This is a genomic window from Dickeya sp. ws52, from assembly GCF_007210685.1.
Lineage (GTDB): Bacteria > Pseudomonadota > Gammaproteobacteria > Enterobacterales > Enterobacteriaceae > Dickeya > Dickeya chrysanthemi.
Genome location: NZ_SZVX01000003.1, coordinates 229,999 through 323,825 on the forward strand (window position 1 = coordinate 229,999; position 93,827 = coordinate 323,825).

General features: G+C 54.9%; 70 protein-coding genes, 1 tRNA gene and 2 pseudogenes (1 of these 73 running past the window's edge). 28 read left to right on the forward strand and 45 right to left on the reverse strand.

Annotated features, from left to right (window positions below; all coding sequences use genetic code 11):
- Both FDP13_RS04540 and FDP13_RS04545 read right to left on the reverse strand, forming a co-directional pair.
- Positions 1-194, reverse strand: the 5' portion of a protein-coding gene (locus FDP13_RS04540; protein ID WP_143838807.1) for an Svx/AvrXca family virulence/avirulence protein. Its footprint begins 1,699 nt before the window's first position; only the first 194 of its 1,893 coding nucleotides appear in the window; it begins with the start codon at positions 192-194; the stop codon falls past the left edge of the window.
- Between the two features lie 131 nt (positions 195-325).
- On the reverse strand, positions 326-2,182 hold the full coding sequence (locus FDP13_RS04545) for an Svx/AvrXca family virulence/avirulence protein (RefSeq protein WP_143838809.1): 1,857 nt from the start codon (positions 2,180-2,182) through the stop codon (positions 326-328).
- A 413-nt stretch (positions 2,183-2,595) separates the two neighbouring features.
- Between FDP13_RS04545 and fepB the strand changes: the two genes are divergently transcribed.
- Positions 2,596-3,642, forward strand: coding sequence for a Fe2+-enterobactin ABC transporter substrate-binding protein (fepB, locus tag FDP13_RS04550; RefSeq protein WP_033577024.1), 1,047 nt, complete (start codon positions 2,596-2,598; stop codon positions 3,640-3,642).
- A 35-nt stretch (positions 3,643-3,677) separates the two neighbouring features.
- Here the strand turns inward: fepB and entS are convergent, their stop codons facing one another.
- Positions 3,678-4,952 (reverse strand): enterobactin transporter EntS, encoded by a 1,275-nt coding sequence (gene entS / locus FDP13_RS04555; protein ID WP_012769067.1) that lies wholly within the window; start codon positions 4,950-4,952, stop codon positions 3,678-3,680.
- A gap of 212 nt (positions 4,953-5,164) precedes the next feature.
- Here entS and fepD point away from each other — a divergent pair, with 212 nt between their 5' ends.
- Genes fepD through FDP13_RS04570 form a run of 3 tightly spaced genes read left to right on the forward strand, consistent with a single transcriptional unit; the run spans position 5,165 to position 8,123 of the window.
- Entirely contained in the window at positions 5,165-6,241 is a 1,077-nt protein-coding gene (gene fepD / locus FDP13_RS04560; RefSeq protein ID WP_012769066.1) for a Fe(3+)-siderophore ABC transporter permease, read from the forward strand.
- 12 nt (positions 6,242-6,253) lie between these two features.
- Positions 6,254-7,288 carry an iron-enterobactin ABC transporter permease gene (fepG, locus tag FDP13_RS04565; protein WP_143838811.1) on the forward strand — a complete coding sequence of 345 codons (1,035 nt, stop codon included), beginning with the start codon at positions 6,254-6,256 and terminating at the stop codon, positions 7,286-7,288.
- Positions 7,289-7,325: 37 nt separating this feature from the next.
- Positions 7,326-8,123: an ABC transporter ATP-binding protein gene (locus FDP13_RS04570; protein ID WP_012769064.1), complete on the forward strand. Its 798-nt coding sequence runs from the start codon at positions 7,326-7,328 to the stop codon at positions 8,121-8,123.
- 86 nt (positions 8,124-8,209) lie between these two features.
- Here the strand turns inward: FDP13_RS04570 and FDP13_RS04575 are convergent, their stop codons facing one another.
- From FDP13_RS04575 to fes, 4 genes are all read right to left on the reverse strand, one after another.
- Positions 8,210-8,461, reverse strand: coding sequence for a hypothetical protein (locus FDP13_RS04575; RefSeq protein ID WP_012769063.1), 252 nt, complete (start codon positions 8,459-8,461; stop codon positions 8,210-8,212).
- A gap of 122 nt (positions 8,462-8,583) precedes the next feature.
- Entirely contained in the window at positions 8,584-17,238 is an 8,655-nt protein-coding gene (locus tag FDP13_RS04580; protein WP_199886299.1) for a non-ribosomal peptide synthetase, read from the reverse strand.
- A gap of 54 nt (positions 17,239-17,292) precedes the next feature.
- Positions 17,293-17,511, reverse strand: a complete 219-nt coding sequence (locus FDP13_RS04585) for an MbtH family protein (protein WP_033577022.1) — start codon at positions 17,509-17,511, stop codon at positions 17,293-17,295.
- A gap of 34 nt (positions 17,512-17,545) precedes the next feature.
- Positions 17,546-18,838 carry an enterochelin esterase gene (fes, locus tag FDP13_RS04590; RefSeq protein WP_143838812.1) on the reverse strand — a complete coding sequence of 431 codons (1,293 nt, stop codon included), beginning with the start codon at positions 18,836-18,838 and terminating at the stop codon, positions 17,546-17,548.
- Positions 18,839-19,151: 313 nt separating this feature from the next.
- Here fes and FDP13_RS04595 point away from each other — a divergent pair, with 313 nt between their 5' ends.
- The 6 genes from FDP13_RS04595 (at position 19,152) to FDP13_RS04620 (ending at position 26,361) form a co-directional block, all read left to right on the forward strand.
- On the forward strand, positions 19,152-21,374 hold the full coding sequence (locus tag FDP13_RS04595; RefSeq protein ID WP_143838814.1) for a TonB-dependent siderophore receptor: 2,223 nt from the start codon (positions 19,152-19,154) through the stop codon (positions 21,372-21,374).
- Positions 21,375-21,458: 84 nt separating this feature from the next.
- A complete protein-coding gene (locus FDP13_RS04600) occupies positions 21,459-22,646 on the forward strand; it encodes an isochorismate synthase (protein WP_012769058.1) in 1,188 nt (395 codons plus the stop codon).
- Positions 22,643-24,271 carry a (2,3-dihydroxybenzoyl)adenylate synthase gene (locus tag FDP13_RS04605; RefSeq protein WP_143838816.1) on the forward strand — a complete coding sequence of 543 codons (1,629 nt, stop codon included), beginning with the start codon at positions 22,643-22,645 and terminating at the stop codon, positions 24,269-24,271. The genes FDP13_RS04600 and FDP13_RS04605 overlap by 4 nt, the downstream gene beginning before the upstream one ends.
- A 3-nt stretch (positions 24,272-24,274) precedes the next feature.
- Positions 24,275-25,150, forward strand: coding sequence for an isochorismatase family protein (locus tag FDP13_RS04610; RefSeq protein ID WP_143838818.1), 876 nt, complete (start codon positions 24,275-24,277; stop codon positions 25,148-25,150).
- Entirely contained in the window at positions 25,147-25,905 is a 759-nt protein-coding gene (gene dhbA / locus FDP13_RS04615) for a 2,3-dihydro-2,3-dihydroxybenzoate dehydrogenase (protein WP_012769055.1), read from the forward strand. The genes FDP13_RS04610 and dhbA overlap by 4 nt, the downstream gene beginning before the upstream one ends.
- 39 nt (positions 25,906-25,944) lie before the next feature.
- Positions 25,945-26,361, forward strand: coding sequence for a hotdog fold thioesterase (locus tag FDP13_RS04620; protein WP_012769054.1), 417 nt, complete (start codon positions 25,945-25,947; stop codon positions 26,359-26,361).
- Positions 26,362-26,767: 406 nt separating this feature from the next.
- On the opposite strand, the gene FDP13_RS04630 is transcribed toward FDP13_RS04620, so the two are convergent.
- Together FDP13_RS04630 and FDP13_RS04635 are read right to left on the reverse strand one after the other, a co-directional pair.
- The gene (locus FDP13_RS04630; protein ID WP_143838820.1) at positions 26,768-27,826 is read right to left on the reverse strand and encodes an alkene reductase; all 1,059 of its coding nucleotides are present in this window, start codon (positions 27,824-27,826) and stop codon (positions 26,768-26,770) included.
- A gap of 351 nt (positions 27,827-28,177) precedes the next feature.
- On the reverse strand, positions 28,178-28,753 hold the full coding sequence (locus tag FDP13_RS04635) for an alpha/beta hydrolase (protein WP_143838822.1): 576 nt from the start codon (positions 28,751-28,753) through the stop codon (positions 28,178-28,180).
- Positions 28,754-29,332: 579 nt separating this feature from the next.
- On the opposite strand from FDP13_RS04635, the gene ypdK reads away from it, so the two are divergent.
- On the forward strand, positions 29,333-29,407 hold the full coding sequence (ypdK, locus tag FDP13_RS21965) for a membrane protein YpdK (RefSeq protein WP_099327210.1): 75 nt from the start codon (positions 29,333-29,335) through the stop codon (positions 29,405-29,407).
- A 264-nt stretch (positions 29,408-29,671) separates the two neighbouring features.
- Here the strand turns inward: ypdK and FDP13_RS04645 are convergent, their stop codons facing one another.
- The 12 genes from FDP13_RS04645 to gspC form a co-directional block, all read right to left on the reverse strand.
- Positions 29,672-30,523, reverse strand: a complete 852-nt coding sequence (locus tag FDP13_RS04645) for an A24 family peptidase (RefSeq protein WP_143838824.1) — start codon at positions 30,521-30,523, stop codon at positions 29,672-29,674.
- 184 nt (positions 30,524-30,707) lie between these two features.
- Positions 30,708-31,196: a type II secretion system protein GspM gene (gene gspM, locus FDP13_RS04650; RefSeq protein WP_012769048.1), complete on the reverse strand. Its 489-nt coding sequence runs from the start codon at positions 31,194-31,196 to the stop codon at positions 30,708-30,710.
- Positions 31,193-32,395, reverse strand: coding sequence for a type II secretion system protein GspL (gene gspL, locus FDP13_RS04655; protein WP_033575384.1), 1,203 nt, complete (start codon positions 32,393-32,395; stop codon positions 31,193-31,195). Before gspL ends, gspM begins: the two co-directional genes overlap by 4 nt.
- The gene (gene gspK, locus FDP13_RS04660; protein ID WP_143838826.1) at positions 32,392-33,453 is read right to left on the reverse strand and encodes a type II secretion system minor pseudopilin GspK; all 1,062 of its coding nucleotides are present in this window, start codon (positions 33,451-33,453) and stop codon (positions 32,392-32,394) included. The genes gspL and gspK overlap by 4 nt, the downstream gene beginning before the upstream one ends.
- A complete protein-coding gene (gspJ, locus tag FDP13_RS04665; RefSeq protein WP_143838828.1) occupies positions 33,450-34,190 on the reverse strand; it encodes a type II secretion system minor pseudopilin GspJ in 741 nt (246 codons plus the stop codon). The genes gspK and gspJ overlap by 4 nt, the downstream gene beginning before the upstream one ends.
- Positions 34,187-34,564: a type II secretion system minor pseudopilin GspI gene (gspI, locus tag FDP13_RS04670; protein WP_012769044.1), complete on the reverse strand. Its 378-nt coding sequence runs from the start codon at positions 34,562-34,564 to the stop codon at positions 34,187-34,189. Before gspI ends, gspJ begins: the two co-directional genes overlap by 4 nt.
- A 3-nt stretch (positions 34,565-34,567) precedes the next feature.
- Positions 34,568-35,107, reverse strand: a complete 540-nt coding sequence (gene gspH / locus FDP13_RS04675; protein ID WP_012769043.1) for a type II secretion system minor pseudopilin GspH — start codon at positions 35,105-35,107, stop codon at positions 34,568-34,570.
- A 2-nt stretch (positions 35,108-35,109) separates the two neighbouring features.
- Positions 35,110-35,571 (reverse strand): type II secretion system major pseudopilin GspG, encoded by a 462-nt coding sequence (gene gspG, locus FDP13_RS04680; protein ID WP_012769042.1) that lies wholly within the window; start codon positions 35,569-35,571, stop codon positions 35,110-35,112.
- A 33-nt stretch (positions 35,572-35,604) separates the two neighbouring features.
- Entirely contained in the window at positions 35,605-36,831 is a 1,227-nt protein-coding gene (gene gspF, locus FDP13_RS04685; RefSeq protein WP_012769041.1) for a type II secretion system inner membrane protein GspF, read from the reverse strand.
- Position 36,832: 1 nt separating this feature from the next.
- On the reverse strand, positions 36,833-38,329 hold the full coding sequence (gspE, locus tag FDP13_RS04690) for a type II secretion system ATPase GspE (protein ID WP_143838829.1): 1,497 nt from the start codon (positions 38,327-38,329) through the stop codon (positions 36,833-36,835).
- Entirely contained in the window at positions 38,326-40,524 is a 2,199-nt protein-coding gene (gspD, locus tag FDP13_RS04695; protein ID WP_370512548.1) for a type II secretion system secretin GspD, read from the reverse strand. The genes gspE and gspD overlap by 4 nt, the downstream gene beginning before the upstream one ends.
- Entirely contained in the window at positions 40,478-41,296 is an 819-nt protein-coding gene (gspC, locus tag FDP13_RS04700) for a type II secretion system protein GspC (protein WP_012769038.1), read from the reverse strand. Before gspC ends, gspD begins: the two co-directional genes overlap by 47 nt.
- Positions 41,297-42,351: 1,055 nt before the next feature.
- On the opposite strand from gspC, the gene gspB reads away from it, so the two are divergent.
- Positions 42,352-42,981 (forward strand): type II secretion system assembly factor GspB, encoded by a 630-nt coding sequence (gspB, locus tag FDP13_RS04705; protein ID WP_143838833.1) that lies wholly within the window; start codon positions 42,352-42,354, stop codon positions 42,979-42,981.
- 34 nt (positions 42,982-43,015) lie between these two features.
- Here the strand turns inward: gspB and outS are convergent, their stop codons facing one another.
- Together outS and alaC are read right to left on the reverse strand one after the other, a co-directional pair.
- Entirely contained in the window at positions 43,016-43,417 is a 402-nt protein-coding gene (gene outS / locus FDP13_RS04710; RefSeq protein WP_012769036.1) for a GspS family T2SS pilot lipoprotein variant OutS, read from the reverse strand.
- Positions 43,418-43,571: 154 nt separating this feature from the next.
- On the reverse strand, positions 43,572-44,795 hold the full coding sequence (gene alaC, locus FDP13_RS04715) for an alanine transaminase (RefSeq protein WP_143838835.1): 1,224 nt from the start codon (positions 44,793-44,795) through the stop codon (positions 43,572-43,574).
- A gap of 454 nt (positions 44,796-45,249) precedes the next feature.
- Between alaC and FDP13_RS04720 the strand changes: the two genes are divergently transcribed.
- Positions 45,250-46,110: a D-amino-acid transaminase gene (locus tag FDP13_RS04720; protein ID WP_027711469.1), complete on the forward strand. Its 861-nt coding sequence runs from the start codon at positions 45,250-45,252 to the stop codon at positions 46,108-46,110.
- A gap of 89 nt (positions 46,111-46,199) precedes the next feature.
- Here FDP13_RS04720 and FDP13_RS04725 read toward each other — a convergent pair whose 3' ends face one another.
- Positions 46,200-48,644, reverse strand: coding sequence for a DUF3772 domain-containing protein (locus tag FDP13_RS04725; RefSeq protein WP_143838837.1), 2,445 nt, complete (start codon positions 48,642-48,644; stop codon positions 46,200-46,202).
- A gap of 329 nt (positions 48,645-48,973) precedes the next feature.
- Between FDP13_RS04725 and FDP13_RS04730 the strand changes: the two genes are divergently transcribed.
- Positions 48,974-49,050, forward strand: a tRNA-Arg gene (locus FDP13_RS04730).
- A gap of 75 nt (positions 49,051-49,125) precedes the next feature.
- Here the strand turns inward: FDP13_RS04730 and FDP13_RS04735 are convergent.
- On the reverse strand, positions 49,126-49,470 hold the full coding sequence (locus FDP13_RS04735) for a tail fiber domain-containing protein (RefSeq protein WP_033575375.1): 345 nt from the start codon (positions 49,468-49,470) through the stop codon (positions 49,126-49,128).
- A gap of 56 nt (positions 49,471-49,526) precedes the next feature.
- Between FDP13_RS04735 and FDP13_RS04740 the strand changes: the two are divergent.
- The 4 genes and pseudogenes from FDP13_RS04740 to FDP13_RS04760 all read left to right on the forward strand — a co-directional run.
- A pseudogene (locus tag FDP13_RS04740) lies at positions 49,527-49,860 on the forward strand (DUF4942 domain-containing protein); the annotation flags it as partial.
- 53 nt (positions 49,861-49,913) lie between these two features.
- Positions 49,914-50,021: pseudogene (locus FDP13_RS21765) on the forward strand (VapC toxin family PIN domain ribonuclease); the annotation flags it as partial.
- Positions 50,022-50,268: 247 nt separating this feature from the next.
- Positions 50,269-50,664: a DUF6088 family protein gene (locus tag FDP13_RS04755; RefSeq protein WP_033575374.1), complete on the forward strand. Its 396-nt coding sequence runs from the start codon at positions 50,269-50,271 to the stop codon at positions 50,662-50,664.
- Positions 50,657-51,613 (forward strand): nucleotidyl transferase AbiEii/AbiGii toxin family protein, encoded by a 957-nt coding sequence (locus FDP13_RS04760; protein WP_143838839.1) that lies wholly within the window; start codon positions 50,657-50,659, stop codon positions 51,611-51,613. The genes FDP13_RS04755 and FDP13_RS04760 overlap by 8 nt, the downstream gene beginning before the upstream one ends.
- A 650-nt stretch (positions 51,614-52,263) precedes the next feature.
- Here FDP13_RS04760 and FDP13_RS04765 read toward each other — a convergent pair.
- On the reverse strand, positions 52,264-53,472 hold the full coding sequence (locus FDP13_RS04765) for a S9 family peptidase (protein ID WP_143838841.1): 1,209 nt from the start codon (positions 53,470-53,472) through the stop codon (positions 52,264-52,266).
- Positions 53,473-54,509: 1,037 nt separating this feature from the next.
- Between FDP13_RS04765 and FDP13_RS04770 the strand changes: the two genes are divergently transcribed.
- Positions 54,510-55,949 carry a sensor domain-containing diguanylate cyclase gene (locus FDP13_RS04770; protein WP_033575371.1) on the forward strand — a complete coding sequence of 480 codons (1,440 nt, stop codon included), beginning with the start codon at positions 54,510-54,512 and terminating at the stop codon, positions 55,947-55,949.
- Positions 55,950-56,010: 61 nt separating this feature from the next.
- On the opposite strand, the gene FDP13_RS04775 is transcribed toward FDP13_RS04770, so the two are convergent.
- Both FDP13_RS04775 and FDP13_RS04780 read right to left on the reverse strand, forming a co-directional pair.
- A complete protein-coding gene (locus tag FDP13_RS04775) occupies positions 56,011-57,198 on the reverse strand; it encodes an aldo/keto reductase (protein ID WP_033575370.1) in 1,188 nt (395 codons plus the stop codon).
- 57 nt (positions 57,199-57,255) lie between these two features.
- The gene (locus FDP13_RS04780) at positions 57,256-57,768 is read right to left on the reverse strand and encodes a nuclear transport factor 2 family protein (protein ID WP_033575369.1); all 513 of its coding nucleotides are present in this window, start codon (positions 57,766-57,768) and stop codon (positions 57,256-57,258) included.
- 387 nt (positions 57,769-58,155) lie between these two features.
- On the opposite strand from FDP13_RS04780, the gene FDP13_RS04785 reads away from it, so the two are divergent.
- The 4 genes from FDP13_RS04785 (at position 58,156) to FDP13_RS04800 (ending at position 61,417) form a co-directional block, all read left to right on the forward strand.
- Entirely contained in the window at positions 58,156-59,079 is a 924-nt protein-coding gene (locus tag FDP13_RS04785) for a LysR family transcriptional regulator (RefSeq protein ID WP_199886300.1), read from the forward strand.
- 211 nt (positions 59,080-59,290) lie between these two features.
- Positions 59,291-59,620, forward strand: a complete 330-nt coding sequence (locus tag FDP13_RS04790; protein WP_027711431.1) for a metalloregulator ArsR/SmtB family transcription factor — start codon at positions 59,291-59,293, stop codon at positions 59,618-59,620.
- Positions 59,621-59,849: 229 nt separating this feature from the next.
- Positions 59,850-60,971, forward strand: coding sequence for a cupin domain-containing protein (locus FDP13_RS04795; RefSeq protein ID WP_033575367.1), 1,122 nt, complete (start codon positions 59,850-59,852; stop codon positions 60,969-60,971).
- A gap of 257 nt (positions 60,972-61,228) precedes the next feature.
- Positions 61,229-61,417 carry a YjfB family protein gene (locus tag FDP13_RS04800; RefSeq protein WP_012769024.1) on the forward strand — a complete coding sequence of 63 codons (189 nt, stop codon included), beginning with the start codon at positions 61,229-61,231 and terminating at the stop codon, positions 61,415-61,417.
- 181 nt (positions 61,418-61,598) lie between these two features.
- On the opposite strand, the gene FDP13_RS04805 is transcribed toward FDP13_RS04800, so the two are convergent.
- Positions 61,599-62,672 carry a LacI family DNA-binding transcriptional regulator gene (locus FDP13_RS04805; RefSeq protein ID WP_033575366.1) on the reverse strand — a complete coding sequence of 358 codons (1,074 nt, stop codon included), beginning with the start codon at positions 62,670-62,672 and terminating at the stop codon, positions 61,599-61,601.
- Between the two features lie 268 nt (positions 62,673-62,940).
- Between FDP13_RS04805 and FDP13_RS04810 the strand changes: the two genes are divergently transcribed.
- Positions 62,941-64,212 (forward strand): maltoporin, encoded by a 1,272-nt coding sequence (locus tag FDP13_RS04810; RefSeq protein WP_033575365.1) that lies wholly within the window; start codon positions 62,941-62,943, stop codon positions 64,210-64,212.
- Between the two features lie 165 nt (positions 64,213-64,377).
- Here FDP13_RS04810 and FDP13_RS04815 read toward each other — a convergent pair whose 3' ends face one another.
- From FDP13_RS04815 to FDP13_RS04840, 6 genes are all read right to left on the reverse strand, one after another.
- Positions 64,378-64,692, reverse strand: a complete 315-nt coding sequence (locus tag FDP13_RS04815; protein WP_143838845.1) for a glucose PTS transporter subunit EIIB — start codon at positions 64,690-64,692, stop codon at positions 64,378-64,380.
- Between the two features lie 95 nt (positions 64,693-64,787).
- On the reverse strand, positions 64,788-66,845 hold the full coding sequence (locus FDP13_RS04820) for a beta-galactosidase (protein ID WP_143838846.1): 2,058 nt from the start codon (positions 66,843-66,845) through the stop codon (positions 64,788-64,790).
- A gap of 135 nt (positions 66,846-66,980) precedes the next feature.
- The gene (locus FDP13_RS04825) at positions 66,981-68,129 is read right to left on the reverse strand and encodes an arabinogalactan endo-beta-1,4-galactanase (RefSeq protein ID WP_370512549.1); all 1,149 of its coding nucleotides are present in this window, start codon (positions 68,127-68,129) and stop codon (positions 66,981-66,983) included.
- 56 nt (positions 68,130-68,185) lie between these two features.
- A complete protein-coding gene (locus tag FDP13_RS04830) occupies positions 68,186-69,082 on the reverse strand; it encodes a sugar ABC transporter permease (protein WP_050568347.1) in 897 nt (298 codons plus the stop codon).
- Between the two features lie 10 nt (positions 69,083-69,092).
- Entirely contained in the window at positions 69,093-70,400 is a 1,308-nt protein-coding gene (locus FDP13_RS04835; protein WP_033576205.1) for a carbohydrate ABC transporter permease, read from the reverse strand.
- A 73-nt stretch (positions 70,401-70,473) separates the two neighbouring features.
- Positions 70,474-71,706 carry an extracellular solute-binding protein gene (locus FDP13_RS04840; protein WP_033576204.1) on the reverse strand — a complete coding sequence of 411 codons (1,233 nt, stop codon included), beginning with the start codon at positions 71,704-71,706 and terminating at the stop codon, positions 70,474-70,476.
- 359 nt (positions 71,707-72,065) lie between these two features.
- On the opposite strand from FDP13_RS04840, the gene FDP13_RS04845 reads away from it, so the two are divergent.
- Positions 72,066-73,175 carry an ABC transporter ATP-binding protein gene (locus tag FDP13_RS04845; RefSeq protein ID WP_033576203.1) on the forward strand — a complete coding sequence of 370 codons (1,110 nt, stop codon included), beginning with the start codon at positions 72,066-72,068 and terminating at the stop codon, positions 73,173-73,175.
- An 86-nt stretch (positions 73,176-73,261) separates the two neighbouring features.
- Here the strand turns inward: FDP13_RS04845 and FDP13_RS04850 are convergent, their stop codons facing one another.
- The 10 genes from FDP13_RS04850 to FDP13_RS04895 form a co-directional block, all read right to left on the reverse strand.
- On the reverse strand, positions 73,262-73,741 hold the full coding sequence (locus FDP13_RS04850) for a hypothetical protein (RefSeq protein ID WP_027711421.1): 480 nt from the start codon (positions 73,739-73,741) through the stop codon (positions 73,262-73,264).
- 13 nt (positions 73,742-73,754) lie between these two features.
- Positions 73,755-74,465 (reverse strand): hypothetical protein, encoded by a 711-nt coding sequence (locus tag FDP13_RS04855; protein WP_050516099.1) that lies wholly within the window; start codon positions 74,463-74,465, stop codon positions 73,755-73,757.
- A 26-nt stretch (positions 74,466-74,491) separates the two neighbouring features.
- Positions 74,492-76,039, reverse strand: a complete 1,548-nt coding sequence (locus FDP13_RS04860; RefSeq protein ID WP_081979774.1) for an SUMF1/EgtB/PvdO family nonheme iron enzyme — start codon at positions 76,037-76,039, stop codon at positions 74,492-74,494.
- The gene (locus FDP13_RS04865; RefSeq protein WP_234424374.1) at positions 76,029-77,297 is read right to left on the reverse strand and encodes an ABC transporter permease; all 1,269 of its coding nucleotides are present in this window, start codon (positions 77,295-77,297) and stop codon (positions 76,029-76,031) included. The genes FDP13_RS04860 and FDP13_RS04865 overlap by 11 nt, the downstream gene beginning before the upstream one ends.
- Positions 77,278-77,976 (reverse strand): ABC transporter ATP-binding protein, encoded by a 699-nt coding sequence (locus tag FDP13_RS04870; protein WP_231389526.1) that lies wholly within the window; start codon positions 77,974-77,976, stop codon positions 77,278-77,280. Before FDP13_RS04870 ends, FDP13_RS04865 begins: the two co-directional genes overlap by 20 nt.
- A complete protein-coding gene (locus tag FDP13_RS04875) occupies positions 77,973-79,946 on the reverse strand; it encodes a vWA domain-containing protein (protein ID WP_370512550.1) in 1,974 nt (657 codons plus the stop codon). The genes FDP13_RS04870 and FDP13_RS04875 overlap by 4 nt, the downstream gene beginning before the upstream one ends.
- A gap of 63 nt (positions 79,947-80,009) precedes the next feature.
- Positions 80,010-81,053: a hypothetical protein gene (locus tag FDP13_RS04880; protein WP_027711415.1), complete on the reverse strand. Its 1,044-nt coding sequence runs from the start codon at positions 81,051-81,053 to the stop codon at positions 80,010-80,012.
- Positions 81,054-81,057: 4 nt separating this feature from the next.
- A complete protein-coding gene (locus tag FDP13_RS04885; RefSeq protein ID WP_143838848.1) occupies positions 81,058-83,802 on the reverse strand; it encodes a putative virulence factor in 2,745 nt (914 codons plus the stop codon).
- Positions 83,799-86,789 (reverse strand): virulence factor SrfB, encoded by a 2,991-nt coding sequence (locus FDP13_RS04890; RefSeq protein WP_033576200.1) that lies wholly within the window; start codon positions 86,787-86,789, stop codon positions 83,799-83,801. Before FDP13_RS04890 ends, FDP13_RS04885 begins: the two co-directional genes overlap by 4 nt.
- Positions 86,790-86,793: 4 nt before the next feature.
- A complete protein-coding gene (locus FDP13_RS04895) occupies positions 86,794-88,311 on the reverse strand; it encodes an SrfA family protein (protein ID WP_143838850.1) in 1,518 nt (505 codons plus the stop codon).
- Positions 88,312-89,816: 1,505 nt separating this feature from the next.
- On the opposite strand from FDP13_RS04895, the gene pelI reads away from it, so the two are divergent.
- The 3 genes from pelI to FDP13_RS04910 all read left to right on the forward strand — a co-directional run bounded on the left by pelI (position 89,817) and on the right by FDP13_RS04910 (position 93,658).
- Positions 89,817-90,857, forward strand: a complete 1,041-nt coding sequence (pelI, locus tag FDP13_RS04900) for a pectate lyase PelI (protein ID WP_033576198.1) — start codon at positions 89,817-89,819, stop codon at positions 90,855-90,857.
- Between the two features lie 548 nt (positions 90,858-91,405).
- On the forward strand, positions 91,406-92,620 hold the full coding sequence (manD, locus tag FDP13_RS04905) for a D-mannonate dehydratase ManD (RefSeq protein WP_012769010.1): 1,215 nt from the start codon (positions 91,406-91,408) through the stop codon (positions 92,618-92,620).
- A 15-nt stretch (positions 92,621-92,635) separates the two neighbouring features.
- Complete coding sequence (locus tag FDP13_RS04910; protein ID WP_143838852.1) at positions 92,636-93,658, forward strand: Zn-dependent oxidoreductase; 1,023 nt, start codon at positions 92,636-92,638, stop codon at positions 93,656-93,658.
- The last annotated feature ends 169 nt before the right edge of the window (positions 93,659-93,827 follow it).

Sequence of the window (93,827 nt, forward strand, 5' to 3'; positions counted from 1 at the left end):
GCATCGCTATCTTTCCAGCGAAACGCGAAGTGCGCGCTCTGGTATTTTACCGCCGGCATATCCGTCGCGGTGGTATCCGCCTGCCAGTTGCCGGTTATGCAGGTTTCATCGGCGAATGCCGGCGTGAGAGCGAACAAACCGCCGAGAATCAACGCACTGTTGACCATCCTGGCCACCGTTTTTACATGTCCCATAATGCTATCCTTTACTTCCCTATGCGTATCATGGTGGGCGGCACGCCAACACCGCCGCACCTGATAATCCTGATGAAAAGGGAACCGGACTTCCCGGTTCCCTTTTATGTCGATGATGTATTAACCGGCGATCATTTAGCGTAAGCCGGACGTTCGGTCACTTCCGGCACGGCGTCGGTCAGATTGGCACCGGCCTGGCTATCTTTCACTTCATTTTCGTCAATGAAGCCGTAGAACACGCCCTTGGATGCAGACACGCCACGAATTTCCGCATCGCCGCGCAATTGCGCCGAGCCGGATACCACTACGCCCGGTTCGAAAGCGCCCGGTCCTTTGAACACGGTGCTCACCTGGGCGTTGTCCTTGACAACCGTATTGCCCTGCACCACCGTCAGACCGCTGACGCGGGCGTTGCCGGATACGGTGCCGCTCAGTACGGTAGCGTGATCTTCGATACGGGCATAATCCAGCACCTTACCGCCGATCACCCGGGCATACGGCCCGACATAAGCGGTCGACGCCACTTCTGCGCCATTCGCCACCCAGCCACCGCCGTTGCCGTGACGACGGCCATTGGCGGTCGGCGTCGGGGCGTTCGGCTGCGAGCCTTCCGGCCAGGCGTTGGTCAGGTCCACCGTCCACGGGTAGCGGTACAACGAGTAATAGGCCTGATCCCAGGTGATCTGGTGCATTTGCGACGGCGAGCCCATCACCACCAGATACAGCCCTTTATCACTCGATTTCACCGCAAAGTTGCTGATTTTGGCCGACGCGCCGCGTTGCAGCGTGCTGTAACGGCTCTTACCGGCGGAGTCGATCGCCACCAGGCCCCAACGCCAGTCGGAATCCGGCTGGTTGAGAGCAACCGGGTCGTTCTTCAGGCCCGGCAGGCGATTGACCGCCGGCGCGCTTTGTACCACGCCCTGGAACGACACCGTCACTTTGGTCGCACCGCTGTCCGGAATCAGACGAACAATATTGTAGCCCCAGCGCTGCGGCGCCTGATCGAACGGCACGGCAAAACGTCTTACGCCGGAGGCGCTGACCGGGTCTAATGCGGTAGTACGCAGTAATTTATCGGCATTCTCCTGAGACGGCGTCACCGCACCATATCCACCGTAAGTCCGGCGATAGAAACTACCGCGATCGTAACCATCAGGATCGGTATAGTCCCAGTTGACGTTGTGCATCGCCCAGTCGCCGAAGAAATCGTTCAGCTCGGATTGGCTCCAGCCCATGTTGCTCTTCAGCACACTGATCGGGTCGGTCGTATTTTGCTCGGCACTACCCGCCTTCGGCGCTTTAGCCCAGATATCGTTCACTGCGCTGTAGCCATAGCGGTTCTTCAGATGTTCCATGAACTGCCAGTTACAGTAACGATCGCGGGTTGACCCCAGATACAGGTGCGGATAGTTCACCAGCATATCGGAGCAATGTGCGGAAGTGCCGCGGTATTCATCCAACTGATGAGACATCCAGTTCGCGTGGGATTCCCAGATCCAGCCAACGAAGTTTTGATTACCGTAAGACTGGAAGCTGCCGGTCTGCCCTTGCAACGCATGGGTGAATTCATGCGCCAGTCCCCAATGGTCAAGCAGTGCGCCGGGGCCGATCCAAACCCCCATCGTGCCGCCATCCGCCACACCGCCGGTCAAACCGAAGGACGGGTCGATATGAATATTCGCTTTGTATTTAACGGCCGCATTGCAATATGGCTGCGGGAATTTGATCTGGTTAATGAACTTATCCCAAATCAACTCCAGTTGTTTGCCGGCGGCGGCGACATCGGCCTGTTTAACCTGATTACCCGTCCAACGAAACGCAAAATGTTCGGTCTGATACTGTACTGCCGGCATATCACTGACTTTACTCACCTGCCAGTTACCCGCCACACAGGTTTCATCCGCATAAGCGGCATTCGCCGCCAATAAACTGCCTACGGCAAGCAGACAGCGGCCCAGAGAAATATGCTTTCTTATCTGCGACATAAGTCCGTTTTCCAAGCATGATAATGATAAATACGCCTTCTCACGATCCTATGAAAAGGAAAGCAAACCTCCTGACACAGGACGTCAAAGGCAGCCTTATAGGGTCTTCATGACCTGTTTTACCTACTGAATATCGTCACTCACTGACAGCGTGACACATCAACTTTATTACACTTTTCAATCTAGCAATACGGACAGATCTACAATTATTGACAAAACATCACATAAATACAGAATAATTAACCCTGATAAATCAATAAAAACGCCTAACATCAAAAAATCAGCATGGTTAGCTGGTAACTCCCGCCATCGATAATTATTAATACAAACTCATGATTCACCCCGACCATATTGTATGTGAGACGCATTATCGATAACCTTGCTACTTATTTTCATGCTCGACAGGTAATCGTATGGTGGGATCAGACGGGTGCGCCGCCGGCGTGCTATCAGGAAATAACAACTACCGTTATATGCGGTGGATGCTGGGGTTACTGGCCATGCTGCTGGTCGGCTGCGACAATAGCGCTTCTTCGACGCAGCATACGTCAACCGCCCCTGCCGAGGGCTGGCCGCGCACGTTGCAAACGCCAAAGGGGCCGGTAACGCTCGCCCATCCCCCTCAACGCATCGTTTCCACCAGCGTCACCATCAGCGGCACACTGCTGGCGATCCACGCGCCGCTGATCGGCTCTGGCGCGACCAGCCCCAACACCATCGTGGCTGATGAACAGGGATTCTTTCGTCAGTGGGGTACCGAGGCGAAAGCGCGCGGCGTTATCCCGCTCTATGTAACCGAACCCAACGCCGAAGCGATCGCCGCCGCCGCGCCGGATATGATCGTCATAGCCGCCACCGGCGGCGATTCCGCCCTGAAACTGTATGAACAGCTTGCCGCCATCGCCCCGACGTTGGTGGTGGATTATGGTGATAAAAGCTGGCAGCAGTTAGCGGAATATCTGGGCCAGGCAACCGGTCGCGAAACCGATGCCCGGCAGGTGATTGAACGTTTCGAACAACGGGTGCAGACGGTGAAGCAAGCAATTCAGTTGCCACCTCAGCCGGTGTCGGCACTGGTGTATTACGAAGACGGCCGCGGCGTCAACCTGTGGACACGCTCATCCGCGCAGGGGCAACTGCTCAGCGAGCTCGGCTTCCAGTTGGCGTCGCTACCGGACAACCTGCCGACGGAAACCCGCATGGGGAAACGGCAAGATATTTTGCAGATCTCCGGCGAGAACATGGCCGGCAGCCTTAATGGCCAATCACTGCTCCTATTCGCCAATGACGACGAAACCGTTAACCGGGTCGTCGCCAATCCATTCCTCAGCCATCTGGAACCGGTTAAACAACGCCGCATCTGGGCGATGGGCCCGGATACCTTCCGGCTCGATTATTACAGCGCCGGCAACCTGTTGACCCGTATCGAGCAGAGCTTTCGCCGGCCAACGCCCCACTGAGGTATCGCATCGTCACCGTGGTGCTGCAACACCGCTTACCCCTCTTGTATCGCGTCGCCGGTTTTCTCTTCATCCGGCGACGGTTCGCCGAAACGACACTGGCGCAGCGGCCGCACCAGCAACGCCATCATGCTGCCCAACAACGCCGCCGCCGCGCCAAAAACCAGGATGCTGCTTGCAGGCGCCAGCAGTTTGCCCATTACCCCCAGAATCAGCGCCCCAACGGAATCGCCGGTGACATCCTGTGCCGTTCCCAAGCTATTGACCCGCCCTAGCAGGTGATCCGGCGTATGGCTCTGGATCAAGGTGAACTGCAACAACGAGGTGATCGCGTTGAAATAGCCATAACAAACCAACGCCAGCAGCGCAGGCAGCAAATGGCTGAACACCCCTAGCGACCCCACCGCCAGAAACGCGCCCGTCGCACACCCCAGCAGAATGCGTCCCGGCCGCTGCACGCCCGATACCCAACCACTGGTGAACGCCCCCAGCATGGCGCCCAGCGGCACGGCGGAATACATCAACCCCACCGCCGACGGCCCGGCATGGTACGCATCGCCTGCCAGCGCCGGAAACAGCACTCGCATCGCCCCGACCACGCTTACCAGCATCCCTAACAGCACCACGCAACCCACCACCGGGTGCGCACAAACGAATCGTACGCCACCGGCCAGCGCCTGTAATGGATGCTCCGGTTTGCCCGGCGCCGGTTTCATCGCCGGTAGCCGCACCAGCGGGATCAACGTTGCCAGCGTGCCTGCCGCGGCCACCGCAAAGTTCCAGCCCACGCCGCCTGCAACAATAATCACCCCGCCCAGCGCCGGCGACAAAATCGCTCCCAGCCGCACCGTCAGCATGGTCAACGCACCGGCAGCCGGCAAATTTTCCCGCCCGACCAGCAATGGGATCACCGCCATCAGGGCAGTCATACCCAGCGCACCAAAAAAGCCGTCCCAGGCTGCCAGCAGGTAAAGCGCCGGCAATGACGGCGAACCGGAAAATGCATTCAGGCTCAACGCCACGAACCCTAGCCCACAGGTCGCGCGGGCAAACAGAATCAGTTTACGGCGATCGAAGCGGTCCGCCAGCACACCGCCCAACATCAGCCCGATAAACATGCCGATGCCATCCAGCGCCACCGCCATCCCAACCTGCAACGTGGAGCCGGTCATTGCCTGAATCTGCACCGGCACGCCGACGGTCAACATACCGAGCGCAAAGACCGACAACATACGGGCGACAAAAATGGCGCGAAAATGCGCATTCTGCTTCAGCAAGCTGAAGTCGAGAAAAAAAGAAGATTTAGCCATGAGCGTTGGTTGAATTCCTGTTCTTAATGAAAATGCTGTTTTGTCCACGCGGCACCGCCGCCATTGACGGCCTGAGATGACCGCTCGTCAGCCAAAATGTGGGGGCGTAGGCGGCGCGGTAAATGGCGCCAATACGGCTTCAGGTCAATGTCTTTGCCGAAGTCCCTATGCTATCCTAGCCTCGTCACAACATTAATGATAATAATAATCATATGCATTATTTAATAAAGCGATTCTTATCAGTGAGACCCGCCCTTTCCGGTCAGAGGGTCGCGACAACCGGCTTACCGCGCTTACAGCCATCAGTTACTGGTCGGCGTATCGCCGGTGTGATCCCCTGCCTGCTGCTGCTGGCGTTGATCTCTCTTGCCAGCCTGATGCTGGGCGCCCGCGCTATTGCGCCGGACGTGGTCTGGCACACGCTGTTCAGCCAGTTGCAAGGTCCGGACAGCACCATCGTTTTACAGGCGCGGCTACCGCGGACTCTGGCCGGCATTCTGGTGGGCATGGCACTGGGCGCCGCCGGCGCGGTGATGCAGGCGCTGACCCGCAACCCGCTGGCCGACCCCGGCATCCTTGGCGTTAACGCCGGCGCCAGCTTCGCCATCGTGCTCGGTATCAGCGTCTTCGGCATTACCGGTATGGCCTCGTGGCTGGGTTTCGCCTGGCTCGGCGTACTGGCGGCCGGCCTGATGGTGTGGGTCATCGGCACCCTGAGCGGCGGCCGGGTCAATCCGATCCGCCTGACGCTGGCCGGCGTGGCGCTGAGCGCCGTGTTATCTGGTTTTACTTCATCGCTGTCGTTGCTCAATCCGCTGGCGTTTGATCAACTGCGCCTATGGGAAGCCGGCACGCTGGATATCCGTTCGTTGAGTAATGTCGCCTGGGTAACCCCTACCGTATTACTGGGCTGCGCGCTGGCTTTTTTCACCGCCCGCTCGCTGAATACGCTCAGCATGGGCGACGATCTCGCCACCGCTCTCGGCACCCGCGTAGCGTTGATTCGCGTTATCGCCATGCTGTCGGTGATGTTGCTGTGCGGTTCCGCCACCGCGCTGGCCGGCCCTATCGGGTTTGTCGGCCTGATGATCCCGCATATCGCACGCGGCTGGGCGGGCCCTGATCAGCGCTGGATCCTGATCTATTCGCTGCTGTTCGCCCCGATACTGCTGCTTGGCGCCGATATCATCGGTCGATTGCTGGTACCGGGTGAGCTGCGGGTTTCCATCGTCACCGCCTTTATCGGCGCGCCGGTCCTGATCTGGCTGGTACGTCGACGTCACTCTTAGGGAACTCCTGCTATGTCTACCCGAACCCTGTTCCTGCGCCTACCTGCCGACGTTGCCAGCGGCCGTCTGCCGCTACGCGCGTTGTGGGTCAACCTGGCGCTATTACTGGGCGGCGCAGCATTGCTGACGCTGGCGGTGAGCCTCGGCACCCTGCCGCTGTCCGCCGCGATGGTGTGGCAGGCGCTGGCAGGCCACGGCGATGCCGGCACCGTGACCGTCGTCACCCAATGGCGCGCCCCACGGGCGGTGATGGCACTGCTGGCCGGCGCGGGCCTCGGCGTCAGCGGCGCCATTTTCCAGTCGCTGACCCGCAACCCACTGGGCAGCCCGGACGTAGTCGGGTTCAATACCGGCGCGTATACCGGAGCGCTGGTGACCATCATTGTGCTGCACGGCAGCTATTACCAGATTGCCGGCGGTGCGGTACTGGGCGGCCTGGCGACGGCGCTGGCGGTGTATCTGCTGGCGTGGCGGCGAGGCATCAGCGGCTTTCGGTTGATCATCGTCGGTATTGCGGTCAGTGCGGTGCTGTCGGCGTTCAACACCTGGCTGATGATCGCCGGCGCGCTGGAAACGGTGATGACCGCCGCGCTGTGGGGCGTCGGATCGCTGAACGGTATGACCTGGACCAAAGCCACGCCCGCCTTGTTGCTGATCCCGTTGACGCTGCTGGCGACGTTGCTGCTGGCACGGCGACTGCAACTGCTGGAGATGGGCGACGACAGCGCGCGGGCGTTGGGCGTGAGCGCGGAAAGCAGCCGATTGCAACTGATGCTGTGCGGTATCGTATTGATTGCGGTCGTGACCGCCTGCGTCGGGCCGATTTCCTTTATCGCGCTGGCGGCGCCACAAATTGCACGTCGCCTGGCTCGCGCCAGCACTATGCCGTTATGCGCCTCGGCGCTGGCCGGTGGGCTGTTGCTGCTGACCGCGGATATCGTCGCGCAACATCTGTTTGCAGGCCGGCAACTACCGGTAGGCGCGGTGACGGTCAGCATCGGCGGGCTTTACCTCATCGGGTTACTGATCCGTGAAGCGCGTCGGTAATCCGTATCGTTAATTTGCCTGTAATAGAGTGATTCGGATGACACAGCTTTTGCACGCCGAGCAGTTAACGCTAGGCTACGACAACAACATTATCGCCCGGGATCTGAGCGTGGCGATCCCGGCCGGAAAATTCAGTGTAATCATCGGCCCCAACGCCTGCGGCAAATCTACCCTGCTGCGTGCGCTGTGCCGCCTGCTAAAACCGATGGCGGGCGACGTCTTGCTGGATGGCACCAGCATCCACCGTATTCCAACTAAAACGCTGGCGCGGCAACTGGGGCTGTTGCCGCAGCACGCCATTGTGCCGGATAACATCACGGTGATGGATCTGGTGGCGCGCGGGCGCTACCCGCACCAGACGCTGCTGCGCCAGTGGAGCGACGCCGACCAAACGGCGGTGGCGCAAGCGATGGCGGCGACCAACGTCAGCGAACTGGCGGAACGCAGCGTGGATGCGCTTTCCGGCGGCCAACGCCAGCGGGTGTGGATAGCGATGGTATTGGCGCAGCAAACGCCGCTGTTGTTGCTGGACGAACCGACTACCTGGCTGGATATCGCCCATCAGATTGACCTGCTGGACCTGTTCCGCGAACTGAACCAGCAGCACGACCGCACATTGGTCGCTGTGCTGCACGACCTTAATCAAGCCTGCCGCTACGCCGATCACCTGATCGTCATGCGTGCCGGTACGGTAATGGCGCAGGGCGCGCCCGCCGATATCGTCACCGCCGAACTGGTACAAGAGGTGTTCGGCATGGCCTGCGTCATCATCGACGACCCGGTTTCCCACACTCCGCTGATTGTGCCCTGCGGCCGCCATCACCCGGCGCCCTGAAGCCAGGCGCGGTTGGTAATGCCAGTCAGTTAAACGGCAGACTGGCATTGCCTAACGCAATAAGTCGTTACTGCACAAAATCCGCCCTATGAGTTCATGTCCTTATCAACATATACCGTGAAACCTTGTGGTTTTAAATCTGGATGATCAATTGAAATGTCATTGATAATTTTTCCGGTCAACGTATAAACCAAATGCCCGGCGATATGTTGGCACCGCTCATACTCTTCCGCAGGTAACACAGATTTCAACACTGCCAGCTCAGCTTTGATTTGCTCAATAAGAACAATCGATTTTTCAATCAGGCTTTCAGCTATTTTTTTATCTGAAATGAACATATATGTTGTCCTGCAACGCGAATTATTTTGGGTATAAATAGCATACGACGGTATTTTTCTTCTACCGGTGCCTTCGACGCTTTTTTGGCAATATTGGCCGACTACCGTCGGCCATTCTCTTATTACCTGCGCAGCAGTTTATTCAGCAACGGCCCGAGGTTTTCCAGCGACGCCGGCGACAGAATATCCGCGTGTTCGCAAGACTGCGGGTACTGCGTCAGTGTGCCGACATACGGCGCCCAGGTGGCGTTGACATCCATGTCAGCCGGCAAGGTGCGGGTCGCCACAAACAACGTGGCTTCACCGTCGTAACGGCCCGAGCGGGCCGATGACAGCAACCGAACCGCATCCTGATAGTTGCCGACGATATTGCTAAACATCGCCGCCCGTTCCGCCCGTAATTGCGGATCGTCCTCCGCCTGGGTGTCTGCCATAAACCCGGCCTGTTCGCGCGCCACTTCCTCGCGGGCGTCGGCTTCGTCCGGGGCGCTCCAGTCCTGCCCTTCCGGCGGGTAGGTATCCAGCAAGCCGAGGAACGATACCGTTTCACCCGCCTGTTGCAACCGCGCAGCAATACCGTGCGCCAGCGTCCCACCCAGCGAATAGCCCAGCAGGAAATACGGCCCCTGCGGCTGAACACGTCGGATGGTCGCCAGATGGTGATCGCACATGTCCGCCACCGATTCGCAGCGGGCGATCACCCCGTCCGGCCGCGGCGATTGCAACCCGACGATCGGGTAATCCCCGTCCAGATAACGCAACAACCCCGCGTACTGCCAGGCAAAACCCGACGCCGGATGCAGGCAGAACAACACCGGTCCACCGCCGGAACGCAACGGCAGCGTTTCGCCATTCCCATCCGAGTGACTGCCGTCGGTTGCGTCGTCCACCAGCGCGGCGATGCTGGCTACGCTGCGCGCCGCCATTAGCTGCCCCACCGTCAACGACCGTTGCAACCGGCGGCGAATCTCGGCGGCCAGCCGCATCGCCAGCAACGAATGACCGCCCAGCGCGAAGAAATCGTCCTCCGCCGATACCGTTTCGCACGCCAGCAGCTCGGCGAATAACGCGGCGATGGTGCGTTCGCTGTCCGTCTGCGGTGCGCGTCCGGCGGCCTGCTGCCCGGCTGGCGCCGGTAATGCCTTACGATCCAGCTTGCCGTTGGCGCTGAGCGGGAATGACGTCATCAGCACGTAACTCACCGGCACCATATGGGCCGGCAGTTGCTGCGACAGCGCCTGTTGTAACGCGGCGATATCCAGCGTGGTCTCGGCCTGCGGCACCAGCCAGGCCACCAGTTGCCGGGCATCGGCACCGTGCAGTCGGGCTGATTTTCCGCCCAGCTCACGCGCGCCGACCACCGCCTGCGCCACGCCGGGCTGCGCCAGCAGCACCTGCTCAATTTCACCCAGCTCGATACGCTGCCCGCGGATTTTCAACTGATCGTCGCTGCGACCGAGGTAGTCCACCGTGCCGTCTTCCAGCCAGCGTGCGATGTCGCCGGTGCGGTACATGCGCTCACCGCTGGCGAACGGGTCCGCCACAAAACGGCTGGCGGTCAAATCCGGCCGACGCAGATACCCCTGCGCCAACTGGATGCCGCACAGATACAGATCGCCCGGTACGCCAACCGGCACCGGCCGCAGCGCGCCGTCCAGAATGCGCAGTTGGGTGTTCCACACCGGCAGGCCGATGGGGATGCCCGGCAACTGACAGCGTTCCAACGCCTCGCCGGACGCCGGTTGCCAGGTGACGTCCACCGCCGCTTCGGTCGGGCCGTACAGGTTGTGCAGCGGCGCCGCGATGAGCGCCTGATAATTCAGCGCCAGCTCGCGCGACAACGCTTCGCCGCTGCAAAATACCCGCCGCAAACTGCCGCAGCCGATCTCCGCACGCGGGCGCATCTCCAGCGCGCTCACCCAGGCCGCCAGCATCGACGGCACGAAGTGCAGGGTGGTCACCGCGTAGTCGTTGATCAACTGTACCAGCGCATCCGGGTCGCGGTGCGCATCCGGCGGCGCCATGACCAGCCGGGCACCGACCATCAGCGGCCAGAAGAATTCCCACACCGAAACATCGAAGCTGCACGGTGTTTTCTGCAACACCACGTCATCCGCCTGTAGCGGGTATTGATGTTGCATCCACCACAAGCGGTTGACGATGGCCTGATGGCCGACCACCACCCCTTTCGGGCGGCCGGTGGAGCCGGAGGTGTAAATCACGTAAGCCGCCTGTTGTTCCGCGACCAGCGACGATTGTTCCGCGATCTGCGGCGACGGGTGACGCGGCGACTGGCGTTCATCCGCCAACGTGTCCAGCAGCAGGACATCCGCCATGTCGGCAAAACGTGACTGCAAACTGCTTTCGGTGATCATCAGCCGGGGTTGCGCATCCTCCACCATCAGCGCCAGTCGTTCATCCGGATAACCGGTATCCAGCGGCAGGTAAGCGGCACCCGCTTCCAGAATGGCGTACAGCGCCAGACTGAGGCGCACCGAGCGCGGCAGCGCCACCGCCACGATATCGCCGGGCCGCACGCCGGCGTCGCTCAACCGGTCGGCCAGTAGCCGGGTTTGATGTCGAACCTGACGGTAAGTCAGTTGATGCCGGCAATCCACCAGCGCGATGCACTCCGGTGTGCGTTGCGCCTGCGCCGCCAGTGCCTGATGTAACGTGCCCGGCGGCACCGGCTGTTCAGTGCGGTTGACCGCCGCCAGCAACGCCTGTTCTTCCGGCAGTTGCAGGTTCCAGGCCGACAGCGGGCGTTCTGGCTCGGCCACCAGTTGTTGCAACAACAGCAACAGGCGTTGCGCCAGCCGCTGCGGCTGCGCCACGCCGTCGCGGTATTCCATCAACAGCCGCAGCCGTTTGCCGGGCAGTACCAGCAGCGTCAGCGGATAGTGGGTGTAACCCCGATTGTTGACCGCCTCGCAGCGCAGCGCCTGCCCTGGCTGACTCAGTTCATCGCCATCCGGGTAGTTCTCCACCACCAGCAGGGTGTCGAACAGCGTACCGGTCCCCGCCAGTTGCTGGATTTCTCCCAACCCGATATCGTCGTGCTCAATCAACTGAATTTGCTGCGCCTGCAATTCGGCCAGTTGCGGCGGCAGCGCCCGCGCGGCATCCAGCCGCACCCGCACCGGCAGCGTATTACTGAACAGCCCGACCTGCTGGCCGATGCCGTCAATCTGACCAAAGCGGCCGGATACCGGCGAGCCGAACAACACATCGTCCGCCCCGCTGCTGGCGCTAAGCAGCATCCCCCAGAGACCCTGCATCACGCTGTTGAGCGTCAGGCCATACTGTTTGCACAGCGCCAGCAACCCTTGTTCCAGTTGCGGCTCCGGCAGCAGTTCCAACTCACTCACGTCGCCGTGATGCGGGCCATCGCCGAACAGCAGCGTCGGCCGCGCGCCTGCCAGCACCTCGTGCCAGCACTGGCGCGAGGTCTGTGCATCGCGGGCCGCCAGTTGGCGAATAATGTCGGCATACGGCACTGCGTGCGGCGTCAGCGCGCGACACCCCTGATACAACACGGTGAACAAATCGCGCAGGCACACCGGGGTCGACCAGCCGTCCACCACCAGATGATGTGCGTTAAGGAACAGCGTGTGCCGCTCTGTGTCCGCGTGGCTGACCAGCAAGGCGTGCAGCATCGACGACGGCTGATGGAACAGGTCGCGCGCCAGTTCGGTTTTTTCCAGCGCCAGCAAGGCATCGGCCTCGTCGTCTGCCGACATCGCCGGTAACGTCAGGCTCTCCAGCGGCCAGTAGCACTGGTCGTCACGCAGTACCGGCAACACCTGCAACGGCGCCGACGTATGTTCGGTATCGAAGCGCGCCGCCAGTTGCGGATGGTGACGCACCACCGCTTCCAGCGCCTGGCTCAGTTGTGCTACCGACAGCGGGCCGCGCAGCGACAGCCGGGTCAGCGAGTTATAGCTGCCGGCGGCTTGCGCCAGTTGAGCGTGAAACAGCAGTCCTTGCTGTAGCGGCAGCACCGGCAATACCGCCGCCAGCGGCCCGTAGTGTTGACGCAAGCGCTCAAGCGCCGGGTCATCGACACCGCTCAGCGCCACGTCGGCGGATACCAGCGTATCCGACAGCGGCGGAGAACCGGCCAGATCCCGCCACGCCTCGATCGCCTGCATCATCCCCTGATGCAGCGCGTCGATATCCTCCGCGTCGAACACCCCGTGTGCCCATCCCCAGTGGATAGCCAGTTGCGGTTGTTCGCCCTGTTCATCGACAAAAATATTGATATCCAGCGGATGGCTGAGCGGTATCGTCGGCGCCTGCGCCACGGCAAAGGCATCGCGGAAATAGCGCTCGCTGCGACGCGGCGACCAAGGCCCTTCGTCCGCGTCGAAGCGCCCCAGATAGTTGAACAGAATTTCAGGAGCGTGTTCTTCCAGCGCCGCCAGCGCATCGGCACTCTGTGCATCCAGATAACGCAGCACGCCATAACCGACGCCGCGATCCGGCACCGCCCGCAACGCACCTTTCACTGACCGCAGGATAGCCCACGGCGTAGCGTCCGCGGCCGACGCATCAATGCACACCGGGTATTCGGCGGTCAGCCAGCCGACCGTGCGCCCGAGATCCAGCCCCTCCGGCGTGTCGATACGACCGTGAGATTCCAGTGCCAGCCGTAACGGCTGAACGCCAAAGCGGCGGTGACAGGCCAGCACCAGCGCGCCCAGCAAGATCTCGTCCACCCGCGCCTGATAGCGTTCCGGCAACGTCGTCAGCACCGCATCGGTCAGCCCGTTATCCAGTACCCGGCGTGACAGCCGTCGGGTTTGCTCCTGATCACGAGACGGATCGAGACGTCGCTGCCCCAGTTGCGGCAGCGACGCCGCCAGCGCCGATTGCCAGAGCGGCAATTCGGCACGGCGCGCCGCTACCTGCCCTTTCAGACTGGCGGACCAGTCGACCAACGAACACTCTTCGGCAGGCAACACGGCCGGTTGGCCGGCCATCGCCGCCTCAGCCGCCTGACGCAATTCCGGCAGCAGGACGCGCCACGATACGCCGTCCACCACCAGATGGTGAACAACCCATACCAGCCCACAGGCGCGGCCGTCGCGTTGCAGCAGCACCGCTTGCATCATCTGCCCTGCCGCCGGGTCGAGGCGCGCCATCGCCGCGTCAAACGCCCGTTCGGCCGCCGCATCAACCGGCTCCTGCGCCGTCAGCGTGTCGCTGATCACGGATACGGTCGTGGACGAAGCGGCGTCAATCACCAGTTGCCCGTCGCGGGTCAGCGCGGTCAACGCCGGGTGCGCCTGCGCCAGTGCGATCAGCGCTTGTGTCAGGTGCGCCGGTTGCAGCGCGTCCGGCACCGACAGGAAAACGCCGTGCGCAAACCGTTGGTTGATGCCCGCCAGGCGGTCGAAGCCGTGCACGATAGGCAGGCCGTCCACCACGCCATGCCGTACCGTGCGTGCCGGCCCGGATGCCGCCGCCAGCGGCTGCATTGCCTGCGCCATGCGCGCCGGCGTGCGTTCGGCGAAAATGGTTTTCGGCCGCAGTTGCCAGCCGGCGCGTCGCAACAGCGTGCCCAGCCCCATGGCGGAAATGCTGTCGCCGCCCAGCGCAAAGAAATCCGCCTCCGCGCTGACTGAATCCAGTTTCAGCAAACTGGCGATGGACTGGCAAATCAGCCGTTCCTGGTCGGTGGCGGCTTCACGCCCGGCCACCGCGGCGGCCTGCTGCGGTTTCGGCAGCGCCTGACGGTCAATCTTGCCGTTGACGGTCAGCGGCAACTCCGCCATCACCATCAATACCGCCGGGATCATGTAGTCCGGCAATTGTTCCGCCAGTTGCGCCAGCAGGCGGGCGGCGCAATCCGGTTGTGCGCGGGCGGCTTCGTCCGGCACCGAGCAGTAACCAATCAGCCGATGCGTCGCGCCGAGCGGTTCGGCGATCACCACTGCGGTGCTCACCTCGGCCAGCGCCACCAGCGCGTTTTCCACCTCGCCCAGTTCGACGCGGAAACCACGGACTTTGATTTGGTGGTCAACGCGGCCGATAAACGCCAGTTGACCGTCGTGACGCCAGCGCATCAGGTCGCCGGTGCGGTACATCACCGCGCCCGGCATGAACGGACAGGCGACAAAGCGTGTGGCGGTCAGATCCGGGCGGCGCAGATAGCCGCGCGCCAACCCCGGTCCGGCGATGTACAGCTCACCGGGCACGCCTACCGGCACCGGGCGCAATTGGTTATCCAGCAGCCAGACCCGGGTATTGGCGACCGGCTGGCCTATCACCGGTTGATCCGCCACCGTAACCCGCGCGCCCAGCGTATCGATGGTGTATTCCGACGGTCCGTAATAATTATGAATTTCCATCTGCGGATGCTGGCGCATCAGTTGCCACAGCCGCGGCGTGGCCGCTTCGCCGCCAATCATGATGAAGGCCGGCTGATGGTTATCCGCCTCCAGCAGACCACTGTCGATCATCTGGGTGAAAAACGACGGCGTGATATCCAACAAGTCGACAGGCGTCTGGTTAAAATGCTGCACCAGCGCCCAGGCGTCTTTACGCAGTTCTTCATCGAAAATGTGTAACTCACTGCCCATCATCATGCAAAACAGCGGTTCCCAGGAGGAATCGAAGGAGAACGAGGCGGTGTGCCCGGCGCGCAGGCGACGGCCGTGTTGCTGTGAAAAACGGGCGATCGCCGGGCCGAACAGGAAGCTTGAATGCGACATCATCAGGTTGAGCAAGCCGGCGTGGGTACTCATCACCCCTTTCGGCTTCCCGGTAGAACCGGAGGTGTAGATCATATATGCCAGATGGTCGCCGCACAGCGGTTCGCGCCGTTCCGCCTCCGTCACCGGGTGAGCGGGTAACCGGGCGCATTCGGCCCGCAAGCCGGCGTCGTCCAGACACAACACCTGCGATAGCTCCGGCATCTGCGCACGCACCGCGCTGTGGGTCAACAGCAGCGCCGGACGCGCGTCGTCGCACATCAACGCCAGACGCTCGCGCGGATAATCCAGATCCAGCGGCATGTAAGCCGCACCGCTGGCCAGCACCCCGAAAATCGCCACCACCGACGATACCGAGCGCGGCACGCCGATCGCCACCACATCGCCAGCGCCAATGCCTTGCGCCATCAACCGGCGCGTCAGTTGCATTACCCGCGCCGACAGTTCACGGTAACTAAGCTGTTCTCGACCACAGACGACGGCCAGCGCATCCGGCTGCTGTTGTACCTGCTGTTGCAAACAATCCAGCACCGAGCGCAGCGTCGCCGGTATCGTCAGGCGCGGGCCGCTGCCCCACCCGTCGATATGCCGCCATTCGCCGTCGCTGAGCAGGTTCAGCGCGCCGATAGCCTGACTCGGCTCTTGCACCAGTTGTGCCAGCAGATGTTGCAGACGCTGCGCGTGTGCCTGCAACACCGGCTCATCATAACGCGCCGGGTTGGCGACCAGTTCCAGTTGCAGCTCGCCGTCCTGCACGCCGAGGGTAAATTCCATATCATCCACCGGCCCCATCGCCAGCACGTGCGTGGTCACCGGCGTGTTCCCCAGCGTCAACCCGGCGTTGTAGACCTTGAAGTTAATCACCGGTCCGTACAAGCCTTCACTGCCGCCGACCAGCCCCAAATCCCGCCGCAACTGCTCCGCTTCATAGCGTTGATGACGGCGTACCGCCTTGATTTCCGCCAGTAGCGCCTGCGTGGCGTCAATCAGCGTCATATCCGGCTGTAGCGTCAGTTGCAGCGGCAATACGTTGACCACCGGCCCGCAAGCGCACAGCGCCGCCGACCCCATCCGCCGCATAAACGGAAAACCGACTGACAAACGCGACTCGCCGCTCATACGGTAGAGGTACACCGTCAGCGCCGCCATGGCGATTTCGGCCGGTTGCGCCTTACCGCCAAACCGTTGTTCCGCCAGTGCGGCAAACGGCGCAGCAGGCAGCGTCACCTGCTGTTGCAAGGTGCGGGCTCCCGCCGGCGCCGGCGTACACACATCCGCCGCCAGCGATACCGGTGTCGGCAACTCGCCGGCATGGTCGCGCCAGAACGCGGCCGCCTGCCGGCAGGCGGGCGAGTTGTCCCACGCCTGATACTCCGCCACCACCTCGGCAAACGGCGTAAACGGCGATGCCTGCGGCGCGTCACCTGCGCGAAGGGCGTTGTAAATCGTCACGATCCGCCGGGTCAGCGCATCAAAACTGAAGCCATCCACCATCAGGTGATGAAAACGCTGATACCAGAACCACCGTTCCGGCTGCGCCGATACCTGCATGATCACCTGCCGGTAGAGCGGTTGCCCGCCATCGGCCGGCAGCGGTGCCGCCAGATCTGCGCGCATCAACGCCCAGGCCGCCTGTTCGCCCTGCGCCGGATCGCTGAAATCCCGCCATTCCGGTTCGCGGATACTTGCGGCATCCGTTGCGGAGGGTAGCCACTGTACCGGATCACCGAGATCATTCAGACCAAAGCGCGCCTGTACCGTATCCGCTTCCGCCAGCCCCTGACGAATCGCCGCCGACAGATGAACCGGGTCGACCGGGCCGTTCAGTTCCAGCGCATGTGCCACCGTAAACGTATTCGGCTGACTGGCAATCTGATCAGCCATCCAGATACCGGGCTGAGCCGCCACCAGCGGCAGTTCCAGAGTCCCCGCCGGATGCGCCGGCGTTACTGGGCGGGAAGGCGTTGACTGGCCGGATGTATCGGCGTCATTAGGTGATCTTGCTTCATTGGATGATCGTGCTGTATTGGATGATTGTGCTTCGTTAAGTCGCTCTGACACGTTGTTGTTTTCCTTACTCCGTCGACGGAAACATTCCTGACTGGGGAACGCCGGTTAGGCTTCGCGGGCCCGCAGACTGGCCGGACGCATGTCTTGCCAGTGCGTTTCGGTATAGGCGATGCACGCCGCGCGGGATTGCGGCCCGAACACCGGCCGCCAACCCGCCGGTACGGCGGCAAACTCGGGCCACAGGCTGTATTGCTGCTGCTCGTTGACCAGTACCAGAAACGTCAGACGCTCATCGTCAAACGGATTTAATTGTTCCTGACTCATTGTGGTTACCTCGTGTGATAAGGGTTGTCGCGCGTTATCGGGCGCTGTCGTTGTTCAGCAGCCAGCGGAAGCCATCCATCAAGCCGCCGCGCCAGCACAGGGTGTCATGCCCGCCGGCATACACGCGCTGGTGAACCTGATGCCCCGCCGCGATCAGCGCCTCATGCATCTGTTGATTAACGAAGGCGATATCCGCTTCACGTCGCCCCGCTTCCTGGAAAATCACCAGCGGCGATGCCGTCCGACCGCCCTGTCGCACCTCGGTCACCAGCACACCGGGTTCCAGCGTGTCGCGTTGGTCGAAGTCGGTGATGAATTGCAGGTTCGGCCACCAGAACGAGCCGGATTGCGTTAAGACGCGGCCAAAACGCTGCGGCCAGTGCAAACCGGCGTACAGCGCCGCCAGTCCGCCATAACTCTGCCCGGACACCACCGTACGGTCCGGGTCGTTGCTAAACGGTTCCAGACGCGCCGTCTGCGGTAACAACTCCTGCTGTACGGCCTGCCAGAACGCGGCATCGCACGGCAGTTCCCGACAACGGGTTTCTCCGTCAATCGCGTCAATAAACAACCAAACCGCGGGCGGCAGATGTCCCTCTGCGGTCTCCGCATCCAGCGCGGTAAACAGCGGCGTCTCTTCGGCCCATTTTTGCCCGTCCAGCACGATGCAGAGCGGCCGTTGCGCCGGTTCATCGCTGACACCGGTGGTGTACAACCAGATACGCCGCTGGTTGTCGAGCTGCTCGCTCTTCCAGTCAAATACCGTCAGCCGGGCGGCGTCCGGCGGCAACGCCGCCCCCTTGTCCACAGCCTGCCAGGCCAGTTGTGACGGCGCGGCCGGCATATGTGCGGCCGATAATTGCTCCCCCCACGGCCGGCTCAGGTTGAGCGGATCGGCGATGGCGCAGGGGAACAGCGAACACCACCACTCCCGCTGCTGCTCGTCACGCTGCGATTCATCGTCGCTAAACACGGGCGGCAGTTGCGTCGCCTCAATCGGAATCAGGGAATAGCTGCCGCGCCAGTCATGCTCAAGGACCATCGACCAGTGCCAAATGTCAGTGCCGGGCAGTCGTTCCAGGCTCTGCGGGTCGGTGCTGTGGTGATCGGTGACGCCGTTGATATCGGCATATACCCGTTGGATAGCGGAATGGCTCTCGTCACCGTTCGGGTCGCGCCAGAGAAAGGTGGCCCGCACCTGCCCGGCATCCAGCATTTCCACCAGCGGTGTTCCCAGCCTGGCGATCTGTTGCCACCAGGCATCTCCCCCTGCCTGAGGCGATGACAAAAGTGTTGCGGCGAAACCTGACGGCTGTGCTGTCGGCATCAAAACCTCCCGGGGCATTCCCCTTTACGTTTTACTTACATTTAATTAACAGTGCTAATGTGTCGATTTTGAAATTTACAGTTCTTTAGACAAGTGAAATAATATTGAGAACCATTTACATTTGCAATAAGATGCAAATCCCGATGTTTATCGGGATACAAAAACCCATACCTCAGTCACGGAGCACGAGATTTAAAATTAACTACATGAATTTAAAGTTAATTAATTGATTGAGTGAGATGAATGACAAGGCTGGGTAATTCAGAGCCTGAAACACATAAAAAATAAGGTCTTTCACAGGAGGGGATCACTGATGCGTAGCACCAGGAATAAACAATTAATAAAACTAAAGTCTTGGCAAAAAAATAAAAACGCAATGCCGGTTGTTCTGGCATCCACGTTGCTGGTAGCGGCACAGGCACAGGCAGCGGAAACCACCACCAGCACCGATACCATGGTGGTTTCCGCCACCGCCGGCGAAAGCGTTACTGCACCGCTGAAAGGTATCGTGGCGAAAGAAAGCGCCTCCGGCACCAAAACCAGTACGCCGCTGGTCAAAACCCCGCAATCGGTCACCGTGGTTACCCGCGACCAGATGGATGCGCAGGCAGTCTCTTCCGTGTCTGACGCGCTGAATTACTCCAGCGGCGTGGTCACCAACTACCGCGGTTCTTCCAACCGCAACGATGAAGTGATTGCCCGTGGCTTCCGCTACGCACCGAAATTCCTTGATGGTCTGAGTTATGGCCTGAGCGGCCAGGGTTCTGCGATAGGCAAAATTGACCCTTGGCTACTGGAGCGGGTAGAGCTGGTGCACGGCCCGGCGTCGGTACTGTATGGACAGGTGAACCCCGGCGGGCTTATCAGCATGACCAGCAAACGCCCGACCGCCGAAACTATCCGCAAAGTGCAATTCAGCGCCGGCAATCAGCATCTGGGCGAAGCGGCGTTTGATTTCGGCGGCGCGCTCAACGACGACAAAACGCTGCTCTATCGCCTCAACGGCGTCGCCAGCACCCGTGATGAATTCGTCAAGGATTACAAAGAGAAACGCGTCGCCATCGCGCCTGCGATCACCTGGCTGCCGAACAGCGACACCAGCTTTACCTTGCTGACCAGTTACCAGAACGATCCTAAGGCAGGCTTCCGCAACTTCCTGCCTAAAATCGGCACGGTGACCGAAGCCAGCGCTGGCTATATCCCTTATGACCTGAACGTCAGCGACCCGAATTATAACCAGTCGAAACGTGAACAAGGCTCAATTGGCTATAACCTTGATCACTCTTTCAATGATGTGTTCTCTTTCCAGCAAAATGTTCGTTACACGCAACTACAAGAAAAATACAAATATCTGGTGTACACCAAAAATGCCGATGCCCCGGCAACCGACACCACGATACTGCGCCGGCCACAGAAAGAAGAGAATGAAATTAGCGAGTTTGGTATCGATAACCAGTTGAAAGCCACATTCGCCACAGGCTCTGTTAACCACACCGTGATCAGCGGGCTGGACTACAAGTGGATGATGCTCGAAAGAAAAATGTGGCTTGATCGTAAAAATGACTACTCATTTGACTGGGCAAACCCAACCTACAACGTCTCAGTCAACGACAGTATGTTAACTACGCTTTCCACTAACGAACGCAATAAGCTCAATCAGGTTGGGTTATACCTTCAGGATCAACTGGAATGGAATCAGTGGAATCTGCTGTTATCCGGTCGACATGACTGGAGCCGTGTCGATAAGCAGGATTACACCGTTGATACCACCACGGAACGCAACGACGGTAAATTCACTGGCCGCGCCGGGTTGCTTTATGCCTTCGACAACGGTATTTCGCCGTATGTCAGCTACAGCACCTCGTTCGAACCCAGCCTGGACAGAGGTGCTCCAGGTACACCTGATTTTAAACCGACGACCGGCGAACAAACCGAGGTCGGCATCAAGTTCCAGCCCAAGGGCAGCAATACCCTGCTGACCGTCTCACTGTTTGACATCACGCAGAAAAACATTACCTCTTCACGCTATTACAACGAATATGGTCGCAGCTACAACGAGCAGATCGGCAAGGTGAAATCCAAAGGGGTGGAAACTGAGGTTCGTTCCCAACTGACGCCGGAAATCAGCCTGATGGCGGCCTACACCTATACCGATGCGTTCACCAAGGAAAGCTACACCGCCAGCCAGATCAACAAAACGCCGTCGGCCATTCCACGCCATTCCGCCTCGACCTGGGGTAGCTATAGCTTCCAAAACGGCCCGCTGAAAGGCGTCACGCTCGGCACCGGGGTGCGCTACGTCGGCTCAACCTACGGCGATAACGCCGAGGGCTTCAAAGTGCCGTCTTACACCCTGTACGACGCGATGGCGCGCTACGAGCTGGGTTCGCTTGCGTCGCAGTTGAAAGGCACCACCGTGCAACTGAACGTCAACAACCTGACCGACAAGCGCTACGTGGCGTCATGCAGCGGCGATACCGCCTGCTTCTACGGCAGCGGACGCACGGTCGTCGCAACCGTCAACTACAGCTGGTAATACGCAGCAGGGCGGGAATTCCCGCCCTGCGGTGACGCCTGCGCGCCACCATTTTGTTCCACTCCGACATAAGGAATAAACCCCGTGTCAACGCTCGCAGCCACCTCTTCATCGCTGGATGCCCGCACGCTTCAGCACGATGATTTTCTGTTTCTGTCTCCCGACAACAGCCTACATGCCCGTGGATGTTACGCCGCCTTGTCGACGGCCGTGGCAGACGGCGGTCATCTGCAAAGCGACGTTCAGCAGCAGGTAAAAACGCTGTTTGCCCGTGCCCGGCAGGACGGCATCGCCCGGCCGCTACTGGTGGGCGCTATCCCGTTCGACAAACGCCAGCCCGCCCGTCTGTTCGTACCGCAACAATCACGCTGGTTCACACGCGATACACTGCAACAAGCGCCCCTCACCGCCGCGCCGATAAGGGTGCGCCAGATACGCGAAGTGCCGGAGCATGATACGTTTTGCCAGATGGTCAGCGCCGGCGTTGCCGCTACCCGCAGTGGTGAGCTGAAGAAAATCGTGTTGTCCCGCTTGTTGGATATCGATGCCGACCAGCCACTGGATTCACTTCATCTGTTTCGACAGCTTAATCAGCAAAATCCCTGGAGCTACAATTTTCACGTGCCGCTGGAACAGGGTGCGCTGCTGGGCGCCAGCCCGGAATTGCTGCTGCATAAGCAGGGCAACCACATTGTGTCGCAACCACTGGCCGGATCAGCCCGTCGCAGCGACGATCCGGTGGAAGATCAACGCCTGCGCCGTATGCTGATGGCCTCAACCAAAGATCGCCACGAACACCGGCTGGTCACCGATGATATCCAGCAGGTACTGGCGCCACGCTGTCGGGCGCTGACCATTCCGGACACGCCGGAACTGCTGAACACGCCGGTACTGTGGCACCTGGCGACCCGGATTCAAGGCGAAGTGTTGGACGCACAGGAAAACGCGCTGTCTATTGCCTGTCTGCTGCATCCTACCCCGGCGTTGTGCGGCGTGCCGTTCGAAGCCGCCCGCGATCGCATCGCCCAACTGGAGCCGTTCACACGCGGTCTGTTCGGCGGCATCGTCGGCTGGTGCGACGATGAAGGCAACGGCCAATGGGTGGTCACCATTCGCTGCGGCGAAGTGCGGCAAAATCGGGTTCGATTGTTTGCCGGCGCCGGCATCGTGCCGGACTCTCAACCGGTGTCTGAATGGCACGAAACCGGCGTTAAATTGAGCACCATGCTGCGTGCATTTGGTCTGCGACAGGATCAGGAGTGCGCAGCATGATGATTGAATTCACCCGCTGGCCGCCCGAGCTGGAACAGCGCTATCGCGAACGCGGCTACTGGCTGGATGTGCCGCTGGGCGACATTCTCACCCGGCACGCCGACAATGACGACACCGCCGTGATCGACGGCGACCGCATGTTCAGTTACCGCCAGATGAACCAATTGGCGGCGCAACTGGCCGGCGCGCTGCAACGCCGGGGAGTCACGCCGGGGCAAACCGCGCTGGTACAACTGGGCAATGTTGCCGAGTTCTACCTGACTTACTTCGCGTTGCTGCGCGCCGGCATTGTGCCGGTGAACGCCCTGTTCAGCCATCAGCGCAGCGAACTGTGCGCCTATGCCGACCAGATCGCCCCCACGTTGTTAATCGCCGATCGTAGCCATTCGTTGTTTACCGATGACCGCTTTATCGACGAGCTACGCCAACGTTGCCCGTCGTTGCGGCAAGTCATCCTGCGTGGCGACGCCGGCTCGGCGTTATCGCTGGCGCAGCTGTTACAGGAAGACGGCGGCCCGATGGACGCTACGCCGACGCCCGCCGATCAGGTGGCGTTTTTCCAGCTTTCCGGCGGCAGCACCGGCACCCCCAAACTGATTCCCCGTACGCACAACGATTACTACTACAGCATTCGCGGCAGCGTAGATATTTGCCGGGTGGATGCGCACACCCGTTTCCTGTGCGCCCTGCCCGCCGCCCATAACTACCCGCTCAGTTCACCGGGCGCGCTAGGGGTGTTCTATGCCGGCGGTACGGTGGTGCTGGCGGGCGACCCTAGCCCAACCTGTTGCTTCCCGTTGATTGCACGGCACCGCATCACGCTGACCGCGCTGGTGCCGCCCGCCGTCACGCTGTGGCTGGAAGCGGTGGCGTTATCCGGCGATCGCAGCGCGCTGGCGAGCCTGCGCGTATTGCAGGTCGGCGGCGCGCGGTTAAGCGAATCACTGGCGCGACGCATACCGGCGGAACTGGGCTGCCAGTTGCAACAGGTGTTCGGCATGGCGGAAGGGCTGGTGAACTATACCCGGCTGGATGATGACGATGTCCACCGCTTCACGACGCAAGGCCGGCCTATCAGCGACGATGACGAAGTATGGGTAGCCGATGCCGACGGCAATCCGTTGCCGCACGGTGAACCGGGCCGCCTGATGACGCGCGGGCCTTATACCTTCCGCGGCTACTACCGCAGCCCGGCGTACAACCGCCAGGTTTTTGACGCCGAGGGCTTCTACTGTTCCGGCGATCTGGTGATCCAACAGGCGGACGGCCATCTACAGGTGGTGGGGCGCGAGAAAGATCAGATTAACCGCGGCGGGGAAAAAATAGCCGCCGAAGAGATCGAAAACCTGTTGTTGCGCCACCCTTCGGTGATCAACGCCGCGCTGGTGGCGGTGCCTGACCCGATGATGGGCGAGAAAAGCTGTGCGTTTCTGGTCACCCGCGAACCGCTCAAAGCGGTGGTGTTGCGTCGTCATCTGCGCGAACAGGGCATCGCCGACTACAAATTACCGGACCGATTTGAACAACTCCCCACCCTGCCGGAAACCGCGGTGGGTAAAGTCGATAAACAGCGGCTACGCCAGCTGGCGCAACAGCGCGTAGCGGCGGCCACTGCAGGAGAATAAATCATGGCTATTCCAAAACTAAACGCCTACCCGCTTCCCGGCGAGGAACATTTACCGGTCAACAAGGTCAACTGGCCGGTTGACGCCACGCGAGCCGCGTTGCTGATTCACGATATGCAGAACTATTTTCTCAATTTCTGGGGAGAAAACAGCCCGCTGACCGAACAGTTGATCGCCAACGTCGCGCGCATTCGGCAGGCGTGCCGCCGGCAGGGCATTCCGGTGTTTTATACCGCGCAACCCAACCAGCAGAGCGACGCCGACCGGGCGCTGCTCAACGACATGTGGGGACCGGGCCTGAACCGCCACCCGGAGCAGCAGCAAATTACCCCGGCCCTGACGCCGGACGCCAACGACACCGTGCTGGTGAAATGGCGTTACAGTGCCTTCCACCGTTCCGACCTGGAGCAACGGCTGAACGCCGCAGGCCGCGACCAGTTGATTATTTGCGGGGTGTACGCGCACATCGGCTGCCTAACGACGGCCACCGATGCGTTCATGCGTGATATCAAACCGTTCATGATTGCCGACGCGCTGGCGGATTTTTCGCAGGAAGAGCATCTGATGGCGCTGCGTTATACCGCCGGTCGCTGCGGCCGGGTACTGACCAGCGCGCAACTGCTGGACGCACTCGCCCCGCAAACGGATGACGGACTGGCGCGCCTGCGCGCCGAACTGCTGCCGTTGCTGGATGACGACGACGACATCGGCGACGACGACAACCTGCTGGATTATGGGCTGGACTCGGTGCGCATCATGTCGCTGGTCACCCGCTGGCGTCAGCAGGGGCATGATCTGGATTTCGTCGCACTGGTGAAAAACCCCACGCTACGTCATTGGCATCAGTTGCTGAACCAGCGTCAGCCGGAGGAAGCATGAGCATCGCGCTGGATTTCAGCGGCAAACAGGTGTGGGTAACCGGTGCCGGGCGCGGCATCGGCTATGACATCGCCTGCCGTTTCACCGAAGCGGGGGCGATCGTCACCGGATTCGATCGTGTTTTTTCCTCTGACGAACTGCCGTTTCGCGCCATCGAGCTGGATATCGGCGATGCCGCCGCCGTGGCGAAGGTTTGTGCAAGAGAGTTGGCGCATACGCCGCATCTGGATGTGCTGGTGAACGGAGCCGGCATTCTGCGTATGGGCCAGACCGAAGCGCTCAGCCTGCAAGACTGGCAGGATTGCCTGAACGTTAACGCGGGCGGGGCTTTTCACCTGTTTCAGGCGCTGATCCCGCAGTTTCAGCAGCAACGCCGCGGCGCGATTGTTTCCATCGGTTCCAACGCGGCGCACGTGCCGCGGGTCGGCATGGCGGCCTATTGTGCGTCCAAGGCGGCATTACGCAGCCTGTGTCTGACCGTCGGGTTGGAGCTGGCGCCCTACGGCGTACGCTGCAATCTGGTGTCGCCCGGCTCCACCGATACCCCGATGCAACGCAGCTTGTGGCACTCACCGGCGTCGGAACAACATACCATCGCCGGTTTCCCGGAACAGTTCAAACTGGGTATTCCGCTCGGCAAAATCGCCCGTCCGCGCGATATCACCGATACGGTGCTGTTTCTGGCGTCCGATCTGGCGGGCCACATCACGCTACAGGATGTGGTGATCGACGGTGGCGCCACGCTGGGTGCATAACGCCATACGCCGGCATCTTTTTTTGATGGAGAAGTGCACATGATCTGGAAACGCGTGACCACGCTGGACATGCTCAATCAGATGAGCGACGACTGCATGTTATCTCACCTGGGGATTCGCTTTACCCATATGACAGACAACAGCCTGGAAGCAGTTCTGCCGGTGGATGCCCGCACCCGGCAGCCGTTCGGCCTGCTGCACGGCGGCGCCTCGGTGGTGTTGGCGGAATCGCTCGGTTCGGTAGCGGGTTGGCTGTGCACCGAACCGGGTGCCAGCGTGGTAGGCGTGGAGATTAACGCCAGCCACCTGCGGGCGGTTGCACAGGGAGAGGTGCGGGGAATCTGCCAGCCGCTGCATCTGGGCCGCCAGACGCAAGTCTGGCAGATAGAGATTCTGGACGAACGCCAACGGCGCTGCTGTATCGCCCGGCTGACCACCGCAGTGATTCAGCCGTAAAGATGACAAAGGAGGCCGATGGCCTCCTCAGACTGCTGACAAACGCATTAACTACAGGATGAAGCATCTTTCCGGCGTCAAAAACTGCGCTGAGGTGGGCGACTTCGCCGGGTGAGCGACAGGACGTCGCGAAAGCCCGTGCCGCTCCGGGAGAGCGTCACGGGCGGCCCGAACCGCGAAGTCGAACGCCGAAGGTAGCGCGTAGCGCCGCAGTTTAGCCACCAGCCAGTGGTCAAGGAGAGGTGGCGCCTGCACCTCTCCTTGTCGTGCGTGCGATGAAATAGCAGAGGAACCACACCGTTTATCCCGCACGAAACCATTCACTGAATAGGCAGACTTCACCGTTCACAAGACAACCCGGCTGTTTGTCAACAGCCTCAGGAGGCCGATGGCCTCCTCGTTGGTTTTACTCCGCCAACACCGGGTAATCGGTATAACCTTCCGCGCCCGGTCCATAAATCGTGTTGCTGTTCAGCTCGTTGAGCGGCGCACCGCGACGCAAGCGCTCAACCAGATCCGGGTTGGAAATGTAGATGCGCCCAAACGACACGGCGTCCGCCTCGCCGTCCGCCAGCAGTTGCTCCGCGGCGTCACGGGTCAGGCCATCGTTGGCGATCACTACGCCACTGAACTGTTTGCGAATCAGCGGCAGAATACGCTGCGGCGTATCCAGCGCTTCGCGTACAAAGATGAACGCCAGTTTGCGCTCGTTCAGTTGTTCAGCCACATAACCGAATAACGCCTGCGGATTGGAATCCTGCATCGAGTGTGAATTGGACATGGTATTCAGGTGCACGCCAACCCGATCCGCTGGCCAGACGGTCAGCACGGCGTCCACCGTCTCCAGCAGAAAGCGCGCCCGATTGGCGATGGAGCCGCCGTACTGGTCGGTACGCTGGTTGGAACCATCATGCAGGAACTGATCGAACAGGTAGCCGTTGGCGGCATGGATTTCCACCCCGTCAAAACCGGCGCGTTTGGCGTTTTCCGCCGCCCGACGAAAGTCTTCGACAATACCGGAGACTTCGTCCGTTTCCAGTGCGCGCGGCACCACATAGGATTTGTAGGGGCGAATCGTCGCCACATGACCTTCCGCCGCGATAGCGCTGGGCGCGACCGGCAACTCGCCGTCCAGATAGACCGGGTCGGAAATACGCCCCACGTGCCACATCTGCAACACCATTTTACCGCCTGCCGCGTGTACCGCCGCATTAATGCTGTTCCAGCCTTCAATCTGTTCATCCGACCAGATCCCCGGCGTATTCGGATAACCGACGCCCTGTGGCGTGACGGCGGTGGCCTCTGTCAGGATCATCCCGGCACTGGCGCGCTGGACATAGTATTCCTGCGACAATGCACTGGGGATCCGCTGGTCAAAAGCACGCATACGGGTGAGCGGCGCCATGACGACACGGTTTTCCGCCTTGATGGCGCCAATCTGAATGGGATCAAACAAACCTGACATAGCATTTTCCTTTTTTATTAATTATCGATACCGGTGAACAAAGAACACATCCATCGCCGCGGCTTACCAACAAACGGCAATGTGATAGCAGGTTGTATCAGCGATGAGTTAACGCAACGGATATAACATCATTGAAGGGACGGTCGCCATATCATTTGGTGCTTATGACGACGTATCAGGTTATATACCCTGAGTAACGTTACAGGGTAAATGCTCACAGAGTGTGACACTATCTTATACGCATTCTTACACGCATATTAAGCCCGGACGGAACATAGCCGATGTTGCCGCGGTCGCGCGCGAAGCCATACAGGTTGGTAAACAATCCGGTTCGGGTAACGGCAGGCGATATCAGGTAACGGCAGGCGACAGGTGTTCGCCAAACGCCGCCAGTCTTTGCAGGCCATACTCCCATTTACCAAACCCGGCTTCTGCGTTGATGTGCCCGCCTTCACCCACATCCACCAGATCGCTACCCCAGGCTTTCGCCCAGTGTTCGGCGCGGGAAAAGGTCATCAATGGATCGTTGTGACTGGCAAACGCCAGGCTCGGCACGGCCAACCGTTCAGCCCGAATGCGGTCTTCAATCTCAAAACGCATCGGCTCTGCCGGCGCCACCAGCATCACGCCGGCGATACCGTCCATACCCTGCTGAACGACATGGCAGGCGGCCAGCGCCCCAAAGCTGTGGCCAATCAGCACGGCCGGACGCTCGCACGTCGCCAGTTCACGGCGGATCGCCAGCACCCAGCGATCCAAATCCGCCTGATACCACTCTTTCTGGCGGATACGCCGCCAGAACGGAAATCGACGTTCCCAGTAGCTCTGCCAGTGGTCTTCGTCACTGTCGCGCAATCCCGGCACCAGCACCATCGTCAGTCGCGAATCGATGTCTATCAGACGCTGGTCTACTTCTGTTGTCTGCATCAGGTTCTGTGTCTCCCTGTTGATTGTCTGTCAGAGTAGTGCGGACAGCCTCGATGACATCGCCACCCTTACACCCTTTCCATTACAATCTGATAACAATATCAGTACCGGCTTACAGCCTACCACGGGATTCCTCATTTGTATCCTGATTCAGTACAGCAATTTATATTGCTTCCTATTTTGCCGGAGAAAGCCTTTTTTTCTTTTTATGTCTTGCAGTTGCTACAGAATAATATGCTGATTCATGCGGTAGGCCGGGAAAACGGCAGTTCCTGAGGACAGGCGATACGCCGGCACAACTGCTCAAAAATGGTATTTGTCTGCATAATCTGATCCGCTGCTCTCAAGTCTGGTAAAGCATGGCTTTTCGTCTGGTCGTCAATGCTTTTTAATGCTATTCCCACCGAATTTAACGTTATCCCCTTGAACTTCATCCCTGACCCGGCGTAGATTAGCGCCGATTCCATCATCTGCCTGCATCTGCAGCAGTGACTGGGGAACCGCTAGAACACCGGCGCTTCCTGAAAGTTAACGCACAATCGGAATCATTGCTGGCGTGATATTGCTGGAGAGAAATCAGTGAAGTACTTATTCATGGGCGTTTCATTCATTCTGTTTTTATGGGTAGGCACTTTTTTACTGATGCTGGAATAACCCCGACGGTATTTCCTCATCCACTTCGGCGGAAGGCTCCTGCCGAAGCAACAACAAAAAATAATTATCAGCACACGAAAGACGAATAAACGACAGGCTGGCAACCCTTCTGCCAGCCTGTTTCTTTTTTATAGCAAGTTATAGCAAGAAGCCGGCAACAGTAGTCAACGAGTCAACAGCTCACGAAGCTGTGAATGCGAGGTGTGCCGTTCAGCATAACGATGCGCCCCGGCAATCAGGCGGCGCACACCGAACAACGCCCGTTCAATGGCTCCAGCCACCCAGCACATTCAGCACCAGACCCACCGCGCCGCTCATCGCCAGCCAGGGGCCAAACGCCAGCGGTTGCTGCATGTTGAGGCGGTGTATCCGCCGCCACAATAACGTCGCCGTCAGACCGCTCAGCGAGGCAATCAACACCAGATTGGGCAGCGCCTGCCAGCCCAGCCAGGCCCCCAGCGCCGCCAATAGTTTAAAATCGCCATGACCCAGCGCCTCGCGCCCGCTCAGCAGACGAAATGCCCAGTAAATCAGCCATAGCGACAGATAACCGGCCACGGCACCAACAACAGCCTGTTCAAGCGGCACAAAGGTATCCGCCAGGTTAAACAATAACCCGCCCCACAGTAGCGGTAATGTCATCACATCGGGCAGTAACTGTGTTCGGGCGTCAATCGCCGCCAGCGCCAGCAATATGCCAAAACACAACAATGCCCCCAGCAACGCCAGCCCCGGTTGCCAGAGTAAGCCGGCTAACAGAAACGATAACCCGGACAGCAATTCAATCAGCGGATAACGCCATGACACCGCGCCGCCACAACAATGCGCCCGCCCACGCAGCCATATCCAGCTCAGCAACGGAATGTTGTCGCGCATACGCAGTCGCTGATGGCAATGGGGGCAGGAAGATGGCGGCCAGCAAAGATCATAACGAGCAAGCGGCCTGCCAGCCGGTAGACCAAGGTGAAAACGCGCCTCCTGCCGCCAACTCCGTTCCAGCATGAGCGGCAGCCGATAAATCACCACGTTGAGAAAACTGCCGATAATCAGGCCCAGCAACAGCAGTGCGAGCAGCCAGACACGCGGGAATGTGTTGGCAAAGGCGATCAGATCCATGTCGTTCTCCCATCCCGATCCCTGATGGCCCGGTATGCTGACACAATATATTCGCCCCTGCCAGACAGGCAGGCAACGGGCGTCGTTTTTTGCGCGCCAGCGCGCAGACTGGCTGATTATCGATGACGGCTTCGCACTACGCGATGCGCCTGCCTGCTATCCGGCAGGACCGCCATTGCGCCGATTACAGCACCCGTTCCAGAGACAGGCGGGTGACTTCTACGATACCGGGGCTGTTGGGAACGGCCGTCACATCTATCCCCTGGGTGATGACACCGTTTTTCTGCTCCAGTTCAGCCAGCCAGTGCAGCAGATTATTGAAATCGCTACGGGCCAGCGTCACCGACACCTGCGACTCCTGCGGTTGCATACGCAACACGGTAATGCCGTAGCGGGCCGCGCTTTGCGGCACCAATACCGTCAGGCTGATATCGCGACCGGCTATCTGCCGCCGCGCACCTTCCGACGGCGGCAATCGCGGCGCCTGCTGTTGCATCCACCGCACTGTCTGGCGCTCACGTTCGACAGTCATTTGCCATTGCCGCGCACTCTCCTGCCAGGGCGCCCAGATCAGATAATACAACAGGCATAACACGACCAGACCGCCACACGCCAGTGTCATTAGCCGCTCGCGTTGGCTCATTACCTGCCAGCGACGACGCAATTCATTCATGGCTGACTCCTTAAGGTTAACTGGCCTTCCACATGATCTTTTTCCTGCTTCATTTCACCCGGCGGGATCTGGAAATATGCCTGAGCCTGCTGGCGGAACTGTTCCATCTGCGCATAAGAAGTGGCACGCAGGCTGAGGCGCAACTCATCACGGCTGCGATCGTACGACAGCGACTGCAACGAAACGCCTTCATTCTGCGCCACCAGTTGTTGCAGCCGGTTCATCTGTTCGGTTAACGCGAAACCACTGACGCCGGCACGCACTTCCTGCAAATGACGCTGCATCTGCGCGCGTGGATTCACCACCTGTTTCTCATCCGGAAACAGCTTGCGGTACACCCGCACGCTCTCCTGACGCCAGTAATCCGCCTGGCGATACAACTGATAATGCGTCCAGACGGATTCCCCCAGCACCAGCAACAGCCAGGCGGACAGCGCGATCAGCACATTGCGCCACGGTAACAACGCCTGTTTCCAAGGCTTCACCGGCGCATATTCCCCTTGCCGCAAATCCATACTCATCGACAAGTTCACCTGAGCCGCCAGCGTCAACAAATCCGTGACCGGCTGAGGCTGCCAAGTGAGTGCCGACGCGGGTACCGGGCTATAACAGTGTACGGCGGGCAGCGGTTGAAAACCGGCCAGCAACGACTGATACCAGTTCTCCTCCGCCGCCATACCGATACCCGAATCCAGCCGAAACAACCACAGATTCCGGTGGCTGATGGCGCTCCAGGCGCTGTCCGCTCGCGGCAATGCCATCACATCCGGCACCACCGTCTCTACGGGAATGCCCAGCGTCTCGCATTGATTCAGCCATGCCCGCAATCGCGATTTCTGCACCACGGCCACCGTCGCGTTATCCCCATGCATATCCATAACGGCAAAATGCAGTTGGTCAATATCGCTCGCCACCTGCTCTTCCAGCATGAATGGAATGGCCTGTAATAATTGCCGGCGTGATTGACGCGGCAAAGACAAGGTATGAAATGTCACATCGGTTGACGGCACCAATACTCGTGCCGATATCACCGGATAATCCGTCAACACCGCCTGAAGGCTTTCCAGCGTTCCGCTGCCTGTCGTCAGGGTTTGATGGCGGCTGACGGACCAGATTAGCCATTCCAGGCTATCTGAAGTCTCTGCGCTCAGCCGCAGAATCAGTTGCTGTTTACCGCTGGTATTCTCTGCCTTACTCATGGGTTCACCGTCCTATATCCCCCGTACTGACGTTGTACCACCTCGATCTGTTTACCGCGATGAAACAGACTGCGTTGATAGAATTCACTGTCGTCTACCCGAATCTGAATGTCGGCGAAAAACCAGTCGCTCTTGATAACCAACACCTGACGAGCGCCATTTTTGCCGCTTTCCGGCAGCGCCGACATTCCCATAAAATCATTAAGATTGCGCCATCCCTGCGGCGGCCGTTGTTGCAAAATACGCTCGGCCATATCCAGACTGATATCGCCCATAAATAACGCCGATAATAGCGGCGCGCTGTCCAGCATCAGGGTGTTGACGTTAATCGCCAGCTTATCCACCGGCAACACGCAAACGTAAGGCAATAACCGGCGGTACAGCGCCGCATCCATGCCCATGACTGCACGCAACTCCGTAACGTCCGTCATACGCTGATTACCGGGATGGAAATTGACATAGCTGTCATCCTCCGCCCCATTCATCAACGGTTCGCTATCTTCGTCGAGCCAATCCCGTACGGCGTCGGTTATACGCTCCGCCTGCTTAGGATCTTCCCCCAGTACTATCATTAACTGCCGAAAAACCTGTGCCGCATAGGGCACTTGCTCAGCAGTACCGACTTTGGGCGGCGGCGAATTGCCGTTACCGCTACTGCCGTTAGCCGCATTGTTATTACCGGATGTGTTATTACCGGATGCGTTATTGGGCGTCGGCTTTCTGGCCGGGTTCAACGCGTTCAGATTGAGACATGCCTGGCCGTCCAGCGCCTGAGCGCGAATTTCAGTGCCGTCCGCCATCATTTGGTGATCCACTTTTGACCAGGGCTGACCGATAAAAGTACTCTCCGGCGAGGCCTGCGCATCACGCTGCAATACGTTGGAAATCAACGCCTCTGCGCCTAATGCATACCAACGCGCCTGGGTACGATTCAACAGATTGCTGGTACGCTGCCACGCTTTGCCGCTGCGTTCGGTAATAGACGCGGCAATCGTGACCATCAACGACAGCATCAGCATCACGATCAACAAAGCGACACCCCGTTGCCGACGACTCACGAGTCACCTCCGCTGTTATCATCCGGCGAGGCCTGACTCTGATCACCGGACGAATCGTTATTTTCCTGCGATTGCTGATCCTGATTCTGCTGGTCCTTATTTTCGTCGCCGTTATTACCATTCGGACCGACTTTGGATTGCGGCTCCGCGTAGCGCGGCGTGATCAGGAATATACGGGTAATCTCGCCGTAATCGCGTAAGGTAACAACGATAGCGATACCTTGCGGCAGATAGGCCGGGTCATCCCAACGCTCCTGCCAGCCGTCCTTACCGAAAAAGCGCAGAACAAACCCCGTCACGCCGGTTAACACCGGGCGTACCGCAGGTTCCTGCGTCGACAGCGGTTCCGATGAATCGTAAAACAGCCGCTCCAACGTATCGCCGCGCAGCCGGTATCCCACCCGCTGTAATTCAGAGCGCGGCATAATACCCAGAGGGTTGAGCCAGCCGTTGCGAATAAAACTGACGGCCCAATCGGCGCTGCCTAATTGATAACGCTCGGCGTAAAACCCCAACTCATACCCTTGACTACGGCGCGGAACGATTTGTGAAAAATCCCGCTCCATTAAGGAAAAACCGCGTTGCAACTCGGCCAGACGCGCCTCTTTACGCGCAGACGCCTCGTCATTACGCATCACACCGTTCATCACCTGCGAGGCAGCCAGACTCAACGCCGCGAAAATCGCCAGCGCCAGCATCACTTCCAGCAGGGTAAAACCGCGTTCAGGCTGCTTCACTGCGCAGGCTCTCCGGGCTGGACCAGATAACTGCGCAAGACGGCATCCGCCGCTCGGCTGTCGCGATCATGGCGAACTTCAACATCAATCGCCCGCACCCGCGTATCCGCCGTGGCGATGCCCTGAATACGCCAAAACCACAGCGAACCGGCGAAATTCACTTCGCCATCGACCCATTGGCTCTGCGGCCACTGTTTTTCCAGCCGCATCGCCGCCTGTTGATTTTCCGCAATCCAAAGTGCGAAGGTCTTCTCTTCCAGGCGCCCCAATCCATTCGCCTGCTGAGCCGTCGTTTTCAGCACCGTCAACCCCGCCAGCGCAAAGATGACCAGTGCCACCATCACCTCAAGCAACGTCATTCCCTGTTGTTTCATCCCTTACTGCTCCGCTTCCGGCGACGTGTGCACCTGACCGTTGGTATCCACCTGTAACCAGGCGGAATCGTTGCCATTACGCAAGGTCAGACGAAATGGCGTCACTTCACCGCCCGGCAGAATCAGAATATGAGGATCGCCGTTGCCTGGGGAAAAACCGGTGCCGTCTCCCGCGGCCCCGACTTGTGTAGACAGCTCGATGTTAAAGCTGTCCGGCAACTCGCTGGGCACCGACATACGGTACGGTTGCCACGGTATCCAGACATAGCGCAGACGCTGTTGTTCTTCCGGCGAATTCTCCACCACCTGACGCTGTAGCAAGGCGTATTGCCAGCGGTGGGGCTGAATATAAACGCCAAGAATATGGTCATTCATCTGGCTGTCCTCCACCGCATACTGCAATTGCGCTTTGAAGCGGGCAATCTGCCAGCCGCTATCCTGCTGCTTCGGCGCAGGAATCGCCATCATCACCAATGTGGCGGCCACACCGGCCAGCAACACCACCAGCATGATTTCCAGCAGCGTGAATCCCCGCTGACGCACGATCAGGGATTCCCGTTACCGTTGCCGCCATTGTTATGCGCGCCGTTGCCGACATTCCAGTTGCCGATGTCGTCATCGGTATCCGGCATACCGTCCGGACCATAGGAGAACACGTCTATCTTGCCGTGGCGGCCAGGGCTAACCAGTTGATATTCCGCGCCCCACGGGTCTTGCGGTAAACGACGAATATACCCATCTTGCGGATAATTACGCGGTTCCGGCGGCGTAGTCGGTTTTTTCACCAATGCCCCCAGCCCTTGCTCGGTTGTCGGGTAACGGCTGTTATCCAGTTTGTACATGTCCAACGCGCTCTCCAGCGCAACTATGTCGCTGACGGCTTTCTGCTTGTCGGCTTTTTCTTTGTTGCCCATCAGGTTCGGGACAACCAGGCTGGCCAGGACACCGAGAATGACGATGACCACCATGATTTCCAACAGGGTAAAACCTCGCTGACGTCGTTCCATCTTTTCGTTACCTCATTAACGTATCAATCTTCGCTACATACTCATTAGGGTATTCAACTGCAGAATCGGCTGGAGAATCGCCAGCACGATAAACAGCACAATGCCGGCCATGCTCACCACCAGCAGGGGTTCGAACAATCCCAGCGCCAGCGTCATTTGAGCGCTGAATTCACGATCCTGATTATCCGCCGCGCGGGTTAACATGCCGTCGAGCTCGCCACTGCGCTCGCCGCTGGCGATCATGTGGCGCATCATCGGCGGGAACAGCGCGGTTTGCTCCAGCGCCTTGTGCAGGCTCACGCCTTCACGCACGGCATCGGTCGCCTGCCCCAGCCGAAAACGGGCATAATCGTTGGTCAGTACATCGCCACTGATACGCATCGCCTGTAATAGCGGCACGGCGCTGGAGTTAAGGATGCTCAGGGTGCGGGCATAGCGGGCTGTATTCAGGCCACGGGCAATACGCCCGATGACGGGAAGGAACAATAAACGGCGATGAAAAACGAGGCGGTGTTTTTCCTGACGCAGTAATACGCGAAATCCCATGATCGCCAGCACCAGTAACAGAACCACCCAGGGCCCGTAGGTTCTCACTGCATCGCTGGCGCTCATCAGTAAACGGGTGGACAACGGCAGCGCTTGCTTCATGTGAATAAACTGCTCGACAACCTTCGGCACGACGGCAGACAACAAAATCGATACCACCGAAATCGCCACCAAGGTCAACACGCAGGGATAAATCATCGCCTGTTGAATCCGACTACGCATCTGCTGGCGCTGTTCGGTGTAATCCGCCAATCGGTTCAGCACGGCATCCAAATGACCGGACGCTTCGCCCGCCGCGACCATCGCACAATACAAACGCTCAAAACTGCCGGGAAAATTCCCCATTGCCTCGGCCAGCGAATGCCCTTCCACGACCTTGGCGCGTACCGCCGCCATCAGCGCGCTCAGCTTCGGTTTTTCGCTTTGCTTAGCCACCGCGTCCAGCGCTTCCTCCAGCGGCAGAGCCGCCGCCACCAACGTCGCCAGTTGACGAGTCAACAACGCCAGATCGCTGGCGCTGATGCGATGCGAACGGCCGAATGACAGAGAAAATCCACTGCGGGGAGACGCCTCACCGCGCTGTTCCTCGATTTTGACCGGCACCAACCCTTTTTCACGCAGCAGTTGACGCGCGTGACGGGCTGAATCCGCTTCCTGCATACCCTGACTTTTTTTTCCCTGGGCATTTAATGCCTGATACTGGAACAGCGCCATGTCATTCCTCTTTCGTTACACGCACCACCTCTTCCCAGGTGGTGATGCCCGCCAGAACCTTGTCCAGCCCATCCTGACGAATGGTGACCCGGTTATCGCCCAGCATCCTGGCGATACCCAGTTCACTTTCGCCACGATGAATAGCGGTGCGCACCGTATCATCGATCAGCAGTAATTCATGAATGCCGGTACGGCCACGATAGCCGCTGTAATTACACTTATCACAACCGCCGGGATGGTAGAGCGTAGTGCCCACCGCCAGGCCGGTTTGCTCCGCCTGTTCGTGATCGATGGTGTAAGGCTGGCGACATGACGGGCACAGCGTACGCACCAGCCGCTGCGCCAACACCCCCAGCAACGATGTAGACAGCAGGAACGGCTCGATGCCCATATCCTGAAGACGGGACAATGCGCCCAACGCGCTATTGGTATGCAACGTGGATAACACCAGATGGCCGGTCAACGATGCCTGTACCGCAATTTGCGCCGTTTCGCCGTCACGAATTTCCCCCACCAGCACCACGTCCGGGTCCTGACGCAGGATTGCACGCAAACCACGCGCGAATGTCATATCGACTTTAGGGTTAACCTGGGTCTGCCCGATGCCTTCCAGCTCGTATTCAATCGGATCTTCCACCGTCATGATGTTGCGTTCGGCAGAATTGAGGCGGCTCAATGCCGCATACAGGGTGGTACTTTTCCCCGACCCCGTCGGGCCGGTCACCAGAATAATGCCGTGCGGACGGTGGATCAGCGTGTCCAACTGCCGTCGATGGTGCTCGGCCATCCCCAGTGTTTCCAGATCGAGCCGGACGCTGTTTTTATCGAGCAGACGCAATACGACGCGTTCGCCATAGTTGGACGGCAGGGTCGAAACACGCACGTCAATCGCCCGTCCGCCGATACGCAGCGCCATACGGCCATCCTGCGGGACACGCTTTTCGGCGATATCCAGCTTGGCCATCACCTTGATACGGGATACCAACAAAGACGCCAGTTGACGCTGCGGGCGCAAGATTTCCCGCAATACGCCATCAATGCGGAAGCGAATCAGCAAATGGCGCTCAAACGTTTCGATATGAATATCCGAAGCCTTGTGTTTGATGGCTTCGGTAAGCATGGCGTTGATCAACCGAATAATCGGCGCGTCATCTTCGCCATCCAGCAAATCGTCGCTATCCGGCAGCTCTTCCGCCAGCGTATAGAAATCGATATCGTTACCGATATCTTCCATCAGGCGGCGCGCCTCTTCGGAGTCGCGCTGATAGCGCATCACCAATTGCCGTTCAAATTCCTCCGGGCTGACCTGGCTCACCGTCAACGCCACCCCAGCAACCCGGCGTACTTCCAGTAACGCCAACGCAGGCGTCTCAGGGACACAAACCACCTCCGCCGCCGAGGCCGACTCATCCTGCAACAGCAGAATTTGCTGAGCCCGGGCAAACGCAAACGGCAGTACCGGCCTCAGCTCGGATGTGTGAACGGGCTGATCGCTCATCGCCCCTCCGGCTGATAAAACGCGGAGATGGACGATTGCACCTGCCGGAAGGTGTAAGTATTGCCACCGGATAAACGCAGAGTGTTGTTATCCAGCACGCCATTACCTTCACCGCGCTGTTTTTGCTGTTCATTGTTGAAAGAGCGGTATTTGTTGATCGACGCTTCCTGGAACTGCCCTGGGTCGCGAATAATGGTCGGACGCAGGAACAGCATCAGGTTGCGTTTGTTCATCGTCTGGACTTTCGAACGAAACAGGCTGCCCAGCCACGGAATATCGCCCAGTAACGGGACTTTGTTATTGGTTTCAATGGTGTTTTTATCCAGCAGGCCGCCCACCACTACGGTTTCGCCATTGGTGACCATTACAGCGTTATTTACGGTACGAGTATTAAAGGTCACTCCCAGCGAACTGTTGGTGCTGCTATTGCCTTCCGCCACACTGGAGACTTCCTGCTCAATTTGCAGCAACACCGAATCGCCTTCGTTGATCTGCGGTTTGACCCGCAATTTAATGCCGACGGTCTTACGCTCTACGGTGTTAAAAATATTGTTTCCTGAACCCACCGTCGTTTGCGACCCCGTCAACACCGGCACCTCCTGCCCCACATTGAAGGTCGCTTCCATGTTATCCAGTGTCACAATGCTTGGCGTCGCCAACACGTCGTTTTTGCTGTCGCTGGACAATGCCGTCAGCAGCATGGACCAGTTGCCACGATAAAAACCGGCGGTAATACCATTGAAGCTACCCAGTGCGTTTGCATACGCCGTCGTCAGCGTACCGTCGCTGCGGAACTGATCGGTCCCGATCACCGCGGTAGAGATCGGTATGTTATTGCTGGCGTTGGAGTTAGGGAACTGGATCATGCCGGCACGCTTGTTGGCCCACTGGATCCCCATATTCAAACCATCGGCATCCTGAATTTCGGCGATGATCGCTTCCACCAGCACCTGCGGACGGCGAATATCCAGTTGATTAATCACCTGTTCCAGATCACGCATGATATCGGGCGGCGCGGTAATGATCAGCGAGTTGGTCTGATCATGAGCGCGTACCGTCACCTCTTTGCCCTGGATCACAATCGTCCGCCCGCCCGAACTGTTGGCCGAGCCAAACGCGGAACCAAATCCCATACTGGAACTGGAGGAGGATGACGATGAACCACTGCCGGAACTACTGCCGGATGAGCTGGAGTTACTGTTGTTTAACGTGTTGTTCGAACGCGTTGAGGAAGGGCGCGATGAGTTTGTCGACGATGAATTACGATTACCGCTGGTCCCATTACCGGCCAGTACTTCGATCAGATCCAACGCCTTGGCATACTTAAGATAGATAACCTTAGTCCCACCCTGCGCCACCTGCTTGCGATCCAGTTGGCGGATCATCTCCACCGCGCGCTGGCGGGCGTTTTCTTCGCCGCTGACCACCACCGAGTTGGTACGTTCATCTGCCACCACATTGGCCAGCATGGTGCTTGGCAATGCGTTTTTCTCGTCGGTCTTATTGAGATCGTTCACCAGCTTGGCGACATCTTCCGCCGATGCGTAAGTCAATGACACGGTGATCATTTCACGATCACCGGTTTTGTCCACGGTATTGACGATATCGACCAACCGCTTGATCACCGCCGCGCGCCCCGTCATCAGCAGGACGTTGGACGGTTCATAATGCACTACCGTACCGGCACCCGCGTTATCGTTAAGCTGGCGCAGCAACGGAGCCAAATCCCTCGCCGCCACGTTGTTGAGCGGTACGACACGGGTCACCAGTTCATCGCCGACGCCCGGTTGTTCATTATTAGCCAGAGGAATCGACGACGATTTAGCATCTTTGGAACGGATGACTTTCAGGACGCCGTTATCCATCGGCACCACCGAAAAACCATACACATCAAGGACACTGAGGAAGAACTGGTAGTATTGTCCTTCGTCCATCATATCGTAACTGCGCACGCTGATAGTACCGCGCACCGTTGGGTCGATAATCACCGTTTTGTTCAAATTCTTACTGACGGTGTTGATGAACTCCTGAATATCGGTTCCTTTGAAACTGGCTGAAAATTCAGCGGCCCAGCCACATGGCGAGCCAAGCAGGAGAACGGTTAAGCCCAGCCACCCCCAGCTTTTTTTTATCCCTTTGCCAAGCACGTTACTCGTCTCCCCCAAATTCCATATAAATATCCTGACGCTGTCCATCACGCTCCACCGTCAGGGTAAAGTTATGCACATCCGCCATGCGCTCCATGGCTTTTTTAGCTTGCTCTTCGTCACGCAAATCCAATCCATTCAGGGCAACAGCCATGTCGTTATCCTGAAGCCCGACGCGATAGAATGAATCGCTTTTCGGCCCCGGATTCAATCGGTACCCATGAAGTTTGTTGTCGTTCATCACCGGGGAAAAAGAGACGTAATCGCTCATGGTGGTGGAAGCACGCTGCTGAAGTTGCTCGTTTAACTGCGCACCAGATACGCCGTCTGCGCTATTTTCTTCCTGGTTGTACAGCCCCAGCACTTCATAACGCCCCTGATACTGCAACACCACCTTATCAGGCCGGATCGATACGATTTTGGCGTTATAACCTGGAACTTCTTCATTGACGCCACGACTAAACTGTTCGTTGTCTTTACTGATGATGGCGATGGAGCGGGCGGTATCGTCGCCCACCATCACGCCGGTCAGTGAAAGATTCAGCGTAGAAGGGGGTAAATTACTCATTTGCGACGCATCCAGCGCACCCGATCTATTTTTTTCGGGAGACACGCCGAATAACGTGAAATCATTCAAAGTGACGGGCTGCTGCCGGGCTTGTGCCGGGGTGATCTGCACACTGGCGACCGGCGAATTATCAGGCAAGCCGACACGCCAGAAAATCATTGCCAGTTGCTGACAAAAGAGCAGCATCAACAGATAAAATAAAATCCGTCTGATGACAGACGGAGATAACGGTGGCAGTTTTGAGATATTCATCTGCAAACATTATCCCTATGTGTTCGCCGATTATCCTTGCCACGTCCGTAAACGTGGAATAAGGGCCATACAGCACCATTTTCGAAGATGAAAATAGTACTTCTGCATTTGTTGTCGTCTTGACGCCGCATCGAGTCTATAAATCACCAGCACGCGCAACGCATGACACTTTCAAACTAACTTGCCGGAAAGGCCGCAAGCGCGCCATCATCAGAATCATGAGCCGACCATTTTCAGTCAGCCTCTGCCTGCGCTAAGCCTGTCTGCAATCGTGTTGCTGGCTGACAGGCATCCTGTTTCCTGTTTATGCCAGGCAAGAGGCACGCAATATCATCGTGCCGGATAGCACTAAAACCATCAACAATATAACTCAGGTTAATGACAAGACAATCCCCCGGTCAGCAACCTTTTTTCCCACTATTTTCCAATAACCCCGACGCAACCCGCAACGTTACTATTGCCGCCGTTTGTCAGACATAGCGAAAATATTCCGCGATACAAGAAAGTCACATTCTATTTACATGCCCATTTCCTGTCTGACCGCTATTGCCGACTTACACAAAAATAAAACGCTGCCGCAGCAAATAACGTACCGCTTTTTACCTATAACAATCCCGAATTGCGAGCTTCTTTATTTTGATACCCGGTTATCGATGTCGGGATAAAAAGCACTGACCACCCTGTCAATGAATTAATAACATAAATATGTGAGGTTTTAATCACCTGACGTTATTTGTTGTTACCTGTACTCTATCCCGCTGCCTCTTTTGATTCTTTTATGTACTGGCAAACAGAAACAGCAGCAATAGGATAGTAAAACACCGTTTCATTAAAACATATTCCCGTTTTTTTTTTGCGACCAGCCTCAAACTTTTACCGGCATTAATGATCAGCGTAATAGAATGTTGTCGAAATGGCTGTTAGGTCACATAAATGGGATGAAGCGTTGATTATTGCTTTTCATTCCCTGAAGAATAAGGCTTTTGCACTCCAGTTAAAGTCGGTCTGGTATGTTCAGGAAGAGCATCAGGTTGCATAACGTTTTGAGGTAAGACGTGAAAAATACACCGGAAGTAACATCCCCCTCCCAGACGGGTTACCGTATCCCCGGCTATTTGCTGGTTGTCTACGCGCTGCTGCTGTTTACGCTGGGGTGGTTCGGCCATCAACACTGGATGGATATCCATTCGCCTTCCGTTCCCGTCGCAACCGTTGCGGCGTTACCGACGCCGCCTGCCGTACCCGCAACGACAACACCCGAAAAACCTGTCGATGCCACGGCCTCACTCACCCCTCAGGCTACGGTTGAACAACGTCATGCCACGACAGAGCCGCCGGAGGCGACACAGGAAAAAGCACCGCCGCAATCGTCAGTAGGCTGGCGAACGGCCAATCTCGGCGAACTGCCCTACATCGCCTTCAGCGCACATGTCTATACGTCCGATCCGGATAAACGCAGCGTCACGCTAAATGGAGAACGTTATCGGGAAGGCGATACACCGTATCCGGGGCTGATAATCGAGCAAATTGAACAGGATATGGTGATCTTCAGCTTTGATGGCGAACCGTTCATTCTGGATTCATTACAGGATTGGCCAGGCGGAAAACCGGGAAGCGATGCCGATGACGGCAGTACGCCGCCCCCGTCCAAATCAGAGAAAACCGTCAGAACAACGAAGAAGTAGCACAGCAACTGCACGCCATGCAGTTGCCTTTTCCTCAGCGGACGGTACGCATGGCGTCAAGGAACGGCGTCATGCTGCGGTTGAAAGACGAGCATTGCGTTGCCTTCGGCGTGCCGTCTTTCAGCAACCCTTGATAGAGGTTCTCGCTCAGTTGCGGTAAAGATTGATAACGGGTGGTATCCCAGCCTTTTTTCGCCGCTACGCTCATCGCCGTTTTCAGGATAGTACCGTCATCCGGCAAGTCACTGCGTTCACACTGTACGCGAAGATATTTACTGGCGGCGACCAATGATGCCAGTTGACTGATTTGCTCATTGACCGACACGCTGGTTGCACTGCGGGAGGCGGTGTTTTTCACCGGTGCGGGGGCTTGACAGGCCGCGAGACTCAGACAACAAACACTGAAAAACACCACTTTTAACGAAGATACATGCATGACTCGACTCGTCTTATTGATTAAGTTCCATCTCTGGGATACCCGATATGGGCATTGGCTTAGCAAACCATTATCCCTTTGTCGCCACAAGGGGCGACAAAGGACGGCGTGATCAAACCATCAGAAAAATATTTCTGCAACTGTGCACTACGGCTTAAGCGCCTTTTTTATTGCCTGGCAATACGCCATCCGCCCGAAACATGGCTTTGATTCCGCGCACTGCCTGCCGAATACGATCCTGGTTTTCGATTAACGCGAAACGAACATGCGTATCGCCATAATCGCCGAACCCGATACCGGGCGACACGCAGACTTTGGCTTCTGCCAGCAGACGTTTGGCAAACTCCAGCGACCCCAACTGTGCGTAGGCATCAGGAATTTTCGCCCACACATACATTGACGCCTTAGGCTCATCCACCATCCAGCCGGCTTCATGCAAACCTTTTACCAGCACATTACGGCGCTGGCGATACTGTTCGGCAATATCGCGCACACATTGCTGATCACCTTCCAGTGCGGCAATCGCCGCGACCTGCAACGGCGTGAACGTGCCATAGTCGTGATAACTCTTGATACGCGCCAGTGCACTCACCAGCTCAGGGTTACCCACCATGAAACCAATACGCCAGCCCGCCATGTTGTAGCTTTTCGACAGCGTAAAGAACTCTACGGCAATCTCTTTGGCACCAGGAACCTGCATGATGGACGGTGCTTTCCAGCCATCATAGACGATATCGGCATAGGCCAAATCGTGCACCACCAGCACCCCATAGCGTTTAGCCAGTGCCACAACCCGCTCAAAAAAATCCAGTTCAACACACTGTGCCGTTGGGTTTGACGGAAAGCCGAGAATCATCATCTTAGGCTTGGGAATGCTTTCGCGGATCGCCCGCTCCAGTTCGTTGAAGAAATCAATACCATCGATTAACGGTACTGAACGCACCTGTGCGCCGGCAATCACAGCTCCGTAAATATGGATGGGATAACTGGGATTCGGCACCAGCACTGTATCGCCATGATCGAGCGTCGCCAGCATTAAATGCGCCAACCCCTCTTTAGAACCGATGGTGACAATCGCTTCGCTTTCCGGGTCAATCTCTACCTGGTAACGTTCGGCATACCAGCGGGAAATCGCCCGGCGTAATCGCGGGATACCGCGAGACGTAGAATAACCATGGGTGTCTTCGCGTTGGGCTACCGCGCACAGTTTCTCAACAATATGCGGCGGTGTTGGGCCGTCCGGATTGCCCATACTGAAATCGATAATGTCCTCGCCCCGACGGCGAGCAGCCATTTTCAATTCAGCGGTAATATTAAAAACGTAAGGCGGGAGACGATCGATGCGCGTAAAACGGCGCGGAGAATTAAATTCAGCCATAGAATCCTCAGGATAACGTGAGCGCCCGGACCGTCCGAGCGACGCCTGACCCGCGAAACGGGTCGTTATTCACCCTATCCCAGTTAATCGGTGCTGTCGATAGCGACAGATAATTATTTTTTAACCGGTACAAATGCGGTTTATCCGCCGATTTTTGCAGTAAATCACCTGTTCAGGGGAATAATTTTTGATAACTCACCGTCGCCAATATCAACGAAATATTTTTTTCCTGTGAGAGACTGTTGCAACGCCCTTTCACCCAACCGGGGAAATCAGTATCTTTATGCGCGGTTACGACGCGCGACAATCTTTGCCCCCAACGCCTACAACTGCTGCTTGCTGGCAGAACTGCCCGTCCGATTCCTGAATTTCCCCCATGCCTGAAGCCGCCACGCCCCATCAATACGGCGTCGCAGCATGGTTTTTTGCCCGACATTGTTTAAGGAGCGTTGTCATGCAGCGTATGGTTTATGTTGATGGTCAGTATCTGCCGGAATCCCAGGCGACTATTTCGGTATTCGATCGCGGTTTTCTGTTTGCCGATGCCGTGTACGAAGTGACATCCGTCATTAACGGCGGGCTGGTCGATCTGGACGCCCATCTGGTGCGATTACAGCGTTCCTGTCGCGAACTTGCCCTATCGGTGCCGGTGTCAAACGACGAGCTTAAAGTCATCCACCAGCAGTTGATTGAGCGAAATGCGTTGCGGGAAGGTTCGATTTACCTTCAGCTCAGCCGCGGCAACGGCGGCGATCGCGATTTTTACTTTCCATCGACCGATGTCAAACCCACGCTGGTTCTGTTTACTCAGGCTCGCCCTATTATTGCTCACCCTAAAGCGGAGACAGGGTTATCCGTGGTCACCTGTCCGGATATCCGCTGGCATCGCCGCGATATCAAAACCGTCAGTTTATTAGCGGCTTGTATGGCGAAAGAGTATGCACATGCCCAGCAGGCCGACGATGCCCTGTTAGTCGAGAATGGTTTCATCACCGAAGGCACATCCTGCAACTGTTACATCGTGCGGGAAGACAATACCGTAGTCACTCGTCCGTTGAGTCACGACATCCTGCACGGCATCACCCGTCAGTCACTGCTGGCACTGGCGGAACAACAGCACATCACGGTAGAAGAACGGCCATTCACGCCGGAAGAAGCCTGGCAGGCACGAGAGATATTCATCACATCCGCCACATCATTTGTTTTGCCGGTGGTAAAAATCGACGGCCGGCAGGTGGGCGACGGCAAGCCGGGGCCTGTTACCCGCCGCCTGCGTGACATTTACATCGAGATGGCTCACGCCCAGACACGCTAACGCCCACACCAGACAGACCGGCTGTTACTAAACGGAAAGCCGGTCTGTTTCCTGCAGCTACCGACATATTTTCTGCCGGTAGCCGCGCTTTACTGTCTGGGTAACGCTTCTGTTTGCAGCGCAGAAATATCTACGCTGCTTTCCAGTACCATTTTCTGCGGTACCGCCAGAGGAATATTGTTCGCTCTCAACCGTTTGATGATATCGAACAACAGATCACTCTTGGCCGACGCCACCATGCGAGGGCTACTGACATGCCCCGTCACACTGAGCACCATACCGTTCGGCATCAGTTGACTGAACATCACCGACGGTGCCGGGTTTTCCAGAATCTTTTCATGTTCATCATAGGCATCCAACAGAATGCGTCTGACCATTTCCGGATCAATATCCAAAGGGAAAGTCAGCGAGAGCGTTGCCACCCCCTGAGGGTTTCCCATGGTGATATTGCGTACATTCTGCGAAATAAACTGGGAATTAGGTACGATCACGGTAGATCGGTCCCCCAGTTGAATTTCCGTGGCTCGCACATTAATGCGCCGAATATCCCCTTCTACACCACTGATGTTGACCAGATCGCCGACTTTAACCGGCCGCTCCGTCAGCAGAATCAACCCTGAAATAAAATTCTTCACGATCTCCTGCAAACCAAAACCAATCCCTACCGACAGGGCGCTCACAATCCACGCCAGCTTGTTCCATTCGATCCCTAGCGTCGCCAGCGTCAGCAGAATTATCAGGATGTAGCCGATGTTGGAATACAGCGTCACCAACGACGCTTTGATACCGGCTTCCAGGGTCGTTTTCGGGAAGAAATCGTGTTCCAGCCAGCGGCGGGACACTCGCAGGCTATAAATGCCGATAATCAGCAAAATCACAGCGTTGACCAGATGGGCCGGCACAATACTGATGGACTCAAGTCCTTTCCCACCCCAGATTTCCACGACTTTCTGCACCAGCTCAACCGGTGTGGTGGAACCGAAGGTACCGTTCAGCAAGGCGACGACGGCCATCAAAATCAGCAGGACTTTCAATCCGGCAGACAAAATGGTCGCAGCCTGATCCAGATGACGATCATCAAGATTCAGCGTTCGCTTAATCTGCCGACCACTGGCAAATGCCGGTGAAAACAGGCTTTCACACACATCCTCAACAAAGGTCGTCGCCAGATACAGCAAGGACAGCACCATACCTACCCACACCAGCTCATACACCAGAAAACGTGCCAGCGAGATATAACCCACCAGCAGCGATACCAATACCGCCAGCGTAGTCAACAGAACAGCAAGATGAATCAACCCCGCCAGCGTTGAACGTGCCTCAGGCGCCTCGCCGGCTTCCACAATACGCCGACGAATCTGATCACTGCGTAAGGCGATGGCCCCGGATGTCAGCGCCAAAAACAGTGATGACAATCCGTTACCCACCACCGTCACGCCGACTGAAAGACCGCTCACGGTATTAACCTGCTCAATCACGCCGAAAATAACGATAAAGCTGGTGGCAATCACCGAAAACGGCTCCATCGCTCGCGCCACGGGATTCGCAATCGCCGGTAACCGCCAGGATGGACGTTGATTAGAGAGAAAAGCCCGCCCGATACCGGAAATCATGGAACAGAAGACAACCAACCTGACCAACCCCTCGATGAATCCTTCGGCGCGGTCGGTTACGTCGCCATGGCGAGTGAAGACATAATCCACCAACAGGATCGCCATCCCCATCATCAACACTGTGGAAAACACCACGGCGATAGCCAAAAAGCTGCGTCTCAATCGGCCTTCAGGCAACAAGCGGATACCGGCTAACGCCAGATACTTCTCCAGCAGTTTTCGCCCCACCGTACCCAGCGCCGCTGCCAGCAGCAGGAAAAATGCCGAACCATAACGCCAGTCGGGTTTCCAGGCGGCGGCGAAGGCCTCGCTCAGGTCATCTTTCAGATCCGATAGCCGCTCGATATCTTCCTGCAGCGGCTTGATAATCGGCGACCAAAAACGGCTACCGAGAATACTGCCGGAATTAAGCGCCAGTTGGTTTTTCAGCACATTACGGCGCAAAGCCAGAATCTGCGTCGACAGGTTTTCGGCGCCGGTTTTAATCGCCTGTACCTGGCTGGACTGGGCATCCAACTTTTGTTTTTGTTGATTGAGCGAGGCCCGTTTGCGGGTAACTTCCGCTGTTTCATTCACCGCCGTTTGAGGTTGCGGCGCAGGCCCCAAGACGTCCAGTTGAGCCTGTAATTGCGCACGCATCGGCGCCAGAACGCCGGCGAGCTTATCTGCGCTGGCAACCAACTCCAACGTCGTATCATTGAGTACATTGAGTTTGGCGTCGGTGCCCGCGCCGGAAACCTGCTGTTTGATACCGTCCAGTTGCTTTTGCAACTTCACCAGTTCGGTATCCACATTCACTTTTTCCGTCGTTTCTCCCTGCACATCCGGCGCGGAATCCGTCGCCGCAACACTGAGCGAACTGAAGGCCAATAACGCCATCAGCAATATACCACTGCAAATCCTGAATAACCCTTTACGCATACACTGAATGTGCCTCTGGTACTGTCGGCAACCGGCATAATCACGCCTTAATACCCGTTACCTGTAGAATGAAAACAGAGCCTGCATTAATTACCTGCAGACGAGTGGTAATAACTTACTCAGCAATGGAGGTAAAACTCAAACAGATATCGCCGAAACTGTTCCGATTGCGATACGCATCCAGCAGGGAGCATTCTCTTTGCATCAATAACAACAGATAATACGACAGTTGTTCAGGGATTCGCCGACTGCTCTGAATCACGCGCCAATTCATTGACTCATCAGTGATGCCCGGTATAATCCAGCCCACATCGCCAAGTCCCGTCAAGGCGCCCTTAGCTCAGTTGGATAGAGCAACGGCCTTCTAAGCCGTAGGTCACAGGTTCGAATCCTGTAGGGCGTACCATACAAATCAATCACTTAAATAAAAAATCCCCAAATACATAATTGATACAGGTGCTCTAACGGGTGTCGTTGCGATTCACGATGATTTGACATTCTCCAGTGCTGATACTCGGACTGACAAGCTATAGATTATTTCTTGCTGCTCTTTTACTGCATTCACTAACAAAGCCACGACGCCGTTATAGTCAAGTGCAAGCGAATCTTCTATAGTCGTGCCGTCAATCGCAGTTGCAGTGCCGGCATTAACAACGGCTTCAGGCAAAACCACTTCCACATCTTGAGCTATCAGGCCCGCGCGCCGGGTGCTTTGAATGACATATGTCATTCCAGTCAGCGACAAGATTTTAGATATAGCGCCGGTTATTTCTTTCTTGTCGTCTTTTAGTCTGCTATCAGATGTAGATATCCATGACGTCCCCACGGCTGTCCCATCGTGTCTAAAAAACCATGTGGCGTAACCTACAGCACTGATATAACTCAGTAGCCGATATCGTCACTAGACGTGATGCCGCGCGGCAACAGATAGAACAGCTCCTGACCCAGTTACAGGCCATTTCAACGCTAACGGCGACTATCGGTGGCGGCACCATTGAAGACTGGGGCATTGAAACCAGGGCATCGCGACGATTGCTGGCTGACAGAAACGCCTGACAAGGCGATGCCAGCCATTATCCGCACACTGGACAGCCATATCTGGCGTGACCTGATGCTGAAATCTGGCATGTTGTCATTGATGGACGCACAAGCCCGCAGCCAGTGGCATAAGAATCTGGACGAGGGCGACCTGCCGACCATCAGCGAAGCCAATATTTAAAAGCAACCGGAGCCAGGCCGTACGGCGCCCTAAAGCTGTTGCGTTACCCAATGCAAGCAGGCCATACGCGCTCGGCAGGCTTGATACTGGTGACGAACAATGTTCGTGAGTTTGAGCGCGTGCCGGGGCTGCGTGTGGAGAACTGGCTGAACCCATAGGCCGCATAAGGTTTTTACGCAAAACAGGGCTCTAATCGGGTTGGGTTAACCCTATAAAATTCAGCCAGAAAGGGATGAAAATGATTTTATTATCTTAATTATCAATTCTTTGCCTTTTATTTCTTTCCCTGTGAAGCACAAAGAATGCTCCCTCATTTTTAGGCTGACGGTAAATGATGAGTCGTATTTTTGCTATTAAAAATGTCGTATGTTTGCTATGCTCAATAAATGTTCAAAGGAGGGTGACATGACCATAAAAGCTCGTATTCAGTCGCGGCTGAAACGCTCGAAGCGTTATGTTTTCACTCGTGACGACTTCAAAGATCTTGCTGGCTACGATCAAGTTGGCAGGGCGCTGCGTGAATTGGTAAAAGAGGGCCAACTGCTGAAAGTTGGTTATGGCGTCTATACCAAAGCGCGGAAAAATGTGATTACGGGTAGGCTAATGCCCGCCTCTCCCGGCGGCTCTGCTGCGGTGGTGATCGAAGCGCTGGAGCGCCTGAAAGTGAACTATCGCCTGGCTGATACAGCAAGCGCTTACAATAGCGGCAAGTCAACTCAGGTTCCGGCGTCAATCGAAATCAAAACACCCCCACGTTTTAAGCGCGTGTTGTCAGTAGGGAATAGCAAGTTAAATGGATGAGTTAACAGCATTATTTCCTGACGTTGCTGATGCACTTGGAATTGAGTCTGTCTCTATAGTGGAGAAAGATTATTACATCGTTGAATTATTACGCCTGCTTCAGCATCTGACTTTTGATACGCATCAACTGGTTTTTGCCGGAGGTACAGCGTTATCAAAAGCAGGAATATCGTTAAACCGGATGTCAGAAGATGTAGATATTAAGCTGGTTCCTACTGCTAATTTTTTGCAACAAAGCTCAAGAAGTCAGCGTAAGAATATACGTAAAGATATCATCCGAACGATTACCGAATCGATCGTTGCTTCCAGGGTTTTTAGTTTTGACGATGACTATCCCAGAGTCACTCGCGATGAATATCGTTACAATGAAGTTCCCGTGCGTTATCCGCAAATGTATTCACAAATCCCTTGCCTGCGGCCATTTATTAAACTGGAGTTAATGGAAACAGACTTGCTTGAATCACCAGAAACGCGTGATATTTGCTCATTGGTAACTGATGTCACGAAAAAAGGGGAAATGGTTCGAGCTTTTCCGTGTGCCACTATCGTCAGTACGCAGGCTGAAAAGCTTATCTCGATGATGCGAAGAACAGCTGCAAGTATGCGTGATTTGGAACGAACGGAGGATGAATCACTGGTGCGCCATATCTACGACAATTTTTGTATTGTCAGAGAGAAAGGCGTTAATGTTGTCGCTTTAACCCATTTTATTCAGGAATGTATTGAGCAAGATATTGCACGTTACGGTAATCAGTATCCTGAGTTCTGCGAATCGCCTGTTGAGGAACTCAAAAAAGGGCTGGAAGAGCTGGCAAGTAATCCTGTTTATAAAATGCGCTATCAACAATTCTTAGCGCCAATGGTGTTTGGTGAAATCCGCGTTTCATGGGAAGAAGCCTATTCCTGTTTTCGCCAAACCGTATTAAGTGTACTGAAATCATATCGCTAACTATTGATATTCTCTCTGTTTTTGTTCGATTGACTCCGCTGTTGGCACAACAGCAGAGCCTAATATATGAAAAATCAAGACCAAAGTCCCATCGACGGTCTGGAGGTCAATCATGCACAGGATTATCGAATACCCAGGTTTATCCACCTCATATCCCGAAGCACCAAATGGCCAATTCAGGTTCAGGAAAGTTGGGATAGCGAGTTCGATACCCTAATGACAACGCCTGATGTCAGGCAAGAACCAGAATGACCAGACACGCAAAACAGAGATGAGCGCTGATGCCCTTCACCTCACCCCATAACACTTCAGATGCTATACAAAACAGCATGTTGGTATAAATGTTGGTATAAAATTTATCGAACACGATTTATTCATTTAAATTCAATGTAGTGAATAGCCAATTCGAATCCTGTAGGGAACCAACGTCTTTTTTTATGCCTTAAAATCAGAGTATTAGCCTTAAATCCTCGTTTTCCATTTCATCGAACGCTACCGACATCAACCCACATGAAGTAGCAACGGCATAGCCGCGCTTACACAGTGATCTACAGAACTTAAATTCAGGGTTAAAACGTGGTGTGCCCATAGACGCATCCTATTGCTCAAACTATAGGGCTGATGTGTCTACGGGCTCAGGGGCACTCCATTTATTCGTGCTCAGTTTCCCCAGCGGGCATTCCGGCAACAACGTGATTATTGATGGCATATACGGCGCACCCGGTAGTGGTGCCAGGGCGTTGCTCTTTCCGGCAGTACTCAAGTGCCAGTTTCGCCGCTTCCTGTGCAGTTCGCACACCGTATACCGTTCCCCAGTTACCGTTTGGGTCAGTCGCAAAGGCTTTTTCGTAACGCTGACTGGCTTCGTAATGATTAAAACCTTCCCGCCCAGCCACATTCAGATGGGCTGGATATGGCAGATGCGTTTCGGGAAGCGCGGCAATTTCTTTAAACGGAAGATGCTGCTGCTCCAGAAACTCAGCGACTTGCGTCCACCAAAAACCCTCCGGCGCTTCTTCCATAAATGTGTGCCCGTTATTTCTGAAAGCAGGCATTAGAACGAATGTTGCGTGACCACCACTGCGCTGATAAGCATCCAGCATCTCTCTGGCTATGGCCGGGGGAAACGCATTGTCATTCTGGGTGTAAAGCCAGAGTGTAGGGATACGTGCCGTCTGCCCGTACAATTCGAATGCCTTGATTAATCCGGCTTTATCACAAAACGATTTCCCATCAATCGCACCTCTTCCCCCATCAAAATTAATAATGGCCTGTACCCCCGTCGGATTCACCGCACCGGTCGCCACAACAGCGAAACCTCCGGAAGACATTCCCGCAAGGATTGCCTTGTTTTCTGATGCCCAGGGTTGACGGCGGATAGCTTCAAGCGCCGCCATGATATTATTTTTATCTATGGCCCCAGCTCGCATGTGCCGGGGTTCATTGCAGGAGCTCCCGTCATACTCTGCCGGCCCGCTTGATTGCCCATATCCTTGACGGAGAACGGCGACAGCCGCGTAACCGTGTCGTGCAAACGCAATAGCAGCGGACGAAAACTCGTTGGGTGCCGCAGTCATACGATCATATTCCTGGGAGAACGCACTGCCATTTGTTATCAGCACGATGGGCAATCGGCCGGCAGCGATGGGACGGGTAACAAACGCATCCAACGTTGCAGGTTGGCCGTCAGCCAGCATCACCTGCAATGAAAGGGGTTCCCTTATCAGGCCGGCAAGTTGTTGCTGACTGCCGGGTGAAACATCCGTAACCGTTGGCGCGACATTTGCCGAAGCGGTGAAAACAATAAAAGCGAAAGATAGCGATATTATTCTGAGACAGGCCATGACGATCTGTTGCATCGGCGAAAACCCTTAATCGTGAATGTGTAGTATACAGATATTCAAAAATAGATTAACTCTGGCTAAATACGACTTTTGGTATAACGAAACTTATTAATTAATTCGATACAGCTTACATTAACGAAGATACCCCTATATTCGCCATTCTGATTATTCAGAATTTAAAGAGGCGCAGTGAATAATAATGACCACAATCGAAAACATAAAATATACCCGTCATACTTCACGTTACGGGTGTGTTGGCAGTGTGACTCGGCCCATCAATGGACCTCGCCCTTCGGGCCGCCGCACGCAGCGTTAAAAGCTCAGTGAGCCTTGCCTGAAAGGGCCAATTTGCGTTGTTCAACACGCGAGCGTGTTGTCCTGCAACTCGAATTATTTTGGCTATAAACCGTACTAAAATTGCTATCTGTGATGCATTTTATTATCAATTAACTTCTCCTCAACCTTCACCTTTAATAATCTCACCAGAAACAACATCATCGAAAATATCTGAACATAACGCCGAATAAATATCATCACATTCATTATTTCCAAGTGTTATCTTTGTTAAGCAATAATATTAAAAGGTAATCACATTAATGCTGAATGAATATCCAGACCATGTCCGTCATATAAACGTCACATATCCATCATACTTTAAATCATATACCCAAAATAATTCGAGTTGCAGGGCAAAACATGTTGCGTTTTGAACAACGTAACGCGTTGGCCCGTCAGGGTAAGGCTCATTGAGCCTTGTCACGCGGCAAGAGAGAGACAAATTCGTCGGGAACGAAGTGGTTCAAGAAAGGCGCCTCCCCAAATGAAACCCACAGCAAGGCTGTGCGCTTACACAACTGAAGGATGAAATATCGGAATTAGGAATAAAGCCGAATAGCTCAGAAAACATGATGGAAAGCATACAGTGATTGGCGTTATGGGCTAACTTCATTAACATGTCGGCATTTTGCATCAATGCCTTCCGGCGACATGTCGGCAGGCAGCCGCCAGAGGATGCCGTGTTGCCCTTTTCTCAGACTTCCCAGAGCTATTGGATGAACAAAAAACGGGCCGCTATCCTGTTTTCCTGCATGTTGCTGAGCGCATTTTTCGTGATCAGTTGGAGCAGTTATCAGGTTGCCCGTCACTCGCTGTTCGATGAGATTTCAGAAAGCTCGTTGCCGCTGACCAGCGATAATGTCTATTCCGAAATTCAGCGTGATCTGTTGAATCCCATTTTCATTTCGTCGTTGATGGCGCACGACACCTTCGTAAAAGATTGGGTGTTGTCCAATGAGACGGACCCGCAGGCGATGATCCGCTACCTGCGGGAAATCGACCGACGTTTTAACACCGTGGTTTCCTTTTTCGTCTCCAATAATACCCGGCGTTATTACGATCCGGAAAAAGTCACTCACACGCTTTCCGAACAATCCCCAGATGATCAATGGTTTTTCGATATCAAGAATGCACAGGATAACGAGCCTTACGACATTGAAATCGGCGTTGATCCGGAGAAGCGCACCCGGATGGATATTTTCATTAATTACAAGGTCCTCGACTATGACGGCCAATTCCTCGGCGTCACCGGCGTCGGCCTGCCAGTACAACGGGTCACTCAGTTGATTGAAACGTATGAGCAACGCTACAACCGCACCATCTACCTTATCGATGAAAACGGCGACGTCATGCTGCACAGCAAGAATTTTCATCGTGCGCTCAATATTCACCAACAGCCGGGGTTACAACCGCTGGCTACCCAAATTCTGACGTCGCCGGGCGGCAACTATCAGTACGCGTTAAATAACGAAAACATCTTTTTGAATACCCGTATCATCCCGGAGTTCGGCTGGAAGCTGATGGTTGAACAAAACAGCACGCCGCACGACCGGCAGTTGTGGTCCACCTTGCTGAAGAATACCGGTATCAGCATCACCGTCAGCGTCGCCATGCTGTTGTTGATCTGGCTGACGATAGGTGCCTACCAGCGGCGGCTTGAGCTGATGGCGACCACCGATAAACTAACCGGCCTGATGAACCGGCAGGCATTTGAATACGTTTTTCGTACCCTGCGGATAAAGCAATCAACGCAACACCGCACCTTTTCCATCATTCTGATTGATCTGGATTATTTTAAAAAAATCAACGATCAGTACGGGCATCACGTCGGCGACCGGGTATTAGTGCGCACCGCGCGATTGATACAGCGGACGATTCGCAAAACAGACTCCGCCTGCCGCTGGGGGGGTGAAGAGTTCGTACTGCTGCTGGCGGATTGCTCACGTTCTCAGGCTCATTTTATTGCCGAGAAGATACGCCGGGCCATCCGCTTTGCGCTGGTGTCACACCAGCATCAAGTCATTAACCTGACGATCAGTTGCGGCATAGCGGAATCTCACCCGGGTGAAAGTATCGACCACCTGGTGCAACGCGCCGATAACGCACTGTATCAGGCTAAACGTCAGGGGCGCGACCAAGCGGTCATCGCTGAATAAATGCAGAATCCAGCCCGCAAGATTCCGGGAAGGTGACTTTCGGGCTGGCTGAAAACATCCCTTAAGTGGGGACAGGCGCATCTGCGGTAATTAACTTCTGCTCGCGAAGTTCATCCCAGAATGCCCGCGGGATACTGACTTTCATCGATTGTATATTCGCTTTCACCTGTTCAGGCGTGCGGGCACCGGGAATGATCGCCGAAACAATCGAAGGGGCCGCGGCGAATTGAAGGGCGGCGGTTCGGATATCAATGCCATGCCGGTCAGCAATCGTGGCCAGACGCGCTCGTTTCTCAACCACGCCTGGCGGCAGTTGCGTACTGAAATGATAGCGATTTCGCCCCCCCAGGAAACCATCATTGAGCGGTGTGCCCACCGTGACCGTGATGCCTTTTTTGGCCAGCGCCGGAAAGGTTTTCGTCACGGTGTCTTCATGGTCGATGAGGCTGTACTGACAGGCTAACAGCACAATATCCGGCGTCGGGCCATCGAGCGCCGCCGCCATCACGGCGGCATCGGGGCGATTGATGCCAAAGCCCCAGGCTTTTATCAATCCTTCCTTACGCATCTTCTCCAGTTCCGCCATCGCGCCATAACGCGCCGTCTCAAAGAACGTAGTCCAGGGGACGGAAAGCTCGGTGTTATCAGGCCCTAAATCGTGAATATAGACGATGTCAATACTGGCCAGGCCCAGGCGCTGGAGGCTATCTTCGACGGATCGTCTGGCACCTGCCGCGGTATAATCGTAGTCATAGGCAAAGTTGAGTTTGTCCGCCCACAGCGATGCCGGCAAGGGTTGCCGGCTCGGGTGAAATACCCGCCCCACTTTGGTCGAAATAAGGTACTGATCCCGTGGTTTATCACGCAGAAATGCGCCCAGTCGGTGTTCCGAAAGGCCATGACCATAGAAAGGCGACGTATCATAGTAACGAACGCCGCCATCCCAGGCGGCCTGCAACGTCGCTTGTGCCTGTGCATCGCTGATAGGCGCAAAAATATTACCGATTTGCGTTCCCCCCATCCCAAAACGGAAAGGCGTCCGGTAGCGGATACCCGGCGCCGCCACCTCATTCAGCGGTAATAATGTTCTGGCTATTTTTCCACGTGTAGGCAGCACCGTTCCCTGTACGTTTTCAGGTATAAAGCTCGCAATGGCTTCACCCACTTTACCCGACTGGGCCAGCACCGAGCCTGTTGCGACAAGCGCAGCGCTTCCGGCAGCGAATTTCAGAAACTCTCTACGTTCCATCTTTGATACCTCTTCACATTGTATTAACAGCGAAACATTCCAATCAATCGGCCTTGCTTAACGTAAATCCGGTGACTCACCCAATAATGCAGGATCCCAGTGTTCAACCGCCTTGCCGCCATTAATCCGCCATGTGTCGTACCAGGTTGTCATATAAAAGCCGCCGGGCGCTTTAGGGTCGCTGACCGTCCGGGGATAAAGCACCGTCACTAAATCACCTTCGGCGATGACGGCAATGATTTTCATATTGAGTCGTGCAGGAATCGGGCGAGGTTTGACCTTCAGCACGTTGGTGAAATAATCCACAACGGCTGCACGCCCGCTCTGTGCGTTCGGGTTATGTTGCACGTAGTCGTCGGAGAGCAGCTCATCGGCCTTGTCCCACTGCCCTGCTTCAAGTAAGTCCCGAATAATGCGGTAAACCACGTGTTTATTCGCATTCAGTTGCGGGTCCGGGCTGGTGAATAACGCGTCCGGGTTGCCGGCAATTTGCATTGGCGTCTGCGCTTGTACGCCAGCGGATATCAGACCGGTAAGTAATGAAGCAGTTAACAGCACAGCTTTTATCATGAATTCGTCCCTTAATGGATGGAGAAGGCGTTCGATAGCGGCATCAGCTGAATATCTGGAAAAATATATTTTTATCAAATTGTTAGCATCAAGCTGTCGTTATAGTCTCCGGCATCGCCGCCGTAACACCTGGCGTCGAGCCATAAAAACTCGACTATCGGCAGTCAATTCACCGATTAATTATGCCGTCGGGAGGTCGGTCATCAGCATTCACCGGTTTTATCTGTATGGTTAAATAAAAGAGAATGTTTCCCTGGGTTGCGCGGCCAATTGTGACGATCTTGTAGCCATTCCGTAAATCAATATAATTGGATTTTATTATTCCCAATTATGGAATAATGGCCTATTGGAATAGGCTCTAACTCTGACGTTCGAGGGGAAGTCATCGTGAACCGTCTGGAAATGTTGCGCATATTCACGACAGCCGCGGCAAGCCGCAATTTTCGTGATGCGGCCAAACAATTGGGGGTATCCGCACAGGTGATCACCCGGGGCATTCAATCTCTGGAGGAGGAACTGGGAGAAGTACTGTTCCACCGCAACACCCGCGGGGTGCAGTTGACCAGTTTCGGCGAAAGATTTGCCAACAACGCTCAGTACGCGGTGGCAAACGTCGATGGGCTATTTCAACGCACTAATCGCCGTCAATTGTCTGAATATACAGGCGTAGTACGGATGACGGCCCCGCCCTTCATTATACGTGGTCTCGTCATGGCAAGATTGAGTCAGCGGCTGGCGGATTTCCCTGGCTTGTCTCTTGATTTGCGGCTGTCGGAAGAGTGGGCGGATACCGTCAATCAACAGATTGACATCGGTATACGCATGGGCCCGGTGCGCGATAATCGCTGGATCGCCAAAGTGGTAAAGAAAGTGCCGTTTTATGTGGCCGCGACGCCCGAGTTACTTGCCCGCGTCGGTACGCCGAAACGTGTCGACGAGCTTGAAAAATTACCCACGACGGCGTTACTGGATCGTCGTACCGGGCGTACCTGGCCGTGGTTATTCAGCCAGGGCCGTCTTCTGTCGCCACCTCGGCCCGTTATCGTCGTTGATGATCTTGAAGCGGAATGCGCCGCCGTTTTGTCTGGAGCCGGTATCGGGCAGTTATCAGGGATCATCGCTACCCCGTACTTGCGCAGCGGGCAGCTTGTCGCCTTGCTCAATGACGATATGCCGGCGCCCTGGCCTCTGCATGTTTATCGGCCGCAACCGGGCCCGGTTCCTGCCAGAGTGCGTGTGGTGTTTGATACGCTGGTCGAGATCCTCAGTCATCTCGACCTTTCGCTCCCGGCGGATATATTCCCTGACTAATTCGGCTGGCGAGGTGATGCTGGGATGCGGTACACCACGCTCCGGTACGGCAGCGGCCAACTGTTGTATGGTTTTATCAACCTAAAAAGTTGGGCCGACATTGAAATGACATAACATCATATATACCCTAAATAATTCGAATTGCAGGAAAGCCAGCGCTCCTGCAACTTGAAATAGGACGGGTATATAAATTAATACGATAGGTTCTAGTATGTCACAACCCCGCACTCAGGAATTACCCGACGATATGAGAAAGGCGGCTCAGGCTGCGGCAGATGTGCTACGCGGGCTCGCCAATGATGATCGCCTGCTGCTGATGTGCCAGCTCACGCAGGGAGAAGCCTGTGTCACTCAGTTGGAAGAACGACTGGGAATACACCAGCCGACACTGTCACAACAATTAGGGGTGATGCGACGGCTCAATCTGGTCGCCACCCGGCGGGAAGGCAAACAGATTTTTTATCGCATTGAAGATGAACGAGTGCTTTCACTCCTGAACACACTGTATACCTTGTACTGCCCGCATCCTGAGGAAGAGTAAGCCGCCAAGCCGGGTATACCAGGCGCGCGGATGGGCCGGGAAAGCCCCGCGCCCCATCAGTCTGAAGGCCCCTATACGTCACACTGCCGCCAGCACTGACCCTCGCCGCACATTAATGCGCCGACGGCCTGATGACACACGCAACACACGACCTTGACCAATGACAAGGCGGTCTGGGTATTAGCCTCTTTATAATCAAGCCCGTTTGTCTTCTCACGGGTGTGAATGTATGGCTTATCAGCTAAATCTTAACTGGCCTGATTTTTTAGAAAAATACTGGCAGAAACAACCGGTTGTCTTAAAGAATGCCTTCCCGAATTTTGTCGATCCGATTACGCCGGATGAACTGGCGGGTCTGGCGATGGAGCCGGAGGTGGATAGCCGCATCGTCAGCCATGTGAATGGCGAATGGCAGGCATGGAACGGGCCGTTTGAACAGTTTGATCACTTAGGGGAAACCGACTGGTCCCTGTTGGCTCAGGCCGTTAACCATTGGCATGTACCGTCTGCCGAGCTGGTGCGTCCGTTTCGCGTGCTGCCGGACTGGCGTTTAGACGATTTGATGATCTCCTTTTCGGTGCCGGGCGGCGGCGTAGGTCCGCATATCGACCAATACGACGTGTTTATTATTCAGGGGATGGGCCGCCGCCGTTGGCGTGTCGGCGATAAGCTGCCGATGCGCCAGTTCTGCCCGCATCCGGCGCTGCTGCACGTCGATCCGTTCACACCGATCATCGATGAAGAACTTGAACCGGGCGACATTTTATATATTCCGCCCGGTTTCCCGCACGACGGCCTGACCTTCGAAACCGCACTCAACTACTCGGTTGGCTTCCGCGGCCCCAACGGCCGGGACTTGATCAGCAGTTTTGCGGACTACGCGCTGGAAAACGATCTCGGCGGCGAGCACTACAGCGACCCGGATTTAACCTGCCGCGAACATCCGGGCCGGGTGGAAGATTATGAGCTTGACCGTCTGCGCGCGATGATGATTGAGATGCTCAATCAGCCGGAAGATTTCAGGCAGTGGTTCGGGCGCTTTGTGACCACACCGCGCCATGAGTTGGATATCGCGCCGGCAGAACCGCCCTACGCGCCGGAGGAAGTTGCCGACGCCCTACAGGCCGGCGAAGTGCTGACTCGCCTGAACGGGCTGCGTGTATTGCATATCGGTGATAGTTTCTTTATTAACAGCGAAAGACTGGAAACCGTCGCTCCAGACGCTGCCGATGCGCTGTGCCGTTACACTACCCTCGGTAAACAGGAACTGGGCGATGCGCTGTCTAATCCGGCTTTCATTGCAGAATTAACCGGGTTGATTAATCAGGGCTATTGGTTCTTCAACGACTAATTCGCCGAAAGAATCGTGTTCGCCGATAAAATAGTGTTTACCGATAAAATAGTGTGATGAAAGGAACGGCAGTCATACGGCCGGTCTGCTAGTCTAAAGTTTGAGCAAAAAAAACCGATATCGTAAAGATGCCGGCGCAACATGTGGCCGGCTATCGGTAGGCTGATGGATATCATCTTGATGGACATCACCCCGGTAGGCAGGGTGTTTTCTCTGCCGTATCACCCCCCTTCCAGCCCAAACATAGGATACTCAAGATGGATGTTTCACAGATTGCATCTCTTTCTGCGGGTCTTAATAACATGCAACTGAGCAGCGAAGTCGGGACTGCTGTTCTGAAAAAATCGCTGGATAACCAGAAAGACGCCGTAACCAGCCTTATTCAGTCTATCCCGGCGTTGCCTGCTAATCCGGCAATCGGTCGCAACATCAACACCACCGCGTAATACTTTCAGTTCCACGCTACGGTACGCTCGCTGGTGTCAGATAAACGTCGCCAACCCGGCCAGTGAGTCACTCGCCGGGTTTTTTAACGTGGTGATGTGTTGCCGATGACATCGGCCATCCTTGCCATTGTCTCTTCTGACGCCGTCAGATCCCTTCTCCGCCGTCGCCTCCGTGATGTCCTTACCGGCTCAATCGATGTGCAATCAATCGCAGCTCTTCGGCGATTTGCTGCAAGTCGCGCTGTTCATCAATACGCGGGCCGGTGGAGTTACGGACCACCAGTTTGGCAGGCAGAATCGACGACGATCGTTGGGCGTCGCTGTCGCCGGCATTCAGCAAACGGTTAACCGCTTCCTTGCCTTGCAGGTCGAGATCCAGCGAGACGGTGGTCAACGCCGGGTGGAAAAACGAGCTTTCATAAGTACCGTCATACCCAATCACCGATTTCTGGCCGGGAATGGTCAACTGGTTTTGATGAAAAGCACTCAATACCCCGAGCGCCATCTGATCGTTAGCGACCAGTACCGCACTGAACTGCGGCGTTTCGCGCAGCATCTGCAGTGCGCCGGCATAACCGCTTTGCGCATCCCAGTTGCCGTGGGTAACCGTTACCGGCGTTAGACCGTACCCGTCCAGCGTTTCCAGCCAGTTTTTCAGCCTGAGCCGGGCCGAAACCGACCCAGTCGGCCCCGCCAGTAATGCAAAGTCGCGGTGCCCCAGCTCATACAGATACTTCACACTGGCGCGAGTACCATCCGCCGGATTAAAAGATACATTAAACACCGAGCTATAGGGGTCAACATCCAAAAACAGGCACAAAATATCGTCATTGTCGGCGGCGATACGCTCTGCCTCTTCCGTCTCCAGCGGCACATTGATGATAACCTTCTCAACCCGCTGTGACTTGAGTTCATTGATAGAATTCTGAATACCATGATTGACGTTCTCATCAATCATGGAGATCAGCACCTGATAACCCTCGATGTTTGCGTATCTTTTAACCGCCGCCGCCACCTGTGAAGGCGCATGTAGTGCCAGTGATGTCGTCACCAGCCCCACCGTCATACTCTGTTTACCCACCAGCTGCTGAGCCAGCCGGTTGGGCACGTAACGCAGCAACTCGATGGACTGTTCTACCTTGCGGCGTGTGGATTCGGAGACATTCGCAGATTTATTCAGCACCCGCGATACCGTCTGATAAGAAACGCCCGCATGGCGGGCAACATCCTCTAACGTAGCGCTTTTCGACTTCATGGTCGGGTTTCCCGTCGTGGTTTTACCGGGATTGTAACAGCAGCCCCGGCGAAAAAACCATGTCCTGAATGCCATTCAAACCAAATCCCATAAAAGTATTACGTTCACATAACAAAAAACTCGTGACATACATCACCAATCATTACAAAACAAAATGATTTATTTGCATTAAATCACAATAAAACAACGAAATCGTTGCTCAGCTTTACGCTTAGGCATTTTATTCATATTTAAATGTGAACGTAATACATAACAACAAGAGGCCATCATGAACACCAAACTCCTTACCGTCTCTACCGCACTGACCGCCATGTTGATCTCGCCGGCATTGCTGGCAGCAGAGGCCACCAGCGTCCCCATCGATTTTCACGGCTACCTGCGTGGTGGTGTGGGAGTATCCAATGATGGCGGCATGTCACAATGGCAGAAAAACAAAGTCGGCCGCCTGGGTAACGAAAATGATACCTACGGCGAAGTGGAACTGGGTTCGGAGGTGTACAAGAAGAACGATGTCAGTTTCTATGTCGACAGCATGGTCAGCATGGTATCGGATGGCTCCAACGATAACGAAACCACCATCGGCGATGATGCCCAGTTCGGCCTGCGTCAGTTGAATCTGCAAATTAAAGGGCTGGTCCCCGGCGATCCTAACGCGGTGATCTGGGGCGGGAAACGCTACTATCAGCGTCACGATCTGCATATTATCGATACCAAATACTGGAATATCTCCGGCTCCGGCGCCGGGATTGAAAACTATACCCTCGGCCCCGGCGCGCTGTCCGTCGCCTGGCTGCGCGGCGATGCCAACGCGGTTGACGACCGCATCAACGGCAACAGTAACGTCAACATCAACTATGCCGATATCCGCTATGCCGGGCTGAAGCCCTGGAAAGGGGCCTGGACCGAATTCGGTATCGACTATGCCATGCCCAATACCACCAAAAAACAGCGAGACTTCGGCGGATTGTATGACGCGGACAACGGCGTGATGCTGACCGGCGAAATCAGTCAGGAGATGCTGGGCGGCTACAACAAAGTGGTGTTGCAGTACGCCGACAAAGGGCTGGCGCAAAACATGGTGTCGCAAGGCGGCGGCTGGTATGACATGTGGAACCAGGTTAACAGCGCCACCGGTTACCGCGCCATCAACACCGGCCTGATTCCACTCACCGACCGGTTGTCGTTTAACCACGTGTTGACCTGGGGTTCAGCTAACCACATCAATGAAGCCACCGATACCACCCGACTGCTGTCGCTGGTCGGGCGCCTGCAATACCAGTTTACCGATTATGTGCGCGGCATTGGCGAAGTGGGTGCGTTTACCCAGAAAGACAACTTCAAGAACGGCACCTCATTTAAACAAAGCGGTGAGAAATACACCCTGGCACTGGCGCTGGCGGCAGGACCGGCCTTTATGTCACGCCCGGAATTGCGGCTCTACACCTCTTATCTGAATGACAGTCAGGATGGCAAACCGTTCAAAGACGGTACGGCGAATAACACCTGGAACGTTGGCGTACAGGTTGAAGCCTGGTGGTGATCGACGCGATATACGGAATACCCTGTTCTCCGGAGGTTGTTTTCATCATTATTATCTGAGTTATTGACGCTGTTGTTTTTTTGAGGATAACCGCCGGGTTATCCTCTTTTTTATTTATTCATATGTTTGTTTCGTATTTATTACCCCATTTTTATTTACAGCCGATTATTTCAACTGAGAAAAATGGTCCTCTAATAATTGGCGTAACGTATCCGACTGTTTACCGAATATGGCATGAACCTGCTGCCCAAGAATAATCACGCCCAGCGCGCCTTCCTGTTGTAATCCTTGTGAATCGATGTGCTTCAGATTTTTTACCGTCACACGCAACCGGGTAATACAGGCATCGACCTGTTCGATATTATCCTGCCCGCCAAAACACCGCAGCAGACGCTGAATCTGCTGTTTGTCGTCGTCGCTTAATTCGGTCGTAGGTTTGGAATGAGAAAAATAACGCATAAAAGAACGCAGATTGACCATAGTCACACTCCTTGAAGGCACATCGTAGGCGGCAAGTCATCGCCTGAGAGAAAGCGCCCATGCCGTTATCGGCGCTGGGCGCAGGCTGAACGCCGTCAGACCAGACGGCGACGAATTACCCGGCAATCCCAGGCGGAAAGCACGACATCCGCCAGCGGTAACCCGGTCAGCATATCGCTATACCCGGCAGGCAACCGAATGGGTTGCGGCACCGCACTGTAGTTTTCGATGAAGATAAACTCTTCGTCGCCGTTGGTACGGCGATGCGCCGTCACCGCCGGCGGCAGCGGGATATCCAGCGCTCGCGGCAAAGCCAGCTCGCTGATGATGGCGGCAAAGAAATCGCGCTGGAATGCCAGGTCGTTACGCGAGGTCACGTACCAGGCTTTTCCGTCGCCGACGCGATTCACCGTTACCGCCGGCCGGCCGGCGTAAAAATCGTCGCAGTAACTGGCGAGTGCCGTTGCGCCTTCAAGGTGGATCAACTCGCACAGATGACGCGCCTGATACGGCCCCTTAAGCCCGATGTCATTGTCCGCCAGCCCCAGCACCCGGTTATATTCGCCGTCGGCCAGACAGTCTATCTCTTCCGACCAGATCCCCAACAGTGGGCGCAACGGGCCGGGAAATCCGCCCTGATAACACAGATCGCTATCGTTAACGATGCCGCTCCAGTAGGTCACCACCACCTGCCCACCCTGCCGCACAAACTGTTCGACGCGTTCGGCAAAGCCCGGCCGTACCATGTACAGCATCGGCGCAATCAGCAACCGATAACCGCTGAAATCACCATCGGCGTTGATAACATCAACCGCAACTCCCTGCTCCCAGAACGGGCGATAATGCTCCGCCACCGTTTTTTCGTACTCCAGCCCGGCATTGCGCGGCCCTTGCGCATCATCCATCGCCCAGCGGCTTTCCCAGTCAAACAAGATAGCCACCTGCGCTTCCACCCGGCTGCCCGCCACCGCACTCAGTTGCGACAATATCTGGCCGAGCTGCGCCACCTCCCGGCCGACTCGGGTGTCGATATGGCCGACATGATCCACCACCGCGCCGTGGAATTTCTCCACCGAACCGCGACTCTTACGCCACTGGAAATACTGCACCGCATCCGCACCGTGCGCCACCGCCTGTAGCGAGGAGAGAATATGCATACCCGGTTTTTTGAGCTTGCTGAGCGGCTGCCAGTTGGTGACGCTGGGGGTGGATTCCATCAACACAAACGGCTTGCCCTGCTTAAGCGAGCGCATCAGGTCATGGAACATGGCGATATAACAGGCTAGCGTGGCGTCGTCCTTGTCGCGATGCCACATCGGGTAGCTGTCCCAGGAAATAAAATCCAGAACCTGCGACAGTTGCCAGTAATCGTAATCGTAGAAATACTCCATGAAGTTCGTGGTTGCCGGAATGGCCGGGTTTACCCGCTTCAACGGCGCGATTTCCTGTGCGCAGAAGTCGGTTGCCTGTGCGGTATTAAAACGCCGCCAGTCAAGATTCAGCCCGTGAATGGATACTTCACCCTGCGGCGCCGGCGATTCAATCTGCGACCAGTCGCTGTAGGTGTGGCTCCAGAAATCGCTCCACCAGGCGTGATTGAGGTTATCCAGCGTCTGGTAACGCGCTTTAAGCCAGGTGCGGAATGCCTGCTGACAGCGCTCGCAATGGCACTCGCCGCTGTATTCATTGGAAATATGCCAGCCGATGACCGCCGGGTGGTGCCCGTAGCGCTCAGCCAACAACGTATTGATCTTTTGAACCTTATCCCGGTAAACCGGCGATGACAGGCAGTGATTATGGCGGCCGCCGTGCAGCGCCGCCACCCGGTCGCGCCCAACGCGCAGCACGTCCGGATAACGTTGCGACATCCAGGCCGGACGCGCGCCGCTGGGCGTCGCCAGAAACACCGAAATCCCCTGCTGATATAATTTATCAATCACCTCATCCAGCCAGTCGAACCGATATACCCCTTCCTGCGGCTCCAGTTTAGCCCAACTGAAAATCCCCACTGACATGACATTACATTTCACCTGTTTCATCATGGCGATATCGTCATCAATAATGCCGGGGTAATTCTCCCATTGCTCCGGATTATAATCAGCGCCATGTAATAATCCTTCGACCTTCGGATTCAACGGCGAAAATCGTTTCATAAAACAATCCTTAATACTGAATAGGCAAACAGCATCGTTGCGCTATTTTGAGATGCAGGCAGGCGGTAAAGCCATCACTCCCCGACAATACATCCGAGACCACCAACACACCTGCACGTGAAATATGACGGGTATTTATTTAAAGACTTTTATTGAGGGTAATACCTCCCCCTGGCAATTAAATAGCGCCTGATTTTCACGGGCGTTGCCTAATTTCCAGTGGTCGTTGATATAATTCATGCCGGCTTCGGTGGCCCAGGTATTTCCCGGCGGCGTTATCCAGGTTGGCTCCCAATAAAACACCCCTTTACCGCGTTTTTTCGGCACATCAATCACGCTTTGCATCAGGTCGCGAACGAAGTCGGCCTGCCCTTGCACGGTAGCCGGATAACCGCCTGCCGCCGCTTCTTTTTCGCCGAAGCTGTTTTCGGCGTTGTCGCAGTTAGCCGGGGTGTAGCCGTAGGCGGCCTCAACCACGATAACGTCCTTATTGTAGCGTTGGCTGATATCGTCCATGTTGGCTTTCAGCTTGCTGATCGGACCATCCCAATAGGTGTACATCGACAGGCCAATCACATCGAACGGCACGCCGCGTTTGGTGATTTCATCAAACCACCAGCGGAAGGTGTCGTTCTTGGTGCCTTCCGCCAGATGCAGCATGATTTTCACCTGCCCCGGTGAACTGAGGTTTTCACGCAAGCCGGCGATCGCCGCGTTCAGCAGGCCGGCCAGCCGGTCGAACTCGCCGCCGCCCTGCCCCCAACTTTTGCCTTCCGGCCACAACATACCGCCGTTGGTCTCATTGCCGATCTGCACCATATCCGGCAGCACCCCCTCCTTCTTAAAACGTGCGATGGTGTCGCGGGTATAGTCATGAATGGCGATTTTCAGTTGATCGTAGGACAGGTTAGCCCAGGCTTTTGGCTTGAACTGCTTACCGGGGTCGGTCCAGAAGTCGCTGTAGTGGAAATCCAGCAGTAGCTTCATGCCTGCCGCTTTGACGCGTTTAGCCAGCGCCAGCGTCGTCGCCAGATCGTTATCACCGCCGCCGTAAGGACGCCCGGCGGCATCGTGCGGGTCAACCCACAAACGCAGCCGGATATAGTTGACGCCGTTCTTTTTCAGCAGCGCGACCGGGTCGACGCGCACGTGGTTTTCGTCATAAAACACGCTGCCCTGGCGCTCCACTTCCAGCAACGTGGAAATATCCGCACCCTTGATAAAATCGGACGGGGCGTTGCGCAGCGGTTTAATCACGACGGACTCCGCCGCCATGAGCGGCATCGCGCCCAGCGACAGGGAAACAGCCAGTAAGGCGGGTATCATCTTTTTCATGGTGATTATCCTTTGGTACTGCCTGAGGTCAGGCCGGAGACAAAATATTTTTGCAGCATCAGGTAAAGCAGCGAGACCGGCACGGCAATCAGCACTGCGCCGGCGGCATAAGTGGTGTAACTGGCGCCCATTTTCTGCGCCACCAGGTTGTACAAGCCGATGGGCAGGGTGTACTTATCCGGAGTACGCAGAATGGTGCTGGACAGAATGAAATCCCCCAGCGGGCCGGTGAAGGAGAACAGCGCCACCACGGCGATGATCGGCTTGGACAAGGGAATGATGATTTCAATGAAAATACGGAAATTGCTCGCCCCATCCATACGCGCCGATTCGTCCAGTTCGCGGGGAATGGCGTCCAGATAGCCTTTCATCAAATAGGTGTTCATCGGGATCATGCCGGCGACATAAATCAGCACCAGCGCCAGATGGCTGTTGATCAACCCCAGCAGTTGCGACAGCACAAAAATGGCGATCAGCGCCGAAAATTGCGGGATCATCTGCAACAGCAAAAACAGCATCAGGCCGTTCTGCCGCCCCTTGAAGCGGAAACGGGAAAAGGCATAAGCGGTAAAACTGACGCTTAACAGCGTCAACACCATGGTCAGGAAACTGATTTTCATCGAATTCCAGTACCAGGTCAGATAATTGACCTGACCATTAAACAGATCCGCATAGTGCTGGAAAGACGGGTTGTCCGGAATAATCGAGGTGCTCAGCAGGCTGTTGCCGGCATTGAGCGACGCCCCGATTGTCCACACCAGCGGATAAATGATCACCACGGACACCGCGATAATCACCAGCCAGGACAACGAAAGCCGAATCGCCTTCTCGCGTTTGATACTTTGACGATTAACACCCTGACGATTAACGCGTTGACGAGTAATACCCTGAGTCGTCGCCATCATTTTCCCCTTACGCCATCTCATCGTTCTTGAACGATCGGGTCGCCCGGAATTGCCACAGCGCCAGGCCGACGACGAAAATCGACAGCAGAATGGTGATGGTGGCGGCAATCGCATACTGGGACGACGACATCGTCAGTTTGTAAATCCAGGACACCAAAATATCGGTGCCCCCGGCGTTGGAGCCGGCGACGGCGGGGCCGCCGTTGTTGAACAGATAGATGATGTTGAAATTATTAAAGTTGAAGGTGTACTGGGTGATGATGATCGGCGCGATGGAATACAGCACCAGCGGCAGCGTAATGGTGCGCAGTTGCGTCCAGCGACTGGCGCCGTCCATGGTGGCCGCCTCGTACAGATCGTCCGGAATGGCCTGCAACACGCCGGTGGTCATGGCGAACACAAACGGGAAGCCGAGCCAGGTCTGCATCATGATCAACGCCGTTTTGGTCCAGAACGGATCGGTCAGCCAGGCTTTCGGGCTAATGCCCACCGACGCCAGAATCGCGTTGTTAATCACGCCGAACGAATCGTTGAACATACCGGCAAACACCAGAATGGTGACGAACCCCGGCACCGCCCACGGCAGAATGAAAATCGTACGGACCAGCGGCTTAAAGCGTAGATCTTTCTGGTTCACCAGGATCGCCAACAATACTCCCACCGTGCACTGCAACGTGGTCGCCAGCAGCGTCCAGACCACCGTCCACTGCAACACGTCCAGAAAAGTTGAACGCCAGATGCTGAGAGTAAAAATGCTGACGAAGTTCTTCATCCCAACCCACTCCACCAGTTTGGCGGGCGGCGTGTGGTACAGGTTGTAGTTGGTAAAGGCGATGGCGAAACCGAACAGAATCGGGAAAATCACCACAAACACCAGCAGGATGAACCCTGGCGTAATCATCAGGTAAGGGAAGCCTTCGCTCAGCAGCAACCGATACTGTTGCCGCACACTGTTAAGCGCCAGTCCGTCATCCCGCCGTTTGCCGTTACGCCAGGCATCGTTTATCGACACGGCGTAGAAAAGCACGCCAAAGGCGATGATCAGCAGGCTGATGATCCCTTCCGCCAGCAGGAAGATGGAGTTGTCGCGCGGCACCTCTTCTCCCAGCGTATACACGCCCCACAGGCCGGTGCGTAGAAAATCATGAAACACCCCCAGATAGCTGCCGAGCAGCACCAGAAAAATCATGCCTTTCGCCCACTGGCGGTGATAAAACTGCCCGCCGCCGGGCAGCACCGCGCACCATACCGCAACCCAGGCGTGGCGTCGGGTACGCTTTTCCCCGGACAGGGGTTCACCGGAACTGATAATCACACGCTGCTCCTTCTCATCGCGGGAGGTCGCCCTCCCGCTCGGTGTGGCCTACTGCGTTAACGGATGATGGCTATTACTGATTGCTGGCCTGCATCGCTTCGACCTGCATCTTGATTTGCTTCACCGCGTTATCGAGCGCCGCTTTCGGCTCTTGCTTGCCGGTCATACTCAGCTCCAGCGCCGCGTTGGCCGGCCCCCAGACTTCGCCCATTTCCGGAATGCCCGGCATCGGCACGGCGCGGGCGGCCTGGATGGCGACCGCGCTGGCCTTCTCGTCGTTTTTAATCAGCGGATCGTCAATCATGCTTTTTTGCGGCGGGATCTCGCCGGTACGCTGGTAGCGGACCTTCACATAACGCGGCTGATTGATGAATTCGATAAAGCGCTGTGCCAGCGCGTTATCCTTGCTCCAGGTCGATACCACATACCCTTTCACGCCGAGGAACGAGCTCATCGGCTTGCCATCCGGCAGCAACGGCAGCGGCGCTACGCCATAATGAATGCCGGCCGCTTCATAGGGCTGGAATGCCCAGGGGCCGTTGATCACCGCCGCCGCTTTTTTCTCGGTAAACAACGAATCGATGGCGTTCAGCCCGTTATCGCCGATGATCCCCGCCGGAAACAGCTTGTCGGCGTAGAATTTGCGCAGCAGCGTCACCGCTTCCACCGCACCCGGCGTATTCAGGCCGATATCCAGCGGGTTAAGGCCGCCTTTGTCGTTTTTACCAAATATATAGCCGCCCATCGGCCCGATCGCTCCCCAGCTGTAGTAGATCTGATCGAACTTCGCCAACAGCCCGAATTTGCTCTGCGCCTGCTGCTGTCTGGAAAAGTCATACCACTCCTGCAAGCTGGTCAGCGGCTTGTCTACTCTCTCTTTGTTGTAAATCAGCACCAGGGTTTCCACCGCCTTCGGCAGGCCGTACACCTGATTGTTCATGCGAAATGCCGCTATCGACGCCTCGGTGAAGCTGTCTTGCGCGGCCTTATCGAGTTTCAGCGGCGCAATCAACCCCTGCACCACCGCGCCGCCCAGTTGATCGTTGGGGATCACCAGCACATCGGGGCCGATACCCGCCGGGCCGTCCAACCGCAATTTCTCCAGTTGCTGGGCATACGGCATTTCCTGCAGGTTCACTTTGACGTTGAACTGCTTTTCGAAATCGCCGATGGCATCCTTGATACCATCAGACTTGCGGATGTCTTCCCAAACGGTCAGCGACTGTGCGGCATGAACCGGAAAGGCCAGCAAGTGGCCGGTCACCATGGTGGAGAAAAGCAGGGCGGTAAGCGTTTTGGTTTTCATTATCGACCTCATGTGAAGGTATAACATTTTAAACAAAAAAAACATGGCACTTCGCATTGGAAAACGCATCATTGCTTTCTGAATAAGGATTAAAAACCCGAATCAGTCATCTCAGATGATGTTATACGCTACGCTAAGCATAAGGATATGACGACAGGAAAGTGACTATTGTGTGATCACAATTGCAGAAATGAAACATGCCGATAGGGCGCTAAAAACAAGGTAGTTATAGTCATATCAACGCAAAAGCGCTGTCAGATTGGCCCTTACGGTTTGTTATACGTAATACATCACTTGGTCAGCGCGACCCCAGCTGCCCTTAGCGGCCACCGTATTGATAACCCGTTGAGGAAAAGCGGATGTCCAGCATATGCTTAAAAAATGTCACCAAACGCTTTGGCAACACTGAAACGCTGCACAATATCAATCTGGATATCCAGGCGGGTGAATTCGCGGTGTTTGTCGGTCCCTCCGGCTGCGGCAAATCGACGTTGCTGCGGATGATCGCCGGTTTGGAGGAGATTAGCGATGGCAAGATTCTGATTGATAACGACGTGATGAATGACGTCGCACCTGCTCACCGCGGCGTGGCGATGGTGTTTCAATCCTACGCGCTCTACCCGCACATGACGGTGGCGGAAAACATGGGCTATGGGCTGAAAGTCAACAAGGTGCCGAAGGCGGAGATTCGCCATCAGGTCGAAATGGTTGCCAAAACCTTACAACTTTCCCACCTGCTGGACCGCAAACCGAAACAGCTGTCCGGCGGTCAACGCCAGCGCGTCGCCATCGGCCGCGCCATCGTGCGTAACCCGAAAGTGTTTATGTTCGACGAACCGCTCTCCAATCTGGACGCCGAACTGCGGGTCGATATGCGCCTGCACATCGCCAAGCTGCATCAGGAGCTGAAAACCACCATGGTCTATGTCACCCACGATCAGGTGGAAGCGATGACGCTGGCCGACAAAATCGTGGTGATGAACAACGGCAAGGTGGAACAGACCGGCTCGCCGATGGCGCTGTACTACAACCCGGTCAACCGCTTCGTCGCCGGTTTTATCGGCTCGCCCAAAATGAACTTTCTGCCCGCGACCGTCGTCGCCTGGCAGCCGCATCAGGTCACGCTGACGCTGACGGCGGAAAAAACGCTGACGCTGGACATCGACACTACACCGTTACAGCCCGGCGACGCCGTCACGCTGGGGATACGCCCCGAGCACCTCGGCATTCAGCCCTCGCACCCGATTACGCTGGATTTCCAGTGCGAAGTGGTGGAACGGCTCGGCAATAACACTTACCTGTTCGGCCAGTGCTACGGCCACGACGGCTTTAAAATTCTGCTGCCCGGCGACGTACAATTCCGCCCCTGGCAGGCGATTGCCGTCGGTTTCGATGCCGCTCACTGTCTGGTATTCAACACCGACGGCTTGCGTATCAACGCCGATGTACCGGTTCCCGATGTGCACTAAAAACCAACGTTAATCATATCCAGATAAAAAACGGGGCGTTGATAGCGCCCCGTTTATGCATAGTACATCCTTGGTGATAGGCGTCGCTAATCCAGACTTTGCTGTAACGTCATCACCTGACTACGAAGGTTTTCCAGCTCAAGTTGTTTTTCCATCACTGAACGGGAAGGTTGCGACTGCGCACGTTTCATATTGGCTTCCAGCTCTGCTATTTGGCGTTGTAACTGTACTTTACCCGCCGATTTCTTCTTCAGTTTGGCCAACAAATCGCCTACAGACGCATTCAAAGCCTGATGATTTGCCTGAGTATTGCCAAGCTCCAGCTTAACCTGCGACTGTTCCTGTGTAATAGCAGACAATACCGCTTTGAACTCTTTATTCAATTCCTGCTCATGCTGTAAGGTCTGCTCTTTTACCTGAACACGCTGGTTATAGGTACCAGAATAATTACAGTTAAATTTATTCACCAGGCTCGTGTCACCCGTTGTCGGATCACAATCTGCCATATTCACTGCGCAACCGGTCAATACCAGTGACAAGGGAATAACTATTGCCACAAGCCGCATGATATTGCTCCCTTTAGCCCACTTTCAGTGCAGTGCGTTGGGTATATAGCGTATCCAGATCCTGTTGCAACGATGCAATCTGAATGTGCATTTTCTGAATTTCAGCATCTAACTCAGCTGATTTCTTATTATTTTTATCAGTCTGTTTAGCCACATCAATCCATTGTTGCTCATGCTTTTTCATTTCTGTCAGATTGTTTCGTAATGTAGTGATGTTGGCATCAATACCTTTCAACTTATTCTCTACTACTTTCTTATCGGCTTTCTTCGAAGCTATATCTTTATTTAGGCTAGCAATAGTTGCTTTATCATCTGCTATAACGCTGCTTGCAACACGTGAAGCATTTTGCAACTTCTGGTTTTCATTTTTCACATCAATAATCGAAGCATTCAACTGCTCCTCTTTGGTTGCATATTTCTTGCGCTGATTATCCAGATAGGCATTGGCACCTACCCCGATACCACATCCGGCAATCGCTGCCGCCGCCATACAAACAGCTTTATTCTGACTGTTACTGATCGCACAACCAATCACCCCTACTGCAGCGCCCGCAGCACAAGCTTGAATACCGGATTTGGAAAAAAATTCGATATCCTGGTTATTAGCCAGTCTTGAATCAACTGGATTATTTTGACTGTTCAATGAAGATGTATTCTGACAGCCTGTCAGAAACACAGACAAACAGACACCCAAAGCCATTACATGCTTTTTATTAAAAAACATAATTTCATCCTTATTTATTAATGGAGCTAATTATTTTTCTTACACATTTCCAGCCATTCATCACGCGACACTTTACCATCTTTCCAATATGCCTGGATATTATCCCAATAAGTATCCAGATAAATATTCAGGTTGGTTTTTCCCCGCGCAGATAGTTGTTGCTTCACCACACTGATTTGTGCACCCACCAGTGTATTATTGTAGGTTGTTCCCATTTCAATCAAGGTATCAGCGTAATAGCCCACAATAAAATCAAGAGTCTTCTTATGCTCTTCAAGCTGTGTTTGCCTTTTCGGACAATTGGCGTCTATATTACCTTCTGCTTTACAGGTTTTCAGATAAATACTGTTTAAGCGATCATAAAAAACACCATCATCTTTTAACTTAGTGCAGAGAAACGCCCCTAATTGTAAAGAGGTTCTGATCGCCTGATCCCGTTGTTCATCACGAAGCTGTGTATTGGCGCGTATTTCCCCTCTAAGCACTTCCAGTTGATTTTTCAGCTCAGTATCCTGCACATTTGCAGAAATTTGACTCAAACTGGATAAGGAGCTGTCTGCCTGTTTCGCCTGACCTTTGGGATCCATCGCCCCGAGCTTATTCCATTCACTTTCAATTTCTTTAATGCGATCCCGCGACGTCAAGGTGCGAGATACCACCACAAAACGGAATCCATTGGTCTTTTTCTGGTTTTCACCTTCATTAGTATAATAAGGCTCCTCCGTTCGTAACGAATTACGAATCTCTGCTTGTGAGGTCTGATAATGGCCGCCTCGGGTGACAAATCCACCAGCCTGACCATGATGACGGTCAAGCTTATTCAAACGAAAAGGCTCGAAAGTCATTTCCGCCGCATTACCCAACATGTCGTGCAAGCCTAACGGATTAGGCTGCAATAACCCCACCACTTGCAACTTGCCATTGGATGATTGTGAGCCCGCGAACCAGACATAATTGCTGACGCCACCCTCCATCGGAAACACGTTGTCGCGAAATACTGAAGGCTGTACCGCCAACCCACCACGCTCGGCAAATTCCCATTCCGTTTCCGTTGGCAACCGCAGGAACCCTTTGTAGCCATCCTCTACTGGTAAGCTGTCAGGCTTATTCTTCAGCAACCAAAGGTTATATTGATTAGCGGCATTCATTGCCTCCATCCAGCTTTTATTCACTTGCGGCAGCAACAACAGCTTATTGGATGGCTCAACACAATTGCCTTGTATTGCCTGATACTGAAGTTCGGTCAGTTCATACTTTGCCATTAGATAATAACGGGCTTTGGCCTGATGACTTTCAGTAAAACTGCCAGCAATATGTTCCGGCCGTGACTGCTCGATATACCCCCAGTCATCACCGTCCTTCCCTAACGTGATGCTATAATCATCCAGTGGACTGGCTAACGGGATATTCACTTTACGAAACACCATGACCCCATCGCACGGCATCGGCAATAGCACATCATCAGGAGCAGGTTTAGGATTATAATATTTGGGCTCCCAATTGGCAGAAACAGCGCAACTGCCGCACAAAAGCGCTACCGACACGATGCCAAAGAAGCATTTATCATATTTCACGTAAGCTCTCCGCAGGTTGAATGCTCATGGCACGTAGTGCCCCTATCCCCGCCACCAACAACCCCATCAATAAGGTGATGCTCAACGCAATAAGGAAATGCACATAATCAAGGTGACAGATAAAGGTATTGCCGGGCAGATGCTGCCCCAGCAACTGATTAAATAAAGCACTTCCGGCCAGATAGAGCAGGCACCCGATAAAAAAGGCCACTCCGGAGAGGATCAACGCCTGAAACACAATGTAAGATGCCACCGAATGGCTATAGAACCCCAACAAACGCAAAATCGCCATGTCGGTTCGTTTGCGATCAATATTGGCTAAAAACGCGCCCACTAATGATGCCATCCCCCCTGATAACGATAGCCAGGCAATAATCCCGAAGATCATGCCAAGGACGTAATCAATGGCTCGCACTGATTCAATCTGGCCCAGTTGAGTCACGGTTTCGATATGTTGTTGCCGAAACCATTCTGCCAGCGGTGCCACGGCATCAGGATGGCGTGCATACAGCCGCGCTTTGGCAAAGGTTACCCTGGCGGGTGCTGGTTCCCCCTTACTGCCGTCAATCAGCTCAGAGTGAAACCCATCGCGAAAATCTTCCATCGCGATCAATACCGGCAAAGTCAGAAAAGCGGCGGGGCGGGTAAAACGCGTCTGCTCCAGTACCGCAGCAACCTTCATGTGCAGCCTTCCCCGCTCATTCTCACCTTGGCGTTTACGACTGACAAACAACGTAATGTCATCGCCTGCCTGAACCTGTAACTGATGAGCCGCGCCAGCACTCAGAACCACTTGTCGGTTATTCTCTGGCACAGGGAGCCCAGCCAGTAGTGGATCACCAGCCGCGGTAGGGATCATCTCCGCCCCCATAACAAACCGTTGGCTGTCGTAGACGATATCGGCTTGAGTATTGAGCGCTCGCGTCACCGGAATAGAAAAGGCCACATCGGGACGTTGTTCCAGTGCAGTTAGCCATTCAATGTTATAACTGCCATTACCGATCATGCGGATTTCCAGATTACGCGGGTCATTGAGCAAATTGCTGCGTAACTGCCCGACAATCCCGTTTTTCAACCCAAATAACAGCAATAATGGCGCAATCACCGACACTAACGAAAAGACCATACACAACGCCACTTTGCGATCATGAATAAGATCCCTAATCGCCAGTACCAGCAGTAAACGGTTATACCACCCAACGCCGGGTGCGATGCGAGGTGTCTCCGTTGAATCGACATCAGCGGAATCGAAAGACACTGGCTCCTCCCTGTGTGTCGCCGTGAATGCAGCGCAATCCGCACTCGTTGACCCGTTCCACATCATGACTGACGATGACGGCTGCCAGCGAAAACGCTTTCACCATATCCAACATCAGTGCAAATAAATTGTGTGCATTATCAGGATCAAGCGCAGATGTCGGTTCATCAGCTAACAGCACTCTGGGCTGATGAGCCAACGCACGAGCAAACGCTACCCGTTGGCGTTCCCCTATCGAGAGATTGGCAGGCAATTTGTTCAGTAATCGTTTCAGGCCAAGCCGCTCAATCGATGCCTCCAGCCAGGTATGAGGTATGGCCAGGTGCCGCATTCGGACAGGTAAATACAGATTTTGCTCCACAGTAAGATAGGGCAGCAGCCCTCCTTGCTGTAACACAAACCCCACTTCGCGCGCCCGTATATCCGACAAGGCATCATGCTGATTCTTACGCCATAATTCAGCCACATCACAAGCAGGGCGTCCGAGTTGGTAAGCAGAGAGACCATCAGGCCGCAGCAAGAGCCCAATCATCTCCAGTAGAGTGCTTTTTCCACAGCCACTGGAGCCGGTGATGGCTACGACATCCCCCGCCGATAACGTTAATTCAGGCAGTTTTACGATAAGCCCGTGCTCTCCTTCGCCACGACGAATGTGCATATCGCGGATCGTCAGGATCATGGCAAATTTTCCAGTGGAACCGGGTAGACGTTGTCCCTTGGATCACTGCCGGGTGCCAGTGAAATCCAGCGGTCAACATCCTGGTTATAGCGCTGGTAATACTGCAATTTGGTATTGAGTCGGCGGATAAACTTCTCCTGCTCCAGTCCATCCCAGCTTTTCCAGGTTTCTTCATCAAGGCTCAATACCTCGCTAAGATAAGGGAGCCCCTCAATGTACTCACCCAGCAATCCCAGCTCTCCCAGCTTGGTCGCCTCTTTCTGCGTGGCCTGTCGCGGATCATTACCCATTGTGGCGGCCAGCGAGCGTAAACTGGCAAACATATCATCCGGCGAAATCATCCCTTCGTTGGCCGCATTGACGATCTTCTTCATCACCTCACTGAGATCACTTAATTCGCTTTTGGTCAGCAATACCTTGACTTCTGTCGATGGCAGATTCTGCTTCACCATATCGCGATCACTGATCCACGCTTTAAACACCGGCGGAGCCTGTGTTCCTTGTGTATCGCCAAGCCAGGCCAGACGCATCGCATGTCCTAACAAGGCTGCATCTTCCAGCATCGGCTGAAGCGGCTTATTCGCAGGGACATCGGTGTTGACGGTCGTATTTTTTGTTTTGCTATACTCCGGGCTGGCACCCAACGCACTCCCAGCCGTATCATCGCCGCTCCAGGCAGTTTTTATCTGACCGGTAATCGCCTCAGCCAGGCTATCCACCATAACGCCAAAGTTACCGACATCCCCTGAATCCACTGGGTAATACAATGGCTTATGTAAAAATGGATTCATTGTCAGATCACGATACTGCGCTTCCGCCACCGCATGGTTTTTCACACCGGATGGGGTTTTCAGATGCATCGTATACAAGGCGACGCCGCGGTAAGCGGCTTCCTGCCTGACTTGTGCGGCGTCCAAATGTGTTGATGACAGTTTATCGTCACCGGTCAGCGCGCCAGCGTCGGTAATCAGTACCACGTAACGAGCGCCAAAACGGGTCCAGTCAATATGGTCTAATGCCGTCATGACTCCGCCATAAGCATCTTCATCCACTTTGCTGCTGGATACCCTGGCCTGTTTCAGGTCTTTTACTTTATTCAGGAAATCATTCCCATCTTTGACATTGTTCGGGTCGACAAAAAGGCGACTGTCATATTCCAGCGCAGGCACCGCAGCCACACTGGAACGGTAGGCCACCAGCCCAAATTTCACCTGCCCCAACAAATTTTCCTGAGCAATGCGCCGGTAAATTTTCTCTATCGCCTGTTTGGTACGGTCAATATAGGGATCCATCGAAATCGTCGAGTCGATCACAAACACCACAGAGGCGGTGAACCCCTTCATCATATTTTGCCCGGCCGGCGTCTCTTTTTCAGGCTGCTTTTTCTCCGTTGCGTTAGTCTCTGCCGGAGTCGCTTTCTCACTGACCGACGCCACATTGAGCACCCGGACCCGATAGCCGGACTCGGTAAACACCTCATCAGAATCCAGTACCGGCAACAGGTAGAAATGCTTGAGTTGATCCACCATATAATCCGGCTCGCGGGCGACCACCACATCGGTACTACGATGTTGGTTTACCGCATCCAACAATGGCTTAAGTTGTTCATCCGGTTTTCTGCTATTTAGGATATTTTCGACATTCTCTTTGTTGCGAAAAAACAGCGTAGGATCGCGCCCAGCCGGGTTGGTAAATGCAAGGGTTAACTGCATTTTCCATGCCACCGTACAATTCGCGTTTAACCAACCGCTGGTTTTACCAAAACTATCTGCACCAACCTGTAGCCACTCCTGTTCGCCACGTGTTTCACGCTGGTAAACATAAAAACGACTAAAAGCAGGCTGGGCGACGCCCTTACCGCCCACCTGAGAAGCCAGCTCACAGCCGGGATAAGTCAACACCCGCTGATATAAGCTACGCTTGCCCTCCTGCAATAACGGCCTGACCGTCTGTTCCTGCGCGACCGCCATACCCCCCCATATCAGCCAGCCACACAGTCCTGCTACTCCTATTATCGCTTTCATGTGTCGCTCCTATTTCTTCAGCGCCGCCAGACGTGATGTTGCCACGCTATTACGGGGATCTTGTTGCAATACCGCTTCATACCAGTAGATAGCGGTGGCGGCATCCGCTGTGAAACAGCCGCCGGCGACAGCGGTCTCCGGGTCATATTCGCGAGCATAATTGACCGCTATCCCCATATCGCCGGACTGAGCCTTATACGCATACAGACGTTGGGCGATGTCACAGTGTTTACCGACTTTTGCCTGGTTGATGATGTCCTGTAATTGCGAACTACTGGGCTGGGTTTTCATGCACCCTTTTACAAAATCCATGCTGCTTAAGGCTGCCATCTGTTGTAATGAACAAGGAGAAACGGCTGCAGACGCCAAGGCTGGCTCCCCTTTTGGTTCTGTTGTCGGCACGGACGTCGATGCAGAGACAGGGGGGTTACTCTCGGCTCCTGCATGTTCGGCTCCTGCATGTTTGGTATTCCCCATGAAAAACCATCCACTGATGCCCAACACCACCAGTAAAGCGATCACGCCAGAAATCACCCATGGCAAATGAGTTCGGCTCGTCTGCGCGGGCTCTGTCGATGGGGAGGCAAGAAGATCCGGTGCTGATGCCGTTACCATGACAGGGGGTTCCGGCTCCTTCTGAGCAGGAACGTCGGTCACCATCTCCGGCTGCTGAACCCGCACATTATCCAGCGGTACAGTGGTACCGCTGGCTTGAGAACTTTGAATATCGCGCGCGATACGCACAATACCGTAATCGCTATCGTTTTCATCGCTGAGAGTCAGCTTGAATGCGCCGGAAGGAATCGCCACCAGCGCATCCACCATATCCGGCCCGACCTGATAGTAAATCGTCTCATCCTGCTCTTCGAAAGACGCCATTTCATGCCAGACTTGATGTCCGACCCACTTGCCGTGGCTATCCAGAAACAGACTATCCTGATTATGTTGTAACGATAGTTTTAGCCCTTCCACACTGCCTTGCCATTGGCGCAGAAGCAGACGGGCATAGCCGGGTTTAGGCTGTTGTAATGGTTTCAGTTCGACAATTAACACGGCACTACTCCGATATTGGCGGTTTAATCAGACGGATAATGGCGCCCAAACGCTCGTTTTGGCTGGCGCTGATCTCACGGCCAGCGGAATGCCCGGCGTTTTCGACAATGACCTCATGTAAACCCACCAACCAGTCATAAATAAAAAATGCGGTATAGCTAACCGGCTGCCCCGGTAAACGAAACAGACGCTCGTCATTTCCCCATGACAACGCCTGCCGATCCGGGCGGGCAAAAATCGCATGACCCGAATTGGCCCGGCTCAGCGGCCGTTTTCCTTCCGGTAACGACAAAAAACCCAGCCAGGTAGTAAAATCGCCCAATACGCGCAAGACTCGCGTCACCTGCCTATCCGCCATTTTTTCACGTCGGACGCCGGCTTGAGCGGTATTGAGCAATTGCCTGACCAATTGATCTTCCACGCGCATACGCTGCACCGCGGTAATCAGTTCCTCAACCAGCAAGGCGACGATCTGTTGTGGAACGGCCAATTGCCCAATCAGTTCACTGTTTTCCGGCAAAGTCCGTAAGTGGTTGATCCAAAAATGGGTGGCGCGTCTGGCAAACGCTGTTTCATGATTTTCCTGACGGGAATTTCCCGAAGGTGAAATCGGCGCTGCCACCGTATCAGTCGCCACTGATGCACCAGAGCGACTATCGCCAAAAAGATCAATATCTAATCCGACGCCCAGGTGCGCGGTAGTATGAGTTTCGCTGAGTGAGTCTGGTGAAGATGCGGAGTCATCGGCTGCTGGCTCCAGCTCTTGCATATACAAATCCAACAGATCCCGGCGTGCCGGCAATAGTCCTTCCAGTAACTCGCCGTGTACAGCCGTACGGGCTTGCAGCACCCGTAAAATGTCTCCGGCAATGCGCTGTTTGTGTGCCGATGCCTGCTCGCCTTCCTGCTGGTACCAGTTAGCTAACCGGTTTTCCACCAGTTCATGGCGAATGTCCTCCAGTTGCTCGGCGATACGTTGCAACTTCATGTCACGCTGCGCTACACGAGACAGGTAATCCGCCATACGGCGCATACCACCGTCATTGAGCGTCATCATGGCTTCCCAGGCCGCTTCTGGTTGGTGTATATGACGACACACCGCGTCATCCTCAATAAAGGTTTGACGCACCAACAAGAGTTTCTCGCGATTTTCCTCCTGCACTCCGACTTCACGATTATCCTGAAGCTGAAGAAAAGAGGGTTGCTGGCAAGGTTTACGCACCAGGAAGGTATTATTGAACGCCTGTCCAGGCAGCCATTGTTGCATCCAGGGATACTGACCAAAACGCTCAGTCATGGCCATTTTGATCATACCGCCATCCCCCCAAGACTGGCGTAGCAGTGATTCACCCAACGAGAGAGATTGCCCAACCCTCAGGTCAAACCGGGTCAACGCCCACACCAGCCCACAAGGCCGTTTTTGGCGGCTTTGTGCATCGGCTCCCTGCGTATAACGAATCCACTCATCCAGTACGCCGCCTACGTCCCTCACATCAGACTGTTTGTCCGCCGCAGTACACAGCACCAGAACGTTCATCTCCTGATTATCGGTGTAACGCTCAAACAAATAAGCAACTTTGCCGCGCAGGAGCAGTTGCGCCAGCGGATTGGCGCCATCACCATTGACCGCATGACGTATCTCATCCATTGATTCCACGCCAAGGCGACCACGATAACCGGGGAAATCCAGTAGATTGACCTGATTAAACAGAGGTTCTTTCGAGGGCTCGGATAAAGGGATCACTAGCTCTGCCGTCAATACTGTTAACTCGGCTAAAGACAATTCAACCAGCGGTTGCACCTGGCCATTGAGGAACGGACACACCGCGATGCGACTATCCGCTGCAGTGTTCAACCGTTCCAGCATATCGACATTGATAATGCTATCGGTTTGTACCAGCATGTCTTGCTGCTGTTGTACCAACGTCTGTAACGGCGCCAGTACGGTTTGGGCACCGGACAATCGTTGTAACGTACGGGCTAACCGATTGTAAGCTTCCGTCAACTCCGGTAGTTCACCCCACAGTATCGAAAACAGCCTCGCACGGTCTTCTATCTCCAGCCAGGGAGCCAGCGACACGGCGGCCGGCCAAAAGCTCGTAGCCAGCTTTTTCTGGCTATTTTCCGCATGGCGCAACAGATAATCCCACAGCGATACCACATCGTCGCTGGTGACACCGGCAACCGGCATAGCACATTTACGAGACGATAGCTGCTGCAAACGCTCGGCCACCACCGCCTCATCATACTGCCAGTCAATTTTTTCCTGATTAAAATCGTGGATGAAGGCATTCGCCAGAATCTTGCCTATCTCGACTTCATTAAACAGTTGCAACTCCACCGGGTAGCGTTCATCACGGGTTACCGCCTGACGGCTAAAGCGGGTAACCAAGCCGGTCGCCTCTTTACCACCCCCGGGTGGGTTAATATGCTTGAGGAAATCCAGCCGCGTCCCCCCCAGGCATGTTTTCAGATTGCCATTGTCATCAGCCGCCAGCGCCGAAATCAGGTAAGACTTCCCTGCTTGCGACAGGCCGAAAAAACCAATGGTCATCGGCTTTTCCGCCGCTTGTGCCAGACTGCGAGCTTTATTGCGACTACGCCGCAACTTATAAATCAGCGAATCCGCCTCAGCGTTCAACCTGGGCGCATTTTCCCGGGTTGACTGAATCCAATCGATAGCCTGACCGGCACCTTCTTCAACAGCGGACCAGTGCTGAACCAATTGCTCTGGAGTTAGAGTACTCATTTCGCTAATACACTCCCGCTGTCTAACCAATAATGGGTTTCACCCAACCCACTGTCCGCCAGCGTGTTGAGTTTGAATGAAAGATCGCCGCGTCTGACCGTCATGCCATCGTTCATTTGCGGATCGCTAATCACAAAGCGTTCAGGGCTACCTGATGACTCCTCCTGTCCCCGCCCCCCTTCAACCTCCAGACGCAGATGAATCACCCCATCCGCTGCCAGTTTGCGAGGTAACGTGCTGCCTTTGATCTGTAGGGTGTACAGTGGTGAAGCAGGCCAGCGTTCATTGTCCAGTTGCCGAAACCCCAATCGCAATGCGCCACGCACCTCAAATGACACCGAGGGTTCAAGGCACACCGGGGTGGTATCGAGATCAATATCCCGGTAATACACATTGTCCTGAGTAATCATGTTGTTGCTATCCAACATGCCCAGGTAGCGTACGGTGGAATAAGGGTGAAAATTGGCCGTGCGGAAATAGAAATTCGGCAATCGTAAATCCTGCGCCAGCAAGCACAGCATCGCACCGACCGCAGCGGTAGATTTAGGGTCATCGATACGCCCTTTTTTGTTGAAGGGGTACCAACCGCCGGTTTCATAACCATGCAGCGACATAATGCGCGAAGGAGGAACAGGTTGCAGATGGCGGAATAAAGCCTGAATCCCCGGTAATCGGGAAGGCCGACCGGTCAACAACAGCATGTCGCATTGATAGTAATACAGCACTTCACACAAGGCGCGCAGGCTCTGGCTGATGTTCATACGTGACGTCAGAAATTCACTGTGCAGACGTGACAAACTGAGTTGTAACGGTACTGCCAGCAGCGAAAAGGGCTCGTCGAGAGCCGGTTGTTCACGACGTACCTCATCGCTAACCCAGTTCAGCACGTTATCGGTTACGCTGTGCGTCAATAATTCGGCAAAAGTTGCATTGATCTCGCCGCCGCTACCCGGTTCGAATTCTTCATAACGACGCAGAATTTCCAGCCCGATGGGCACAAATAGCTGTAACGTCAATTGCTGACGCAGCACCTGCTTACCCGCTTCCAGACTTTCATGACCGAACAGCCGCGACATTAGAGCATCGGCATCGCTGAGACCGGCACGCTGTAATGCCGTTTTCAACGCCGGCATAACATAAAGTTGAATCACATCCAGCAGGATATCGTCACCAGCGACTTTAAATCCTTCGCGGAATAGCTGAGTAGGAATAATTTTGACGTTACTGCCTCGCCCGTCATCCAACTGATAGCGGGTAATCACCAGATCGGTGGTACCGCCGCCGATGTCAATCGATGCAATTTTCAGTACCCGATTATCCTCTTCGCCTGCTGCGCTGCGGTTATCAGGTCTGACGAGGCAATTAAAAAACTCTTCCGTTCGTCCACCAAAATGGTTCTGGGTTTCGTTGTACAGGTACACCATCTGCCCGCAGGTCGCTTCATCCCATTTCACATGCACCTGCGGCAGCGGCAATAATCCCTCTTCATCTTTGCCGTTAAATTTCAGTTCCGCATCCGCAGGATGCCATTCCATCGCTTTCCAGATAAGCCCTAGTGCACTCTCCATGCAACGTTCAAAAATCGCCCGTTCGGGCTTAGGCATAGCAGGAGGAACCGTCAGAATGATATTGCGTAATTGCCGTGGTGCGCTGGCGTGATGCATTTTCAGTCGTTGCGCCGGGCTGTTGATCTGCATCAGCGCTTGTGCCAGCACCTCAGAGAGCATCATGGTCATCAGGGCGCTACGACTGTAATTGGGCGAAAACACCGGCATACGCTCTTCAGGTTTTTTACGAAATAGCGGTTCACCGAGATCATTCAATAACGAGGTTAGCGGAGCCGCCGTCGCCAGCGGCTCACGATCGCTTTTGACAAATGAGCGGTTAAACCGCCACCCCGGCACATAGCTATCCTCATCCCACAGATAACGTTTAGGGCTGGAAATACCTGTCGAACCTTCCGTTCCTAAGCGACATGAGGCCATTCGGTTAGCCTCACGACCAATACGCACAATAGTTGGCCACAAGAATGCATCACCGCGTCCGCTTTTAACGGAAAAGTCCTGTTTGCCGAACTCGGCCTGCGCAAACTCGACCCGGCTGTCGAACGGTTCGCTATACACACAATGCGGCAGGCTCAAATCACGCAGTTGCAGCTCATAAAGCTGAGTCAGCCCTTTGTTGTCGCCCTTATGATCTTCGATCAAAATACCGCAAGTACGGGAATTGCCGACATCCAGAATCAAATCCACGTCAATAGCTGGGTCTTGCAACTTGGTCGCATTGATTTTGATCTCCGGTACGGAAACCTTGGTGCCAAGAATCGCCAGCAAATTCAGATAGTGAGCCTGATATTCGCGTGCCGCTACCGCCAGTTGGATATCTTCATGATATCGTCGCTCCAGCGCCCCGACCTGCTGTTCAAACAATTCCTTCAGCCAGTCATCAACCCAACCTTGCCGAATAAAATCACCCAATTCATGACTCTGATGGGCTAATGCGAACCCGACTCCAGTGCGCACATCATCTTCATTCGGAGCCAGATATTGCGCATTATCCATTGTCGGTAAAATCCGCGTATCAAACGCCAAGGTTACACGAAACTGGTTTCCCTGCGAGTCGGGTTCACCCAACTCCAGAAACTGCATTCGAGCCCAATTAGACGGCCCACTGTAAAAATGTCGCGGCGGGTTAAAACGTAGAAACGGCAGTGGTAGCCAAACGCCTTGCCACAACCGTAGAGAATGGGCCAGCGACACCGGGTCGCCGTCAGGTTCCACTTCACGATCGGGCTGCCCAGGATAATAGTAGTTGCCATCACGTTCGTTATAAATCAAACGCTGCAGCGTCCCGTCACGCCCATCACGGATAAACTCGCCGACATCGTTGTTGCGATCCGGCAGAGAAAAACCAAAGTCCAGAAACTGGATGCCGCTGTCGCGAATCAGGGTAATTTTTTCTTTATAATCGGTTAATGACGCCAGCATGATCTCACTTACCCTCTCGTTTCATCGTCATTGGAAACACCGTCCCTGCGTCATAACGCCCACTGCAATCAGCAACGCTACTTGCACCTGGACGGCAAATCACATCCGGCATCTGATAGGTTGAACCATCACTGCATTGCGCTATCCCTTGACTAGTTATGGTTAGTTGCCCCGCCGACATTGCAGCTCGAATCCCGCTACGACACAGCACACCATCACCACGTTTCATCTCAACCTGCCCGGCACCGTTATGAATTTCATAATGCAAACGCAGTGGCACCCCCGTGCGTTTATCCTGGATACCAGCCCCGGCACGCCAGTTGCCATTGAGGAAATCCATATCGTTCGTTTTAGATACCCCCTCAGGCATAGTCAGCGGCGATAGCGTCGCCGCCATCATGTCGATAGTTTGTTGCATAGCGGATTCAGCGTTTGACGGCGTCATTGACTGAGGGGAAACAGATGGAGGCAAGGCTACTGCCTTATCTTCCGGCCGTAATGGGTTGAGCGGTTTTTCGGGCGTTGCAGTTTGCGGTATCGGTAAAGATGGCAAAGAGGCCGGATGGCCTCCAACTTGAGTCAATGCAGTATCGGCAGCCGTTGGCGCCGATGTCGATAGTGAAGCTTCCGGCGTATTGACCGCCCCGATGTCAGGCTCACGCCCTTTTGGCGATTTACCTACTGAAAAATCAGGAAAATAAGACGAAAGTGATGGAAGGCCAGGTAATCCTATCGATGAACATCCACGTAATACCCACATCAACAGTAACGCCAGCAACATCAGAGCGAATGCGCCAGTTAGCCAACGAGGAAGATGCAGATAAGGTCGCCAAAATTTGATGCGATACCGGCGAGAAGCTCCCCCCGTTTTGTGTCTAGCGCGTTTTTTTTCCGCTGATGGAGACGCCGTTGATGATGTCGGAGAGGAAGTTTCAGCAATAAGGGAGCCCTGCGGCGAGGGAACCCCTGATTGCGAAGAAGCAGATGAAGAAACAGATAACGGAATGTCAGAGGGCGAGCAGGATGAGGTTGTAGATGATTCAGTTATTCTCAGGCAATCCAGTGGGTCCGGTCGGGCTGTTTGATCCTGGTTGATAAATCCCCAAAATGTCATCACAGGTTTATCATTAACCAGATAAATATGGGAACTATCAGGAAACTGAACCGTTTTTTCCAACAATGCACCGAATAATTGCTGATCATAACCAAGCATTGAGCGCATTTTAGCGCTGACATCAAGCAATGTGCGGTGACAATCTTCAAGATAAGCAAGCGCGTTGCGGCGAGCCTCCTCCGAAGCTTTCTCCCATGGAACAACTACGCCATCAATAGAGGCATACCAGTCAATACGATCTCCTCGCTCATTTGACTGGGGCATCGAAAGACAATCCGCCACCGCCTGATAACCGCGTAATCGCAATGTTTCACGTAGTTGTAACGCAGAAACATAAACTGCCTGCCCATTTTCTCCCAGTGGTAAAAAATAAGCCAACTCGCCAGTACGCAAAAATGTCTTCGACACAGAACAAAAGTCCTTATTAAAAATAACAAATTACCGTTAAAAGAAACGATAAATAAATACATTCACTTTTTTTGAAAAGAATATAAAAAATACCGACCACACCCTATACAATTCGAGTTACAGAAAGGCCAACGCATCTGCAACTTGAAGTATGACCGGTATAGCATCACTATAGTAAGCAAGTGGGACATTGCCACGACACATCTTTACTCAAATAGTAAAAAATAGTTCCAATACTGTCCAGAAATAAATAAACCCAAATAAATAATATAAAAAACAACAAGTTAATATCAAAATAAAAATAATAATACCTCGTTGAAATTATTCCAACATACATTCACAACAGAATAATTACCATTGAAATTATTTTTTATGGATAATTTTGAAGAATGCTAGTTGCTATGGCTATTTTGATAAAAACAAGAAAAATAGACGCTGACTTTTAAATAAAACAGTTACTCTCAATCATGTAATCAAACTTCACACTTATACCCTAAATAATTCGAGTTGCAGGACAACACGCTCGCGTGTTGAACAACGCAGTGCGTTGGCCCGACAGGGCAAGGCTCGTTAAGAGCCTTGTCACGCGGCAAGAGAGCGTCAAATTCGTTGGGAACGAATTTGATCAGCCAACAGTTGGCCTCCTGTGAGAGACAGGATGCCTCTCACTTCATCCCCAGGAGCTACTCAAGTCAGTGACTGGGGTGAAGCGGCAACGCTAACAGGAACAGATTTTAACACAGCCCACTAAGGCCTTCTTAAAAGAACAAAGCCAACACACCTGCAACCTGAAGTATGACGGGTAGAGATATCATTTGGGAACCTGATATTCCCATACTTAGGCGAAGCATGGAAATTACACAGAATAAATAACCGCAATATTCCCACCCAATCGCCGAGAATATTGCAGAATATTATTCAGAAAAATAACGGATTATTTTATTTTTTATTTCTCGCCACTGCTCTGAATAAAAAAGATCAAAAGTTTCTTTTTTGTTTCCTCTGTGAAACCGGGTAACCCCGCATCAATATGGTGATTTTATCAATCGCTATTTCTTTTCCATCTGACCACATAGTTCAGGCCATGCATCATTCGGCCATCGACAACATTAGAAACAAACAACTCGTTCACATTATGGTTACCATCAAATAAACTACATCACGGTATTATCAATGTTTTCATCTAAATACGCCATCACCCATCACTTCACTCCGATTAAAAAATCAACTAAAAAATAATAAAAAATAGATATTTGTCACATTCATTTTTACGGAGTTACATATATTACATAATTAAAAATGACACAGATCGCTTTCCTAAATAAATAAGGAAATATGCAGATATTCACCTCAAGTTAATTTTCAAAACAGCGGTTTATTTCTCTAGCCCTTTTTATTTTTTGCTCTATAGTATTCTTGATACTTTCAGGAAGTACCCGCTTTTATTTATTTCATTCTCTCAACTGAATGAGAGTCAATACCTGTGGGATTTACAAGGAGATTGTATGTTTAAGTATGTATTACCTCTGTGTGCACTCACCCTGGCGGCACCGTCATTCGCCGCCCAAACCACACTGATGATGACCCAGAAAAACGATGTGAATTATCTGGGTTGGTCTACCGACGAAAGCAAAGTCGTACGTCAGGAGGTTTATCGCGGCACCACCAGCAACGCTGAGCTGCGTGAGCGTATCGCCGTGCTGGACGCGGAAACCCGTACCTTCCAGGATGCCGGCACCAACAGCGGCGTCAACTACTGGTACTGGGTGGATGTGGTCGGCGACAATCAAACCCCAACGGAATCGAATGCCGTGACCACCGCACCGCAAACCGGCCCGCTGCGTGCAGCGAAAGCCAGCTCCGAGTGTAAACCGGGCGCTACATTCGAAAACCGTAGTGTGGATTGCGGCGGTGTGACTATCGGTACAACCTGCCCGAATAGCAGCGATAAACAAAAACCGCTGATCATTTTGAAAAACGCCTCAGTGAAAAACCTGCGCATTTCCGCCAAAGGCGGTGCAGACGGCATTCACTGCGACAGCGGCAACTGCACCATCGAAAACGTAATTTGGGAAGACGTCTGTGAAGATGCCGCAACCAACAACGGCAAAACCATGACCATCATCGGCGGGATCGCGCATAACGTCAACGGCGGTTACGGCGGCAAGCCGGATAAAGTGTTGCAGCAGAACGCTAAAAACAGCACCACCGTGGTAAAAGGCAACTTCACCCTGACCGGCGAACACGGGAAACTGTGGCGCTCCTGCGGTGACTGCACCAACAACGGCGGCCCGCGTTTCCTGAGTGTTGACGGCCTGATCGTTAATGGCACCATCGGCAGTATTGCCGGCGTTAACCGCAACTTCGGTGATGTGGCAACGCTGAAAAACATCAAGATCAAAAACTATAAAGAAGGCAAACCGAGGGTTTGCGAAGAGTACATCGGCGTCGAGAAGGGTAACGGCGACAGCAAGAAGTACAAAGAAGAAGATCAATGGAATACCGCCAACTGTAAAGTTAGCCGTTCAGATGTGACCAAACTCTGACAGGGTCACCTGACTGATTGAAACACAACATGGGCTTCCTAAAGTATCAAACAAACAAAGACCGGGTGAATGGCCCGGTCTTTTTTATGGCTATTCCTGCTGGTTGTGATTGCGATTGATGGTCTCTCGGGGCGCAGCCCTGCCCCTGCGTGACCAACACATCCCACTAAAGCAAACTCCATGGGCAAACACCATGCCATTGATGCCGGTTCCTCGCGACAGTTCGCTTAGGATCTGTCCCTTAAACCTCCCTAGCACGCTAAAAAGTGTTGCAAGAATCATTTACGAAATGCCATTCCTGGTTAAATCTTGATCGCTTTTAGCCATTCTTTATCGCTTAAAGCGTTTTTTTGCACAGTTATAACAATGCTGAACGGTACACAAAATAGTTACGGGACACGCCCTGGTGTCATCATGGCGTGAGGATGGCTTTTACTGAGGACAGTTTTTACTCAGTACGACAAATAACTGTGAAGCAGCGCATAGCACGCGCACAAATATACTTGTATGGTAGTTAGAGTAGAAGACGTAAAAAGGACCCATGAAACGTGAAAATTATTAGCGCAGAGGTGTTTGTCACCTGTCCAGGACGTAATTTCGTTACGCTGAAAATCACCACCGACAGTGGCATCACCGGTATTGGCGACGCCACCCTGAACGGACGCGAGCTCTCGGTGGCGTCTTACCTGAAGGATCACATTTGCCCGCAGTTGATCGGCCGCGATGCCCGGCAGATCGAAGACATCTGGCAATATTTCTATAAAGGCGCCTACTGGCGCCGCGGCCCGGTCACCATGTCGGCGATTTCCGCCGTGGATATGGCGCTCTGGGACATCAAAGGTAAAGAGGCGAATATGCCGCTCTACCAGTTACTGGGCGGCGCTTCCCGCAGCGGCGTGATGGTGTATTGCCACACAACCGGACATTCCATCGACGAGGTGCTGGAAGACTATGCCCGACACCGCGACCAGGGTTTCAAGGCGATTCGGGTACAGTGCGGCATTCCGGGGATGAAAACCACCTACGGCATGGCGAAAGGCAAAGGGCTGTCGTACGAACCCGCCACCAAAGGTGACTGGCCGGAAGAGCAGATCTGGTCAACGGAGAAATACCTCGACTTCATGCCTAACCTGTTTGAAGCCGTACGCAGCAAATTTGGTTTTGATGAGCACTTGCTGCACGACATGCACCACCGCCTGACACCGATTGAAGCGGCGCGTTTCGGCAAAAGCGTGGAGCCCTACCGGTTGTTCTGGATGGAAGACCCGACGCCGGCCGAAAATCAGGCGTGCTTCCGTCTGATTCGCCAGCATACCGTCACACCGATCGCGGTTGGTGAAGTGTTCAACAGCATCTGGGATTGTAAGCAACTGATCGAAGAGCAGTTGATCGATTACATCCGCACGACCATCACCCACGCAGGCGGCATCACCGGTATGCGCCGTATCGCCGACTTTGCCTCGCTGTATCAGGTTCGTACCGGATCGCACGGCCCGTCGGATCTTTCGCCTATCTGCATGGCCGCCGCGCTGCATTTCGATCTCTGGGTGCCGAATTTCGGTATTCAGGAGTTCATGGGGTATTCCGAACAGATGCTGGACGTGTTCCCGCATAGCTGGACGTTTGAAGACGGCTATATGCACCCCGGCGACAAACCCGGTTTGGGAATCGAATTTGACGAAAAACTGGCGGCCAAATACCCCTATGAACCCGCCTATCTGCCGATTGCCCGTCTGGAAGACGGCACGCTGTGGAACTGGTAAGACAACGAGGTAGACATGAAAAGCATTGTGATTGAACACCCCAACGCACTGACGATCGCCGATCGCGACCTCCCCCAGCCCGCGCACGGCGACGTCCGGGTTAAGGTCAAACGGGCCGGGATTTGCGGTTCCGACAGCCATATTTATCGCGGCCACAATCCGTTCGCTAAATACCCGCGCGTCATCGGCCATGAATTCTTTGGCGTTATCGATGCCGTCGGCGAAGGCGTGGATGCTGCGCGTATCGGCGAACGGGTGGCGGTCGACCCAGTGGTCAGTTGTGGTCATTGTTACCCGTGTTCCGTCGGGCGGCCAAACGTTTGCACCACGCTGACCGTTCTTGGCGTGCACCGTGACGGCGGTTTTAGCCAATACGCCACCGCTCCGGCCGGCAACGCTTACCGCATTCCCGACGGTATTCCCGACGAGTTCGCGGTTATGGTGGAACCTTTTACCATTGCCGCCAACGTAGCCGCGCAAGTCCGGCCGACCGAACAGGATACCGTGCTGATTTACGGCGCCGGGCCGATGGGGTTGACCTCGGTTCAGGTGCTCAAAGGGGTCTACCACGTTAAAGACGTGATCGTGGTCGATCGCATTCCCGAACGTCTGGTCATGGCACAGCACTGCGGCGCGGACGTGGTGCTGGATAATCGTGAGCACCCGCTGGCGGAGACACTGAAACAGCGCGGTATCCAGCCCACGATTATCATTGATGCCGCCTGCCATCCCGGCATTTTGCAGGAAGCTATCTCGCTGGCCTCGCCGGCGGCGCGTATCGCCCTGATGGGGTTCTCCAGCGAACCCAGCCAGATTACCCAGCAGAGTATTACCAGCAAGGAGTTGTCTATCTTCTCGTCCCGCCTCAACGCCCATAAATTCCCACAGGTGATTGAATGGCTGGAACAGCGATTGATTGACCCGGCGAAACTGATCACACACCGGTTTCATTATGCCGATGTCATTCAGGCTATCGATATCTTTGAGAAAGACCAGAAGAGCTGCTGCAAGGTGTTATTAACGTTTGAAGAGGCATAGTTAATTTCAGCATTTAATCAGGTGAGCGACAAAATAAAGCGCTCACCTGTTGAAAAACACCACGCGTGGGCGTTTTATCCCCCCGTAACGTGAATATACCCAAAATAATTCGAGTTGCAGGACAACACGCATTGCGTGTTGAACAACGCAACGCGTTGGCCCGTCAGGG

Bases quoted from the DNA above. Each gene is read 5' to 3' on its own strand.
- FDP13_RS04810 (WP_033575365.1), top strand. From the start codon at position 62,941: ATGAACACCAAACTCCTTACCGTCTCTACCGCACTGACCGCCATGTTG.
- fes (WP_143838812.1), bottom strand. From the start codon at position 18,838: ATGCCGACAGCACAGCCGTCAGGTTTCGCCGCAACACTTTTGTCATCG.
- gspD (WP_370512548.1), bottom strand. From the start codon at position 40,524: ATGGACAGCGTCAGGATATTTATATGGAATTTGGGGGAGACGAGTAAC.
- FDP13_RS04770 (WP_033575371.1), top strand. From the start codon at position 54,510: ATGAACAAAAAACGGGCCGCTATCCTGTTTTCCTGCATGTTGCTGAGC.
- fepD (WP_012769066.1), top strand. From the start codon at position 5,165: ATGCATTATTTAATAAAGCGATTCTTATCAGTGAGACCCGCCCTTTCC.
- FDP13_RS04800 (WP_012769024.1), top strand. From the start codon at position 61,229: ATGGATGTTTCACAGATTGCATCTCTTTCTGCGGGTCTTAATAACATG.
- FDP13_RS04830 (WP_050568347.1), bottom strand. From the start codon at position 69,082: ATGGCGACGACTCAGGGTATTACTCGTCAACGCGTTAATCGTCAGGGT.
- FDP13_RS04620 (WP_012769054.1), top strand. From the start codon at position 25,945: ATGATCTGGAAACGCGTGACCACGCTGGACATGCTCAATCAGATGAGC.
- pelI (WP_033576198.1), top strand. From the start codon at position 89,817: ATGTTTAAGTATGTATTACCTCTGTGTGCACTCACCCTGGCGGCACCG.
- FDP13_RS04780 (WP_033575369.1), bottom strand. From the start codon at position 57,768: ATGATAAAAGCTGTGCTGTTAACTGCTTCATTACTTACCGGTCTGATA.
- FDP13_RS04645 (WP_143838824.1), bottom strand. From the start codon at position 30,523: ATGGATCTGATCGCCTTTGCCAACACATTCCCGCGTGTCTGGCTGCTC.
- FDP13_RS04720 (WP_027711469.1), top strand. From the start codon at position 45,250: ATGCAGCGTATGGTTTATGTTGATGGTCAGTATCTGCCGGAATCCCAG.
- gspM (WP_012769048.1), bottom strand. From the start codon at position 31,196: ATGAATGAATTGCGTCGTCGCTGGCAGGTAATGAGCCAACGCGAGCGG.
- FDP13_RS04595 (WP_143838814.1), top strand. From the start codon at position 19,152: ATGCGTAGCACCAGGAATAAACAATTAATAAAACTAAAGTCTTGGCAA.
- gspF (WP_012769041.1), bottom strand. From the start codon at position 36,831: ATGGCGCTGTTCCAGTATCAGGCATTAAATGCCCAGGGAAAAAAAAGT.
- FDP13_RS04805 (WP_033575366.1), bottom strand. From the start codon at position 62,672: ATGAAGTCGAAAAGCGCTACGTTAGAGGATGTTGCCCGCCATGCGGGC.
- gspC (WP_012769038.1), bottom strand. From the start codon at position 41,296: ATGAATATCTCAAAACTGCCACCGTTATCTCCGTCTGTCATCAGACGG.
- FDP13_RS04570 (WP_012769064.1), top strand. From the start codon at position 7,326: ATGACACAGCTTTTGCACGCCGAGCAGTTAACGCTAGGCTACGACAAC.
- FDP13_RS04760 (WP_143838839.1), top strand. From the start codon at position 50,657: ATGGATGAGTTAACAGCATTATTTCCTGACGTTGCTGATGCACTTGGA.
- dhbA (WP_012769055.1), top strand. From the start codon at position 25,147: ATGAGCATCGCGCTGGATTTCAGCGGCAAACAGGTGTGGGTAACCGGT.
- FDP13_RS04575 (WP_012769063.1), bottom strand. From the start codon at position 8,461: ATGTTCATTTCAGATAAAAAAATAGCTGAAAGCCTGATTGAAAAATCG.
- FDP13_RS04885 (WP_143838848.1), bottom strand. From the start codon at position 83,802: ATGAGTACTCTAACTCCAGAGCAATTGGTTCAGCACTGGTCCGCTGTT.
- FDP13_RS04815 (WP_143838845.1), bottom strand. From the start codon at position 64,692: ATGGTCAATCTGCGTTCTTTTATGCGTTATTTTTCTCATTCCAAACCT.
- FDP13_RS04630 (WP_143838820.1), bottom strand. From the start codon at position 27,826: ATGTCAGGTTTGTTTGATCCCATTCAGATTGGCGCCATCAAGGCGGAA.
- outS (WP_012769036.1), bottom strand. From the start codon at position 43,417: ATGCATGTATCTTCGTTAAAAGTGGTGTTTTTCAGTGTTTGTTGTCTG.
- FDP13_RS04765 (WP_143838841.1), bottom strand. From the start codon at position 53,472: ATGCAACAGATCGTCATGGCCTGTCTCAGAATAATATCGCTATCTTTC.
- gspI (WP_012769044.1), bottom strand. From the start codon at position 34,564: ATGAAACAACAGGGAATGACGTTGCTTGAGGTGATGGTGGCACTGGTC.
- alaC (WP_143838835.1), bottom strand. From the start codon at position 44,795: ATGGCTGAATTTAATTCTCCGCGCCGTTTTACGCGCATCGATCGTCTC.
- FDP13_RS04610 (WP_143838818.1), top strand. From the start codon at position 24,275: ATGGCTATTCCAAAACTAAACGCCTACCCGCTTCCCGGCGAGGAACAT.
- FDP13_RS04845 (WP_033576203.1), top strand. From the start codon at position 72,066: ATGTCCAGCATATGCTTAAAAAATGTCACCAAACGCTTTGGCAACACT.
- gspL (WP_033575384.1), bottom strand. From the start codon at position 32,395: ATGAGTAAGGCAGAGAATACCAGCGGTAAACAGCAACTGATTCTGCGG.
- fepB (WP_033577024.1), top strand. From the start codon at position 2,596: ATGGTGGGATCAGACGGGTGCGCCGCCGGCGTGCTATCAGGAAATAAC.
- FDP13_RS04910 (WP_143838852.1), top strand. From the start codon at position 92,636: ATGAAAAGCATTGTGATTGAACACCCCAACGCACTGACGATCGCCGAT.
- FDP13_RS04875 (WP_370512550.1), bottom strand. From the start codon at position 79,946: ATGGCGGTCGCGCAGGAACAGACGGTCAGGCCGTTATTGCAGGAGGGC.
- FDP13_RS04855 (WP_050516099.1), bottom strand. From the start codon at position 74,465: ATGTTTTTTAATAAAAAGCATGTAATGGCTTTGGGTGTCTGTTTGTCT.
- FDP13_RS04870 (WP_231389526.1), bottom strand. From the start codon at position 77,976: ATGATCCTGACGATCCGCGATATGCACATTCGTCGTGGCGAAGGAGAG.
- FDP13_RS04840 (WP_033576204.1), bottom strand. From the start codon at position 71,706: ATGAAAACCAAAACGCTTACCGCCCTGCTTTTCTCCACCATGGTGACC.
- FDP13_RS04850 (WP_027711421.1), bottom strand. From the start codon at position 73,741: ATGCGGCTTGTGGCAATAGTTATTCCCTTGTCACTGGTATTGACCGGT.
- FDP13_RS04725 (WP_143838837.1), bottom strand. From the start codon at position 48,644: ATGCGTAAAGGGTTATTCAGGATTTGCAGTGGTATATTGCTGATGGCG.
- FDP13_RS04585 (WP_033577022.1), bottom strand. From the start codon at position 17,511: ATGAGTCAGGAACAATTAAATCCGTTTGACGATGAGCGTCTGACGTTT.
- FDP13_RS04545 (WP_143838809.1), bottom strand. From the start codon at position 2,182: ATGTCGCAGATAAGAAAGCATATTTCTCTGGGCCGCTGTCTGCTTGCC.
- fepG (WP_143838811.1), top strand. From the start codon at position 6,254: ATGTCTACCCGAACCCTGTTCCTGCGCCTACCTGCCGACGTTGCCAGC.
- FDP13_RS04825 (WP_370512549.1), bottom strand. From the start codon at position 68,129: ATGCCGCTCATGGCGGCGGAGTCCGTCGTGATTAAACCGCTGCGCAAC.
- gspE (WP_143838829.1), bottom strand. From the start codon at position 38,329: ATGAGCGATCAGCCCGTTCACACATCCGAGCTGAGGCCGGTACTGCCG.
- FDP13_RS04755 (WP_033575374.1), top strand. From the start codon at position 50,269: ATGACCATAAAAGCTCGTATTCAGTCGCGGCTGAAACGCTCGAAGCGT.
- FDP13_RS04890 (WP_033576200.1), bottom strand. From the start codon at position 86,789: ATGCTGGCGTCATTAACCGATTATAAAGAAAAAATTACCCTGATTCGC.
- FDP13_RS04775 (WP_033575370.1), bottom strand. From the start codon at position 57,198: ATGGAACGTAGAGAGTTTCTGAAATTCGCTGCCGGAAGCGCTGCGCTT.
- FDP13_RS04820 (WP_143838846.1), bottom strand. From the start codon at position 66,845: ATGAAACGATTTTCGCCGTTGAATCCGAAGGTCGAAGGATTATTACAT.
- entS (WP_012769067.1), bottom strand. From the start codon at position 4,952: ATGGCTAAATCTTCTTTTTTTCTCGACTTCAGCTTGCTGAAGCAGAAT.
- FDP13_RS04635 (WP_143838822.1), bottom strand. From the start codon at position 28,753: ATGCAGACAACAGAAGTAGACCAGCGTCTGATAGACATCGATTCGCGA.
- FDP13_RS04605 (WP_143838816.1), top strand. From the start codon at position 22,643: ATGATGATTGAATTCACCCGCTGGCCGCCCGAGCTGGAACAGCGCTAT.
- FDP13_RS04795 (WP_033575367.1), top strand. From the start codon at position 59,850: ATGGCTTATCAGCTAAATCTTAACTGGCCTGATTTTTTAGAAAAATAC.
- gspG (WP_012769042.1), bottom strand. From the start codon at position 35,571: ATGGAACGACGTCAGCGAGGTTTTACCCTGTTGGAAATCATGGTGGTC.
- FDP13_RS04790 (WP_027711431.1), top strand. From the start codon at position 59,291: ATGTCACAACCCCGCACTCAGGAATTACCCGACGATATGAGAAAGGCG.